Annotated in this window: 99 protein-coding genes, 1 tRNA gene, 1 riboswitch and 1 other annotated feature (2 of these 102 cut by a window edge); of the genes, 7 read left to right on the forward strand and 93 right to left on the reverse strand. The window is 46.3% G+C overall.

Translation table 11 applies throughout. The features are described from left to right. The 19 genes from GCWU000182_RS02110 to GCWU000182_RS02200 all read right to left on the reverse strand — a co-directional run. Positions 1–437, reverse strand: partial view of a carbohydrate ABC transporter permease gene (locus GCWU000182_RS02110; RefSeq protein WP_023391088.1) — the 5' portion only. The gene continues 397 nt to the left of window position 1, outside the view; 437 of the gene's 834 nt are visible here — the first part of the coding sequence; its start codon is at positions 435–437; its stop codon lies beyond the left edge, outside the window. Between the two features lie 19 nt (positions 438–456). Then, positions 457–1,338, reverse strand: coding sequence for a carbohydrate ABC transporter permease (locus GCWU000182_RS02115; protein WP_023391089.1), 882 nt, complete (start codon positions 1,336–1,338; stop codon positions 457–459). Positions 1,339–1,559: 221 nt separating this feature from the next. Continuing rightward, positions 1,560–2,858 (reverse strand): ABC transporter substrate-binding protein, encoded by a 1,299-nt coding sequence (locus tag GCWU000182_RS02120; RefSeq protein ID WP_023391090.1) that lies wholly within the window; start codon positions 2,856–2,858, stop codon positions 1,560–1,562. Beyond that, the gene (locus tag GCWU000182_RS02125; RefSeq protein WP_023391091.1) at positions 2,855–3,688 is read right to left on the reverse strand and encodes a MurR/RpiR family transcriptional regulator; all 834 of its coding nucleotides are present in this window, start codon (positions 3,686–3,688) and stop codon (positions 2,855–2,857) included. The genes GCWU000182_RS02120 and GCWU000182_RS02125 overlap by 4 nt, the downstream gene beginning before the upstream one ends. 12 nt (positions 3,689–3,700) lie before the next feature. Further along, on the reverse strand, positions 3,701–4,585 hold the full coding sequence (locus GCWU000182_RS02130) for an ROK family protein (protein ID WP_023391092.1): 885 nt from the start codon (positions 4,583–4,585) through the stop codon (positions 3,701–3,703). 297 nt (positions 4,586–4,882) lie between these two features. Further along, on the reverse strand, positions 4,883–5,623 hold the full coding sequence (locus GCWU000182_RS02135) for an esterase family protein (protein WP_023391093.1): 741 nt from the start codon (positions 5,621–5,623) through the stop codon (positions 4,883–4,885). Between the two features lie 3 nt (positions 5,624–5,626). Next, positions 5,627–6,802 carry an ATP-grasp domain-containing protein gene (locus tag GCWU000182_RS02140; protein ID WP_023391094.1) on the reverse strand — a complete coding sequence of 392 codons (1,176 nt, stop codon included), beginning with the start codon at positions 6,800–6,802 and terminating at the stop codon, positions 5,627–5,629. A gap of 164 nt (positions 6,803–6,966) precedes the next feature. Further along, a complete protein-coding gene (upp, locus tag GCWU000182_RS02145; RefSeq protein WP_023391095.1) occupies positions 6,967–7,605 on the reverse strand; it encodes a uracil phosphoribosyltransferase in 639 nt (212 codons plus the stop codon). Positions 7,606–7,635: 30 nt separating this feature from the next. Beyond that, positions 7,636–8,865, reverse strand: a complete 1,230-nt coding sequence (locus GCWU000182_RS02150; RefSeq protein WP_023391096.1) for a serine hydroxymethyltransferase — start codon at positions 8,863–8,865, stop codon at positions 7,636–7,638. 50 nt (positions 8,866–8,915) lie between these two features. Beyond that, positions 8,916–9,938, reverse strand: a complete 1,023-nt coding sequence (locus GCWU000182_RS02155; RefSeq protein ID WP_023391097.1) for an L-threonylcarbamoyladenylate synthase — start codon at positions 9,936–9,938, stop codon at positions 8,916–8,918. A gap of 19 nt (positions 9,939–9,957) precedes the next feature. After that, positions 9,958–10,821, reverse strand: coding sequence for a peptide chain release factor N(5)-glutamine methyltransferase (prmC, locus tag GCWU000182_RS02160; RefSeq protein WP_023391098.1), 864 nt, complete (start codon positions 10,819–10,821; stop codon positions 9,958–9,960). Then, on the reverse strand, positions 10,805–11,884 hold the full coding sequence (gene prfA / locus GCWU000182_RS02165; protein WP_023391099.1) for a peptide chain release factor 1: 1,080 nt from the start codon (positions 11,882–11,884) through the stop codon (positions 10,805–10,807). The genes prmC and prfA overlap by 17 nt, the downstream gene beginning before the upstream one ends. Before the next feature lie 11 nt (positions 11,885–11,895). Then, a complete protein-coding gene (locus tag GCWU000182_RS02170) occupies positions 11,896–12,471 on the reverse strand; it encodes a thymidine kinase (protein WP_035363922.1) in 576 nt (191 codons plus the stop codon). 199 nt (positions 12,472–12,670) lie between these two features. Next, positions 12,671–13,702 (reverse strand): branched-chain amino acid aminotransferase, encoded by a 1,032-nt coding sequence (locus GCWU000182_RS02175; RefSeq protein WP_023391101.1) that lies wholly within the window; start codon positions 13,700–13,702, stop codon positions 12,671–12,673. Positions 13,703–13,730: 28 nt separating this feature from the next. Then, positions 13,731–14,822 (reverse strand): PTS transporter subunit IIC, encoded by a 1,092-nt coding sequence (locus tag GCWU000182_RS02180; protein ID WP_035363925.1) that lies wholly within the window; start codon positions 14,820–14,822, stop codon positions 13,731–13,733. Positions 14,823–15,075: 253 nt separating this feature from the next. After that, positions 15,076–15,747, reverse strand: coding sequence for a type 1 glutamine amidotransferase (locus tag GCWU000182_RS02185; protein ID WP_023391103.1), 672 nt, complete (start codon positions 15,745–15,747; stop codon positions 15,076–15,078). A 19-nt stretch (positions 15,748–15,766) separates the two neighbouring features. Continuing rightward, positions 15,767–17,107 (reverse strand): Mur ligase family protein, encoded by a 1,341-nt coding sequence (locus tag GCWU000182_RS02190; RefSeq protein ID WP_023391104.1) that lies wholly within the window; start codon positions 17,105–17,107, stop codon positions 15,767–15,769. 177 nt (positions 17,108–17,284) lie between these two features. Continuing rightward, positions 17,285–19,396 (reverse strand): transglycosylase domain-containing protein, encoded by a 2,112-nt coding sequence (locus GCWU000182_RS02195; RefSeq protein ID WP_023391105.1) that lies wholly within the window; start codon positions 19,394–19,396, stop codon positions 17,285–17,287. 217 nt (positions 19,397–19,613) lie between these two features. Continuing rightward, positions 19,614–21,824 carry an alpha-galactosidase gene (locus GCWU000182_RS02200; RefSeq protein WP_023391106.1) on the reverse strand — a complete coding sequence of 737 codons (2,211 nt, stop codon included), beginning with the start codon at positions 21,822–21,824 and terminating at the stop codon, positions 19,614–19,616. A 262-nt stretch (positions 21,825–22,086) separates the two neighbouring features. Between GCWU000182_RS02200 and GCWU000182_RS02205 the strand changes: the two genes are divergently transcribed. Then, positions 22,087–22,917, forward strand: coding sequence for an AraC family transcriptional regulator (locus tag GCWU000182_RS02205; RefSeq protein ID WP_023391107.1), 831 nt, complete (start codon positions 22,087–22,089; stop codon positions 22,915–22,917). A gap of 29 nt (positions 22,918–22,946) precedes the next feature. Here the strand turns inward: GCWU000182_RS02205 and GCWU000182_RS02210 are convergent, their stop codons facing one another. From GCWU000182_RS02210 to GCWU000182_RS02225, 4 genes are all read right to left on the reverse strand, one after another. Beyond that, positions 22,947–23,783 (reverse strand): DUF368 domain-containing protein, encoded by an 837-nt coding sequence (locus tag GCWU000182_RS02210; RefSeq protein ID WP_023391108.1) that lies wholly within the window; start codon positions 23,781–23,783, stop codon positions 22,947–22,949. A 187-nt stretch (positions 23,784–23,970) separates the two neighbouring features. Next, positions 23,971–25,104, reverse strand: coding sequence for an ATP-grasp domain-containing protein (locus GCWU000182_RS02215; protein WP_023391109.1), 1,134 nt, complete (start codon positions 25,102–25,104; stop codon positions 23,971–23,973). Between the two features lie 75 nt (positions 25,105–25,179). Next, on the reverse strand, positions 25,180–25,872 hold the full coding sequence (locus GCWU000182_RS02220) for a glycoside hydrolase family 73 protein (RefSeq protein ID WP_023391110.1): 693 nt from the start codon (positions 25,870–25,872) through the stop codon (positions 25,180–25,182). Between the two features lie 37 nt (positions 25,873–25,909). Next, positions 25,910–26,428, reverse strand: coding sequence for a hypothetical protein (locus GCWU000182_RS02225; protein WP_023391111.1), 519 nt, complete (start codon positions 26,426–26,428; stop codon positions 25,910–25,912). Between the two features lie 132 nt (positions 26,429–26,560). On the opposite strand from GCWU000182_RS02225, the gene GCWU000182_RS02230 reads away from it, so the two are divergent. Continuing rightward, the gene (locus GCWU000182_RS02230; protein WP_023391112.1) at positions 26,561–27,073 is read left to right on the forward strand and encodes an FUSC family protein; all 513 of its coding nucleotides are present in this window, start codon (positions 26,561–26,563) and stop codon (positions 27,071–27,073) included. Positions 27,074–27,137: 64 nt separating this feature from the next. Here the strand turns inward: GCWU000182_RS02230 and GCWU000182_RS02235 are convergent, their stop codons facing one another. The 8 genes from GCWU000182_RS02235 to GCWU000182_RS02270 form a co-directional block, all read right to left on the reverse strand. After that, positions 27,138–28,952, reverse strand: coding sequence for a serine hydrolase (locus tag GCWU000182_RS02235; protein ID WP_035363929.1), 1,815 nt, complete (start codon positions 28,950–28,952; stop codon positions 27,138–27,140). 90 nt (positions 28,953–29,042) lie between these two features. Beyond that, positions 29,043–30,224, reverse strand: a complete 1,182-nt coding sequence (locus tag GCWU000182_RS02240; RefSeq protein ID WP_035363930.1) for a class I SAM-dependent rRNA methyltransferase — start codon at positions 30,222–30,224, stop codon at positions 29,043–29,045. Positions 30,225–30,226: 2 nt separating this feature from the next. Further along, positions 30,227–30,871 (reverse strand): HD domain-containing protein, encoded by a 645-nt coding sequence (locus GCWU000182_RS02245; protein ID WP_023391115.1) that lies wholly within the window; start codon positions 30,869–30,871, stop codon positions 30,227–30,229. 130 nt (positions 30,872–31,001) lie between these two features. Beyond that, a complete protein-coding gene (locus GCWU000182_RS02250) occupies positions 31,002–39,986 on the reverse strand; it encodes a CshA/CshB family fibrillar adhesin-related protein (protein ID WP_023391116.1) in 8,985 nt (2,994 codons plus the stop codon). A gap of 574 nt (positions 39,987–40,560) precedes the next feature. Further along, positions 40,561–41,805, reverse strand: coding sequence for a hypothetical protein (locus GCWU000182_RS02255; RefSeq protein WP_023391117.1), 1,245 nt, complete (start codon positions 41,803–41,805; stop codon positions 40,561–40,563). 185 nt (positions 41,806–41,990) lie between these two features. Further along, positions 41,991–43,292: a pyrimidine-nucleoside phosphorylase gene (locus GCWU000182_RS02260; RefSeq protein ID WP_023391118.1), complete on the reverse strand. Its 1,302-nt coding sequence runs from the start codon at positions 43,290–43,292 to the stop codon at positions 41,991–41,993. Then, positions 43,293–44,006 carry a ribose-5-phosphate isomerase RpiA gene (rpiA, locus tag GCWU000182_RS02265; protein WP_023391119.1) on the reverse strand — a complete coding sequence of 238 codons (714 nt, stop codon included), beginning with the start codon at positions 44,004–44,006 and terminating at the stop codon, positions 43,293–43,295. Continuing rightward, on the reverse strand, positions 44,007–44,561 hold the full coding sequence (locus GCWU000182_RS02270; protein ID WP_035363932.1) for a flavodoxin domain-containing protein: 555 nt from the start codon (positions 44,559–44,561) through the stop codon (positions 44,007–44,009). 155 nt (positions 44,562–44,716) lie between these two features. Here GCWU000182_RS02270 and GCWU000182_RS02275 point away from each other — a divergent pair, with 155 nt between their 5' ends. Then, on the forward strand, positions 44,717–45,394 hold the full coding sequence (locus GCWU000182_RS02275) for a CpXC domain-containing protein (protein WP_023391121.1): 678 nt from the start codon (positions 44,717–44,719) through the stop codon (positions 45,392–45,394). A gap of 47 nt (positions 45,395–45,441) precedes the next feature. Here the strand turns inward: GCWU000182_RS02275 and yaaA are convergent, their stop codons facing one another. From yaaA to pheS, 40 genes are all read right to left on the reverse strand, one after another. Next, entirely contained in the window at positions 45,442–46,170 is a 729-nt protein-coding gene (gene yaaA, locus GCWU000182_RS02280) for a peroxide stress protein YaaA (RefSeq protein WP_035363934.1), read from the reverse strand. 76 nt (positions 46,171–46,246) lie between these two features. Beyond that, positions 46,247–47,128, reverse strand: a complete 882-nt coding sequence (locus tag GCWU000182_RS02285) for a TPM domain-containing protein (RefSeq protein ID WP_051372914.1) — start codon at positions 47,126–47,128, stop codon at positions 46,247–46,249. Between the two features lie 32 nt (positions 47,129–47,160). After that, positions 47,161–47,727, reverse strand: coding sequence for a LemA family protein (locus tag GCWU000182_RS02290; protein WP_023391124.1), 567 nt, complete (start codon positions 47,725–47,727; stop codon positions 47,161–47,163). A gap of 198 nt (positions 47,728–47,925) precedes the next feature. Further along, complete coding sequence (locus tag GCWU000182_RS02295) at positions 47,926–48,513, reverse strand: heavy metal-binding domain-containing protein (RefSeq protein WP_023391125.1); 588 nt, start codon at positions 48,511–48,513, stop codon at positions 47,926–47,928. Positions 48,514–48,720: 207 nt separating this feature from the next. Further along, positions 48,721–49,257, reverse strand: a complete 537-nt coding sequence (locus GCWU000182_RS02300) for a GNAT family N-acetyltransferase (RefSeq protein ID WP_023391127.1) — start codon at positions 49,255–49,257, stop codon at positions 48,721–48,723. Positions 49,258–49,479: 222 nt separating this feature from the next. Next, complete coding sequence (locus GCWU000182_RS02305) at positions 49,480–49,869, reverse strand: GtrA family protein (protein WP_023391128.1); 390 nt, start codon at positions 49,867–49,869, stop codon at positions 49,480–49,482. Beyond that, on the reverse strand, positions 49,869–50,942 hold the full coding sequence (locus GCWU000182_RS02310; protein WP_023391129.1) for an ABC transporter substrate-binding protein: 1,074 nt from the start codon (positions 50,940–50,942) through the stop codon (positions 49,869–49,871). Before GCWU000182_RS02310 ends, GCWU000182_RS02305 begins: the two co-directional genes overlap by 1 nt. Then, the gene (locus GCWU000182_RS02315; protein ID WP_023391130.1) at positions 50,935–51,762 is read right to left on the reverse strand and encodes an ABC transporter permease; all 828 of its coding nucleotides are present in this window, start codon (positions 51,760–51,762) and stop codon (positions 50,935–50,937) included. The genes GCWU000182_RS02310 and GCWU000182_RS02315 overlap by 8 nt, the downstream gene beginning before the upstream one ends. Next, the gene (locus GCWU000182_RS02320) at positions 51,755–52,573 is read right to left on the reverse strand and encodes an ABC transporter permease (protein ID WP_023391131.1); all 819 of its coding nucleotides are present in this window, start codon (positions 52,571–52,573) and stop codon (positions 51,755–51,757) included. The genes GCWU000182_RS02315 and GCWU000182_RS02320 overlap by 8 nt, the downstream gene beginning before the upstream one ends. Positions 52,574–52,583: 10 nt before the next feature. Then, positions 52,584–53,675, reverse strand: coding sequence for an ABC transporter ATP-binding protein (locus GCWU000182_RS02325; RefSeq protein WP_023391132.1), 1,092 nt, complete (start codon positions 53,673–53,675; stop codon positions 52,584–52,586). Positions 53,676–53,870: 195 nt separating this feature from the next. After that, positions 53,871–53,943, reverse strand: a tRNA-Lys gene (locus GCWU000182_RS02330). A gap of 166 nt (positions 53,944–54,109) precedes the next feature. Continuing rightward, entirely contained in the window at positions 54,110–54,706 is a 597-nt protein-coding gene (gene clpP, locus GCWU000182_RS02335) for an ATP-dependent Clp endopeptidase proteolytic subunit ClpP (RefSeq protein ID WP_023391133.1), read from the reverse strand. Positions 54,707–54,874: 168 nt separating this feature from the next. Further along, positions 54,875–55,054, reverse strand: a complete 180-nt coding sequence (gene rpmF, locus GCWU000182_RS09765) for a 50S ribosomal protein L32 (RefSeq protein WP_083316332.1) — start codon at positions 55,052–55,054, stop codon at positions 54,875–54,877. A 38-nt stretch (positions 55,055–55,092) separates the two neighbouring features. Continuing rightward, entirely contained in the window at positions 55,093–55,644 is a 552-nt protein-coding gene (locus tag GCWU000182_RS02340) for a YceD family protein (protein ID WP_023391135.1), read from the reverse strand. A gap of 96 nt (positions 55,645–55,740) precedes the next feature. Continuing rightward, positions 55,741–56,907: a nucleotidyltransferase family protein gene (locus GCWU000182_RS02345; RefSeq protein WP_023391136.1), complete on the reverse strand. Its 1,167-nt coding sequence runs from the start codon at positions 56,905–56,907 to the stop codon at positions 55,741–55,743. A 24-nt stretch (positions 56,908–56,931) separates the two neighbouring features. Beyond that, on the reverse strand, positions 56,932–57,672 hold the full coding sequence (locus GCWU000182_RS02350) for a class I SAM-dependent DNA methyltransferase (protein WP_023391137.1): 741 nt from the start codon (positions 57,670–57,672) through the stop codon (positions 56,932–56,934). Next, the gene (rsfS, locus tag GCWU000182_RS02355) at positions 57,669–58,034 is read right to left on the reverse strand and encodes a ribosome silencing factor (RefSeq protein ID WP_023391138.1); all 366 of its coding nucleotides are present in this window, start codon (positions 58,032–58,034) and stop codon (positions 57,669–57,671) included. The genes GCWU000182_RS02350 and rsfS overlap by 4 nt, the downstream gene beginning before the upstream one ends. A 9-nt stretch (positions 58,035–58,043) precedes the next feature. Next, positions 58,044–58,622, reverse strand: coding sequence for a bis(5'-nucleosyl)-tetraphosphatase (symmetrical) YqeK (gene yqeK / locus GCWU000182_RS02360; protein WP_023391139.1), 579 nt, complete (start codon positions 58,620–58,622; stop codon positions 58,044–58,046). A gap of 11 nt (positions 58,623–58,633) precedes the next feature. After that, a complete protein-coding gene (gene nadD / locus GCWU000182_RS02365) occupies positions 58,634–59,290 on the reverse strand; it encodes a nicotinate-nucleotide adenylyltransferase (protein ID WP_023391140.1) in 657 nt (218 codons plus the stop codon). A 53-nt stretch (positions 59,291–59,343) separates the two neighbouring features. Then, positions 59,344–59,661, reverse strand: a complete 318-nt coding sequence (gene yhbY / locus GCWU000182_RS02370; protein WP_035363935.1) for a ribosome assembly RNA-binding protein YhbY — start codon at positions 59,659–59,661, stop codon at positions 59,344–59,346. A 22-nt stretch (positions 59,662–59,683) separates the two neighbouring features. Further along, positions 59,684–60,796, reverse strand: coding sequence for a ribosome biogenesis GTPase YqeH (gene yqeH, locus GCWU000182_RS02375; protein WP_023391142.1), 1,113 nt, complete (start codon positions 60,794–60,796; stop codon positions 59,684–59,686). Next, complete coding sequence (locus GCWU000182_RS02380) at positions 60,789–61,313, reverse strand: YqeG family HAD IIIA-type phosphatase (RefSeq protein ID WP_023391143.1); 525 nt, start codon at positions 61,311–61,313, stop codon at positions 60,789–60,791. The genes yqeH and GCWU000182_RS02380 overlap by 8 nt, the downstream gene beginning before the upstream one ends. 162 nt (positions 61,314–61,475) lie before the next feature. After that, the gene (locus GCWU000182_RS02385) at positions 61,476–61,703 is read right to left on the reverse strand and encodes a YkuJ family protein (RefSeq protein ID WP_023391144.1); all 228 of its coding nucleotides are present in this window, start codon (positions 61,701–61,703) and stop codon (positions 61,476–61,478) included. Positions 61,704–61,829: 126 nt separating this feature from the next. After that, the gene (locus GCWU000182_RS02390; RefSeq protein WP_023391145.1) at positions 61,830–62,699 is read right to left on the reverse strand and encodes an NAD(P)-dependent oxidoreductase; all 870 of its coding nucleotides are present in this window, start codon (positions 62,697–62,699) and stop codon (positions 61,830–61,832) included. Between the two features lie 4 nt (positions 62,700–62,703). Continuing rightward, positions 62,704–63,909 (reverse strand): glycosyltransferase family 4 protein, encoded by a 1,206-nt coding sequence (locus tag GCWU000182_RS02395; RefSeq protein WP_023391146.1) that lies wholly within the window; start codon positions 63,907–63,909, stop codon positions 62,704–62,706. A gap of 77 nt (positions 63,910–63,986) precedes the next feature. Further along, on the reverse strand, positions 63,987–65,660 hold the full coding sequence (locus GCWU000182_RS02400; protein WP_035363937.1) for an alpha-L-fucosidase: 1,674 nt from the start codon (positions 65,658–65,660) through the stop codon (positions 63,987–63,989). Positions 65,661–65,834: 174 nt separating this feature from the next. Continuing rightward, complete coding sequence (gene def, locus GCWU000182_RS02405; protein ID WP_035363939.1) at positions 65,835–66,401, reverse strand: peptide deformylase; 567 nt, start codon at positions 66,399–66,401, stop codon at positions 65,835–65,837. Further along, positions 66,398–67,651: a GTPase HflX gene (gene hflX, locus GCWU000182_RS02410; protein ID WP_023391149.1), complete on the reverse strand. Its 1,254-nt coding sequence runs from the start codon at positions 67,649–67,651 to the stop codon at positions 66,398–66,400. Before hflX ends, def begins: the two co-directional genes overlap by 4 nt. Further along, the gene (gene miaA / locus GCWU000182_RS02415) at positions 67,648–68,619 is read right to left on the reverse strand and encodes a tRNA (adenosine(37)-N6)-dimethylallyltransferase MiaA (protein ID WP_023391150.1); all 972 of its coding nucleotides are present in this window, start codon (positions 68,617–68,619) and stop codon (positions 67,648–67,650) included. The genes hflX and miaA overlap by 4 nt, the downstream gene beginning before the upstream one ends. Next, positions 68,612–69,364 carry a glycerophosphodiester phosphodiesterase gene (locus GCWU000182_RS02420; RefSeq protein ID WP_023391151.1) on the reverse strand — a complete coding sequence of 251 codons (753 nt, stop codon included), beginning with the start codon at positions 69,362–69,364 and terminating at the stop codon, positions 68,612–68,614. Before GCWU000182_RS02420 ends, miaA begins: the two co-directional genes overlap by 8 nt. 3 nt (positions 69,365–69,367) lie before the next feature. Then, positions 69,368–71,110 (reverse strand): DNA repair protein RecN, encoded by a 1,743-nt coding sequence (recN, locus tag GCWU000182_RS02425; RefSeq protein WP_023391152.1) that lies wholly within the window; start codon positions 71,108–71,110, stop codon positions 69,368–69,370. A 30-nt stretch (positions 71,111–71,140) separates the two neighbouring features. Next, a complete protein-coding gene (locus GCWU000182_RS02430; protein WP_023391153.1) occupies positions 71,141–71,956 on the reverse strand; it encodes a TlyA family RNA methyltransferase in 816 nt (271 codons plus the stop codon). Between the two features lie 11 nt (positions 71,957–71,967). Further along, positions 71,968–72,861, reverse strand: a complete 894-nt coding sequence (locus GCWU000182_RS02435; protein ID WP_023391154.1) for a polyprenyl synthetase family protein — start codon at positions 72,859–72,861, stop codon at positions 71,968–71,970. Next, positions 72,858–73,091 carry an exodeoxyribonuclease VII small subunit gene (xseB, locus tag GCWU000182_RS02440; protein ID WP_023391155.1) on the reverse strand — a complete coding sequence of 78 codons (234 nt, stop codon included), beginning with the start codon at positions 73,089–73,091 and terminating at the stop codon, positions 72,858–72,860. The genes GCWU000182_RS02435 and xseB overlap by 4 nt, the downstream gene beginning before the upstream one ends. Continuing rightward, positions 73,042–74,445: an exodeoxyribonuclease VII large subunit gene (gene xseA / locus GCWU000182_RS02445; RefSeq protein ID WP_023391156.1), complete on the reverse strand. Its 1,404-nt coding sequence runs from the start codon at positions 74,443–74,445 to the stop codon at positions 73,042–73,044. Before xseA ends, xseB begins: the two co-directional genes overlap by 50 nt. Positions 74,446–74,448: 3 nt before the next feature. Further along, positions 74,449–75,333, reverse strand: a complete 885-nt coding sequence (gene folD / locus GCWU000182_RS02450; protein ID WP_023391157.1) for a bifunctional methylenetetrahydrofolate dehydrogenase/methenyltetrahydrofolate cyclohydrolase FolD — start codon at positions 75,331–75,333, stop codon at positions 74,449–74,451. Positions 75,334–75,541: 208 nt separating this feature from the next. Continuing rightward, positions 75,542–76,876 carry a magnesium transporter gene (mgtE, locus tag GCWU000182_RS02455; protein WP_023391158.1) on the reverse strand — a complete coding sequence of 445 codons (1,335 nt, stop codon included), beginning with the start codon at positions 76,874–76,876 and terminating at the stop codon, positions 75,542–75,544. Between the two features lie 344 nt (positions 76,877–77,220). After that, the gene (locus GCWU000182_RS02460) at positions 77,221–77,751 is read right to left on the reverse strand and encodes a hypothetical protein (protein WP_023391159.1); all 531 of its coding nucleotides are present in this window, start codon (positions 77,749–77,751) and stop codon (positions 77,221–77,223) included. A gap of 117 nt (positions 77,752–77,868) precedes the next feature. After that, positions 77,869–80,295, reverse strand: a complete 2,427-nt coding sequence (gene pheT / locus GCWU000182_RS02465; RefSeq protein WP_023391160.1) for a phenylalanine--tRNA ligase subunit beta — start codon at positions 80,293–80,295, stop codon at positions 77,869–77,871. Continuing rightward, positions 80,295–81,356, reverse strand: a complete 1,062-nt coding sequence (gene pheS, locus GCWU000182_RS02470) for a phenylalanine--tRNA ligase subunit alpha (RefSeq protein ID WP_035363942.1) — start codon at positions 81,354–81,356, stop codon at positions 80,295–80,297. The genes pheT and pheS overlap by 1 nt, the downstream gene beginning before the upstream one ends. Before the next feature lie 537 nt (positions 81,357–81,893). Here pheS and GCWU000182_RS02475 point away from each other — a divergent pair. Next, positions 81,894–83,747, forward strand: coding sequence for an amidase family protein (locus GCWU000182_RS02475; RefSeq protein WP_051372915.1), 1,854 nt, complete (start codon positions 81,894–81,896; stop codon positions 83,745–83,747). 141 nt (positions 83,748–83,888) lie between these two features. On the opposite strand, the gene GCWU000182_RS02480 is transcribed toward GCWU000182_RS02475, so the two are convergent. From GCWU000182_RS02480 to GCWU000182_RS09550, 15 genes are all read right to left on the reverse strand, one after another. Beyond that, positions 83,889–85,976: a heavy metal translocating P-type ATPase gene (locus GCWU000182_RS02480; RefSeq protein WP_035363944.1), complete on the reverse strand. Its 2,088-nt coding sequence runs from the start codon at positions 85,974–85,976 to the stop codon at positions 83,889–83,891. 1 nt (position 85,977) lies between these two features. Next, positions 85,978–86,259: a DUF6110 family protein gene (locus GCWU000182_RS02485; RefSeq protein ID WP_023391164.1), complete on the reverse strand. Its 282-nt coding sequence runs from the start codon at positions 86,257–86,259 to the stop codon at positions 85,978–85,980. A gap of 232 nt (positions 86,260–86,491) precedes the next feature. Continuing rightward, positions 86,492–87,973, reverse strand: coding sequence for a glycoside hydrolase family 32 protein (locus GCWU000182_RS02490; protein ID WP_023391165.1), 1,482 nt, complete (start codon positions 87,971–87,973; stop codon positions 86,492–86,494). Positions 87,974–87,988: 15 nt separating this feature from the next. Continuing rightward, entirely contained in the window at positions 87,989–88,834 is an 846-nt protein-coding gene (locus tag GCWU000182_RS02495) for a carbohydrate ABC transporter permease (protein WP_169727601.1), read from the reverse strand. A 1-nt stretch (position 88,835) separates the two neighbouring features. Further along, the gene (locus GCWU000182_RS02500) at positions 88,836–89,714 is read right to left on the reverse strand and encodes a carbohydrate ABC transporter permease (RefSeq protein ID WP_035363945.1); all 879 of its coding nucleotides are present in this window, start codon (positions 89,712–89,714) and stop codon (positions 88,836–88,838) included. A gap of 62 nt (positions 89,715–89,776) precedes the next feature. Then, positions 89,777–91,087 (reverse strand): ABC transporter substrate-binding protein, encoded by a 1,311-nt coding sequence (locus GCWU000182_RS02505; protein WP_023391168.1) that lies wholly within the window; start codon positions 91,085–91,087, stop codon positions 89,777–89,779. A 155-nt stretch (positions 91,088–91,242) separates the two neighbouring features. After that, on the reverse strand, positions 91,243–92,253 hold the full coding sequence (locus tag GCWU000182_RS02510) for a LacI family DNA-binding transcriptional regulator (protein WP_023391169.1): 1,011 nt from the start codon (positions 92,251–92,253) through the stop codon (positions 91,243–91,245). A 190-nt stretch (positions 92,254–92,443) separates the two neighbouring features. After that, positions 92,444–92,920 carry a thermonuclease family protein gene (locus GCWU000182_RS02515; RefSeq protein ID WP_051372916.1) on the reverse strand — a complete coding sequence of 159 codons (477 nt, stop codon included), beginning with the start codon at positions 92,918–92,920 and terminating at the stop codon, positions 92,444–92,446. Between the two features lie 65 nt (positions 92,921–92,985). Next, the gene (locus GCWU000182_RS10310; protein WP_023391171.1) at positions 92,986–93,723 is read right to left on the reverse strand and encodes a thermonuclease family protein; all 738 of its coding nucleotides are present in this window, start codon (positions 93,721–93,723) and stop codon (positions 92,986–92,988) included. 185 nt (positions 93,724–93,908) lie between these two features. Continuing rightward, positions 93,909–94,676, reverse strand: coding sequence for a TrmH family RNA methyltransferase (locus GCWU000182_RS02525; RefSeq protein ID WP_023391172.1), 768 nt, complete (start codon positions 94,674–94,676; stop codon positions 93,909–93,911). Positions 94,677–94,684: 8 nt separating this feature from the next. Further along, the gene (gene pepV / locus GCWU000182_RS02530) at positions 94,685–96,094 is read right to left on the reverse strand and encodes a dipeptidase PepV (protein ID WP_023391173.1); all 1,410 of its coding nucleotides are present in this window, start codon (positions 96,092–96,094) and stop codon (positions 94,685–94,687) included. A gap of 18 nt (positions 96,095–96,112) precedes the next feature. Further along, positions 96,113–96,844 (reverse strand): pseudouridine synthase, encoded by a 732-nt coding sequence (locus GCWU000182_RS02535; protein WP_023391174.1) that lies wholly within the window; start codon positions 96,842–96,844, stop codon positions 96,113–96,115. Then, complete coding sequence (locus GCWU000182_RS02540) at positions 96,841–100,182, reverse strand: putative polysaccharide biosynthesis protein (protein WP_035363950.1); 3,342 nt, start codon at positions 100,180–100,182, stop codon at positions 96,841–96,843. Before GCWU000182_RS02540 ends, GCWU000182_RS02535 begins: the two co-directional genes overlap by 4 nt. A 13-nt stretch (positions 100,183–100,195) precedes the next feature. After that, positions 100,196–102,604 (reverse strand): leucine--tRNA ligase, encoded by a 2,409-nt coding sequence (leuS, locus tag GCWU000182_RS02545; RefSeq protein WP_035363951.1) that lies wholly within the window; start codon positions 102,602–102,604, stop codon positions 100,196–100,198. 62 nt (positions 102,605–102,666) lie between these two features. Then, positions 102,667–102,868 (reverse strand) — a binding site (T-box leader). 29 nt (positions 102,869–102,897) lie between these two features. Further along, positions 102,898–104,883 (reverse strand): LysM peptidoglycan-binding domain-containing protein, encoded by a 1,986-nt coding sequence (locus GCWU000182_RS09550; RefSeq protein WP_023391177.1) that lies wholly within the window; start codon positions 104,881–104,883, stop codon positions 102,898–102,900. Between the two features lie 137 nt (positions 104,884–105,020). Here GCWU000182_RS09550 and GCWU000182_RS02560 point away from each other — a divergent pair, with 137 nt between their 5' ends. Continuing rightward, positions 105,021–105,590, forward strand: coding sequence for a tRNA (mnm(5)s(2)U34)-methyltransferase (locus tag GCWU000182_RS02560; RefSeq protein WP_023391178.1), 570 nt, complete (start codon positions 105,021–105,023; stop codon positions 105,588–105,590). A 42-nt stretch (positions 105,591–105,632) separates the two neighbouring features. Here GCWU000182_RS02560 and metK read toward each other — a convergent pair whose 3' ends face one another. Next, a complete protein-coding gene (gene metK / locus GCWU000182_RS02565) occupies positions 105,633–106,814 on the reverse strand; it encodes a methionine adenosyltransferase (RefSeq protein ID WP_035363952.1) in 1,182 nt (393 codons plus the stop codon). Continuing rightward, positions 106,812–106,900: riboswitch (SMK box riboswitch) on the reverse strand. It overlaps the preceding gene by 3 nt. 62 nt (positions 106,901–106,962) lie before the next feature. On the opposite strand from metK, the gene GCWU000182_RS02570 reads away from it, so the two are divergent. Then, positions 106,963–107,763 (forward strand): hypothetical protein, encoded by an 801-nt coding sequence (locus GCWU000182_RS02570; RefSeq protein WP_023391180.1) that lies wholly within the window; start codon positions 106,963–106,965, stop codon positions 107,761–107,763. 55 nt (positions 107,764–107,818) lie between these two features. Here the strand turns inward: GCWU000182_RS02570 and GCWU000182_RS02575 are convergent, their stop codons facing one another. The 5 genes from GCWU000182_RS02575 to GCWU000182_RS02595 form a co-directional block, all read right to left on the reverse strand. Further along, positions 107,819–108,442: a CDP-alcohol phosphatidyltransferase family protein gene (locus GCWU000182_RS02575; protein WP_023391181.1), complete on the reverse strand. Its 624-nt coding sequence runs from the start codon at positions 108,440–108,442 to the stop codon at positions 107,819–107,821. 27 nt (positions 108,443–108,469) lie between these two features. Continuing rightward, a complete protein-coding gene (locus GCWU000182_RS02580) occupies positions 108,470–109,315 on the reverse strand; it encodes a DegV family protein (RefSeq protein ID WP_023391182.1) in 846 nt (281 codons plus the stop codon). A 138-nt stretch (positions 109,316–109,453) separates the two neighbouring features. Continuing rightward, positions 109,454–110,668: an acetyl-CoA C-acyltransferase gene (locus GCWU000182_RS02585; protein WP_023391183.1), complete on the reverse strand. Its 1,215-nt coding sequence runs from the start codon at positions 110,666–110,668 to the stop codon at positions 109,454–109,456. A gap of 39 nt (positions 110,669–110,707) precedes the next feature. Further along, on the reverse strand, positions 110,708–111,859 hold the full coding sequence (locus tag GCWU000182_RS02590; protein ID WP_023391184.1) for an alpha/beta fold hydrolase: 1,152 nt from the start codon (positions 111,857–111,859) through the stop codon (positions 110,708–110,710). A gap of 22 nt (positions 111,860–111,881) precedes the next feature. Continuing rightward, positions 111,882–112,652 (reverse strand): hypothetical protein, encoded by a 771-nt coding sequence (locus GCWU000182_RS02595; RefSeq protein ID WP_023391185.1) that lies wholly within the window; start codon positions 112,650–112,652, stop codon positions 111,882–111,884. 176 nt (positions 112,653–112,828) lie between these two features. Between GCWU000182_RS02595 and uvrC the strand changes: the two genes are divergently transcribed. Then, a complete protein-coding gene (gene uvrC / locus GCWU000182_RS02600; RefSeq protein WP_023391186.1) occupies positions 112,829–114,643 on the forward strand; it encodes an excinuclease ABC subunit UvrC in 1,815 nt (604 codons plus the stop codon). Between the two features lie 42 nt (positions 114,644–114,685). On the opposite strand, the gene GCWU000182_RS02605 is transcribed toward uvrC, so the two are convergent. Continuing rightward, positions 114,686–115,343, reverse strand: the 3' portion of a protein-coding gene (locus tag GCWU000182_RS02605) for a DUF6796 family protein (RefSeq protein ID WP_023391187.1). The gene runs 35 nt beyond the window's last position; 658 of the gene's 693 nt are visible here — the last part of the coding sequence; the start codon falls outside the window, past its right edge; its stop codon occupies positions 114,686–114,688.

Here is a 115,343-nt window from a genome sequence, read left to right on the forward strand (position 1 = left end):
GCCGGCAAAATCAAGGCGCGGTAGGTATCCATGAGTTTAAGATCCGTAATCAATTGAAGCAAAGGAATCAAGATAACTTGTTTTGGCAAGGCCATGGCCGCGATAAATACGGCAAAGAGTAAGCCAGCGCCTGGGAAACGTTTCTTAGCTAAGGCATAGCCTGCTAAGGAAGCAGTCGTGCAGACCAAGATGGTTGTTACCACTGAAACGAATACAGAGTTGAAGAACCAACGTGCAGTCAACGGCACTAGGAGTGATTTGAAGTTATCTAAAGTTGGGCTCATCGGGAACCATTCTGGCGGGATGGCAATGGCGACGTCTTGAACCTTAAAGGCACCTGTTGCAATCCAATAGAATGGGAAGATGAAGAAAATGGTCAAGAATGCCAACAATGTGAAGGAAATAATGTTGTAGAGACCGAATTTTTTGAATTCCATGTTAAATCGTCACCTCTTCCTAATCAATATCGCGGTTGAAGTATTTGTATTGAACAGCCGAGATTAAAGCAATAATCAAGGCTAGCACAACACCCCATGCAGAGGCTTGGCCAAAGGATTGCTGCTTAATCCCCATCTCGTAGACTTGGTACATGATGGTGCTTGTTGCATAGTTAGGACCACCAGAAGTCATCAATTGGATTAAGGCAAAGATTTGGAAACTGTTGATGGTGGTTGTCACCACGATATAAAGGGTCGTTGGCATAATCAAAGGCCAAATAATATTTTTGAAGATGGTCCAGTTGTTGGCACCGTCAATCTTTGCAGACTCGAGCAGTTCCACAGGAACGTTCCCTAAAGCTGCAATATAGAGAATAATTGGCTGACCAATACTGGTCGTAATCAGAACGGCAATGACTGCATAAATAGCAGTAGAGGCATTCCCTAACCATTGGACATTCCCTTCAATGACATGCATGGATTTAAGAATATAGTTGAGAATCCCAAAGTCAGGGTTATAAATCCACAACCATACCACTGTAATCGAAACAACTGAGGATACAGCTGGCAAGTAGAAAACGCCACGGAAGAAGCTCCGTACATGTGCTGATTTGTTATAGATGTTGATGGCGATGAAGAGTGATAGGACTACTACGATTGGCACTGCAATCGCTACGATAAAAATAGTGTTACTTAAGGACTTGATAAAAGTCTGATCGCCTAAGAGCTTAGTGTAGTTGTCTAAGCCTACAAAGCTAACTCTACGCCCTCTATACTTGAGCAAGGACATGTAAATCCCGCGTAACATTGGATAGAGTACGAAAGTCAGGAAGAAGGCCATAGCAGGTGCAATGAAAAGATAGGCGCTAAAGTCATACTTTCTTCTTAATTTGGCTAACATAGAGATCTCCTTTCGAGAGAATAATTCATAATAAAAGGGACAAATCGGCTACCCTAGGTCGCGATCACTATAAACGACTACTCCCAAACTCCCGCTAGTCCAAAATATTGGGCGCTTGGGAGTAGGATGTTTATATTAGTCGCACGCGAGAACCTGGTCCGGGTAGCGCTAGATTTGTCCCAGTAAATCAAGCACTCTCTGAATTCAGATTATAGTGTGGCTTATTTTGCTTCTTCGTAGGTTGCTTGCGCTTGTTCTACGTAGCTGTCCACTAATTCTTTTACATCACCTTGGCCAGACAATACCCCTTGGAGCATTGGGAACCAAAGTGGACGCATTTTAGCGTAACCTGGAATGGTGTTGTAGTAAGCACCGAAGTGATCTGACAAACCTTCAGCAAATTTCAGCTCTTCGTTGTCATAGAGGCCTTTCACGCCTTTTTGAGCAGAGAAGTTACCAGTTGCTTTCAAGGTGCGAGTTCCCCATTCTGGGTCGTTGATCATGAAGTCTACAAATTTTTGAGCGGCTTCAATCTTCTTGTCGTCACCGTTATCGAAAACTGCAGGACCAGCTACTAAGTATTCATACTTAGGTGATTTGTTAGCATTAGGGAATGGTAAGAAGCGAACATTTAAATCTTCTACTGATTTCCATTGTGCGTAAAGACCTGGACTTGCTAAGATGCTTAATGGAGACTTACCAGACTTGAAGTATTCCAAAGCATCCTTTGCTTCTAAGGCTGCGCCTTGGCCAATAATGCCTTTAGGTGCTTGTTCGCGAATCCATTGAAGGGCTTTTACCCCATTTTCATCATTGATAGTGTATTTATTTACTTCATCGTTCGTAATCCAAGAACCGTATAGGTTAGATACAAAGGCACGTGGACCTTGGTCACCAGCTGCAGACTTAGCGTAAACCACGGTTGGAATTAGATCTTTGTCTTTCTCATGAACTGCTTCTAAGAATTTTTGGAATTCTTCAGGAGTCCAGTTACGGCCTTCTTTTTCGAATGGCAAGAGGTCTGTCACACCTAACTTGTCAGTCAACTTAGTGTTAACTGCCATCAAGAATGGTGCAATCCCTTGTGGATAGAGATACAATTCGTCTTCGAAGGAGCTAGCCTTAACAGCTGATTCATTTAATTTTGAAGTGTCAACGTCTTTGAATGGTGCCAAATAACCCTTGCTTGCCCAGTCGATGACACGACCTGGTGCATCATAGATTACGTCAGGGTTGGTCTTAGATTGGATAGCTGTTTCAATTTTAGCTGGACCGTCTGTGAAGTCGATCTTTTGATATTCAACTTTGATGCCTGGGTTCTTAGCTTCAAAGGCTTTGATCAAGGCTGCATCGTATTCTTCAGAAGTCTTGAATTCTGAGTCACTGGTAAAGTTAGGGAAGTTCCAGTATTTAATGGTTACTGTCTCTTCAGCACGCACATCGGATGGTACCGCTGTCACAACTGTGTTTAATAAAATTCCACAAGATAAGGCAGCTGCAAAAACTTTTGATAATTTCATGTTGATTCCCCCATTTGTAATTTTTGGTTGATAGATGTAATTTCTTGAATCGTCTTCTGCATATTTTGACTGAAGACAGGATTTTCTAGCATCATTAGCGTTATGGCGTCGATGAGAAAGAAAATCGGTAACTGAGTATTGACGAAAAACTCACTATTAACAAACCGGCTATTGTGTACCAGAAGGGTCTCATCGGCCAACTTAGCCAAACTACTTCCCTTCATGCTAGTTATAGCTACCAAAATGGCGCCATTTTGCTTGGCATTGCCTAAAGCATCAATCACATCCTTTGTTTCACCAGAATTACTAATGGCAATTACCACGTCACTAGAACGTGTCACCGTACTGGAGATAATCATCATATGCGAGTCCGTCTCACTCGTTGCTGGCAGGCCCATACGTGACAGGCGAATAGCCAATTCCCGAGCCGTTAGCCCTGAGGACCCCATCCCATAAACCATGATTCGGTTGGCTTGAGAGAGGACTTGAATTAGCTGGCGGAGCTGATATTCTGATTGTAATTCTGATGTTCGTTGAATGATACGGTTATAGAATTCGCTAACCGTATCGAACATATCATGATTTTGGTGATTGCTTGCCGACTCCCCTTCACTGGCTTGCAGTTGAATTTTCAAATCAACAAAGCTCTCACAACCTACTTTACGACAAAAGCGTGTAATGGTTGCGGCTGAAACACCTGTTTCTTTGGCCATCTCGCTAATGGTAATGTTAGTAAAGTAGGGACTTTCTTGCATAATATAGGTTGCAAGGAGCTGTTCCTTTGGTGATAGATGAACGAAGTTGGCTTCAATTCGCTCTAATACTCCCATGGGATCACATCCTTATTGAGTTAGCTTAATGAGTTGAGATAGCGCACCTAACATCCCAGCATCGTTACCTGACTGGGCTGGTCGAATCTCTGTTGTGAGGAAGCGAGGATCAATCACACGTTGGTCCAAGATTGCCATTAGACGTGGCATAATGAGATCAGCACGTGCTAGAATTCCTCCCCCTAGGACAAGGACTTCTGGATTCAGTAGATAAATCGCTGATAAAAGTCCGGTGGCTAAATGATTTAGAAATTGGTCGAGTACTTGGCTTAAGACTGGATCTCCAGTTGCTTCCAAGCGGTCAAAGAAGGCTTCCCCACTGAGATTTTCACCTGTCGCTTGAGCCGCCTGTTCTAACAACGCAGTTGTTGAGGCTAATTCCTGAAAGGCTGCTTTGCCAATAGGCAAGTAGCCAACCTCTCCGGCCATGTCGCTCACACCGGTTAGCAGTTGTCCATCTAAAACAATGGCTCCCCCTACACCTGTACCAATCGTAAAACATATCATGGACTTAGGTGGCTGGCCTGTTCGACTGGCTTGCCAGTATTCACCCAAACAAGCTGCGTTCACATCATTTACCACATAGCAAGGCAGACCAGTGAGCGCTTCCACTTCAGCTTTCAGTGGCGTCCCCGTATAACCTGGGATAGTGGGCCCTGCAAATCGTATAGACCCGTCACGAGAATCAACCACTCCAGCAGTTGAAATCGCCACGCCCGATAGGCTTTCCTGGGATTGAACCTGCTTTGTAATCGAAAGAACTTGTTGCAATATCTGGTTAGAATACTGGTCAACGCTGGTTTTGACCTTCTGAGTCTGGCCTAGCGCTTCCCCCTTTTCATTGAAGAGACCATATTTAATGAAGGTCCCGCCAATATCAAAGCACAAGTAATTCATCCAATTTGTCACCTCTCTTTCTGTCTTTCAACTGATCACGCTTTCATTATACACCAAAGAAAATATTTTTCAAGTGTTTTTATGAAGAAAATTATTTTCATGATTGATTTTCTATTAGCTTCATTTTTAATCCTTGCTTCTATGGCATTTACATGAAAGCGTCATCTATTTTTCATTGATTTACACCTTTCCTTCTAGCTATTTTATCTTCCTTTCCAAAATCAGACGATCAGACAAGCTATTGTAAGATTTAAATGCACATAAAAAGACTAGGAAAGACTCCTAGCCTCATCTACCTTATAAGCCTAAACGACTCAAGAAATATGGCATTTGCACGCGCCACCATGGCCAGTCATGTGCTACATCGCCACCCCACTCGTCGAACCAAGCAGGTACTCCCTTCATTTCTAAGGCTTCTTTCACCTTATAGAAGGATGGTAAACCATCATGCTCCCAAGGCCCATGCCCGGTACAGACAATAATATTGGATTGACGGTATTGATCAAGGAACCAAGGATCATGTTGGTTGAAGACATAATCACTTGGCGAATTAGAATAGATTGCCTCATCATCGCCATATTCCCCTACAAAGAAACGTGCATCATAGACCCCACTTAAGGCAATCACCCCGCGGAAAACATCTGGATGTTGGAGGAAGAAGTTGAGCGCATGGTAGGCCCCCATACTGCAACCCGTCGTCATCATTGGATCAAACCAGCCCGTCTTATGCTTAATAAAAGGAATAGCTTCGCTAATGACATAACGCTCATAAGCCCGATGCATTTCTGCACGATCGTGTGGGTTTTTCCAGTCGGCCAACCAACTTTCACTGTCAACACTAGCTAAGGTGAAAAATTGGACGCGACCTGCTTCAATAGAGTCTCGACAGGCATCAATCATGCCAAAGTCGGCATATTCATTATGGGTTCCGCCAGATGACGGGAAGACCACAATCGGTAGTCCGGCATGACCATAACGATTGAGAGGCATTTCGCGATTGAGTTGACCACTCCAGTGACTTAACCATTCTACGTGCATTTATTATTGTCCTCCTTGTTTCTTGTGTACATATTGACTTACTTCTTCCACTTCTTCTTGGGTATCCGCAAGAACAACTAGAAACTCATTCCCCATAATGGCTGAAAAAGCATCTGGCAAGCGATCAACCATTTTGACACGGTCACCGTATCTTGCCCGAATCTCATCAACATTGTGCGCGTATGATAACTCATCACGGCGTGAGATGCCCACCCCATAATGTCGATCATAGCTTGGTGTTTCTTCTAACCTTCTAGTTACGATATCGGCATAGATAGCGTAGAGGTCACAACCATAAGCATAGTTATAGAGATCGATTGTATAGCCTCCAGCTAAGCGGTTATTATATTCGATGGCTACATAGTCTCCCTTTTTACGACGGAAGAATTCGATATGGAAGAAGCGTTCCTTCATCCCAAAGGCCTTAACTGCTGCCTGGCCGTATTCAGCCAACTTAGGCTCTACATCCTTTTGGACAATGTTGGTGTAATCACACTGGCCCTCAATCAGTTCTAAGGTTGGCAAGGAATAAACAAAACTTGTTGAAAAAACAATCTTGCCATTTTCATCAACTAAACCGTCAAATGTACAGAGCTCCGCATCCAAGACATAAGGTTCCACAAAATAAGGTACGGATTGGTCCCACTCGGACAAGAAAGTTGCGACATCTTCTTTGGTCTCAAGTCTATAGGTTGCTGCCGTCCCTACCCCACGGTCAGGTTTCGCTACTGCAGGCAGGCCGGTCTCTTTCAAGGCTTTATTGAGCTGACTCTCATTCTTGATTAGATAACCTGGCACCACTGGAACGCCAGCTTTCTCAAATAATTTCTTCATTTTTGACTTGTACTTGGTTTTTTCTAAATCACGAGGCTTAACCCCAGGTACGTTGAATTGCTCACGTAAGGCAGCATCTAACTCTAACCAGTACTCATTGTTAGATTCCAAGCGATCAATTGGGCCGTGTTTATAAATTAAGAAGGCTACTGCACGCTTCACTTCATCAAGGTTTTCCATATCATCAACACGGTAATATTCAGTGAGGTTTTCACGTAATTCTGGTGAGAGCCAGTCATAGGGCTCTGTTCCAATCCCCAAGACATTCACACCACGCTCTTTGAGTCGAATCGCGAAATTCTGGAGGTTTTTAGGGAAATGGGGGGACATCATCAAGTAATTCATAGTTTCACCTCAACATAATCATTAAATATAAATTAGAATATCATGTATTTTAAATGAATACAAGTACTAAAGTAAGAAAAGGCCAATTTCTTACTCCAAATGTTCGTAACGCGTAACAAATGGCACAATAAAAGGCTAGGAAATTCCTCCCTAGCCATTCTTACTTATTTAGTACCAAAAATACGGTCACCCGCATCTCCAAGCCCTGGCAAGATATAGCCGTGCTCATTGAGACGTTCATCTAGCGCCGCCATATAGATATCCACATCTGGATGCGCCGCCTGTAAAGCTGCCACCCCTTCTGGTGCAGCAACTAAACAAGAAAAGGTGATATTTTCTGGCTTGACGCCATACTTTTTCATCAGAAGGTCTAGCGCAGCAATCGCTGAACCACCTGTCGCTAACATTGGATCCACAACAAAGACGCGACGTTCTTGAATATCTTGCGGCAACTTAGCAAAGTACTCAATTGGCTCTAAGGTTTCGTGGTCACGATAGAGACCAATATGCCCCACACGTGCAGCAGGCACTAAGTCCAAAATCCCGTCGACCATCCCCAAGCCTGCTCTCAGGATTGGGATAATCGCCATTTTCTTACCAGCAATCCGCTTCTGAGTGGTCTCAACCAATGGCGTCTCGATGACCACATCTTCTACTGGTAAATCCCGTGTAATCTCATAGGCCATCAGCATAGAAATTTCATTGGTGACTTCGCGGAAGGCCTTGGTAGAAGTGTTTTTATCACGAATAATGGTTAGTTTGTGCTGAATTAGCGGGTGATTAATTACGACGCATTTTGCCATCTTAGTCTCTCCTTTTCTGAGTCAATCAAATTAAGCTTGATAAAGTGGTAAGCCAGCAACGAGATCTTTGACTTCTTGGCGAATAGCTAGCAATTGGTCGTCAGAAGCTGTTAAAGTCTTGAGAATCAGACGGGCAACAGTTTGAGCTTGTGCTTCTTTCATGCCGCGCGTCGTAATAGCAGATGTCCCAATTCGAATACCACTTGGATCAATGAAGGAACGGCTGTCGTTAGGAATCGAATTCTTGTTAACGGTAATCCCTACCTGATCCAAACGCTCTTGGGCTTCTTTCCCTGTCACGCCTAGTGGTGTCACATCAAGATTGAAGAGGTGGTTATCCGTCCCACCAGACACAACCCGTAGAGGGCTGTCTAAGAAAACCTCTACCATGGCTTGAGCATTCTTAATCACCTGCGCTGCATAAGTCTTGAAACTTGGTTGCAAGGCTTCCAAGAGTGCAACAGCCTTAGCTGCTACCACATGCTCCAACGGTCCCCCTTGGATACCTGGGAAGATGGCCATATTGAGTTGTTTAGCATACTGGGCCTTAGCTAAAATCAAGCCACCACGAGGACCTCGCAAAGTTTTATGGGTAGTCGTTGTTACCACATCAGCATAAGGTACTGGATTAGGATGGAGACCTGCTGCTACTAAACCAGCGATGTGCGCCATATCCACGAAGTAGATAGCCCCTACTTTCTTAGCAATTTGACCAATACGTTCAAAGTCGATAGTCCGAGAATAGGCAGATGCTCCTGCAATAATCATCTTAGGTTTGATAGCTTCAGCTTGGGCTTCCAGTGCCTGATAATCAATCAATTCAGTGGCGGGGTCTACCCCATAAGCATGCATTTCATAAGACTGGCCGGAGAAATTGACGGGTGAACCATGTGTTAAGTGGCCACCTTGTGATAGGTCCATACCCAAGACACGATCGCCTACATTAAGGAAAGCCCGATAAACAGCAAGGTTGGCAGATGAACCAGAGTGGGGTTGGACATTGGCATATTCAGCACCAAAAAGTTCTTTAGCCCGATCTATCGCCGCTTGTTCAATGACGTCAATGTATTCACAGCCACCATAATAGCGTCGACCTGGATAACCTTCGGCGTACTTGTTGGTTAAGACACTCCCTTGTGCCTTAAGGACTGCAGGTGATACAAAGTTTTCTGAGGCAATCAATTCAATTCCTTCTAATTGTCGCCGTTCTTCACGTTCAATAGTATCAAAAACCAAGGCATCATGTAATCTCTCAGTCATAGGTAACCTCCTTCTTGGTTGACTCCCGCCAACCTATGTTCTGCTTCCTATTATAACATACTTGTGGCTGCTTTGTTCAATCGATTCATATAGGCATGATATTTTTCTGAATCTAAGGTTGCCTGTGCTAAAATCCAATCACAGCCACTTGCTTCTAAGGCCCGTAAACCGGCATATAGTTGACGCGTCGCACTGACCGCATCATGAGGCTGACCTAAGGAATAAGTTGCAACAACTGGACTCTGATGACCCAAGGCCTGAATGATTGAATCATCCGCCAATAGCCCGACTTTCCCACCCTTGGCCACTAGCTTAGCCCGAAGTCTAGCTCTATCTTCAGTAGCCTCAAACAAATAAACTTCTTGTTTAGGGCTATAATGGCGATACTTAACGCCTGGTGATTGGAGATGAGGGGCAGCTAATTGCTCTGCTACTGAGAATTCTTGAACATTTGGGCATACTTGAGCCAACATGGACTGAGTGATTGCACCCGGGCGGAGAATTACCAATCGGTCAGCCATAGGTCGGACTACTGTCGATTCAACTCCAATTTGGGCTTGATCCGTATCGCCAGCCACTACGCCCGCAATCAGGCCATCAAAGTCTTGCATGACATGATCGACACTTGTAGGGCTAGGTTTACCTGATAAATTGGCACTCGGACCAACTAAAGGCGTCCCTACTAAGTCAATTAGGCGTAAGGCCGACTGTTGATTTGGCATGCGGAAAGCAACTGTATCTTGTCCATTATTGACATTGGCAGGAAAAACACCAGGCTTAACAGGCAGAATAATGGTTAAAGGGCCTGGCCAAAAGCGCTCCATTAGCTCTTTGGCTAATTCAGGAACCTCTGCCGCATAGTCCAAGACTTGTTGGGCATCCTTAACATGAACAATGAGTGGATTATCGCTAGGACGACCTTTAGCTTGAAAGACCTTAGCCACAGCCTGCTCTTTAGTTGCGATAGCACCTAACCCATAGACTGTCTCGGTGGGAAAGGCGACTAGCTCGCCTCTTCTTAAGAGAGCGGCTGCTTCATCTAATTCTCCTAAACGAAATTTCTTGGTCAACATCTTAGGAGGTCATCTCCTTTCATTCATTAATCTCTACTTGGACATAGCGGTCTCGGCCATTCAAATCCTGATGGCAACTAACCTTGGCTTGTGGGAAGGCTTGACGAAATATATCCACGACCGCCTGCCCTTGTCGGAAACCAATCTCTAGAATCAAGCAAGCAATTGGTTTGAGATAGGGCCCAATTTGCTTAGCCAGTTGGCGATAGAAAGCCAAGCCCCCTTGCTCAGCAAACAAGGCCATAGACGGCTCATAGCGTTTAACCGACTCATCCATTAAATCTAATTCTGTCTCACTAATATAAGGAGGATTGGATATCACTAAATCATAGGTTCGATCTTGAGGCAAGCCTTGACAGATATCCGTCACCAGCCAGTCAATAGTGGCCTGAAGACTTTTGCCATTTTCTTTGGCAATAGCTAAGGCTTCAGGCGATAAATCGCCCGCGGTCAATTGAAGTTGTGGATGGCGCAAAGCTAAACTAATGGCTAGAATACCAGATCCCGTCCCTAAATCCAGAGCTTGGCTAGCATTAGGATGCTTTTCTAACCAAGAGGCTGCTAAATCTAAGATACCTGCCGTATCTTCCCGTGGAATTAAGACGGCTGGTGTCACCTTAAAACGGCGACCATCAAAGTCTTCATAACCCAGAATATACTGCAAGGGCTCATGCGTCACCAGGCGTTCTAAAACCTCTTGAAAAGTCTCATAGTCTTCCTGGTTAGGAACCTGATGAAGCTGCCTTACCAAGTCCGTTAAAGTCCAATCAAAGACCCGTAGCCAATAAGACTGGGCTAGGTTGCCATCAAACCCTCTTTCTTCCAAAAAAACTGAAGCACTCTTGAGTACTTCAGCCAGGCTTGCATTAGATTTGAGGGCCATTGAGCTCCTCCAATTTTTGGGTTTGGTCAAACAGAACTAACCCGTCGATAATTTCATCTAATTTCCCCGACATAATGGCATCGAGTTGTTGAATGGTTAAACCAATGCGGTGGTCAGTTACCCGGTTTTGTGGGTAGTTATAGGTCCGAATTCGTTCAGAACGGTCACCTGTACCAACAGCTAATTTACGGTTGGAGTCATATTCTGCTTGAGCTTCTGATTGGAGCATGTCATAGACACGAGCGCGCAAGACTTTCATGGCCTTCTCCCGGTTCTTAAGCTGGCTCCGCTCATCTTGCATCGCAACGACCACCCCAGTTGGCAAGTGAGTCAAGCGAACCGCTGAAGCAGTCTTGTTGACGTGCTGACCGCCGGCCCCACTAGCATGGTAGATATCTACCCGGATGTCGGCATCCTTAAGGTCTAAGTCGACTTCTTCTGCCTCAGGCATCACGACTACAGTGGCGGTAGAGGTATGTACACGACCTTGAGATTCAGTTTCCGGCACCCGTTGCACACGGTGAGCCCCGTTTTCGAATTTAAGCTTGCTATAAACCTTATGGCCGGTAATCATGAGGCTGACTTCCTTATAGCCTCCGATACCGGTAATATTAGCATCTAAGACTTCAACCTTCCAACCTTGACTGTCAGCGTATCGCGTATACATATTGAGTAGGTCACCGGCAAAGAGTTGGGCTTCGTCCCCGCCCGCTGCACCACGGATTTCCATGATAATGTTTTTGCCATCATTTGGATCTTCAGGCAACATCATGACTTTAATTTCTTCTTCTAGACGAGGTTTTTCAGCCTTTAATTCTGCCAATTCCATTTTAGCCAATTCAGCCATATCAGCGTCTAAGCCTTCACCTAGCATCTCTTCAGTATCTTTAATTTCTTGTTGGACCTGCTTGTAGCGTTTGATCTTTGCTACCTTAGGGCTCAGGTCAGCTTCTTCAATAGTCAGTTCCCGCAAACGTTTGGAGTCCGAGATGACTTCTGGGTCACTGAGTAATTCGTGTAATTCCTCAAAACGAAAAATGAGGGCATCCAATTGTTCAAACATAGTGGTCTCCTTTACTTAATTAATCCGGGATTCTTGTAACAGCGACGGCAAACGGGGTAGTAAGACTCGTTGCCCCCGATTTGAATTTGTTCACCTTCATAAACAGGCTTGCCATCTGAAATCCGCAAATTCATTATGGCCTTGCGGTGGCAGAACCAACAGATGGTTTTAATTTCTTCAATCTTATCAGCGTAGAGCAAGAGATATTTTGACCCTTCAAAAAGTTCGTTGGTGAAGTCATTTTTAAGGCCAAAGCACATGACTGGAATATCAAGTTCATCCACTACTCGCGCTAGCTGTAAAATGTGTTCTTTGCTGAGAAATTGCGATTCGTCAATTAAGATGCAGTAACGCTTAGGCGTCAAATCCTTAATGGTCTCAAATAGGTCCATGTCCTCTGTAATAGGCGTGGCTTGGCGTTGGAACCCTGCCCGACTATTGACAATTCCTACATCAACTCGCGTATCAATGGCACTGGTAAAAAGTTCAACCGGTTTATTTTGTTCTTCGTAGTTATGGGCCACCTTAATAATCTCAATCGATTTCCCACTATTCATGGCGCCATACTTAAAATAAAACTGTGCCACACTAAGCATCCTTTCTTGGGTATTTTTAAGCGCAAATTTCACTGTCCCAACTAGTAATGATAAGGGAAAAAAGCTCAATAGTCAATCAAAGAATCAGCAAAGCTAGCTAGCTCAACCCATCTGAAATTCTATCCTTCTGAACCTATAATTTTTCCATAACAAAAAGGCAGGAACTTGAGTTCCTGCCCCTTAATCCTGATTATTTAACTGGTACTTTTTGAATCCAGCCTTCTGGAGCTTCAACATCTCCGTATTGGATGCCCACTAATTCATCATAAAGACGTTTAGTGATTGGCCCCACTTCTGTTTCAGAATGGAAGACATACTTCTTATCGCCAACTGTGATTGAGCCAACTGGGCTGATAACGGCAGCCGTACCACAAGCGCCAGCTTCTACGTATTGATCTAATTGATCAACATACACATCGCCTTCTTCTACTTCCAAGCCCAAGCGTTCTTTGGCTAAGTATAAGAGCGAATACTTGGTAATAGATGGCAAGATAGAAGGAGATAATGGCGTAACGAATTTGTTATCCTTAGTAATCCCGAAGAAGTTAGCTGCCCCAACTTCCTCAATCTTAGTCTTGGTTGCTGGGTCCAAATAGATGGCATCAGTATATCCATCTAATTTAGCCTTCTTACCTGGATAGAGGCTGGCAGCATAGTTACCTGCTACCTTAGCAGCCCCTGTCCCTTGTGGCGCTGCACGGTCATAATCCGATACAACAAAGTTACTTGGCGTTAATCCACCCTTGAAGTAGGCGCCTACAGGAGATACATAAATTCCGAAGAGGTATTCATCTGCAGGTGAAACCCCAATTGATGCACCCAAGCCGATGAGGAAAGGACGGATATAAAGTGTCGCACCTGATTCATAAGGCGGCACCCAATCCGCATTGGCTGCTACCACTTCTTTAACTGCTTCAACAAACCAATCTTCTGGGTAGGCTGGCATCAAGAGACGCTCAGCAGAACGACGCATCCGTGCCGCATTTTGATCAACGCGGAAAAGGTTAATTTCACCAGATTTGGTGCGGTAAGCCTTCAAACCTTCAAAACATGTTTGACCATAGTGTAAAACGTTAGCCGCTTCACTCATGGTAATGGTGGCATCTTCTGTAATGCCGCCCTTTTCCCAAGCACCATTGCGGTAGTAAGCCCGATAACGTTTGCCCGTATCAGTATAGCCAAAACCTAAGTTATTCCAATCCATTTGTTCTGGTGTTGTCATTGTCTATTCCTCCAATATAATAATGAGATTAGTTAGAACCTTTGAATACGAAAATTTCTTCATCATAGAGTTTCAAGACTTTGGTGAAGAGGAAGTGAACTAGGAAAGTTACCACTGCTGGCACAGCCACCCAGATGAGGAGCATGAGCAAGAAGTTATTTCCTAAACTTGGTAAGGAAGCGATTGGGCCAACCAAACCAACTAAACCGAAACCAGAGGTTTGTGGTGTCCCTGTCAAGTTAAAGACAGGAACCAAAACAGCTGTAATAGCTGAAGATAAGAGCAGCCCGGCTGACATAATTGGATGAGTCAGATAGTTAGGCATCATCATTTTCATAGCCCCCAAAGCAATCGCTGTTGGAACACCTGGCTTATTCTTCTTATGAGTTGCCCAGACTAAGTATAGAGCCGTAGTCCCGACCCCCATGGAAGCTGCCCCAGCTGATAGGCCAGTCAAGGAAATAGCTAAGCCGATTGCGACGGTTGAAATTGGGGTTAAGATTAAGATAGCAAAAGACATACAAATTAAGATACTCATTACGAATGGTTGATATTGTACGAAGGTTTCAATTACGTGACCAATCGTATCTGTCACTTGTTTAACATATGGAAGGAGCTTGTAACCAAGTAAACCGACTCCGGAACCTACCACAATTGGTAAGAGGATAATTTCTAAGGCACCAAAATGGTGGCCCACTAATTGGATGACAGCTACCGCAAGAGCTGCCGTTACCATAGCATTAATCAAATCTCCTGTCCCGGCAAGTTGGAAGATTTGGCCTGTCTTGTCACCGATGGTTGCTTCAACCGCTTTCCAAGCGCCAGACCCGATAAAGGTAGCCCCACCGACCGCAATCATCTGCATTGGTTTCATATTGAATTGATGTGCAATCAAGAACCCGGCCATAACAGGAATGAAGAACTGGAAGATGGTAATAATATTTAAGTAGTCCACTAAATATGGCTTAATAGCAGGGTAATTGCTCTGAAGGGCTGTGAGCGCCGCCTTCAAGACTGCATTAGGAATCAAAGCTACTACGATAGCAATGGCTGTCCCATTCAATACATTGTTTATAAAATTATAGGCAGACGATTTGGTCTTTTCATTCGTCATAGAGATACCTCTTTTCTTTTTAGGATGCCATAATTTTAACGTATTTCTAATCTTATTGCAAGGTAGTTTTTCATTTTTCTGAAAATAATCCTTAGAAGGACAAACACAGAATTCAAAGCTAGTAAATTGTTATCACGAACTTCTCATTTAATCACCTACATCCTGAGATTGTGTTTGTGAAATTTCTTCAGAGATCCGCCATCACCTCTTACTTAAGGCACAAGAAAAGAGACTAGGCAACTAGTCTCTTTTTAATCCTTTAGGCTTTAGACGCCTTCTTAGCTTCATGATTGGCAATAGCCAATGCCACCAAATGTTTTGCTAAACCTTCATTCCGTACTAGAAGCGGGCCGTGGAAATAGCTACCATAAGTATTGCGATAGTGCATACCCTCGGTTTTGTCTTGGCCATTGTTTCCATGACCGGTCACTACGCGACCAAGCGGTGCTTGATTGGGACCCAGCGTGGTCACCCCATTATGATTTTCAAAGCCATAATAAGTCACTTGATTGACTTCATCATAGATTTCAATATCCCCGATGAAGCGAGTGCCTTCTTGGCGTTCTGTCTTATGTGGAAAAATACCTAGGCATTCAATTTTCTGCCCTTCTGCTGTCATATAGTATTGACCCAAAAATTGGAAGCCACCACAAATGGCAAGCAAGACGCCATCTGATTCAATATAACGCGCTAATTCGTCCTTTAGACGGCCAATATCGCGCGCAATAATGCCTTGCTCGTAATCCTGCCCACCACCAATAAAGACAATATCATAGTCATCCGCCTTAAAGTCATCACCTAAACTAACCAAATCGGTTTCTACTCGGTAGCCGGCTTGTTTGGCATGGTATTGCAGCATGAGGAGATTACCATTATCTCCATAGGTATTCAAGAGATTGCCATAGAGATGGCAGATTCGTAAAGTTTTCATTCAATCTAGCCCTCCCGTTTTATTGTTTCAGGTAGCCCTTGGCTACTAGTAATTTACGTAAATCTAACATGGCGGTATAGGTAGCCAAGATATGAATATGTGGTGTCGTGCTCGCTTCAATAGCCGCAACAACCGCCTCAAGACTATCTAACTCATGGATGCGTTCTGAATCAAGTCCTGCTACTTCAAGACGCTTGGTCATATCCTTAACCCGCATCCCTGCTGTATAAACTTCTTGAATTGGGAAATCAACCATCTGTTCATAATGACCATCCCAAATCCAGCTGACATCTGTTCCATCTGCATAGCGGTTATTGAGAATGGCCACTAAGTTATAAGGCTCTGGATCCAATTTAATAAGTGCTAAAACTTGATCCAATCCGACTGGATTCTTAACCAAGTTAAGAAGGACTTTCTTATCCCCTACTTGAAAGAACTCTTGACGGCCGAACACCCGCTCTGCTTGCTTAAAGCCAGCTTCAATGGCCTCAGGAGATACACCAAATTCACGAGCCACACTATAGGCTGCTAGGGCATTATAGATATTATAGAGCCCTGCTACTGGAATAGCATACTCATGCCCTTCAATGACAAAACGAGAATGAGTCAGCGCTAATTCTTCCAGAGCCGTCACGCGATAACTTAAATCTGGACGCTTGAAGCCACAATGCGGGCAATAGTATTTCCCTAAATTGGCATAGGTATTGCTGTGATAGTGAAGGATATGCTGACATTCTGGGCAGAGAATACCATCCGTATTATAGTGGGGCGTTACCTCATGGTCCTCTTCATGATCAAAACCAAAGTATACTCGACGATTAGGCAAAGCCACTGAATTGAAGAGTGGTGAATCCCCATTGGCAATCACAGTTGCTTCTGGCACTTGCTTAGCAGCGTCCGCCATAAGTTTATAGATAGTATAGATTTCACCATAACGGTCCATTTGATCTCGAAAGACGTTGGTGTGGACAAAAGCCTTAGGAGCTAGTGCCCTAACCACGTGTTTAAGGGAGCCCTCATCGACTTCCAGAACGGCTACACCTCGTTGTCCTTTAGGCAAAGCAGGTGCAGACAGGAAGGTGGACACAATCCCTTGCTTCATATTAGAACCTGTTGGATTAGTCAGGATGTGGTCGTAAGACTGAGCTAAGGCGTGTACCGTTAGTGCTGTCGTTAAGGTCTTACCGTTAGTACCAGTAATAATGACGACATCATAGTTCTTTGCCAACTCGGCTAGAAGATTTGGGTCAAGAGCAAGAGCTAATTTACCTGGCAGGCTAGAACCACCACTGGTAAAGGTCGTGAGAGCCCAGCGGGTTAAGCGACCTACTCCGGTCGCTAATTTACTTCGTAAGGTCATAAAGAGACTCCTTCAACTTCAAAATTTTGGATTCATTAAGCTAATAAATAGGCCTGCAGAGGGACCTAATAAGACAAGCGCATCATAGAATTTGAGACGCAAAACTCATTTTCTATTTTATCCCCCTAGCCAGCAAAAAGCAAGGAACGAGGTCCCTGCTTTCTTTGACTCTTTCTCTTAAAATGGCCAGTCAATCGAGCGCCACCAATCACCCACACCACGCACAGCTTCCTTGGTGGTGAAGACAATGTCGTCCCATAGGTTACCCGCATTTTGGTTAACCCATTTAGCGCCCTGATCAATTGTTTCTCCAACGTTATAGTGCTGAACCGCATCAGCAATTGGATTGGAGTCGGTCGTCATTTGCGAAGCCATTTCCAAGCCAAAAGAGGTCTGTGGCGATGCCGACATAAGATTAGTAGTCTGAATAGAGAAGAGCTGGCGCATGCCGTTAGGCATTAAGTCATCCAGTGATTGCTCCCCGGACTTATCTAAGCCTACCCAAGAGGCAATAACAAAATCTGGCGTGTAACCAATCATCCATTTATCACGAGTTTGCATATTGCCATCCGAAACTTCTGTCGACCCTGTTTTACCCGCAATTTGGCCAAAACTAGGTCCGGCTCCATAACCAGTCCCATTACCGCCAAATGTTTCTAACATCATGCTAGTCATATCAGCCGCTACTCGTGGTGTCATCACCATATATTTCGTTGGTCGGGTATTCTGATAGATAATATGGCCACTAGCGTCTTTAATTTGACGAATTAAGTAGCTATCATTACGAATCCCCTTGTTGGCAAAGGCTGCATAGGCACTGGCCATCTGCAAAGGCGATACCCCTTGTCTGAGGGCGCCTAAGGCCAAGGTGAGTTGTTGGTCTTGAGCTTGAATCTTGAGACCAAATTGATCTAATTTTTGCACTGACTTACCAATCCCCAGTTGGTCCATTAAATAGACGGCCGAAGTGTTCTTACTTTGGGCTAAGGCATAATAAAGTGGGACTTGACCAGATGGATCCGTCTGACGATCATAGTTCTCAGGTGCATAATGGTTGTTACCATAGGCTCGTACTTGGTCAGGCACTTGACTATTAATTTTATAACCTGCCTCAAGCGCTGGCTCATAGACCGCCAGTGGCTTGATTGTAGAACCTGGCGAGCGTCTCATGTCAGTTGCCCGGTTAAAACCACGGTGAACGTAATCACCTCGCCCACCGTAGATGGCCATCACACCACCTGTTGAAGGTTCTACCACAACTGAGGCACTCTGTACTAAGGGGGTGCCCGTATTATCATCTGGGAAAATCCCCTGCACTTGATAGGCTGAATCCAATGCATTTTGATATTCAGGATTCAGGTAGGTATAAATCTTATAGCCCTTAGCCAGCAAGTCCGCTTCAGGAATCCCTGTTTCAGCTACCGCCTCATCTAACACTGCATCGAAATAGGCCGGATATTGGTCCTGCTCCTTAGCCACATAGGCATCATGAAGTTCAATACCCGAAGATTTAATTGACTGCGCCGTTTGACTATCAATCACTGACTCCTGTTCCAAGAGACCAACCACTACGTTACGGCGTTCGATTGCCGCCTCGTAGTCATCAATAGGGTTAAAGAGTGATGGCCCTTTGAGAATACCTGTCAGAACCGCTGCCTCATTCCAAGACAGGCTCGCTGCCGAGTGACCAAAATAACGTTGCGAGGCATCTTCGACACCCCAGACCCCATTGCCAAAGTAGGCATGGTTAAGGTACATCTCTAGAATCTGGTCTTTACTGAATTGCTTCTCGACTTCCAAGGCTAGGAAGAATTCCTTAAGCTTACGTTGCAAGGTTTGGTCTAGGGTCAAGAAGGCATTTTTAACCAATTGTTGGGTCAAGGTCGAGCCGCCCCCGCCAGAGGTATTACGATTGATTACAAATCGCACTAGAGCGCGCCCTATCCCTTGGGCATCAAATCCGTTATGCTGATAAAATCGCTTGTCTTCCGTCGCCACCACCGCTTCACGTATAGTAGTAGACATCTGGTCTAAATTTATATAGGTTCCCTTCTGGGCACTCAGTGTCCCAGCTTCTTGGTCATTCTTATCATAGATGGTCGTAACCGTCTTGAGTGCATCTTGTAGCATAGCCACATTGGTCGTCTTAGCGATAAAAACCAGGTAGGTCGACATGACTAGCATGATTGACATGCCGATAAGGATTAACCATTTCCAGCCACGGTAATACCGCCAGATGCCTTTGAAGCCTTGCCAAAGACGGCTTCTAAAACTTGTTTGACTGGCCATTATGATCACCTCATTACTTCATTCATGTCCCTTATTATACTGGAAAATTACGAATTTCTTATGAATTTTGACTGCTAAGCGTGAAAATTTAAGTATTTCTTAGAAAACAACTAATAAGAAAACTTCCCATTATATCATATATGATATAATGGGAAGTTTATTTTTACCTCAAGACCTAAAAAACAGCACCTGAAACCAGGTGCTGACTGTCTAATTCTTAATCTACTAATGCCTTGACGTGGTAGAGTCGACTGGCATAGTCACCCACCAATTGTGGAAAGACATAGAAGCCTACTTGCATCAGTTCTGCCCCGGTAGCGACAAATTCCTGCTCCTCTGATTTCACTTGATAGCGCCTTTCTGGGCACAAGTCCTGTAACTTAAGCACCTGCAAAGGCATGGAAGCTTGAGTTAGAGTCTGAGCCAACAAGACTATTGCCTGATCTTGCTCTGGGCTAACCACCATCCAGGCTGTCAGCTTATCCTGGAAAGGACTTAGCAAGCGACTAAAACGACCAAACTGGAAGAGAGCACGATGTCGCTTGTAGAAGTTCACTTGATGTCGAATGCTTTCAAGTTCTTCTTTTGGCAGTTTGGTTAAATCAAGCTCATAACCAAAATCACCAAAGTAGGCGACCTGAGCCCGAGTCGCGAGAGGGGTCACACGATGTGTCTGATGGTTAGGCACTGCGGACACATGGGCTCCCATGGTGTGCTGTGGCACCATCATAGAGGTCCCGTACTGAATCTTCAGGCGCTCTACAGCATCCGTGTTATCCGACGTCCAGGTTTGTGGCATATAGGCGAGAATACCTAAGTCAAAACGACCTCCCCCGCCTGAACAACTTTCGAATAGAATGTGAGGATAGGCCTTAGTCAACCGTTCCATGAGATCATAGACCCCCAAAGTATAACGATGAGCTACCTGTCCCTGAGCTTGGCTAGGTAAATGTAGAGCATAGACTTCAGTAAGATGACGGTTCATATCCCACTTGATATAGTCAATCGGTACTTGATTCAGGATTTTGCTAATCTGTTGGAATAGGTTATCTCGGACATCTGGATTGGCCATATTCAAGACTAACTGCTGACGACCAGGTGTCAAACTTCGATTGGGTGTCTGGATGGCCCACTCAGGATGCTCTCGAAAGAGATTACTATTTTCTGAAATCATCTCAGGTTCAAACCAGAGTCCAAACTTCATCCCTTTTCCATGGACATAATCCGATAAACCTACCAAGCCCTGTGGCAATTTACTTTCCTGTTCAAACCAATCACCCAGCGAACTATTATCATGGTTACGTTGGCCGAACCAACCATCATCTAGGACGAAGAGTTCAACTCCAAGATCAGCTGCTTGGTCAATCAAGGCATGCAATCTAGGTTGATCAAAGTCAAAATAGGTTGCCTCCCAGTTATTTATGAGAATCGGTCTTTCCACACCACGGAAGCGGCTCGGAATCAAATGCTGACTGACAAAATCATGATAAGCTTGGGATAAGCCATTCAAACCACGATTACTATAAGCCAAGACAACCTGTGGAGTTTGGAAGCTTTCCCCAGGAGCCAACTCCCAATCCATTCCTAGCGATTGAATGCCGGCCTGAAGTCGAATTTGATCATAGGAGTCCATCTGAACAGACATCTCAAAGCTGCCACTGTAAATGAGCTGGGCACCCAAAGCCTGACCTAAATGTTCAGTCGTCTCAGGCGCTACGATAGCCATATAAGGACTCTGGTGGTGGCTGCTCGTTCCTCGTTTACTATCTAGAACTTTAATACCATGATGGATAGCCTCACGCTCCACGAATCGTTCCCGAGCCCAGGTACCGTTTAAGTGGATAAGTTCTGCTTGACGTGGCGATAAATCCAATTGAAAACTGGAAATTTTCTCAATTCGACTTGTCTCACTGCCCTTATTGCAAAGAGTAGCTGACCTCACCACTACTGCCTGCCCCTCAAAAATCGTATAGGACAAGACGAGTTCTAGCGATTTAAGTGTATCTTTTAGATAGAGTTTGAGAGTGACTGCCTCTTGACCTCCATCTACTTTCGCATGAGGGAGACCTTCTAAGTTTGGACTGCCCGCCACAATTTCATGACGGTCATACCGAAAATCACTGACCGTGGAGCCATCAGCATGACGTAAGACTAGGGCCGGGTGCCGGAAATCCCCACGATTATATTGACTATATTCATAAAGCAAATTCCCAACCGAGAAATCACGTACATCTGCTCCAAATTCGACCGATTCCACTTCAAAATCGCGATGAATCCGCGGATAAGCCGCTATGCCACTGTAATGTTCCAAACGCTGGCCAAAATAGAGATGAGTGACATAACCAAAACGTTCCAACTGAATCAGATATGACAGCTTCTGGTTGCGTAGGTGGAAGACTTGTTGACTACTATCGAAAATAACTTCCATTGTTTATGTGCTCCTTTCGAAAAAATGAGTGTCTACGGTTTCCTAATCCCAAGAATAATTGATAAGTAAGTCCTTGTCATAATGAACTTCGTTTAAGCTAACTATAACATGTCATTCCAAACCATCGAATAGCCATATGTCACTTTCTTTATTCGTTTTTAAGACATTCGATAATTTTTGGATATATAATAACGCTTTGGCGAATATAAAAGTTTGACTAAACTTTAAAGCGTTTACTATAATTGAGAAAAGGAGGATTCCTATGAGCCAAGCAGAATTTTATGTCTTCCACAGCAAAACATCTATTGAACTTTACCCTATTCAATTTGGCCGAGAAGCTTGCGCCCCCTTGCATCGCATGGGGCCCACTCAAACCCATAACTATCTCTTCCATTACATTCTATCTGGCCAAGGGCGCTTTTCACTGGTAGGCCAGAAGGCACAAACACTCTCTGCAGGGCAGGGGTTCTTGATGACACCTGACTGCATTTGTGCCTATGAAGCGGATGAATCCGATCCTTGGGCCTATTGTTGGATTGAGTTTAATGGGCTAAAAGCAAAGCACTTCTTACAGGAAGCGGGCTTTAATGCTTCTAATTATCTCTTTAAACCTAAGCAACAGACTGTACAAGATAACATCATGGCACCCCTCATGCAATTGATTAATAACCCTAAGCAACATGAGTCTTTCTTAATCGGCCAACTCTACCTAGTCATGGATGCCCTGATTCGTTATTCTAACCACACCCAACTCATACCCCAGAATGATGTTCACAACTTTTATATTCGCGAGGCCATTCGCTTTATTCAAGATCATTTTGCGGAGTCTATCTCAATTGATGATATAGCACAACATTGCAATCTGAATCGCAATTACTTCAGCAAGTTATTCAAACAGGAAATGGGCTTAACTCCTTCTCAATTTATTCTTAACTACCGCATGAATATTGCCTGTCAATTCCTGACTAATCGTAAGCTATCCATCCAATCTATTGCCCAACAAGTCGGTTATGCCAACCAATTCAACTTCTCGGCCGCCTTTAAAAGAGTCAAAGGATTGGCCCCCTACGATTGGCGCAAGCTCTATGCCTAAAGAAAAAAGCCCGGTTTCCCGGGCTTTTTCTACTTATATTTTTCTTCGAGTTGGGCCATCCACCAACCCATCCCTGTCCCCAAAAGCAGGGTAAGGAAGCAGAGCAGGTATTGGAGCAAGCCAAAGCCAGTGTACTCTCTTGGAATAATCTCAATCGTTGAAGCAAGGACAATCCCAAAAATAAAATGGAAGAAGACACTATAGTGACTACGGAAAATACGCTCAATTAACTTAGAAAGCAAGATAATGGTCGCTAAGCCACCCAAACCAATCGGAATCAGAACGTCTAAGTCTAACTGCTTAAATCCTGTCGCCATTTTCTCATAGAGTCCCATATAAAGGATAAAGTTAGATGGGCTAAGGCCAGGCACTAGGATCCCTAAAGCAATCAACGCCCCGGAGATAAACCAAGAAATGAAGTTAGCCTCGACTTGACCATTAAAGAGATGGCTACCAAACTGTAAAAGCACAATCCCAAAGATAAAAGATCCAGCCAAGACCCATAAGTCCTTGTGGCTGCGCCCTTCTTTACCAGCTTCCCGCCAAAGAGCAGGTGCGGATCCTAGGATACAGCCGACAAAGAACCAAGAAACAATAGTAGCATAGTTAGCTAATAGGTAGCTGACCCCAAAGGAAAAGAGAACAATACCGAAAAGCGCCCCAAGTCCTACCGGAATAAAATAAAGAACATTTTCCTTAAAGTTCTTTGTTAAGTTGGCCAAGAAACCAATAATGCGCTCATAGATTCCAAAGATAGCAGCAAGCGCCCCGCCACTAACCCCTGGCACAATAAAGCCAGAGCCAATCAGTATCCCTACCAAAAAGCGATAGAGAAAAGGTTGTTGTTTTTCTTCTTGATTTTCCATCAAATGGAAACCCTCCTTATGCAATCTTTCATTCTAAGCAAATGTCTAAAACCCCTGTTCTCTAGTCTAGCGTGAATTAGCTCAGAATGCAAGGCTGGGGCTAAGTTTGGCGGATATTTTCTTAATTCTAGAAACGACTTCATGACACTTATAAGCAAAAATAGGCAGCCATCAGGCTACCTATTTCTTATTTTTTCAAGATATCCGTCAACTCAATCTGACGTTGACAATGAGCCAAACTTTCCCCTGTGACAATGACTTGCCCTTCTAAATCGAGTGGATTACGTCCCATTGGATTGAAGAGAGCAAAGCCCCAGTCAGTACGCAACATATATTGAGTCATCACCTGCTCAGCGTTTAAGGCCTCTAGCGGCAGGGAGATGGCCGCATCAGCCAAAGGTACTAGACTAGGCAGAGGCAATCCGACTACTGAGCGCACCATGGCTTCATAACAGGACAAGGACATGGCACCTAGGGTAAACATTGCGGCATCCTTAGCCCCTATCTCAACACTATTAATATAAACTACTCCAGCAGACGTCACCAGAAAATCAATGGTCATACAACCTACCAAGGCCAGGGTTTCTACTAAATAGCGCCCCAAGCGGCGGATTTCACGCTCTACTTCTTCATGGAGTTTGACTGGGTAGCGGACCTGAGTGCCGCTCACAGCACTAGATTGAACTTGTTCGAATGGCGGATAGACTAGGAGTTCTCCACGCTCGTTCCGAACGACCGATAAGGAGACCACTTTTTCGCTAGGAATCCAGGCCTCAAGAATACAGGTGCCCAGTGCGATTTTGGCTTGGGCAGCTTCATAGTCAGCCTCGCTATAGAGAATGAGGTGATTGCTCACAGCTTCAATGTGACGTTGCGTATATTTGAGATAGCAAGGAAAGCCAATGAACTCAACTGCTTCCTTGACATCCTCTAGCGATGTCACCATAGCAAAAGGCGCCACTAAGCAACGTTTCTCATCTAGATAGGCTTTTTCGATAAGTCGGTCTGTAGCAATAGCCCGTAGATCTTCTGATAAACTGACATCTGTAATGTCAGCTAAGACCTTAAATGCCAAATTGGATAAGAGCCCAGGCTCTACAATAACGGTATCAATGCGCCCCGCAAAAAAGCGTAAGGTTGCTTCATCATATGCCTCAGCCACTGTCTGCCAGGTGGCAAATTGCCGCACTAAATTTTCAGGATTCAAGACCAAACTAGCTACACGGTAACCTAATTTACCAGCTGCTTGGGCTAGGAGCGCAGCATGGACGCTGGACCCGATGATCCCTACAGTTGCGCCTGGGTAATGTTTCTCTGGCATATCGCTGCCTCCTTCATTTTTCTACCTTACTAGTGTAACACATTTTGTCACTTAAACCCACGAAAAATTATCAACTCATTGATCATATTGGGTTAGCTGCCATTCCTCAATAACCGCAATTAACTTCTCCGCATAGTCTGGATCTGTTGCATAACCAGAAGACTGTAAACCCCTTGCCTGAGACTGGTAGTCCTTAGCCTCTAATACCGCTTGATATTGCTTGGCATTCCAAGTTGTTCCGTAAAAGATCAGTTCCGCGTGCTTAATTAGAGAGTCTTCCCAAGATTTGTAGACTTTGAACCGATCAACGATGGTTACCCACTCATTATTAACAAATTCCTTAGTCTCTAAATCCACTCCATCGGGATCTCCGGCTTCAGCCTTGACCCCGAATAGATTATAGTAATTAGCTGCTAGTTGACTCTGTCCAAAATCTGATTCAACCATAGCTTGTGCCAAGGAAACACTCGCTAAAACGCCATACTGCTTCTGCAAACGTTGAGCAGTAGGAACTAATTTCTGAACAAATGATTCCCGATTGAGGTGTTGCACTTGGTTATTATTCTCCGGCTGACCACCCCGATCTTGAATCACTTGGTAGGTCAAAAATAAAAACAACACAAGTCCAATAGCTAGCAGGGTACCCTTGCCCAATTTCTGGTAAAGGGCTAGACGAAACTTCCGCCAGCGAGTTTTGAGTTTTTTTAAGTTCCAGCCACTACTTGCTTTTTTCTTCTTTGCATAGTAGCTTTTACCTTTTTTGGCCATGGGTCACCTCCTTACTCTATTATTCTCTTGCTAGGTCTTAGAGTTGTCCATTTAGCTGATCATCAAACCACTCTAAGAGTTTAATCTCATCACCTTCAATTTGTTGGCGAATAATTCCTGGCAATCGCAATTCTAAGACATCACTATAGCCCCAGATATGATAATCCGCAATCACTTGTAAAATCATCATATTAGATTTGCGACTAGATGATTCCTCATTAGGTTCACTATGGTGCCATTCCATACGGGCCATTCCTTGATGAATCCAACGGCGGGCAATCTGATACTTTAGGTACTGATATTCTTTGACAGGATTGGCCATGACATCACTCAGACGTTCAGCGTTACGAACGACTTTTTGCACGAGCATCCATTCGTAATCAGTGAAGAGAGTTGATAAGATTTTAACATTCTCATATTTGAGACCTTGCTCCCCTTTTTTGAAGCGATCCCAACTCTGGGCACTGATGCCGAGTTTATCTGTATAAAAGGCCTTCTCCGTTACATATTTTTCTTTGACGGCATTGAGCACAATACTGATAAGGGCTTGGTTCATTTTTATCACCTCGTTAATGGATTACTTGCCTTCCATTATACACCTTTTAGGTGAACTATCAAATGGTTTGTCCATAAGTTCTTTTTTTGGTACACTTAAGCCTAAGAAAGTCTACAAAGGAATATAAGCTATATGAAACTAAATTTCGACCCTAAAGCCTTTAAAGTTGGAATGAGAACCTTTAAGACCATGATTGCGGTCGGCTTAACTATTACCCTCTTCGAACTTTTACACCGCCAACCCGCCGTTTTGGCAGCTATCGCAGCCGTTTTTACCCTAAGAACTGAGCATGAGACCTCCGTTAAGTTTGGCCGTATCCGCCTTTTTGGTAATACTCTCGGAGTTATTATTGCTATCTTATTGACACAAATTGCCCTTTGGATGAATCTCCCCTTACCTATCTATCGGGTTTTAGGTGCCAGTTTAGGAATTCTCTTAATCATTGTCTTCTGTAATGCCTTCAACCATCCAGCTAGCGTCATTAATTCGAGTGCAACATTCTTTGTCGTTTTCCTTAATACGCCCAAAGAACACCTTTTAGATTATGGTGCCAATCGAATCTTAGATGCTATCATTGGTTCTGCCATTGCCATTCTGGTTAACCGCCTGTTGCCAAATCCTCAAGCGAAGAAACAGGCTCAGTAGTTTACCGAATCCTTATACCAAAAAGAGCTGAGACAGAATTATTCGTCTCAGCTCTTTTTTTGTATTAATAGTAAAGCCAGGTTCCGCGAGTAGTGTCCCAATACCAACGCCCTTGTCGTGGCGTAGAATCAAGAACGCCGTCACCATCATCATCAAAGTAATCGAAGACTGGAGCTGGTTCCACATTTGGATTGTTAAGCTCAGCCTGAGTAGGTAATTCAGGCCCTGAAGAGCTGCTAGTTGATGAAGAATCGCTGCTTGATGAGCTAGATTCATTAGCAGTAGATTGGCCTAAGTCAAGTTCAGCTAAGGTCTTTACGATTGTCGCAACATTAGCGTTACCAGCTTCACCTTGTCCAGGAGCACCCAGAACTACGACAATCACTGACTTACCATTCATCTCTAAGATAGCGGCATAGTGATGCATAGACCCTACTTGATCAGGTGTTGTCATCTCATAACGACGAGTGACAGTCGTCAAGTCCGCTGGGAACTTAGTAGACACTGGCGTTTTAAGAACTGCTTCCTTAATTGCCGCGCTGACCTTCTCGTTCACCAACTTGTCTTGAGCTAACTGATTAAGCAAGTTAGTCAAATCATAGGCACTTGTTGCCACACCTGTGATATCACCAGAGTCGTTCACACCTAAGTTAGCGCTCATCTTAGTAGAATAGTAGCCTTGACTGTTAAGCCAAATATTTAACTCATTGGCTCCCCCTACTTGTTGAATTAAGTAATTTAAAGCAGTGGCATCTTGAGAAACGACTACTGCATCAATCAACTCTTGGATACTAATCTTAGAGCCGATTGCATGAGTTGACATCGCCGTCTCCCCTGTCCCAATACGCAAGGATTCCTGAATTTCAACTTCGGTTGTCAATTCGAATTTCTTCTCATCAATCAATTGATAAGTCCGAGCTAAAACAAACCAAGCAAAAAGGTTGGAGGCTTCTGTAGACTTGGTACTTGATAAGTAAGGAGCCTTGCTACCTACTTCTTGTAAAGCAAGGATTTGCTTACTGTCCGATTTGAAAGCTGTATCTAAGGCTTTAACTTGGTCTTGGCTTAAGCCTAGATCAGGTGTCTGATAGTCAACTTGATCATTATAGCTTAAGCTATCAGCCTTAATGGCAACATTGACTTTAGTACCTGTCGATTTAGTAATTTGATAGCTTGGATCAACGTAACGTAAGACAAGATTATTGGATTCCTTAACCAAAGAATATTCTGTCAATTCAGTCCCATCAACGGAGAACTTGAAAGTATCACGCGTTAAGTTTTCTAACGGGCGTTCGAAGGTCAGGGTTAAGGTTACAAATGGATAGTTAGAAACATCCACTTTTTTATCTTTGGCCTGCAGACCTGTCGCAGTACTTGCTTCTTCCTTGCTAGATTCTTGCGCCACTTGGCTAGAGGTCGAGGAGGCAGGAGTTTCCGTATTTTGATTACCCCACTTAATCCCGACTGCATTCAAAGCTTGTGGTAAATATTTAGGCAATTCAGGGCCATACAAGAAAGCTAAGAACAAGAGAATAAGCACCGCTACCATTTGTAAGATGCTGAAAATCACTCGCATAAAGCCACTCCGACGTTTTGGTTTGAATTCAGGTACTAATTCCTCGTCTTCATCCTCTGTTTGGAAATCTAAAGACTGACTGACCGCTTCTTGATCAAAATTCTTCAGTTCTTGGGTGTTACGCCAAGCTTCATATTCCATGGTCTCATGCAAATCATCATGAGGCATGACTGCATTTGGATCAAAAGCATCTTCAGCCTGTTGATGTGGTTCCCTTACCACTTTCTTCTCCGTGAAGGAGTAGCCACAACGGGCACAGTGCGTCTTACTTCTGACTGGCTTGCCACAGTTTGGACATTGCATATCTTAAATCCCTCCTCTAATTAGGTTGCTACCTATTCTCTACAATTCTATCATAGAAAAGCTAAAAATTAAAGCGCCTTATCACAATAATTAGCCCTTGGTCCCCTTGGCCAGGACTAATACTTTTAAGTAATCACTGCGCTCATCTTCTGACCGCGGAAAATCCTCTCCCAAGCCAAAATGAGCCAATAGTTCAGCGTCTGGACAAGCTGCCAAGCAATCTGCTTTAAAGTCCTCTAAAGAATAGGCTGAGTGATTGGTAGATAAGACTAATTGACCACCTGGGGCCACCAAACACCAAAGATCTGCCGCAAGCCGGCCATAATCTTTAAGTGCAGAAAAAGTATATTTCTTCGTCCGAGCAAAGCTAGGTGGGTCGCACACAACTTGGTCAAAGGTCAGTCCTTTACGCTTAGCATAGCGGATATAGTCGAAGACATCCATGACACGAATTTCATGCGCTTGACTAGGCGCCTCTATCCCATTCAACGCGAAGTTTTCCTGGGTCTTAGCTAGGCTTCGATTAGCCACATCTACGCTAACAGTTTGGCTTGCGCCCCCCATTGCAGCAGCTACTGAGAAGCCACCTGTATAACTGAAAAGGTTTAGAATTTTCTTACCAGCAGCTCCCTGCATGACATAGTCTCGCACCTGTCGTTGATCCAAGAAGAGTCCGGTCATCCATTCCTGTCCGAGATGGATAGCATAGTGAATGCCATTTTCACGAATAATGACTGGGGCAGGTGCAAGTTGCCCCTCAAGATGGTTAATAGCTTGCTCAGCCACTTGTTGATCAAAGCGCTGAGTTTCATAGATTCCCAAGATGTCGGAAACATGAGCTTTAAGAGCTGATACTAGCTCATCGCGGTAATGATAAATTCCTTGAGAATACCAGTTAAGCTGGATAAATCCTGCATACCAATCCACTGTCACCCCGCCCAATCCATCTCCTTCTCCATTAACTAAGCGAAAGGCAGTTAAGTCTGAACGATTGAAATAGGAATGGCGCTGAGACAAGGCAGCTTGAACCCGTTTCTCCACCCAGTTATCATCTAGTTGACTGTCTCGAGTTAGCAGCCACCCCAGTCCTTTCTGCTGGCGTCCGACTAGCATGAGTCCCAGCCACTCACCTGCTACTGACTTTAAGCCTACTATGCTTCCTTCGGATAGCCGCTCAGCTACTTCTGGCTCAATGACATCAGCAAGACGAATCAGCACCTTGCCTTTTTTCAGCCCTTGACTGACTTTCTTCTTCAATATTAGCATATCCATCTCTAACATTCTCCTTTGATTTCAGCCCAGAATTGTGCCAGGTACTGACGCATAAAGACTGTTCGCTCTTGGGCTAGAGCACGGCCTGAGGCAGTATTCATCAAGTCAGCTAGCTTTAATAATTTCTCATCAAAATGCGCCAGACTGCTCTGATTCTGACGATAATCTTCTTGACTTAATTGGGACAAATCACGAGGAGGCAAGTCATTATAGAGATCATGTCCTCGTGAACCTCCATAATAAAAGGTACGAGCTATGCCAATTGCCCCTAAGGCATCTAGTCGGTCTGCATCCTGTACAATTTGCCCTTCAAGTGATAGAGATTGTTTTTCTTGCAGATTTTTGCTAAAAGACTGACGGTCCATAATTTCTAAAATAGTATCTCGCTCTGGTAAAGTTGCTCCTGCTTGTATTAGAAGCTCTGCTACTTCTCTGCGCGCTTGAGCTGGATTTGATGTCACCTTATCATCAATAACATCATGCAACCAAGCTGCAGCTAGCACAATGGAGGTTTTAATGGGCTGTGATTCAGCCACCATCAAACGCTGAGCATTGGCAACCACACGTTCAAGGTGCTGAATTTCGTGCCCTGTCTTATCTTGTGCCATACGTTGACGCGCAAAAGCTTCAATGATTCCTAAATCCATTCCCCGTCACACTCCTTTCTTGTATTCTAGCATAAGAGTCCTGCTCAAGGCTAGCACCCAGTGTTTACTTGCTTAAGCAGAAAAAATCCCTCAGTCCTTGATAAGAAGGCTGAGGGATTTTGACTAGGCTTTAGTCTTCATCTGTCGCTTGGCGCTTGCGCGTCGCAACTAGGCCGACACTTGCTAAGATGGTCAAGGCCACACCTGAGAAGAAGCTATAGTCTGGGGCTTCACCCGTTGCTGGTAAGAGCCCTTGTGTTTGCACTTCTGGCTCACTTGGAGCGACTGGCACTGGTACAACGGTTGGCACATATTGTGCTGTCACCTTGCGCCCGTTGCGGTCAACCCGAACCACGGTCACACCACTTGCTTGGCCTAAGAAGCCTGCTTCTGGTGTGAAGGTCACAGAACCATCTGGGTTAAGAACATAAGTCCCTTCCCCTGGCACGGTTAATTCAGTTTGACCATTTTCGAAGGTAGCAGGGATGGTTAGATCCACATCCCCTTCAAAGACTGGCGTCCCGGTTTGTTTTTCACCTGGGTAGCCGGTTGAAGTCGTATCTTGTGTCTTCACTTGTCCGTAAACGGTTGGAATGTACTGAATCTTCAGTTCTTTCCCGTTGACATCACGACGGATGACCGTAATTGGACTTGCTTCACCAATAAAGTCTGGCTCTGGCGTGAAGGTCACTTCCCCTGTCTCAGGGTTGACGGTGTAAGTCCCTTGACCTGGTACGGTCACGCTGGTGACCCCACCTTCAAGGTAAGCTGGAACCTTGGTATCCACTTGGCCCTTGAAGTCTGGTAACTTGCTTTGGCTTTGACCCTTCATGCCCTCGCTAGTTACGCTAGCGTTAACTACTGGTGAGTAAGTTGCTTCAGCAGTTGTTCCGTTAACGTCAGTGGCTTGAATGCGGGCTGGGACTGGTTGACCCACATAACCTGGATTTGGTGTGAAGGTCACGGTTCCATCTTGGGCTAAGCTGTAGGTCCCGACTTGCTTGCCATCTTGATCCAAAGCTGGAATAGTGGTGTCAGCCACAGCTTGGCCATTGACCACAAACTTGAGGCTGCCTGGGACTAAGTCAACGGATTGTTCTGTGCCGTTAATATTGGCAGAACCCGGCATAAACTTAACTTGACCTGTTTGGGCTTGGTTAACTACACCTGAAGAGTAATCGTCGTTGGCACCTGGTTTAACTGGAACAACAGTTGCTTGGTAAGTAGCCGTCACTGGGGTGCCGTTCTTATCGACGCGTTTAACCGTCAATTGCGAACCTTGTCCCGTGAAGGTCTTCTCTGGTACAAACTCGATGGAGCCATCTGCTTGGATGGTGTAGACCCCTTCGCCGATAACGGTCTTAGTGGTGGTGCCGTCTTCGAAGGTCATTGGCACGCTGTCATCCATTGGCACAAGAGCAGCACCTGGCGTGAAGACTGGCTTACCTGATTGTTTGTAACCTTGCGCCCCAGTTGAAGTCGCTGGCGTGCTTGTTGGCGTTACCTTGGTCACAGTTGGCGTGTAAGTCGCGGTCACTGGGGTACCGTTCTTATCGACACGTTTAACTGTCACTGGATCTGGACTGCCCACGAATTGTTTGTTTGGCGTGAAGGTGATGGACCCATCTGGATTGATAGAGTACTCCCCTACGCCTGGGACTGACTTGGTGCTTGAACCATCTTCGAAGGTCATTGGCACGCTGTCATCCATTGGCACAATTGGGTCACCTGGGGTGAAGCTTGGCGTACCTGATTGAGGTAGACCTTGTGCTCCTGTTGAAGTGGCTGGAGTGCTGGTTGGCGTTACCTTGGTCACTGTTGGCGTGTAAGTTGCGGTCACTGGGGTGCCGTTCTTGTCTACGCGTTTAACTGTTACTGGGTCTGGGGTCCCTACGTATTGTTTGTCTGGTGTAAAGGTGATAGACCCATCTGGGTTGATAGAGTATTCACCTACGCCTGGTACTGACTTAGTCGTAGAACCATCTTCGAAGGTCATTGGCACGCTGTCATCCATTGGCACAACTGGGTCACCTGGCGTGAAGCTTGGGCTACCTGTTTGTGGTTGACCTTGCAGACCAGTTGAAGTGGCTGGCGTGCTGGTTGGCGTTACCTTGGTCACTGTTGGCGTGTAAGTCGCGGTGACTGGTGTGCCATTCTTGTCTACGCGTTTAACTGTTACTGGGTCTGGGGTCCCTACGTATTGTTTGTCTGGCGTGAAGGTGATAGAGCCATCTGGATTGATGGTGTAGACACCGACGTTTGGCACAGTCTTAGTGCTTGAACCATCTTCAAAGGTCATTGGTACGGTATCATCCATTGGCACCTCTGGCGCCCCTTCTTTGAAGACTGGACTGCCAGTTTGTGGTTGACCTTGCAGACCTGTCGAAGTAGCAGGAGTGCTAGTAGGAGTAACTCGCGTCACTTCTACTTGGTAGTCAGCGGTCACTGGAGTACCGTTCTTGTCTACACGTTTGACTCTTACTGGATCTGGTTTGCCCACAAATTGTTTGTCTGGCGTGAAGGTGATGGAACCATCTGGGTTAATAGAGTATTCACCTACACCTGGGACTGATTTTGTACTTGAACCGTCTTCGAAGGTCATTGGCACGGTGTCGTCCATTGGTACCTCAGGATTACCTGGGGTGAAGGTTGGAGTACCAGTTTGTTTTTGACCTTGAAGGCCAGTTGAGCTGACATCTTCAGAAGTTGGAGTGACTGGTGTCACAGTCGGGGTGTATTGAGCGGTGACTGGCGTACCGTTCTTGTCTACACGTTTAACTACCACTGCTGCTGGTGTTCCAACATATTGTTTTTCAGGTGTGAAGGTGATGGAACCATCTGGATTGATAGAGTATTCACCTACGCCTGGAACTGATTTTGTCGTCTGACCATCATCGAAGGTCATTGGGCTATCCATATCGATTGGAACCGCTGGGTCACCTGGTGTAAAGCTTGGGGTACCTGATTGTGGTAAGCCTTGAGCCCCTGTTGATGCAGCATCTTGGCTGGTTGGAGTGACTCTTGTGACGGTTGGTGTGTAGTTGGCAGTGACTGGCGTGCCGTTCTTATCCACACGTTTAACCATTACTGGTGCTGGAGTGCCTACATATTGTTTGTCTGGTGTGAAGGTGATGGTGCCATCTGGATTGATAGAGTATTCACCTACGCCTGGAACTGATTTTGTACTTGAACCGTCTTCGAAGGTCATTGGGCTATCCAAATCAATTGGCACTGCTGGGTCACCTGGGGTGAAAACTGGCGTACCCGTTTGTGGAACCCCTTGAACTCCGGTTGAGGTGTCATCCTTACTTGTTGGGGTTACCTTGGTTACAGTTGGCGTGTATTGAGCGGTTACTTCCGTCCCGTTCTTATCCACACGTTTAACAGTAACAGGTGCTGGAGTCCCGACGTATTGCTTGTCTGGGGTGAAGGTGATGGAACCATCTGGATTGATAGAGTATTCACCCACTCCAGGAACGATCTTCTTAGGTTGCCCGTCTTCGAAGGTCATTGGGCTATCCAAATCAATTGGCACTGCTGGGTCACCTGGGGTGAAGACTGGCGTACCTGTTTGTGGAATCCCTTGAACACCGGTTGAGGTGTCATCCTTACTTGTTGGGGTTACCTTGGTTACAGTTGGCGTGTAAGTTGCGGTTACTTCTGTCCCGTTCTTATCCACACGTTTAACTGTCACTGGGGCCGGAGTCCCAACATACTGCTTATCTGGCGTGAAGGTGATGGAACCATCTGGGTTGATAGAGTATTCACCCACATTTGGAACCTTCTTAGTGCTTGAACCATCTTCGAAGGTCATTGGTTTCGTATCATCAAGTGGTACTAAAGGATCACCGGCAGTGAAGGTTGGGGTACCCTTTTGAGGTTGGCCTTGAACACCTTCTGAAGTGTCATTGGTGCTAGTTGGCGTTACTCTCGTCACTGTTGGCGTGTACTTAGCAGTCACTTCAGTTCCGTTCTTATCGACACGTTTTACAACTACTGGGTCTGGCGTACCAACATATTGCTTGTCTGGTGTAAAGGTGATGGAGCCATCTGGGTTGATGGAGTATTCACCTACACCAGGTACAGTCTTAGTAGGTTGACCGTCTTCAAAGGTCATTGGGCTGTCTAAGTCGATTGGTACTGCCTTGTCGCCAGGTGTAAAGACTGGGGTACCAGTTTGTGGTTGACCTTGGACACCAGTCGAGGTGTCATCCTTACTTGTTGGGGTCACCTTGGTCACAGTTGGCGTGTAAGTCGCAGTTACTTCGGTACCGTTCTTATCAACACGTTTAACCGTTACTGGCGCTGGAGTCCCGACATACTGCTTATCTGGCGTGAAGGTGATGGAACCATCTGGATTGATGGTGTAGACACCGACGTTTGGCACAGTCTTAGTGCTTGAACCATCTTCGAAGGTCATCGGCTTGCTGTCATCGATTGGTACCAATGGATTGCCTTCGGTAAAGGTTGGCGTACCTTTTTGTGGTTGCCCCTGAATGCCACTAGACTCAGCGTTAGTGCTAGTTGGAGTTACTCGCGTTACGGTTGGCGTGTACTTCGCAGTCACTTCCGTGCCGTTCTTGTCGACACGTTTCACAACTACTGGGTCTGGGGTACCAACGTATTGTTTATCTGGTGTGAAAGTGATGGAGCCATCTGGATTGATGGTGTAGACGCCGACACCTTGTACTGTCTTAGTAGGTTGACCGTCTTCGAAGGTCATTGGACTATCCAAGTCGATTGGCACTTCTGGATTACCTGGTGAGAAGGTTGGTGTTCCCTTTTGTGGTTGGCCTTGTACACCTTCTGAGGTGTCATCCGTGCTAGTTGGCGTTACCTTGGTTACCGTTGGAGTGTAGGTCGCGGTTACTTCGGTACCGTTCTTGTCCACACGCTTAACAGTGACTGGGTCTGGTGTGCCGACATATTGTTTGTCTGGCGTGAAGGTAATCGTACCATCAGACTCAATGACATAAGTCCCAACATTTGGTACTTTCTTAGTGCTTGAACCGTCTTCGAAAGTCATTGGCTTAGAGTCATCAAGTGGAACAAGTGGGTCGCCAGCAGTGAAGGTTGGTGTACCTTTTTGTGGCTTTCCTTGGATTCCGCTCGATTCAGAATTAGTGCTTATTGGCGTTACCTTAGTTACAGTAGGCGTGTAAGTAGCGGTTACTTCTGTTCCGTTCTTGTCCACACGTTTAACTGTCACTGGGGCCGGAGTCCCAACATATTGCTTCTCTGGGGTAAAGGTGATAGAACCATCTGGGTTGATAGAGTATTCACCCACATTTGGAACCTTCTTAGTGCTTGAACCATCTTCAAAGGTCATTGGTTTCGTATCATCAAGTGGTACTAAAGGATCACCTGCAGTGAAAGTAGGTGTTCCTTTTTGAGGTTGCCCTTGTACACCTTCTGACGTGTCATTAGTACTGGTTGGGGTTACCTTGGTTACAGTCGGTGTATAAGTAGCGGTTACTGGCGTACCATTCTTATCCACACGCTTAACTGTCACTGGGGCTGGTGTCCCAACATACTGTTTCTCTGGGGTGAAGGTAATGGAGCCATCTGGATTGATGGTGTAGACGCCGACGTTTGGCACAGTCTTAGTGCTTGAACCATCTTCGAAGGTCATTGGTTTCGTATCATCAAGTGGTACTAAAGGATCACCAGCTTTGAAGGTCGGTGTTCCTTTTTGAGGTTGACCTTGTACACCGTTTGATTCAGCGTTGGTGCTAGTTGGGGTTACTTGCGTAACGTTTGGCTGATAAACTGCATCTGCCGTAGAACCATTGCTGTCTGTTACACGAAGGCGTGCAGGAGTAGGAGTCCCATAGAAATCTGGAGCTGGTTGGAAGCTGATTTCACCATTTGGTTTAACTGTATAGGTTCCTTGTACCTTGCCACTCGCGTCGCTAACTGTCAAGGTATTACCTTGTTGAACTTGCCCATCCACTACGAATTGTGGCCCAGCTGGGTTCAATGGAACTGTTTGAGTTTGGTTATTAACAGTTGCTTGACCCGGCGTGAAATTAAGTTGGCTAGTTTGGAGTTGCCCTTGAAGCCCAGTAGTCTGAGTATCTTGGCCTGTAGGAGTTGCAGCCTTGACATCGGCTTGGTAAGTAGCAGTTACTTCTGTCCCGTTCTTATCCACACGTTTAACAGTTTCAGGATTTGGACGACCAGTATAGCCAGGAAGTGGTTGGAAGGTTACACGACCTGTATTATCCACTGTATAAGTCCCAACACCTGGAACTTCCTTAGTTGATTTACCATTGTCAAAGGTTGGCGCAACGGCTTCATCAATTGGCACACGGCTATCGCCTGGAGTGAAGACTAGGTTGCCGGATTGCTCAGCCCCTTGAATACCTTCAGAGCTTGCGTTCTGACCTGTTGGTACAACTGGCGTCACCTTCGGTTGGTAAGTCGCTCGGTGAGGTTGCCCAGAAGCATCATTTACTTGTAAATTAACTGGATCTACCGTCCCAACAAATGACTTGTTTGGAGTGAAAGTTACGCGACCTGTTGCTGGATCTAAGTTAAAGGTCCCGACTTCCTTACCACCAGAAGTTGCTGGAATACTTGTTCCTGATACAGGATTACCCTCAGCATCTAAGAAAGTAGCTGGATTGCTAGCCGATGGCTGAACAGGAGTGTTGGCTGGATCCCCATCATTAAAGACGATGTCTTTTTCTTGTGGTAAACCTTGTGCGTCGGTTGAAACGTTCTCAGTATGCTTCAATACATTTGGAACATAACGAGCGTCCATAGTATTGAGCGTATCACTTACATGTGCTTCTGAATTGTTCTTAGCGGTCCAGTTAGTGTCTGATCCGTTGGTATCAAAACGACGAATATTAATCCCTGCTGCTTTACCAGTAAAACCTGCCGCAGGCTCAAAAACAACATTAACGTCAGCGCCATCTGCGGTCACTTTATAGCGTCCTTCTGTCGTAGTATACCATCCCTCACCATTTGGTGTTAGGGTCTGCCCTGTATTATCTAAAACGATTGGTGCTTTGTTGGTGTCAATGGCTGCTTTGGCATTCTCATCGTTCTTATCAACACCACGAGGAGTAAAGTGAAGGGTTGCTTTTTGTTGTTGATCTTGTAAACCAAAAGTCTCCTTCTTCTCACCTTTTGGTGGATAGGTTAAGAGCACTTCTAAGTCCTCTACTTCCCCACTAAATGCTGTTCCAGTAGGTTTTTCAATATCCCCTTGGTTCAAGGCAATACGAATACGCATCCCAATCTTGTTCACCTGATCATTGGTCATCGGCGGATGATTTCTAAAGTTAACAGTGAAGTCTCCTTCACCCGTTACTTCAGTGAAATCACTGGCTTCATTATCATCGAACTTTCCGTTTTGGTTGAAGTCCATCCAAGCACGAACATATGCCTTGGCATTGCCATTGGCATTTGCGTGGAAACGAACAGAGTAATTCCCGTCACGAAGACGATCTGCCCGGAAAAGATTGTGAGTCTGATTAACTAAATCATCAGGCAAGAGTTGCTTGATACCCTCATCGGCGTGGTCTGTATTATCATCGTGAGTCCAATCACCGCCAGAAGACGTGTCAATATCTGCTGCCACACGACCAAGGTATGGTTGTGGATTTCTAGCACCTGTCTCCGCATCATAACCAGAAATTGTGTGAACAGCCTTACCATAAGACTCAGGCGCATCCCCTTCATCGACAACCATAAACCCAATCATGGCTGCTTGTTGACCAGAAGAAGCAATATAGATTCCTACTTCTGAGGCACCACGCGTCATAACAATTGGTACAGTATTACGTTTAGAGGTGTTAGGACCAAACACTTGAGAGCCTAACCCTCCCGTTCTTTGATCTGGATTGGTATAAGAATACCAATGTACACCACTACCATCATTCCCGATATATTGGCCATCTGTATTAGGTTGTATTGGCGCATAAGTCTCTGTAATTTCAGTTCCATTTGGCGAGACACGCTTCCATTCGGCTAAATGTTCCCATCCTTGACCATTAGTGGTAAAGATAGCATATTCACCTGGGTTAGCTTCTTCACCATCGGCCATGACTACTGTCGCCTTAACTGGCTTACCAAGATAGGTCGCTTCAACCTTGAAAGTCACCCCATAGTTAGCAGCATTTTTAGGCACCTGTAACTGAGTTTTACGGCCCTTGGTATCAATTCCCTGTTCTTTAATAGCTGTCCATCTATTCTGGGGCGCCCCAATAATCTTAGGTCGATAGTCATCACCTTTGTTCTGCTGATCCGAATATTCTCCAGTATAAGGCAACCAGGTATTCTTGGCATTTGGATCATAACTATCTTTGTACTCAGTTCCCTTCACACGGTCACGGTAGATTTCCGTTGAGTGAAACGGCTTCAAGGAAGTAACAGTCAGCTTAATCCGATAACCTGGCGAAATTTCTTTTTCGTAGACCGTGCCGACTTGGAAAGCGCCATTAGCATCAAGATTAGTCAATGAGCTAGGATCGCTGAAGTCTAACCAGTTAATTTGTTTCATTAAATCTGCTGGACGCTTCTTCTCTGAATCCGCTAAAGTAGGTTTCGCAATTGTGCTATTAGGATCACCATCCCGTAAACCGGTAGGTGTAGCATCTCGTCGTACACGACGAGAACGGCTAGGTTGAGTTACCTCAGTATTTGCCGTTGGTTGTTCTGAACTGGTCGCAGGGCTCGTTGCCGCTGGTTGAGCAGGTGCTGCCGGTGTTGCTGAATTTTCAGAACTCGCTTGAGCAGCTTGGTCCTCCTTGTTAGCAGGCTCTTCCTTCTGACTTGACGACTCAGCAGCTGATGATTCAGATGCTGCCGGTGCGCTTGCTTGGTCTGATGAAGCTGAGCTAGCAGGTGTTGCGTCTGCCGCTTGATCCGGACTGGCCGCTTGGACTGCCGGTTGATGACTTGTCTCTGACGCTACTTCGTGATCTAAACTGGTTGTAGTCACATTATCTTGACTTTCAGCTTGAACCGCTGCGCCATTAGCGAAATAAATACCGCAGGCTACAGCAACTGAGGCCGCCCCGAAGCTAAACTTTTTAATCGCATAGCGCGTGACTTTTTCGCCTTGTTTTTGCTGATTCATCTGCCGATTATTCTTACTAAACATAGACTGACTCCTCCAATAAAAAATATATGATGAAAGAAGCAAACTAACAAGGAGGTTTTTCTCAGAGAGAATCTGCACACCAAGGTAATTGGAGCCAAGGTAATGCCCTTGCTAACTTGCTTCGTTCACTTCGTCAACTATTATAGTATATGCCGAATGAAATTGCACGATGTTTTTTTGAAAATTTGACCCTAATCATTTAATAATCATTTTATTGACAACTATAATTTTTTAAAAAGTCTGATTAATCTTCTTAGAGCCCGCTAATATGACACTTTATCGGAGGAGTTCAGGCTAAAAACAAGATCATAATATCTACTTATTAAAGCTTATATCCTAGCTATATTATAAGACATGATTAGATAAAATAATCACTTGTCTAGTCCTTTTGTTACTTTATATCTGCTTATTAGTCATCTTTCACAAAAACTAATTTTTTCTTAAAGAAAATATGCCCATAAAAGCTTTCAACCCTACTCTATCATTCATTTGTTGAGCAACAAGCTCGTACCTGTAGCTTAAAATCAAAAAACCAGCTTGCTAGTTAGCAAGCTGGCAATTGGCAAGTCAATAACTATTCTTGTGGTGTCTGACTTAAGATTTTATTTAATAGAGATTGATATTCCTGGTCAGAAAGGCGTTTGAGCTCCGTAATATCTGGTAAGTGCTCTTGGCTAGGAGTCAACTCATAATCCACTACATAGTCATAAGAGCGTGTATAGGCAGGATTACTACTGAAGAGATTAAGATTGGTATCTTCGACTACCCCTAAGAGGCTCATTCGATAGCTATGTTCCTTAGGATTCACTCGCAAGCTGAAACGTTTGAGCTTTTGTAACACAGGGCTGGTCTTTAATTGCATAGCTTTTAGAAAATCTACCTTACCAGTCGCGATGTCGGCAATGCGGTTGAGGCCAAACTCGCCTTTACGAATCTTAGCTGACACCTCCCCTTGGAGGTCCAAACCGACGCCTTTCCCCACCAAATCTAGATGTGGATTGAGCTTAAGACTATGCCCTTTGTCCCCTGCTTCCCATTCCATCTTAAGACGATAATCCAGATGCAAGTTACGGGTCTGGTCAAAGAGGAATTCTGGAATTTCTGTTAGCTCTGCACTAGTCATCACGGTCCCCTTGAACTCATGAATCTTAGTCTCCGGTAACTGACTCAACTTCTTACGGTTAGGCTCTAAGAAAAGCAGCTGGAAAGCTTCTTGATCTAAGCCAACTTGCTTAAGCTGTTCCTTGCTAAGTTCAATATAATAATCATCATAAGCTTCTAAGGCCTTGAGTTGTTCAGGGGTTAGAGATAATTCAGGGAAGAAAGTCATGCTGGCTAACAATTGACTTTGTTTAATGTAGACATGTGAGAGGTTATCATAAGTCATCAAATCAAGTTGATACTTAAGGCCTTCACCTTTATCGCCATAATAGGTTAATTGAATCTTGGCAATGCCACGACTACGGTCTCCTACCGCTTGTACTTGGGCGGTATAAGCTCGATCTTTGATATAGGTAAAGCCATATCGAACCTGGTAGGTTTTCAAATCATTCATAGCGTCCAAGGCTGCTTGCAATTGTTCTGGTTTGGATAACTGAGGTTCAGATGAACTTTCAGACGAAGCGGATCCTACTTGAGACTCAGATAGAGAACTAACACTCTCGGAAGAAGTAGCTAGACTTCCTACCTGACTTGATGAATCTATTTGCTCCGCATCTGATTGAGCCCCTACAGCCTCTGTGCTCCCTAGTATCAGCGCTAAAGCTAAGGCCAGCAAGCCATAAGAAAAAGGCTTGATTGTTCTTGGTTTGATTGACATTTTGTCACCTCATTTCGTTTCCGAAAATCATACAAATTCATCAGTCAGTTTAACACTCTGACTTGCAAAAGTAAACTAAAACCACCCTAGTTAAGACTTTTTTAGAAAAGCTCGCTATAATTTAACAGCCCTCCACCGTTGGCTGATTTTCCAACTGATGGGGGCTGTTTGATTGGTTGATAAACTTACTCCACAATGATTTTGCGAATTAATGCTGGCGCTTGAGCAGAGTCAGCAATAGTTACCGCAGCAGACAAGCGATCTAGTACTTCGCTAACGTCTTCGCGGTTACTGTGTAAAATAGCAAGTGGTTGACCCGCCTGTATAGGATCACCAACCTTAACGCAGAGCTCGATTCCTACCGCTGGGTCAATAATATCTTCCTTAGTCTCACGTCCTGCGCCTAACATCATAGCGGCTACCCCCACTTCATCAGCCACCCATTGGCTGACTAAACCTGTGCTTTGGGCTAGGAAAGGAATTTGATAGCGAGCTTGAGGTAATAAATCTGGATTATCGACAATTCTTGTATCTCCACCTTGGTTGGCTAGGAAAGTTTTAAAGACTTCCAAGGCACGACCTGAGTCGATTTGTTCTTGCAAGAGGGCTTTGCCTTCTTCTAGGCTAGTTACTCGATTTGCTGCTAGCAACATTTGGCCACCTAAAACCAGGCAGAGCTCCGTCAAATCTTCTGGTCCTTGGCCTTGAAGGGTCTGAATGGCTTCCTTAACTTCTAAGGCATTCCCAATCATGTAGCCTAACGGCTGGCTCATATCGGAAATAACAGCCAAGGTCTTACGACCCACTTGGTGGCCGATCTTCACCATGGTGTGAGCCAGAGCTTCCGCATCTGCCAAGGTCTTCATGAAGGCCCCTTCGCCTGTCTTAACGTCTAAGACAATGGCATCTGCTCCGGCTGCAATTTTCTTACTCATAATGGAGCTAGCAATCAAGGGAATAGATTGGACTGTACCCGTCACATCCCGCAGGGCATAGAGTTTTTTGTCGGCAGGGGTTAGGTTACCACTTTGACCAACTACCGCAATCTTGTAGCGGTTGACATGATCAATAAAATCTTGGGGGGATAGGGTCACGGAGAAGCCAGGAATGGCCTCTAATTTATCAGTCGTCCCACCCGTATGGCCCAAGCCACGGCCACTCATTTTAGCAACTGGCACACCACAGGCAGCTACTAGAGGTGCTAGCACCAGGGTAGTTGTATCGCCCACGCCACCAGTCGAGTGCTTATCGACTTTGACACCATGAATGGCAGATAGATCAATCTCATCGCCTGACTTAACCATGGCCATAGTCAAGTAACTGGCTTCTTCTTCTGTCATTCCTTGGAAATAGATTGCCATGGCTAACGCACTCATCTGATAATCTGGTATCGTGCCATCTGTATAACCGGAAATTAGGAACTTAATTTCTTCCTGGCTTAAGGCCAGACCTGCTTGTTTTTTCTCGATTAGGTCTACTACTCGCATTTAGCTCACCTCAATTGTCATTGGCTCAGTTTGGTCTTTCTGATAGAGGAGAATGGTGCCGTCCGCACGCCCCACCAAGAAAGTATCACAAACATCTAAGAAGAGGCCGTGTTCGACTACTCCCACCGTATTTTTCAATTCATGGGCGAGCTGGTGAGGATAAGGAATCTGGCCCAGTTTCAAGTCAATAATGTAGTTACCAGAATCTGTCATATAGAGTGAATCAGACCCCACTTTACGGAAGCTTGGTTCTAGGCCTGCTGCCATCAATTGACGGAAAAGATTCCAGGAACCAAACTGCACTACCTCGACAGGCAAGGGGAAAGCTCCTAAAGTATCGACTAGCTTGTCTTCACCTACAACCCAAATAGAACGTTTCGCATTTTTAGCCACAATCTTTTCATGTAGGAGAGCACCCCCGCCCCCTTTGATGCCGTAAAAATCACGGGTTACTTCATCCGCCCCGTCAACGACCAGATCAATGTGGTTGACTCGGTCTAAATCCATGATGGTAATGCCTAACTTAAGGGCTTGTTCCGCAGTCCGCCGAGAAGTAGCCACACCCACAATCTGTTTGAGACGGCCATCAGCAATCCGCGCACCTACCTCTTCCACAAACCAATAAGCTGTTGAGCCGGTCCCTAAACCGACCACCATGCCGTCTTTAACATAATTAGCGGCATAACGGCCGACTAGTTCCTTGGTATCTACCATTTATTTTTCTCCTTTCTGAATCGCACGAACTCGAGCCACTAGGGGCTCCAGAGAGGATTCTTCGGTTAAATCATAGGTGGTGCCGTAAGTCTCTAACATGGAGCGTTCCACATCACCTAAACTAACTGTATCAAGGGAATGTTCCTTAGAATCTTCTAGTTGTTTAGCTAAGCGCTGCATGAAATCTAGGCGCTTATAGACAATCGTTCCTCGAAAATGGAATTCAGTGATTCGTTCTAATACTTCTGGCTTAAAGGCCGCCGCCATGAGGGGATCAAAGTTGGTGAGGGCTGGATTGGAAAGTCCCACTGTGTAGAGAATCCAAGATTTATCTGGCCAGGCCTCTATCCATTCTTGATAAACAGACGCTCCTTCTAAGCGCCCTTCCAAAATACAGGTTCCTAGAATCATAATCTGACTCTCTGCCAGGAGTGTATCCGTCACCTCATTGTGGGCACAGACACGGCAATTGAGTACTTTGGCTATTTGTTCAGCATAGCGTTTGGTCGAGCCATAACGTGACATATAGACCACTAAACACTTCATTACTTCCATCCCTTTCTTCATGCATTCATGGGCTGCTCGCGACTGACTTACGGGCACCCTTACATTCCTATTGTACCACATTTTTTCTAATCTAAGTAGCTTGAGATAGATTTCATATTTTTTTTTGATATAATATAAGAAAGATTGATGAAGGAGGCTTTTTCATGCCTGAACTCCACCTGACTTGCCCTGTCTGTCAGACCCACGTAGATAAAGACTACCCTACTCACCTTAATAGCAAGACCCAAGCGCCTTTAGTGCGCGAGTTATTCGAAGGCCAACTCTTCCGCTTCGAGTGTCCTACTTGTGGTGCTGAACGTCAGCTAACTTATCAATTTCTCTACCATAACCCGCAAGCTGCCTATATGATTTTTCTCCTACCTCATTATCTGGAAGATAAGGACCACCTAGAAGAAGACTTGGAGCAAATCTTAGAAGGGCTCAACTTCTCCCTAGACCACTACCAACTACGCTTAGTAACTACCGTTCCTGAATTACTAGAGAAGATTCAAATCCTCGAATCTGGCCATGATGACCGCATCATTGAAGCAGTCAAAATTTTGACGGACGGACTCTTCGCAACTGAGAAACCTGATACACCAGTTAAGGCGCGCTACTACTATCCTAACAAAGGAGCGGAACGTATCCTCTATGTGACCGATCAAGATCAAATTCTGGTCGACTTACACCAAAAGCTCATTGACTTCGTTAAGGGCAAATATCGCAAAATCCTGGAAAAAGACCTGCGTGGTGACTTCCACTATATTGGCTACCGTTGGGCGCTAGATTTGTTAGAAGGTAAGAAACCTGAAAGTGACTCGATTAGTGATAATGAAAAATAGCCTATACTAGCTAAATAAGCCAGCCCCTAAGGGGCTGGCTTATTTAGCTATTTTTTAACGTAGACCCAGTCTAGTTCACTGGATAAATCTGCCCGGTAGCTGTAGCCATCAAACTTAGCAGCTTGGAGTGCTTCTAGAGTCTGGACTTGATGTTCTATACAATAAGCTAGTAGTTGCCCGCGTCCTTTCTTAGAAATAGTCGAATGGCGCTTGAATCGCCCCCCCGCTTCTTCTAGAAACTGAATTCGTAAGAAGCGTCGCCGTATAGTCGGGCTAAAGACTTGTTCAAATTCTGATGACAGAAGCGACACGAGGACTTCATCATGATTGACACTTATAGATTCATCATACTGTGACTTCCAGTAGGCTTTTAGGGACTTTCCATTAACCTTGAGAGATTTCATGAAATCTAATCTGTGCGGCGCAATCAGGGCATTAGCCGCAATCAAGCCATAGAGCGAAGTGGCGATTAAGACATGCTGGCTGGCAAAATCTCGAGACTTATCTGATTTAAGTACCGGCTTGAATTGACGATACATTAGGCCATCGTATAAATCCATGGCAGGATATGACGCCACTTTTCCTGCCGCCAAGGCCTGCCAGCGTTCCGCCTCGGTAACAGCTTGAGCGTCAGAAATATCATAAAACTTAGCCAATTCTTCAGTTGATAAATCAACTAATTGAGCTAATACAGCCTGGCTAGCTGGCGCTAACTCAACTAACTTGCCATCAGACAAGCCTGACATCTGCTTGGCACTCGGTATAAGAAATTTCATGCTTATCCTCCTCATCTCTTCTTTCCTACTATATCACAGAAGATAGGTTCAATCTAGCCTTAGCTATTTGATTACTTTACCAGCCACTGGAAGCACCGCCGCCGCCGAAGCCGCCACCGCCCCAACCGCCGGAACTGCCACTTGAACTACCACTTGAACCAGAGCCAGAGCTGGAACTACCAGAGCCGGAGCTACCAGAGGTCCACCAACCGCCTAGGATACCGCCACTACCACCGCTACCCCAGAATCCATCGAAGAAGTCATCATCGTCATCGGACCAGCGGAAGGCGCCACGGCGTCGCCGTAAGAGACGAATACCAAGTGGTATGCCAAAAGGTAAAATTAGAAAGAGTGGCCAAGCACTGGCAACAAAACGCCAAGGGCTCTTAGACCAACGCAAGGCTGTCTCATGCTCGGCACGTGCCGAGTTAGTCACCCCAAGTTGGGTCAGTTGGCTATCCGACAATCCTAGATACTGGATGATTCCCTGTATCTGCAGACGCACTGCTCGATTATAATCCTTAGCTTTGAGTTCACTCTTGGCAGAATCCAAAATTCGTTTGGCCGCCACATCGGGTAAGGCTTCAGCCGCTTTATTTGACGTCTCAATCCGCATCTTGCGGTCATTAGGCGCGACCACCAGCAATATTCCATTGTCAGTGCCAGAGAAACCGACTTGCCATTTCTTAGCTACCTTGTTGGCTAGCTCTTCAATGCTAAAACCTTTGAGATCATCTGGCAGATAGACCCCAATTTGATACTGCTCTGAGGTCTGAGCCAGTTGCCGGTTGACCTGGTCAATATAGGCTAAAGTATCCTGAGACAAAACCTTGGCTTCATCTACAACCGACCGCTCAGGTTTATCCGGTAAGTTATTGGTCTTAGCGCCACACCCCACCATAAACAAGAAAACAAATCCGAGCAAGAGTAGGAATCCTCGCCATTTTTTAGTTTTCATGGTCATGCCTCCTCATAGGACTTACTGTCGCCTTAACGGCTAGAAAAATTCAAATCTACTGTTGGTGCTACTTGCGCATCACTACTTGCTTGATACAAGTTCACCGGTTGGAAACCGAAGATTCCCGCTACCAAGTTAGTTGGGAAGGAACGAACCTTTGTATTGTACTTGGTTGCTACTTCGTTGAAAACCCCACGAGAGGTCTTGATACGGTTCTCAGTGCCTTCCAATTCAGTAATAAGATTTTCTACCTGTTGATTGGCCTTCAAATCTGGATAATTCTCTGTTAAAACCAATAAACGGGACACAGCTGATGATAAGTCAGACTGGCCTTGCTCGGCTTCTGACGCATTACCAGAACCAATCTTAGCACGGGCATCCGCTATTTTCTCGAAGATTTCTGATTCATGACTCATATAACCCTTCACACTGTTGACTACATTAGGAATTAAGTCATAGCGACGTTGCAAATCAACTTGCACATCCGACTGGGCTTGAGTAACTGCATTTTGCGATGATACTAGGCCGTTATAGGTACCACCTAAGGCAAAGGCGATGACTGCCAGAACAGCAATCACAAATAACCACGTTTTTTTCATATTATAATCCTCCTGTCCTCTGAATCAACTTCTCATTTCAAGGACAAGATGATTATACCATATGACGGGGCTCAGCGAATAGGACTTAGGTCCTATTCTTTGAGGTTCACCTAAATTTACTAGCTCAATGAAAAAATACCCACCAAACCATAAGGTTCAGCGGGTTGATTTAGGATCAGAAATGATGCGCTTGGCTGATTAGATTTCATCCGCGTAGACTGCCGTCCCTAAGGCGGTAACACAGAATACGTATGGAAGATAGGTGGTACCTCCTTGGGTGTTGACTGTTTCTGGTTCTAAGGTCACATAATCAAATTTAAGGTTGATAATGGCATTGCAACCAAGATTATAGGCCTGTTCCTTGAGATGGGCTAAGGTAAGAATACGCCCTTCTTCCATAACATCTACCAAACTTTGAGCAGGGTCACCTAAAGCATTGTCTCCACGCCCACCATCCACGCCACGCGCGATAGAATGCGCTAAATCACTGGCTACAGGGCCGCCATAATGGGTGATAGTATAGCCATCAAATCCCTGTCCCGTAGTCACTACAATATTAGCAATTCCTTGCTCCCGTTCTTTTTGCTGGGCAAGTTGATCAGCAAATTCCTCATCTTGGTCAGCCAAATAGTTCTGAAATTGGTCCAATAAATAATTGAGGTCCACATCATCTTCTAGATAGGAGCCGGTAAGAGAAAACTTCACTGCAATTCCTTGGTCTTGAAGGAAGGCCTCAAAAGCCTCTTTGTCCAAGTCATAGTCACGTACAATGTCTTTAATTTTCATATTTCATCTACCTTTCTGCTTCCTTTTATTTTGGGGGAGAGCCATCCTTTATTCACTACTAAAATAAGTTTCATATGCGGAAGTGGATAATCTAATTTTACTACTCATGCTTTTGGGGAACAAGGAATTCGAACATATCTTCATAAGCAATCAATAACTGAAGACAAGAGAACCCACCAAGCCAAGGGCTCAGTGGGTTCTCAGCTATTATTTTCCCCATTCTTCTCTGAGGACCCCATACTTGACGCTATCATAGTAGGTCCCTTGCCAGTAGCGAACGCGACGGATGCAGGCTTCTTGTTGCCAACCGAGACGTTTTGCGCAACTCATCATACGGGCATTCCCACTCCAAGTCGTTAGGCCCAAATGCTCTAATTCAGGAAAGCGAGCGAAAGTATTGGTCGTCCACTTCTCCAAAGCCTTCCGCCCCACACCAGTGTTCCAGCGATTGGCATCATAAATGACAATCCCTACTTCCATCCAACGAGTTTGTCGATCTTCCCAAGTTCGGGAGACCATTCCCACTGCTTGGCCTTCTACTTGGATACAACGCACACGCTCACTTAAGAGAAAAGCTGCTACACCACTAGAGGCAAAGTCTTCAAAGCTTTCATATGCTTGATACTCTTGAAAGTAAGGTGCATCCCAACGCGCCCACTCAGGTTCCGAATCACGAAATCCCAACTCCCAAACGGCTCGCAATTTGTTTTCATTAAAAGAGACTAATTCAATATTCTGAGTCACGTTTATTCACCTTCTTATGCTAATCTGCTTTTTATAATCTCAAGGATAATTGGCAGATAAAATTGTTACCTTCATTCTACTGGCTTGGAAACAGTTCATCAAGATATAAAGACTGAAACGCATAAATAATTTAGCTATAACCCTTCTCAAAGTCACAATATTCTTACAGCACTTCGGGTTAACCACAAAAAAGCTGACATCCTGGGATGTCAGCTTAAGCCTTTATTTTTCTAGCAAGAGTTTACGAGTCAGGAAGTTAAAGACCATGACAACAGCTGTCACCGCCACCTTAGCTGGCATGACCGGCCAATGCATGGCATCGACTGCCACCCACATGAGTCCAGCGGTTAGAGCCAGCCCAAGTATACTTAGGACTAGAAAAAGCAAGAACTCTTGATGTTTTTGTTCCGGACTAAACTTGCTTTCGAAAGTGAAACGCATACTTGCCCAGTAATTGAAGATGGTAGCTAGGATAAAAGCGATAATGACCGCTAACTGATAGTGCCAGCCCAGGATACCATTAAGACCATAGACAATAGCAAAGTCAATTAGTGTTGAGAGTCCGCCGACCACCAGAAAGCTCAAAATTTGAGTCGATAATTTATTTTTCACTATTTAGCCTCAATCTTGACCTCTAAGAAATGGTCATTGTATTCAACGAGTTTGGATTGACCCAAGCCCTTATAAACTTCTAAGCGAGCAATGAGTTCATCGTCAGGGTAGAAAGCCGTGTCTTGCGTTACCTCTTCAGGTAACTGCTCCATCGCAGTCTTGTTGGGAGTTGCATAGCCAATATATTCAGCATTGCGCGCTGCCACATCGGGGCGTAAGAGGTAGTTAATCAAGGCATAGGCGCCTTCTACATTGCGCGCTGTTTTAGGAATGACAATATTATCAAACCAGATGTTGGAACCTTCCTTAGGCACTGTATAAGCTAGCTTAGGATTACGCTCCAAGGCAGTCTTGGCTTCCCCCGAAAAGGTAATACCAACGCCAGCCTCGCCTTGAGACAGATACATCTTAATCTCATCCGAAACCATAGCCCGGATGTTCGGCATTAATTGCTTGAGCTTTACTGTCGCCAACTCAAGCGCTAAATCATCCGTTTCATTGAGAGAGTAGCCCAAGGATTGGAGGCCAATCCCCATTACCTCACGCGCGCCATCATAAATCAGAATGTCATTCCGCAATTCTGGTCGCCAGAGATCATTCCATGACTGGAAGTCTTCTTCGCTGTATTTGCTGGTGTCATATACAATCCCAAGGGTGCCCCAGAAGTAAGGAACAGAATACTTGTTCTCCGGGTCGAAGTCTAGGTTCAAGAAACGTTGATCCAGATGCTGTAAGTTGCTGAGTTTGCTATGATCCAAAGGCAAGACCATGCCTTCCTTCATCATTTCTTGAATCATGTACTCACTGGGAACCGTGATATCATAAGGTGTGCCACCTTGACGGATTTTAGCCATCATGGCCTCATTGGAATCGAAGGTCTCGTAGATGACCTTGTAGCCTGTCTCAGCTTCAAATTCCTTGAGCAATTCTGGGTCGATATAATCGCCCCAGTTATAGAAGTTAATAACTTTGTCACCAGTATAGCCTTCTGCATGTTCCAACTGATATCGAACACCGAAGAGGACAGCACTAATAGCCAGGATCGCTAGAATCCCTTGAACAATCTTACGCACGGCGACGGCCTCCCTTCTGTGCCTTAGCCATACGATTGAGTCGGCGTTGCTCCCCAGTTTGGATGAAGTAATAACCGATTACCAAAATCAAACTCATGATAAACATCAAAGTAGAGATAGCGTTGATTTCAAGGCTAATACCGCGACGCGCACGCGAGTAGATTTCCACTGATAAGGTTGAGAAACCATTACCAGCTAAGAAGAAGGTGACTGCAAAGTCATCCAGAGAATAGGTAAAGGCCATGAAGAAACCGGCCATAATCCCTGAGGCAATGCTAGGTAAAACTACTCGAGTCAAGACTTGGAAGTAGTTAGCCCCTAAGTCCTGGGCAGCCGTCACCATGGTATCATTCATTTCATAGAGACGCGGTAGTACCATAAGGACTACAATTGGGACGTTAAAAGCAATGTGGGCCAAGAGAACACTGAAGAAACCTAATTGAATGGCCAAGAGACTGAAGAGAATGAGGAAACTTGCCCCAATCATAACGTCAGGCGTTACCATCAAGATATTGTTAAGGTTCAGTACTAACTGGCGTTTAGATTTCTGTCTCAAATAATAAATCATGATTGCCCCTAAAGTCCCAATGGCTGTTGCCAACAAGGCTGATAAGAGGGCTAAAATGAAGGTGTTGAGAATGAAAATCATAAGACGGGTATCGCCAAAGACCTTGGTATAGTGGTCTAAAGTAAAGCCAGTAAAACTATTCATATCCCCTCCTGCATTAAAGGAGTAGAAAATCAAATAGAAAATTGGCAAGTAGAGAACGGCGAACATAAACCAGAGATATAGGTTAGAAAACTTAAAAAACTTATTCATGAGTCATAGCCCCCTTATCCTTACGGTCGCGGGTTAAGTACATGACTAGCACCATGAGCACCATGAGGACGACCCCAATGGTGGAACCCATGCCTCGGTTCTGAGTGACCATGAAGTGTTGTTCAACGGCTGTCCCCAAGGTAATGACCCGGTTCCCACCAATGAGACGAGTCAACATGAAGAGGGACAAGGACGGAATAAAGACCGCCTGAATCCCTGAACGCACGCCGGGCATAGACAGTGGGAAGACAACGCGACGAAGGGTCGCCCATTTTGAGGCCCCTAAGTCTGAAGATGCTTCCATCAAGGAATGTGGAATCTCCGTAATAGAGTTATAAATAGGCATAATCATAAATGGCAATTCGATATAACCAGCTACCAAGAGAAAGGCCGCATCGGTAAAGAGCAACTGCTTAGGTCCAATCCCCATAAAGGTCAGGAATTGGTTGACTGAGCCAGTCTGACTCAAGAGGCCGATGAAGGCATAAGCCTTAAGCAAGAGGTTAATCCAGGTTGGCAGCAAGACCAAAAGCATCCAGAGCTGACGGTGCTTGGTTTTGCTAAGCAGATAGGCCATAGGATAGCTAAGAGCTAGCGTAATGATGGTCAAGAGCCCAGCATAGATAAAGGAGTTCATAGTCATCTTGATATAGTTAATAGAAGAAAAATACTCAGCATAGTTGGCCAAGGTAAAGTTCCCATGAATATCAAAGAAGGAAGAACCTAAAACTAAGACTAAGGGTAAAATAACGAAGAGACCTAGCCAGAGATAATAAGGAATGGCATAGAGATGGTTATACTTGCGGTTCATAGGCCCCCTCCTAGTCTTCGTACTGTTCTAGGCGGGCATCGAAATCTTCTTCCGACTCATTGAAGCGCATTACGTGGATGGCATCTGGTTCAAAGAAGAGACCTACTTTGGACCCAGCGCTTACCTTCTTAGTGGTGTGAATCATCCATTCATTGCCATCTTCGTCATAGGCGATGACTTCGTTGAAGACGCCACGGAAAAGCATAGTATCGACGGTCGCAATCAGCTTGCCCTTTTCAGGCGTGGTTACGTCGATATCTTCGGGACGGATAACAATCTCAACCATTTCACCAGCAGGAATACCCGCATCCTCACAGTCAAAGACCTTACCAACAAATTCTACGCGGTAATCTTCAATCATGCGGGCATCCACAATGTTAGATTCACCGATAAAGTCGGCAACATAGTGGTTAATTGGTTCATCGTAAATGTCTACTGGGGTCCCTGATTGGATAATTTCCCCGTTATTCATGACAAAAATCCAGTCGGACATGGCAAGCGCTTCTTCCTGGTCATGAGTGACGAAGACGAAGGTAATGCCTAGTCGACGTTGCAGTTCACGCAATTCGTACTGCATATCGGTACGTAACTTCAAGTCCAAAGCTGATAGAGGCTCATCTAGCAAGAGCACTTCTGGCTCATTTACCAAGGCACGGGCGATAGCCACACGTTGGCGCTGACCCCCAGACATTTCAGAGATTGCACGATTCTCATAACCTGAGAGTCGGACCATCTTGAGGGCTTCCGTTACCTTTTCCTTAATTGTTGCCTTATCTACCTTTTTAACAGATAGACCGAAGGCAATATTGTCGTAAACATTCATATGAGGGAAGAGGGCATAGTCTTGAAAGACTGTATTGACCTTCCGTTGATTGGCAGGCACGTCTGTGACCGGCTCACCATCCAAATAAACCTGACCACTAGTGGCCGAAGAAAAGCCTGCGATAATTCGTAAGATAGTTGTCTTACCGCAGCCAGAGGGACCTAATAAGGTATAGAACTTGCCTTTTTCAAGCTCCATATCAATCGACTTTAAGACTTGCTGGTCATCATAAGACTTAGTAACGCCTTTGAGAACCACGCTGTGTTGCGTTTTATTCATTACATTGCTCCTGTTGCCCCCATAGGGGTTATTTTTTCGACAATTATTGACTCCTTTTGGGTAGTTTTTTTGCCATGAGGGGACCCCTCACTGAGTTTGATTATAGCAGTTATGGTAGGGAATTACAATGTAAAAAACTGAGACTAAACTCAGCCCGAAAAAAGAAAAAACTCGCCTATCAAAAGGCGAGTGCAATGGGGGTATAGGGACTCGAACCCTAGACCCAATGATTAAGAGTCATTTGCTCTACCAACTGAGCTATACCCCCGTAAAGCTTAAATAGCTTACTTCATTATCTTACACCTGTTTTCAGCAAATTTCAAGTCCTAAAGTCAAGAAAATACGAAAAAATTCTCTAGCTTTTACCTAACCTATACGCAGCTACCTAGATACAAAATAGCGCCTGCCCTAATGGGCAAGCGCGCTACTTAAGATTATTTTTTGAGATTCTTAGAATTGGTCATGATGGCATCAACCAGGCCATATTTAACCGCCTCTTCAGCTGACATGTAGTTGTCGCGATCTGTATCGCGGGCAATAACCTTAAGGGTTTGACCAGTACGTTCGGCCAAAATCTTGTTAAGCGTATCGCGAGTCTTCAAAATATGCTTTGCGGCAATTTCAATTTCGGTCGCTTGACCTTGGGCTCCACCCAAAGGTTGGTGAATCATCACTTCTGCGTTAGGTAAGGCATAGCGTTTGCCCTTTTCCCCTGCCGCTAGAAGGAAAGCCCCCATAGAAGCCGCCATCCCAATTACGATAGTTTGTACATCGGCATTGATGAAGTTCATAGTATCGAAGATAGCTAAACCGGCAGAGACACTCCCACCTGGTGAATTAATATAGAGATAAATGTCCTTGTCAGGATCTTGGGCATCCAAGAACAAGAGTTGGGCAATTACACTATTAGCCACCGCATCATCAATAGGACCGGATAGCATAACAATACGGTCTTTTAAGAGTCGTGAATAAATATCGTAGGCGCGTTCGCCACGTGACGATTGTTCAATGACTGTAGGAATTAAGTTCATTCCCTTTCCTCCTTCGAATTCGGCTCTGAGCCGATTACTACTGTCTCAGTATACCCTTTTGGTCAATAAAGGTCAAGCAGGATGCTCTTTTCTCAGCTCCGCTAGGCAAGAGCCAAGAGCAAAATAAAAAAGCCACCCGATTGGATGACTTCCTCATCATGACTATAATTAAGCTTCCTTGGCTACGACTTGTTTGCCGTCGTAGTAACCACAGTTTGAGCATACACGGTGACTTAAACGTAATTCACCACACTCAGGACAAGGGTTCATTCCTGGAACAACTAATTTGAAATGGGTACGACGTCTGTTTTTACGTGCTTTTGAAGTTCTTCTCTTTGGTACTGCCATGGTTTACACCTCCTGAAAAATTTGTGGAATGAATAAGATTACTCATCCGCATTGGCTTCGTTTAATAGAGCTTTTAGATTAGCAAAGCGTGGGTCCCCTGCTTCCGATGACTGACGTTCTAGACTTGCTAGATAATCCGTCTCCGTCAACACAGCCCAATCCTTGCCACTTGGTAATGCAGCCGTCTCTTCCTCTTCACCAACGACACGCATTGGGAGATTCAATAGTAAGGCATCGATGACTGCTAACTCGAGGTCGATATAATCGTGTTCGAGCACAATTGTCGTCTCCTCGTACTCATCGGCATTCGCATCATATTCCGGCATCACATAGCGTTCGTCAATCGGAACTTGTAAGTGAACCGGTACAGGTTCTAAGCTGCGAGTTGATGGCAATGTCATTACTGTACTTGCAGTACAATGCAAGAATATTTCCTGTCCATGAGCAACGAAATAACCTGTTACTTGAACGGGAGTTAAATGGAGAATTGACGGTTCCATCGCTTGCACCTTGGCTGCTACATCCAATTCGACATCGAAGTGGAGCAACTCTTCCTTGTGGTCGCGAATTTTACGTAAGGTCCATTTCATCTAATATCACCTCTAAAACGACTCTTGTATTATACTTAAATTTTGGGGTCCTGTCAATCGTTTCTGGCCCCTTTTCAGTCTAGCTTTCTAATTTTTTTATCGAAGAAAGCTGAGGACTTGTTTAGGTTGGACTTGCGACTGAATTTGTCCCCCCGGGCGTAACTGGTAGATGGCGTCTGCTACTAAATTCCAGCCATAATCTCCCTCATAATCAGGTTTATAGTGACTAAAGACTCTTAAACCCTCTCGCTTGCGCCAAGCACTTAGCCAAGGTCGCCCCGCTTGAGAGGCATCTAACAATCTAAAGGCTTGGGGTGTCGATCCCTGGTTGAAGGCTGTCACTGCCGTCTGAGGAATTTGCAAGAGAATGGCCATGGCCACTCGCTGAATGGCGGCTTGCGTCCAGCGTTTGGAAATCATAGCTTGACGCCAGTCCTCCCATTTTTCCTTAGTCTCTGCTTGCGACTTAAGCCGATTGGCTAAGCCTTCTTTGACGCCGGCTATTTGTTCTAGAGAAGCCAGTGGTTGGGCTAATAATTGATAACGCAGGTAAGGCCAGTAGGCTGACCAAGGCGCATCTAGTTCAGAACTCAGTTGGCCCTGGAGACCAGATACTAAATCTGCCGTCACTTCCTGGCCCTGACGAAAGGCTTGGCGAATAGAAGACCCACTCAGAATTGGCTGACCATCCTGAGTTTCCTGTAAGCGTGGCAGGCTCAAAACCTGACAATCAGGCGCTAGTCGAGCGAGCGTCTTAAGATACTGAAGCCCCAACTGGTGATTGGCCTGCCAAGGACCTAGCTCCGACCAATCAGCCAGGGACTGGATGGCCACTTGATAGGCTGCGGGGTAGGCTAAGCCTGTCTTAAGGGCCTCTTGAATGCCCTTGTCGATATGAGCCTGATGCTGATCTTCCCATGTCAAGAAGTCCTTAAGCTGAGCAATTTGGGCGCTTTCTGTTCCAAAAACAATCTTATCCACACCCAACTTGGCTAGGATAGCCATCCCATGTCGGCCAAAGTAATCCGCTGACTGTAGGCTAGCTAGAGTCGGCAACTCAATCACTAAATCCGCCCCTGCGGCTACCGCAGCCTGAGCTCGATGCCATTTGTCTATAATGGCAAACTCACCACGTTGGACCACATTGCCGCTTATCAAAACCAGAATCTGATCCTGGGGAAAGTGTCGCTTAACCCAGTCCAGTTGGTAGGCATGTCCCCGATGTAGGGGATTATACTCCGCCAAAATTCCTATCAGGGCCATGGTCTAGCCTCCTTTCCTGACTCTTTACTTACTAGCGCGGAAGAACCAACGGTCAGCCGTCTGCCCTTCCTGATAATAGGCCTGGCCGAAGTCCACTAGTACTTCTACCTGGCTAAAGCCAGCTTCTTTCAGCGCTGACTGGTACCAAGCTAGGGGATAGGTTCTTTCTTCTAGGCTGACATCCGTCCTTTGATAATGGCTCCCGACTTGTTCAAAGACCGTCAGATAGTGTTGGACACTTAATTGATCCAAGTCCGACTCACTATCCCACAATAAGGCATAACGGTCGTCACTATCAAAGTATGAAAAGCCATCAAAATACTCAATTTGTTGTGGCGTCCAAACGTCAAACAAGAGTTGGCCCCCAGGAGCCAATCGCTCATATAGCTCTTTTAAGGCTCTAGCCACCTGGTCAGGGCCTTCTAAAAAACAAAGCGAGTCAGCATAGCAGGTGATGAGATCATAATCTTGGTCTAAGGCACTCAAATCCAAAAGGTCTGCTACCAAATAGGCAGAATTGTCGCTGTTACCTGGCTCTTCTTGGGCTACCTTAATCATGGCTGGATCGTAGTCAAAGCCTAAGATTTGGCCACAGAAAGGCGCCAAAAGCTGAGTAAACCAGCCCGTCCCACAGGCGGCATCTAAGACCTTAACTGGTGCTTGATCCCGACTGGTCAAGGTAAAGTCCAACCAGCGTTCATAGATTTCTAAATCATTGAAGTGGTCGTAGACATGGGCTATTTGACTGAAGTTACCGGCGCTCATTGAGCACTAACCCAGGCGCTAACATCCACTAAGGGCGCGTCCCGCCATAATTTTTCTAAATTGTAGTGGTCGCGTTCAGTGTAATGGAAGACATGGATAATGACTTCCACTAAGTCAATCAGAACCCACTTACCACCGTCTTTACCTTCGACGTTCTTAACTTCTAGCCCTGCCTTGTGGGCTGCCTCTACGATAGAGTCCACAATAGCATCCAATTGTTTATCGTTACGGGCATGTGTGACGACAAAGTAGTCAGCGATAGGGGTCACATTGCGTACATCTAAAGCCACGATGTCTTGGGCTAAACGGTCATCGGCTGCTCGAACGGCTAATTCTAAAATTTCTAAAGCTGTTTTTGTCATAGGTTCCTCCTAAATCCCCTCTTGGCACCAGCGGTTGTAGATTTCTACTGCTCCATCAAAGAGAGGTTTTTCCTTTTCAATTAAATATGTTAATGTGCGTTTCATTTTGTACCAGCATGCCGCGTCCAAATCATTTGCAACGAGCTCCCGCGCTAGTTCCACTCCTGGAAAATCGCGACCTGGTTCCATGTAGTCAGCTAGATATAAAATCTTGCCGATTAAATCAAATTGATACCAGCCCACCGTATGGCCGGCTACCGCTTCTAGAATACGACGGTCAGTCACGCCATAGCGGTCCAAGAGGATTTGAGCTGCGGCTGGGCCATGCAGAATGTTACTGCCCTCTTGGCTTAAGTCCACTTGAGGCCAGAAGGTCTGGGCCAAAACACGCGCCTGCTCCACATCCAGGTCTTTGGCATAGTCATGAGCTAAGGCTGCAATGCTGACCGCTTCGACATCTGCTCCATAGCGTTCAGCCAATTCAATAGCCGTCTGTTCCACCCTCAGGACATGTTGATAACGTTTGGGCTTGATACGTTGAGCCAAATCTTCCAAGAAGGCCTGGCGATTAGTATTCCAATGAGTCATGCCTGCCCCTCCTATGCTCGACCAAAGGCAGTTTTATAGAGCCCTTGCGCTTCAATATAGGCAGCTACCGCCTCAGGCACCTGATAGCGAATGCTTTGGTCACAGAAGACCCGCAAACGAATATCAGTTGAGCTGACAGGCAAGGTTGGAGCTTCCACCCATTCAACCGGCCACTCGGTCTCGGGCATGGGCGTCCCGACTGGCTTCTGCGCCACAAAATGGACTAGCTCTGCCAATTGTTCAATCTGATGCCATTTATGTAACTTCTGGGCTCGGTCTGCTCCCATCAGGTAATAGAACTGGGCATCTGGGAAGAGGCGACGAAAATAGCGCATGCTATCGACAGTAAATAACTTATCCCCGTGCAAAAGTTCATAAGGTTGAATTTTGAAAAAGGGATTATCCTGAATGGCCAGTTGCACCATCTTGAGCCGATGAATGACGGGCACATCCGTCCCCTCTTGCTCGTAGTGACGCTTGGCTACCGGCATAAACCAGACTTCGTCTAATTCCAATTCCTTCCCCACCTGCTCGGCTAGTAGCAAATGGCCCAAATGTGGTGGGTTAAAGGCCCCACCCAGTATGCCAATGCGTTTAGGCCCCTGAACCTGCACTTCTTGAGCCAGACTGGTTAGGGTCTTGCCCAGGGTTTCCGTTTGTGTCATCATGCGATCACCTCTTTGAATGATTGGCTTATGTCAGCCCAAAAGTGGGCATGGTCTTACTTGATTTTTTTAAGATCAGCCGATAATTTCTGATACTTAGCAATATGAGAAGGCCGGTAGAGTACGCCTGTGTGACCGATAACCTGAACCACATGGGCATCCAGGGCATAGGCAATCTCTGCCGTTACTTCTCGAATTTCTTCTTCACTATTCTGCAGGACCTTAAACTTAATTAGTTCCCGCTTAGTCAAGGCCTGATCCACCTGATCAAGGAAAGATTGACCAAGGCCTTCTTTGCCCATCTGAAAAATTGGTTTTTCGTGATGGGCAATCTTTTTAAGATGGTTAACTTGTTTCTTGTTAAGTGATGTCACTTGCTTACTCCTCTTGTCTTTCTTAAATAATGGCATCGCGGACAGTCACCGCAACCCCTTTGGGTACCCAAACCGTCACACGGACAGGTCGATTAACGCTGAACCAACCCAGACCTGAGATGGCCACATCCTGGTCCTGACTGAGGGTTAATTCCTTAGCTACTAGGTCAGGAAAACCAGCAGCTTCTTCTTCGCTAGGTGGGCTTAGTAAGCCACCTTTGTGTTGAGCATAGAAGGCATCTGCCTTGTCCAACTTGGTCCGGTGTAGGTAGCAGTCCTTGGAGACATAATAGGTAAAGGAGGTGCGCTCCCCTTTTTGAAAATCAACTCGTCCAACACCCGCTAAAAAAATGGTCTGCCCCGCATTAAGCTGGAAGGTCATAGGCTTGAAAGGCTTGCTTGGCAATAGTTTGCGCATGGCCTCCCGAGACAGATAATGAGCTAGTTGGGTCCGGTGGATAATCCCTGGCGTATCAATAATGGCGTGGTCAGGCGTCAAGGGAATATGAATCATATCCAAAGTCGTACCTGGATGATTGGAGGTCGTAATAATCTGCCCCTCCCCACCATAATGGGCTAGAAGCTGATTAATTAGGGTAGACTTACCTACATTGGTAACACCCACGATATAAATATTACGGTCATGGATATTGGCTTCAATCAATTCCAGCAGTTCGGTTAGGGTATGGCCCTTATGGGCACTACCAAGAATGATATCTTGTGGAAAGAGCCCATTGTCAGCCAAAATGCCTTTGAGCCAATGCTTAACGCGATTCTGACGGGTCACTTTAGGTAGTAAGTCGAATTTATTCCCGAAAACCACAAAAGGTTGGTTGCCAATAAAACGAGCCAAGCCATGGATTAGACTGCCTTCGACATCGAAGATATCTAAGACATTGATAATCAAGGCATCATCATGGGCAATTTCGCTGAGCTTGTCTAGGAAGACTTGGTCAGGAATTTGCAGGTCTTGTAATTCATTGTAGTGGCGCAACTTAAAGCAACGTTGGCAGTAAAATTGCCCTTTTTCTAAGCCCTTAGCTAGGGCAGACGCTGGTAAATAACCGGCCTGTTCAGGATCCTGACTCTGAATGGTCGCCCCACAGCCGATACATTGGTAGTGTTCCTCAGTCAAGTTGATCCCCCCAGTCCCCTTTGCGTTTAATGCCGACTAACTTAAGCGCAAGTCGTTCAATAGCTCGGTTGGCCCAAGTATAGAAGTTGTCATTGCGAGCGATTGGTTTGACCAAAATGCTAGCCATTTTAGCTCGGTTAGCTCCGATAATATCGGTCATGATTTGGTCGCCAATCATAATAGTATTAGCCTGAGTAGTTCCCAAAGCATCCAAAGCCACCTGGAAATTCTTACGGCGAGGTTTGAGAGCGCCAGCCTTGTAAGGAATGCCTAGTGGCTCAGCGACTTTAGCAACTCGCTCCACCTTATTGTTGGATAAGATATAAATCTTAACACCGGCTTGCGTCATGCGGTTAATCCAATCTGCCATTTCTTCTGTATAGTTCATATTATTCCAAGCAATGACGGTATTATCTAGGTCGATAATAGCCGCCTCATAGCCCCGCTTAAGCAGGTCTTGGGGCTGGATATCGTAGACCGAGTTAATGGTCCAACTTGGCGTTATGTAGCGTTTCATTCACACATTGCTCCTTTAAAGTCTATCACTTCCATTATAGCATAAGAAAACCCGCTCGTCCTTGATTTCGTCGGCTTTAATCAAACCTTAAGCTTCTGTTTAAGGCTAGCAGCAAATTAAAAGAGGCTAGGAGCCATGGCCCTAACCTCTTTGTCTCATTTATTAACCTAACATCTCGAAAATTTCGATTGCTACTAGGTCGATGTCATCGTATTGGAAGACAGACCCAGATTGGTGGTCAGTCAGTTCAAAGGTGTCGCTTTCTTTTACATAAGCCACTTGGCATTTTTCCACGCCTTCAATCTCGAAGCGGCGTACTTCTACGTCACTTTCGGTATGGGTCATAGCTTCTAAACGTTGGATAATCCCATTTAATACTGAACTTTTCATAGTTTCACTCCATTCTTAACTCTGCTGCCCATTGCGCTACGATTTCTCGCCATGAGGCAAAGTCTGGACAACATTCCTCAAACTACAATGTTATCATATCTTACTTTCAAGCTCGACGCAAGTTTCTCACTCAGATTGCCACCATAATTTGATGAGTGCCTGGGTCCCATCATCTTCATGACCCGCTGCACAGAGTTTATCATAGAGTTGCCAAGCCAGACGGGTAGCTGGTAATTCCAAGCCCATAGCTTCTGCTTCAGCTAAGGCTATTCCTAAATCTTTCTTAAAATGCTTAGCGAAAAAGCCTGGTGAATAGTCTTGTCGCAAAATGCGAGGTGCATAGTTGGCCATAGACCAGTTGGCCGCGCTACCAGCGCCAACGGTTTCTAGGACGGCATTCAAGCTTAAGCCCGCGGCCTTAGCATAGACCAACATCTCAGTCAGCCCCGTCATGGTCCCAGCAATCATAATCTGATTGGCCATCTTAGTGTGTTGACCTGCTCCTGGGCCACCTTGACGTTTAATTGTCTTACCCATCACTTCCAAGTAAGGCAAAACACGCTCATAGCTTGCCTTGGCTCCGCCTACCATAATGGTCAAGCGCGCCTCTTTAGCTCCCAAATCGCCACCTGATACTGGCGCATCTAAAGCTTCAACACCCAATTCTAGGGCTTTCTCAGCAATTTTAACTGCTAATTGAGGGGTAGAGGTCGTCATATCCACGAAACAACTACCCGGATGGGCACCGGCAAAGAGGCCCTCTGGACCAAAATAGGTGCTCTCAACATCCTGAGGATAGCCTACAATCGTAAAAACTAGGTCACAGGCCTGGGCTAGCTCTTTGGGCGTATCCGCCCACCGGGCACCCGCCTGCAACAAGGGTTCCGCCTTAGCTTTTGTCCGGGTATATAGGACTAGCTGATAACCTGCGCCCATCAAGTGACGTGCCATAGCAGCGCCCATCACACCTAGGCCAATAAAACCAACGTTTGCCATCTGCTTAACCTCCCATCAGCTGCTTATAACGGTACTTGACGCCAGCTACAATTTTATTCAGGCCGCTACTCCGCTTACGCCGTTTGTTTTGCTTAATCACTTCTTGATAGAAATCCGCTACTTGCTGCTCAAAATGCTCGAGTGACAGCGGGTAAAGTAATTGGCGGTCAATATTTGGTCGGAAGCCCGCCTCCATTTTAGCCAAATAATCTAAAATGGCACGGTCGAAATCTTCAAAATCATCAAACAAGGCACCAAAATTATCATTAGTCATAATGCCAGCCAAGTAATCATTGCGCTTGGCAATAATCGGTAGACGGTTGGCAAAAGCCTCCAAATAGGTCAAACCTTGTGACTCTGACATGCTGGCATTGATATAGAGGTCCGCCATTTGGTAATAAGCAGAGACTTGGCTGTGTTCTACCTCACCGACAAAGATAGGCTTAATGCCTAAATCCTTTGCCTGTTGCTCCAAGACTGGGCGCTCTGGCCCCTCACCTACAATGACTAATTTGGCTTGTGGTAACTTATCCAAGACTCTTGGATAGACCTCCAAGACTGCTGCGATATTTTTTTCCTTGGACAGACGAGAGAGGGAGAGAAGTACGATATCATCTTGGCTCAAGCCTAGCTTCTGGCGCAAGCTATCACGGCCTTCCGGATTGTAATCTGGAATCTCAACCCCCGTCGGAATGACCCGGATAGGCGCCTTAATGCCATAAGACGTCAGGGTGTCCTTGGTCATAAGGCTAGGGGCAATCACCCCATTCCCCTGGTCACAGAAGACCTTGGATAAGACCTTAACGGTGCCAGGACGTATTAACTTGCCATTGAGAATATAGTGGGTATAGTTTTCATACATGGTGTGGTAGGTATGGATAGTTGGAATCTTGAGACGGCTTGCCACATAACGGCCCGCTAAACCCAGGCTGAATTCCGTATGGGTATGGACCAAATCCAATTGATAATTACGGGCAATCTTAAGGCAGCGCTCGAAACCTGAATAGGCCACCCGCCGATCCTCAAAACTTACGAAAGGCACGCTAGGCAGACGCACAACGCCTGGCTCTGGCCTTGCATTGGGATCAGTTGTAGTGAAGATAATGACTTCATGTCCTTGGCGAACCAACTCATCCCTTAGGAGCTTAACTGAAGTCGATACCCCACTCACTTGCGGAAAATAGGTATCCGTAAAAAAGCCAATATTCATTCGATGTTTCACCTACTTTGCTAATGTCTACTCTTATTATAAAGAATTTTGAACTAGAATTAAACCCTAATCCCTTGTCACTGAACTAGCAGTCTGGTTTTAGGCCCATCCGGTAAGATTCTCAGATAGAAATCATGTTCTTGGTCTTGAGCATAATAGAGGCTTGGCACTTGGATTTGAGCCACTTCCTGCCTTGCTTCAAAGTTTACCTGGTATTGGGCATCCTCATAAACGCGCCCATGCACGCCAGTCCCAGGTTCAGTGGCGATTTTAACCTTAAGTGCCTGACTCAAATCCCCCTGTCGAAGCAAGGTCACGGTCAAAGGCTGACCTTTAACTCCCTCATAGCAAGCTTGTCCAAAAACTACTTCATTTGATGCTTGCTGAACCTTGACTTGATCTGGCCAACGGTAGACTGCCAGGCCACTCAGGATAGGCGTCGCTTGCGCCTGATCGAGCACTAGGCGTAGACGCTGACTCTGAACTAGCGGCCCTTTAACTAGTCGACGATAGCCCAGGGTCTGACCTTGGGCAAATGGTTGCCACTGGCCTGCTTGATCTAAGTAATCGATATGAAAGGCTGACACCCGTTGACCGTACTGAATAGCTTCTTGAATTTGGACTAGGTCCAAGCTAGCAACTTGAGGTAGGACTAACTCTAGCACATTATCATGGCAAACAGAAGCCTGCCAAAGACCCGATTGATCTAGCAATTGATTCTGCGACTGTCCACTGCTATCTAGGATTTGGCCACCAGCTAAGTAATTGGTCTCATAGAGTGCCTGCCGCGCAAGCTGGAAATCTCGTAGAACCTCAATATCTGCCTCTGCAAACTGACCTCGCCGATCAGGTGGAATATTAAGTAGCAGTGGGCTCCCCTTGCCAACCGAATGAAGGTAAATATCCATCAGTTCAGCCACTGTCTTAGGCTGCTGACTATCATGATAGAACCAGCCTTGGCGGATGGAAACATCCACTTCAGCCAAGGAGTAGAGGACTCCTTCAGGATCCCCATGATTGAGGTAATCAATGTCCCCCTGACGTAGACGGTCAGCCTTGACCTTCTGCCAAAGCGGATCGCCTCCGTAGCCTCGTTCGTTCCCTACCCAGCGCAGAGCGGTCGGTTCTGTTGAGAAGATTGCGACAGGATAACCTTGCGATTCAATATAGTCGAACCAACGCTTGAAATCATACGTCACGGCTTGGGCTCCCTCACCACGCGCGCCATCTAACCAGACTTCAACAAAACGCCCTTGATAGCCGTAAGCTGGATTCTCGAACAACTCTTGTAATTGCTTAAAGTAATAGTCGTTGTAAGCTTCTTGTCGGTCAACATGATAATCAGGATGGTGGGCATCCCAAGGCGATAGATAGAATCCTAATGGTAGATGATAGCGGTTGGCTGCAGCTGACACCTCAGCCAAGACATCTCCCTGTCCTTGGCGCCAGGGACTCGCTTTGACACTGTGGTCCGTATAGGCTGAAGGATAGAGGACAAAACCATCGTGATGCTTGAGCACCAGAATAAGACGTTTGAATCCTGTTTCCTTAAGCACACGAACCCATTGGTCAGCATCAAAGTCACTAGGATTAAAGTCTTCTGGCGACTCTGTCCCGGTCCCCCACTCCCGGTCATTGAAAGTATTGGGACCGAAGTGAATAAAGGCCGCTAATTCATCTTGATGATAGGCCAATTGGGCGGGACTTGGGACTGGCCCATGCGGGATAATTGGCTGATGTGTTGCTGACATAAATATCTCCTTTTGGCCGGGATACACCCAGCATTTGCAAACTCTTTCTTTCTTATTTTAACCGCATTTCTCTTCCATGACAAGATAGAGCTAAGTAATCTAAACAAGACAGGTAAAAATAGTTTCTCCCCGCATAAAAAAAGAGGACTGAGATTATTACCCAGTCACTCGCTCTTACAATAATTCTAAACCTGGTTTTTCATACCAAGGCTGTTGTTGGTTAATATGGTCATAGAACATAATACCTTTGAGATGGTCTAGTTCGTGTTGGACCACAATGGCTTCATAGTCGCGTAGGCGCAACTCATGTTCCTTGCCCTCCATATCTTGGTAGCGCAGGCGAATACGGCGTGGTCGTGGTACCAGGCCTGGTACTTCACGATTAACAGATAGGCAGCCTTCCCCATCACGCAGGGCCACTTCCTGAACAGAATGGCTAATAATCTTAGGGTTGAAGAGAATCTCGCTCAAAAGCGGTTCCGCCTCATTTCCTTCTTCATCATAGCTCATAATGTGAACTGCAAAAATTTGTTTAGGTAGGTTAATTTGCGGAGCAGCTAAGCCAACACCAGCGCGTAGGCCGTATTTCTCGGCAATCTCAGGATTTTGGCTATTAACCAAAAATTCATGCATAGCCAAGGCAGTTGCCTTGAGCTCATCGGTTAGAGGAAATTCTACGGCTTCCGCAGCTTGGCGGAGGGTAGGATGTCCTTCTTCAATAATATCTTGCATTGTAATCAATGCGTCTCCTCCTCTCGGTCTTGCTGGCGACGACGATAACCCTGCAGGTGATAGTCGCCAGTATTCTCATCATAGTCGAATTTAGTTACTAGGAGCTCTTGACGCATGCCAGCCACCTTATAAGCTTCATGGGCAGGAATGCGTTGGTCAACCCAGTCAGCATCTGCCATTAAGAGCTTCCAGATTTCCTGTTTCAAGCGGTCAATATGGCTGGGTTCATAGGCAGAGATGGCGATACTTGGAAAGGCCGTTGCTTGGACTGACTGGTCTGGAGCCAAACAATCAATCTTATTATAGACTGTTAGGACTGGCAAGTGCCCATATCCCAACTCCTTAATGATTCGCAGAACGGTCTGCTCATGTAGCGTCTGAGCCGGATCCGAAGCATCGACGACATGTAGTAACAAGTCCATGCCCCCGATTTCTTCCAAAGTTGACTTAAAAGCATGAATGAGTTCTGTCGGCAACTCTTCAATGAAGCCAACCGTATCCGTCAAGGTAAATCGGTCCTCACCCTTAAGGGGCATACGCCTAGTTAATGGGTCTAAGGTTGCAAAAAGTTGGTCTTGGACATAGGTCTCTGACTGGGTCAATTGGGTTAGCAAGGTAGACTTGCCGGCGTTGGTATAACCCACCAAACCGACTTGCCAGTGACCACCCTGAGCTCGCCGCGAACGAGTTCGCTCACGATGGGCGGCAATATCAGCTAACTCCTCCTTAACGTGGTGAATAACGCTTCGAATATGGCGGCGATCACTTTCCAACTTGGTTTCACCAGGACCGCGGGTCCCAATCCCACCGCCTTGGCGAGACAAATGCTTACCTTGGCCGTAGAGGCGTGGCAGGAGATAGTTATACTGGGCCAGAGCCACCTGGAGTTTCCCCTCGCGACTTCGTGCCCGCATGGCAAAGATATCCAAGATTAGCTGAACTCGGTCAATGACTTGAACCTTGAGGCTAGCCTCCAGTTGGCGGTTCATACTAGGTGTCAGGGCATTAAGACTAATGACTAGATCAATCTCACGGGCTTCTACTAGGGCGGCAATCTCTTCTAGTTTCCCGCTCCCGACAGCCGTCCGGCCATCTAACTTAGGCAACTTCTGGGTGACTACCTCAATGACCTGGCCACCTGCTGTCTCTGTTAAGGAGGTCATTTCATCTAAAATCACTTGGAATTGCTCCGGACTATACTGATCTGTCTGAACGGCCATGACTAGGACCCGTTCAGGCCCAACTTGTAAGTCTATCATAGGGTCCCTCCTTTCTCTGCTTGCTTATCTAATAAATCTTGAACTAGGCTAGTCGCCTGAGCCAAAGCCGTCTCATAATCACTAGCATCCAGCCAGTGAGTGCCCTGGATACGATTGCGGAACCAGGTTAGTTGACGCTTGGCATAGCGCCTAGAATTTTGCTGAATAGCGGCAATAACTGCCTCACGATCGGTTATGTCTCCTGCGAGATATGGCCACCATTCCTTGTAGCCAATACCTTGTACGCTTGGCAACAACTGGCCCTGCGCTACTTGATAGAGATGACGAACTTCTGCTTCCAGCCCCTGCGCCACCATGGCTTGAACTCGAGCGTTAATTCGCTCATAGAGTTGGTCACGGGGACGGTCTAAGGCTAGAATACAGGTCTCATAACGTGCTTGAGCAGCCTCATGCTGACTCTGGTCGGAAAATTTTTGTCCCGTCACCTGCATAACTTCTAGGGCTCGCAAGAGGCGACGATGATTTTGAATTGGAATCTTAGACGCTGCGACTGGGTCTTGTAGTGACAATTCGGCATAGAGGACCTCTACCCCTTCTGCCTCTAAACGTTGTTCGAGGGCTTGGCGGATGAGCGGGTCATGGCTAGCCTTGCCACCGAACTCTAAATCATAAAGTAGACCTTCTAGATAAAGGCCTGAGCCACCAACCAAAACTGGCAGGACACCACGAGCGTGGCAATCCCTAATCAAGTTCTGGGCTAAAGCTTGAAACTGGCTGGCATCATAATCCTGATCAACATCCAGAAAGTCCAAGGCATGATGGGGCACACCCTGCATCTCTTCTAGCGTCACCTTACCCGTTCCAATATCCAAACCGCGATAAAATTGTAGGCGATCGCCATTAATGATCTCGCCCCCAAAGCGCTTGGCTAGGTCAATACTGAGTTGGGTTTTGCCCACAGCAGTGGGCCCTCCAATGACGATTAAGGGAGCCGCTAATCTAGTCATGGCAAGCCTCTCCTTGGTTTCGTACCACAAGCGCAGCAGCTGGCGTGTCGGTCATAATGGCTTCTAAGTGGCCATCCTGGGCCAAACTAGCATAGTAAGCCCAATCAGCCGGATCATTGACTGTCCAGAGACGGATAGGCCACTGCTTGAAATTCGCTCGTAAATCCTCATCTTGGTAGAGTTGTCGATCCAAGTGTATGGCTGTCGGCTCTAGGCCCGGCAAATGCGACAGATAAGGCAAGAGGGTTTCTTCTACCAAGGCAGCAATCTTTGCCCCAGGAGCTAGCGTCTTAAGGCGTTTGAGCGTGTACCAATTAAAACTAGAATAAACAACGTCAAAATCTGGAGCTAGTTCCTCCACGGTGGCTAAAACAGCTGCTTCGATGCCAGGATAATCCTTTTGGTCAGTTTTAAGTTCTAGATTCAGCGTCCCCTTAAAATCTAAGTCTCGCAATAAGTTCAATAATTCTGGTAGACTGGGCACTCGGTCTGGAGTCACACGACCATCGGGAAAGCGCAGACGTGCGGCTTGAATCTGGGCCAGACTTAAATCGCTAACCTCACCTTGGCTATCTGTCGTCCGGTCTAATTGCTCATCATGGATTACAACGAGGGCACCGTCTGCCGTCAAGTGCAAGTCGCATTCAATACCATCCACACCCGCTGTCACGGCATTTTGGAAGGCGGTTAAGCTGTTTTCGACAGCCTGAGCTTGATTGCCACGATGGGCATAAATCTTCAACATGGCTTAGTCCTCCTCGCCTAGTTTGGCACGATGGGTCTGCAACTGACGACGTAAATCTTGGGCCATTTGCAGGGAAGCTGGCGTTAAGACCTTACCAGACATCATGCTGGCGATGGCTTCTATACGACCTTCCTCATTCAATGCCTGCACGCGGGTACGCGTACGCTCATTCTCAACAACTTTTTCAATGTAAAGATGTTGGTCGGCACTTGCAGCTACTTGAGCCAAATGGGTAATACAGAGCAGCTGATGATGCTGGGCAATACCTTGCATTTTCTCCGCGATAGCTTGAGCAACGCGGCCTGATACCCCTGTATCAATCTCGTCAAAGACTAAGGTCATATCCGTCATACCTTGGCTGAAGACCCGTTTGAGGGCCAACATAAAGCGCGATAATTCCCCACCTGAAGCAATCTTAACCAGGGGCTTCATGGCTTCACCAAGGTTGGTAGTCGCATAAAATTCTACCTGGCTTAAACCTTCGGCACTTAAGCGCTGTGCATCTGGGAGCAGACTAGCTAGGCTGGCATCACTACCCAGGCTCGTAAAGTCAACCTGGAATCGCGCATTAGCCATATACAAGTCGGCCAATTCTGCTTCAATCGCTGCCACTAAGTCCTGAGCTTCCCGGCGTCGACCTTGATCTAGGGCCTGACCAGCCGCTAGACAGTCATGATAAGCGACCGTCAAGTCCTTAACTAGGCGCTCTGTATACTGTTCCTGGTGTGTGAGCTGGTAAATTTCTTCGCTAATGGCATCATAATAGGCCAATAGCTGAGCTTCATCCATGCCATATTTACGGGTCAGTTGGCCCAATTGGCTGAGACGCGCTTCAAGCTCATCAATAGCTTGATCATTATCAACTACCTGGTTGCTGACCGCTAGTTGGTGGGCCACTTCTTCTAGTTGATAGTAGAGATCTTGCAATTGAGCCGCCAAGGCCGGATAGCTAGAGTCATAGCTAGCTACTTCCTCTAAGGCTGCTTGGGCTTGGCTCAGTTGCGTCAAGGCGCTGGTGTCCGCTTCCGATAACAAATAATTAACCGTGGCTAGGGCTTGGCCAATCTTCTGGCTATTTTGCAGACGCCGACTTTCTTGTTCTAGCTGGGCCATTTCCCCAGCGACTAAGTTGGCGGCTTCTAATTCTTGCAACTGAAATTCTAAGAAGCTTAAGCGTTGGCGTTTATCAGTCCCCTCCTGCTGACTAGCCAGCCAGTCCTTACGTAGCTGGTCATATCGTTCGAAAGCAATTTGATAAGTTTGTTTGAGTTGGTTTAGGCGGTCGCCCGCAAATTGGTCCAACTGACTGAGGTGGAATTGCTTATTAAGCAAAGCCTGATGCTCATTCTGGCCATGAATATCGACTAGGTAATAGCCAATCTGCTTAAGCAAAGACACGTTGGCCAACTGACCATTAACCCGAACGGTATTCTTGCCTTGTCGGTTAAGCTCACGACGTATGATCAGGTCTTCCTGGTCCTCAAGCTCCAAACCAAAATCTGCCAATTGTGCTAACAGTGGTGCAGGAGCTGGCGACATAGAAAAGAGACCCTCCACTACCAATTTATCGGCACCTTGACGGATTAAATCGTTGGTCCCACGACTGCCCATAAGCAAGCTGAGAGCATCAATAATAATCGATTTCCCGGCCCCAGTCTCCCCTGCTAGAACGGTCATCCCCATCTCTAAATCCAGGGTCACATGGTCGATAATGGCAAAATTTTCAATGTTGAGACTCCGTAACATAATCGGACCTCCTTTCTTGTCTAATCTCTTTTATTCAAAGGTTGTATGTGCGGCTTCCACCACACCGGCTAAATCCACCTGCTTCCAAGAGTCATTGGCTAGGTCTTGGTCGTTAGTCAGATAGGCCAAAAATTCGATATTGCCTTCGCCACCGGTAATAGGCGAGAAGGTCAAATCACGTAGACGATAGCCTAAGCCACAGGCATAAGACAGGATTTCCTTGAGGACATCTAAGTGTACCGCTGGATCCTTCACGATTCCTTTCTTACCCACGCGCTCCTTACCGGCCTCAAATTGCGGCTTAATTAGCATGAGGACAGTGCCTCCTGGCGCTAAAATGGGCACCAGAGGTGGCAGAATTAAACGTAGGGAGATAAAGGAGACGTCGATAGAAGCCACACTTGGTTGTCCTTCTTGGAATTGGTCAGGTTGAGCATAGCGGAAGTTCTCCCGCTCCATGACAATGACTCGTGGATCCTGGCGCAAGGAGTAGGCTAGTTGGTTGTAGCCAACATCTAAGGCATAGGACTTGGCTGCACCAAATTGGAGAGCCGCGTCCGTGAAGCCACCTGTCGAAGCTCCAATATCTAGGAGGATTTGGTCAGTCATATCAATGTCAAAGACCTTAATGGCTTTTTCTAACTTAAGACCACCACGACTGACATAAGGTAGCGTCTTGCCCTTAATGTGGAATACTTTGGAGGCATCCACTTTTTCACCGGGCTTGTCATAACGTTGGTTCTGGCTGTCATAGATTTGCCCTGCCATAATCAAGCGACGTGCTTGTTCGCGCGATTCGGTCAGGCCACTCTGAACAACCAGTTTATCAATGCGTTCCTTTTTCATAGCTGCTCCTTTTACTTAGCAGAGGGTAGGGTTAAATAATCCAAGATTCCTCCCAGAATCTGATAAGGGCGGCCGCTCTCTTTAGCTAAATTCTCTAAAATTTGGCTAGCTGCGCTAACCTCTACTGCCAAGGCATCCTTGGCTCCTTGGAGGCCCAAAAGACTTGGATAGGTAGATTTGGTTAGGGCTTGATCCGCCTGAGTGACTTTACCTGTCACTTCTTGACTTCCTAAAACATCCATTAAGTCATTGTGAATCTGATAGGCTAAGCCAAAGTGACGCCCAAACTGACGCAGGGCTTGGCAAGTGCTCGCATCCGCCCCACCGATAATAGCCCCTGCCTCTAAAGCAAAACGGAATAGGGCACCTGTCTTCTGGTCATGAATCTGCTTCAAGCCTTGGTAGTCAACAGGTGTCTGTTCAGCTTCAATATCCCCTACTTGGCCCGCTACCATACCCCAAGAACCCGATGCTTGACTGAGTTGATCAATCAGGGCTAGCTTGGTCCGGTCATCCAAGAGGTCATCTGAAACCAGAAATTGGAAGGCATCTGTTAAGAGGGCATCCCCAGCCAAAATAGCCAGACCCTCGCCAAAGCGCTTATGGTTGGTGGCTTGCCCTCGACGTAGGTCATCGTTATCCATGGCCGGTAAATCGTCGTGAATCAGGGAATAAGTGTGAATATACTCCAAGGCAATGGCTGTCTTAAGGCCACATTTGACTAGGTCTTCTGATTGAATAGCCAAAACCGCCAAGAGCATGACTGGACGCAGGCGCTTGCCCCCATTTTTGAGGGAGTAGCGCATGGCTTCAATCAGACGCGGAGGTGTTAAGTGATAACGTGTCTGTTGGTCCAGGCTCCGTTCGAAAAGCTGACGCAGGGTATCGAGTTCTAAGAAGTTCATTGGACATCCTCATCTAGGACAAAATCGCCCTCTTCTGCCATCATGTTGGCGACTGTTTCTTGAGCATCATGGAGGGTCTTTTGGCAGTATTGGGTTAATTCTACCCCTTGCTTAAAGGCATCCAGAGCTTGGGTTAGAGGCAATTCGCCTCGTTCAAGTTGTTGTACAATGGTATCTAATTCAGCTAGAGCTGCTTCGAAACTCGCAGGCTTTTTCTTTTTTGTTGCCATGGTTTTTTCCTTTCTGAGCGCTAATGGTTTGAACTTGAGCGGTGGCTTGGCCATCTTGTAAGGTTAAATCGATGACCTGACCAACTTGAAGTTGCTGGACTGATTTTACCGCTTCTTGCTTGTCTTCGATAATGGCATAACCCCGCGCCAGAATCTTGAGCGGGCTATAGGCCTCTAGGAGCTGGCTATAACGAGCCAACTCTCCTTGATAATGTTGACTGGTCTGAGCCATAGCTCGTTGCAACTGATGACGTAGGCGGGCTAGCCGCTCTCCTTCCAGATGCAAACGACCGCTTGGCCCCTGGGCTTTAAGACGAGTGGATAGAAGAGCCAGGCCTTGAGCCTGCCCCTGCAGATAAGACGACTGAGCACGTAACAAACGCTCTTTGATGAGGTCCACTTGCTGCATATAGGCTTGGTAAAGCCGCTCGGGTTCCCGGAAAATATAGACTTCTTGATAACGGCGGAGCTGGGTTTGCTTATGTTGAATCCGGCTTAGCATAGCTTGAGCCAAACGTGTTCGACTTTCTTCCAACTTGAGATAGACTTGACTTAATTCCTCAGCTGCCATTTCAGCTGCGGCGGTTGGTGTTGGAGCGCGTAGGTCCCCCACTAAGTCAGCAATGGTAGTATCTGTCTCGTGGCCGATGGCTGTGATGACCGGCAAGGGACAGGCTAGAATCGCCTGAGCCACGATTTCCTCGTTGAAGGGCCAGAGGTCTTCAATGGCCCCGCCCCCACGCGCTAGAATCACGGTATCAAAAGCCGCTTGCTTGGCCTTGAGCCGTTCAAAGGCCGCGACAATTTCGCCGCTGGCTTCCTTACCCTGAACGCGGGTAGGGAAAACTACCACTTGTGCAATAGGATAGCGTCGTTTGAGGGTGGTCACAATATCGCGGATGACGGCCCCACTTGGGCTGGTAATGACTGCAATCCGCCGCGGAAAACGGCGCGGTTGCTTCTTGGGCAAATCCAAGAGACCGGCTTGTTTGAGCTTAGCCTTGAGTTGTTCTAGGGCCAGATAGAGTGAACCCACACCGTCCGGTTGAAGCGACTCAAGCGTTAATTGGTAGGAACCACTGGGTTCATAGATAGAAACCCGCCCCACCGCTAAGACCTTCATACCTTCTTCTAACTTGAAAGGCAGCTTACTAAAGGCCTGCTTAAACATGGTGACGTTGATTTTAACATTGTCTTCCTTAAGGCTGAAGTACTGATGGCCTGTCCGCAAGCGGAAGTTAGAAACCTCCCCTACTACATAGACTTTCTGCAGGTAAGGATCCACGTCGAACTTGCGCTTGAGATAGCGGGTCAGGGCCTTGACACTGAGATAGTCCTTTTGTGTATCGGTCACTGACTAGGCCTCCTCCTGGCTCAAGAAGGTCAAGGGATCTAAGTTTTGTTGTTGGCAGGCACAAGTAAAGGTCTGTTCCATCAACATAGCTACCGTCATAGGGCCTACGCCCCCCGGAACTGGCGTGATGTAGCTAACCTTATGGGCTACCGCCTCAAAATCTACATCCCCTACTAGCTTGCCGGACATAAGTCGGTTAATCCCGACGTCCACTACTACTGCACCTTCCTTGAGATGGTCTGGCCCGATTAAATGCGCTTGGCCAGTCGCTACAATCAAGATATCCGCATAACGGGTATAGTGTCCTAAATCCTGGGTCTTGGAATTGCAGACTGTCACAGTTGCCCCGCGGTTAATCAACATGATAGAAATAGGCAAGCCCACAATTTGGCTACGGCCTACGACGACCACATTTTGACCTTGTAAAGGAATCTGGGCATTTTCTAGGAGCCGCACAATGCCTTTAGGCGTACAAGGATAGAGGTCTGTATTGTCTTCAACGACCCGTCCCATGGTCAAGGGATGGAAGCCATCCACATCTTTTTCTGGGTCAATTAAGTGCATAGCTGACAAAGGGTCTAGATGATCTGGCAAAGGCAGTTGCAATAAGAGCCCATGGGTTTGAGGATCTTGGTTGTGAACCTTAATGGTCCGCTCCAATTCTTCTTGGCTAATATCTGCTGGCAAGAGCATCCATTCGAAGGCATAGCCAATTTCCAAGGCACGTTTTTGTTTCTGGCCAACATAGACCTTGCTAGCAGGATCTTCCCCGACTGAAATAACGGTCAATTTGGGCTGGGTCCCGGTTTGGGAACGGAAGGCCGCTGTCGCCTGGGACAGCCGAGCGAAAATTGATTGAGAGAGGGTTTTCCCATCTAAACGTTGCATGAATACCACACCTTTCGGACCCTAGGGTCACAGACTTTTCCTTCTTATTCTACCATAATTTAAGAGCGCTGTAATGCGATTTTGTCCGAAGGCCTAAAAAGCCAAAAGTGACACTCAGCTTACCTAATCATTAGCCTACGGGATTGGCCTTTTTAAGGCGTTTACGCAAGCAAAAAGCCCACTCCCAAGGGAGTAGGCGGTGTAATCATTATACAAGTAAAGGCATGAAGAGAGTGGCCAAGCCTAAGAAGCTGAAGAAACCACCCACATCAGTAGCCGTAGTCAGGAAGACGGTTGATACTAAGGCAGGATCCCCGCGGAATTTCTTAACCGCCAAGGGGATGAAGTAGCCAAAAATTCCGGCAATGACCATATCTACAATCATAGCTAGGATGATAACCACCCCTAGGTAGACATTACCATACATAAGCATAAGAGCAATAGCGGCCACGCCCCCGGTAATGAGACCGTTGGCGAAACCAGCCCCGATTTCCTTAAGCATTCCGCGCCAATCACCCCAGTCTACCTCGCCCAAGGCAAGGGCACGGACCACAATGGTCACGGTCTGGGTACCGGCATTCCCCCCCATCCCAGCTACAATCGGCATAGCAGCCGCTAGGGCCACCATTTGGCTGATGGTATCGGAGAAAAGGTTGATAACGGATGAGGCCAGAAAGGCTGTGAAGAGGTTGATAACCAACCAAGGCAGACGGCGTTTGACGGACTCGAAGACTGGGCTGTCTAGCGTTTCTTCCGAGTCCACCCCACCCATCAAGTACATATCTTCGGTGTACTCTTCATTGATGACGTGGATGATGTCGTCGTTGGTGATAATCCCCAGAATCCGGTTCTTGTTATTAACGACCGGCACAACTGACAGGTTATACTTGGTAACAATCAGGGAAACTTCTTCCTGGTCCGTCGTTGGCGTCACCGAAATGACATTAGGATTGAGAATTTCACTGAGTTTTTGTTGGTCGGATTTGGTGAAAATATCGCGGATATCGACTGTCCCTTTGAGTAAGGTTTTGGCATCGACCACGAAGAGGGTCTCGATAACTTCCTTCTCTGGCGCAATCTTACGAATGGTCTCGAAGGCTTCATAAACCGTCAAGTTCTCATTCAAGGCGATGAACTCAGTCGTCATGAGACCACCGGCAGTATCCGGGTCGTAGGCCAAGAGTTTCTCCAGGTCATCCGAATCCCGATTCTTCATCATATTCAGGAATTGCTTACGTTGCCAAATGGATAGGTTACCCAAGATATCCACGATATCATCCTGGGACATATAAGTGAAGACATTAAGCATACGGGCGAAAGGCACAGCTTCGACAATCTTAACCTGGAGTTCTTCAGAAATCTGTGTCTCCAAAATCAAGGCCAGGGCCTTGTCCGAGATAAAGCTGACAAACTTGAAAACTTCTTCATCTTCAAGCTCCTCTAGGGCCAAGGCAATATCAGCCGGGTGATGTTCCCGAATCATACGGTAAATGGCTTCAGAATGTTCGTTTAATAGGGCTGTTTGAATTTCTTCTACGAGCATAGGGGATTTCCTCCTTTGAGTCTTAGTTTATATTGTCACTCCTTAAGTCGGGACTCACATCGACCAACCCCTTTGCTTCGTTTTTTCCACCCTCTATCATACCATAAGAAGCCCCTCGAGTCAGCCCAAAAGCCAAAGAAAAAACAGTTGGAATTGACTTCCAACTGTCTGACTCCTATTTACAAGAGCTCTATTAGAATACCCAGCCCATCCAAGCTCTTGAAATCAAAATTTGTGCTCTTTTAAGCACGTAATTTGGCTGTCTCATACCCTATTTATCTATGTAATAGATAAATAGGGTAAGGAAAATCAAAAACCGCTCGTACTCACGAGCGGTTTCTCCTTTATTTACCTTCAGCTCTCTTACTTAAATAAGACAAAGTAAGTAGGAAATAGATCATGGAAGCTAACAAGAGGCAGACAGGAATGACAGACGCTAGCCCCATAGCTAGGAGTCCTGCCACAAGCAAGCCCATGATGATTACGTAGCCTAAGCTAATCACCATGACTTGACGAGCGGTTTGGCGACTAACTTGGCGACTGGTCACGTGCAGGACCAAGACTCCCAGATGGACTAAGGCTACAAGAACCAAACCCCAAATACGACTAATACTATGTCCCGCTAGTAGCCAGTTGTCAGGGCTCAGATAGAAGGCTGCTAAAATCAGAAACCAGTTGCTGATGGAAGCCGCGATGATTTCTTGACTTGAAGTTGCCACCTGGTCCGTTTGACGGAAGAGAAAGACGGCCAAGGCTAGGAGCGCGACAAATAAGGTCACACTGCCCCACCAAAGGGGCTTTTCCAGTAAGACTGCTAGCCCTACTAGGGGCAACAAACCTACCCCAAACACTCTCAATACCCGCTCTCGCCTCATGCCACATGGCCTCCTAATCTTTATTTATACATAGCTACAGTATACCTTCTCGCCTGCTAAATGAAAAGCCCAGGCCAAAATAAAGAGACTAGAAGTGTCTTCTAGTCTCTCATGGGCTTAACGAATTTCTAAACCTGACACTGTTTCGAGTGCAGTTCTAATCCGATCCATAGCGGATTGAACATCCTCGTCTGTTAAGGTCTTATCTGGGTTTTGGAAGATCAGTCGGTAGGCTAGCGACTTCTTGCCTCGGAAGAGGTCAAGGTTAATAAACAAGTCGAAGAGCTCAACCGACACTAAGTTGTTCCCACCATGTTGCTTCATAAGCTGGGCTAGGCCTGCTTGGTCTTGCTCTAAATCTACTAAGAGAGCTAGGTCTCGTGAGGTAGAAGGATACTTAGGAATTGGACGTTGAACTAAGGCTGGGCGTTGAACTGCTAAAATAGCATCGAAGTCTAATTCAGCGAAGAAGCTGGCTTCATCCAAGTCGTAAGACTTAGCTAAGACTGGATGGATTTGCCCCATAACCCCAATCACTTGGTCACCTAAGAGGACTTGAGCAGTCCGACCAGGATGGAGCTCAGGATAGCTGGACACAGCCTGGAAGCTGACTTGCTTATCCAAACGGATAGCTGCCAAGTAGGCTTCAACGGCACCTTTGAGGTCGAAGAAATCATAGGCTTGAGCTGGCCCATACCAGGATTTACTTTCCTTAACCCCTGATAAGAGAATGGCTAGACGTTCTTGTTCGAGTGGTTGGACATTGCTGCCTTGACCATAGAAGACTTTACCTGTTTCATAGAAGGCCAAACTTGGATTCTGACGTGCAGCATTGTACTTGGCGATTTCTAAGAGAGCTGGGAAGAGGCTCTGACGCAAGACAGAACGGTCTTCACTCATCGGGAAGTCCAAAGCAACCACTGGATAGTCTTTCGACTTCATCAAGTCGGCTTGCTTAGGTGAAGTCAGTACATAGCTGATGACTTGGTTGAGGCCCAGGCCTTCCAAGATATTGCGAGTCTGACGCACCAGTTTTTGTTTAGCATTGAGACGACCTGGCGTACTTGGCACTACCGGCAAGGTCGTTGGCAGGTTATCATAGCCATAAATCCGAGCTACTTCTTCTAAAATATCGGCTTCAATGCTGATATCCCAACGACGTTTAGGGACGGTCACGGTGAAGCTATTTTCGCCTAAGGCTAAGTCAAAGCCAAGACGACGGAAGATATGACTCAGCTCTTCATGGCTCAAGTCAATCCCAATCTTATCTCGAATAGCGCGATAAGGTACAGTGACCTCAATTGGGTTCAGGTCCAAATGATTCTCTTCGACTAAACCGGGCACCACTTGGCCCCCACTATAGTAGGCCATCCAGTTAGCGGCTTCCTGCCCCGCTTCGCTAATGGTCGCATGGTTAATGCCTTTTTCAAAACGCATGCTAGATTCAGAACGAAGGTTGAATTTCTTCGAAGTTTGACGAATAGCAATCGGATTGAATACGGCTGATTCTAAGAGGACACGACGGGTCTTGTCGGTCACTTCTGTATCTAAGCCCCCCATTACCCCGGCTAGCGCAACCGCCCGGTCTTGGTCGGTGATGACAATGTCGCTTGCTGACAAGTAGCGCTCGCTACCGTCTAGGGTCACAAGCACCTCACCCTCACGAGCTGGGCGGACGCCTAAGGCCTTGTGCTCTAAGGTATCATAGTCAAAGGCATGAAGTGGTTGGCCATAGAGCATGAGGAAGTAGTTGGTGATGTCCACGATATTGTTATGTGGACGAACTCCTGCTTTCATCAGGCGCATTTGCAACCAAAGTGGGCTTTCCTTAATCTCCACTTGGTCAATCACTCGAGCTTGGTAGCAAGCAGACAAATCGCTATCTGAAATTTTTACCGTCACATCAGACAAGAGAGATGCATCTGCTGCTTGTGTCGCTTGGCGATGAATATTATCGAAGTTAGGTACCTGATCGATAATAGCTCCTACTTCATAGGCTGCCCCACGCATAGAAAGCGCATCTGCCCGGTTAGGCGTAATCGAGAGTTCTAAGATTGGATCATCTAACTTGAGATAGTCCACCACATCTGCTCCAATCGGCGCATCTGCTGGTAAGAGGAAGAGACCCTCTGCATAAACTTTTGGCACCACGCTGTCAGGGAAGCCTAGTTCCTGGAGGGCACACAACATCCCATGAGATTCAACCCCACGTAATTTGCCCTTCTTAATCTTCAAACCACCGGCTAAACGAGCCCCAATAGTGGCCACAATAACTTTAGCGCCAGCCACCACATTGGGTGCCCCACAGACAATTTGCAGGGGCTCCTGATCGCCTACCGTCACTTGGCAGACATGGAGATGGTCACTATCAGCGTGGTCTTCAACCGACAATACTTGCCCGACCACTAAACCAGATAATTGAGCCCCATAGTTTTCAACTGCTTCGATTTCAATCCCGGTCCGGGACATACGATCGGCTAGGGCTTCTCCTGTCAAGCCTGTTAAGTCTAAATAATCATTGAGCCATTCGAATGATAAATACATTAGTTCTGACCTCCTTTGAACTGGCTTAAGAAGCGCAAGTCATTTTGATAGAAGTGACGAATATCGTCAATGTTATACTTCAACATCGCTACCCGGTCAGGGCCTAAACCGAAGGCAAAGCCGGAATAAACAGTTGAATCAATGCCGGCCATTTCCAAGACATTTGGATGGACCATACCAGCCCCTAGAATTTCAATCCAGCCAGTATGTTTGCAGACATTACAGCCATCCCCGCCACACTTGAAGCAGCTTACGTCTACTTCAACTGATGGCTCGGTGAATGGGAAGTAGGATGGACGAAGACGGATTTCACGTTCCGCCCCAAAAAGTGTTCGGGCAAAGGCCTGAAGTGTCCCCTTGAGGTCGGCCATGGTCACATGTTTGTCTACGACTAAGCCTTCAATTTGGTGGAATTGGTGGGAGTGAGTCGCATCATCGCTATCGCGACGGAAGACCTTACCTGGCGAAATCATCTTCAATGGTCCTTGACTGAAATCGTGTTTTTCCATGGTCCGGGCTTGAACTGGCGAAGTGTGGGTCCGCAACAAGACTTCGCTGTCAATATAGAATGTATCCTGCATATCGCGAGCTGGGTGGGTCTTAGGCAGGTTCATCATTTCGAAGTTGTAGTGGTCTAACTCCACTTCTGGACCTTCCACGACCTGATAGCCCATGCCGATAAAGAGGTCTTCAATCTCTTCCATGGTTTGGGTAATGATGTGGCGGGCGCCCCCAGCTGGCTTTCGACCTGGCAAGGTCACATCCACTGTCTCCAAAGCTAATTTAGCTTCCAGGGCCATTTCTTCTAACTTGTGGCGGCGGCTTTCCAACATTTCTTCGAAGGCCGACTTCACTTGGTTCATTACCTGACCTAATTTAGGCCGATCTTCTGCTGAAAGGTCGCGCATGGCTTGCGCAACCGCCGCAAAACGCCCTTTCTTACCCAGGTAATCTAGGCGAAATTTCTCTAAATCCTTGATGGATTCAGTTGCTTCTAATTGCGGAATCGCTTGTTGACGCAAGGCTTCTAAGGCCTCAATATGCGTATTGATATCTGACATGGTGCATGACTCCTTTATCATTTTTTCAGATGAAACAAGGTAATAAAAAATAGCCCGCCCCTATAAGGGACGAGCTACCGTGGTACCACCCTCGTTCTCGAAAAAGCTAGTTCTTCGAGCACTTGTTGCCGTTAACCGTGGCGGGCGGTGACCTGTTCATTTCTATATGATTAAAAACTTAACGGTCAAGCTAAGAAATTGAAGGCTAAGTTCGGCTTACCTTTGGCACCCTTGCAGTCGGTGAAGTGCCTCCCTGACTTGTGCGAACTTAACGGATTTCCTCATTGCTTTATGCTTCATCTGTGATAGCTACTAGTATAGCTTAAAGCAAATGCATAGTCAACAGAGGATTGTGCCTTAGGCACTATATAGGTCCTAGTATTCAGCAATGTTCGTCATTTAGGTCCATCATCTGATCTTTATGAATACAAAGACCGAATAATGGTGTTCTTTTTGTGGCTTAAATGTTCATGGCTATAGGAAGCGCTTAAGAGGAGGCGTATAATAGACTAGCAAGTTATGAAAGGATGTGTAAAAATGCTAAAACAAAAAATCAAGACGCGCTTACTAGCCCTATTATCCCTATGGTTGGTAACAAGCGCGAGCCAACCGGTGGTCTGGGCACAAGACAGCTCAAGTTCCGACATCGAAAGCAGTCAAGTATCCTCAAGAGACGATGAATCAGCCAGTCAAGCTAGTGATCCAGCTGAAGCCAAGATAGACCTTGCTGCCTACCAAGCGGCTGATGCTAGTCAACAAGCTGAATGGGTCCGCTCTGGTAAAGTCACAAGTGAAGAATTGGTAAATTTTGCTCTAACCACTATCAAGGAAAAAGACCCTGCCCTGCATGCAGTTATTAGTCTAAGAGCTGAAGAAGCCTTGACTGAAGCTAGGCAAATTAAAGATCAAGGCCAACCATTCTTAGGCGTTCCCTTATTGGTAAAAGGATTAGGTCACACCATTAAGGGTATGCCCAACTCCAATGGCCTGACCTTCTTAGCTAACCAAAAAGCTGGCTCTACAAGTCCCTTCGTTAAGTCCTTGCAAGACTTAGGCTTTATCCTCATTGGGCAGACCAATTATCCTGAAATGGGACTAAAGAACATTACAGACTCTAAGCTCTATGGCCCTACTGGCAGCCCCTGGAACTCTGACCATCAGGCAGGCGGTTCCAGCGGTGGCTCTGGTGCAGCTACAGCCGCTGGCATGACCCCAACTGCAACCGGTAGTGATGCGGGCGGCTCCATTCGTATTCCGGCTTCCTGGAATGGACTTATTGGCCTTAAGCCTAGTCGTGGTGTCATAGTGGGCAATGCCTCCATCGACAAAAATACAGTGGCCCATTTTATGATGACCAAAACCATGGAAGATACCAAGAGCTTGTTTGAAGCGATGAAGAAACCGGATGCTTCCTTGGCTCAAGCCTTGACTGAAGCAGAGTTAAAACGACTAGCAATTGGCTATACCAGCTTATCTCCCGTTGGAACGCAAGTCAGCCCCGAGGCTCAACTGGCAGTTGAGCGAACCGTAGCCTTTTTGCGAGGCAAAGGTTTCCGTTTGGAAGAAGTAAACTGGCCTTTTGATGGTGTCCAATTAATGAAGGATTACTATACAATCAATGCTAGCCAAATGGGTGTAGTAGGTTATCTAGCCAAGACCAAGCTCAAACGAGAGCTACGCTATGATGATGTAGACCCTACTAGCTGGCTACTCTACCAGGCAAGCAAGACCATGACCAAGGAAGAAGTAAATCAGGCCTGGGCTCGCATCCAGCAAGTCCGTCAAACCATGGCTGATTTCCACCAACGCTATCCTCTTTTCTTAACACCTACAACGGCCTACACCGCTCCGCGCATTGATCAAGCTCTAGTGTCTGACCAAGACCTTGAACTGATTAAGAATTCGGAAAATTTGAGCCATGACGCCAAGATGCAACTGATTTATGATCACTGGCTCCAATCTCTGGCCCTTACGCCTTACACACAATTCGCCAATTTGACAGGTGAGCCTGCCCTAAGTCTCCCTGCTTTAGTCACCAAATCTGGCCTTCCTTTAGGCATTCAGTTTAATGCTGCCATAGGAAATGACCGTTACCTGCTCCAATTAGGCGATTTGATGGCGGCAAATCAACAATTTAACCGTCCAGAACTAGAAACAAGCCAGAATGAACCCAGCACTTTGGCAGCAGACACCAGCTCGAACGAATTGTTTAGCTCCTCTGAAAACCAACAGCTAATTGGTGGAGCAGAAGGAAGTAAGCAGATTTCAGCTAAACTCCCTGAGACTGGTGATCTATCAAGTGTTAGCTCTCAGGTCCTCTCCATGCTCTTCACCTTACTAGGGTTAATTGCGCTGTCCCAAACAAAAATAGATGGCTCCAATCCGAATTAGCTTCCACACCCCTTATAAAATGTAGAAGAGACCCCCATGACTTAACATTCTAAGTCATGGGGGCCTTTTGCTTTTACTATGTTGATCGTGGTTGTTTCCACCGTATGACTCCACATTCGATAAGTATTTTAAACAAAGTCATTACTTCTCCTCTGCCTCACTCTCTAGCCTTACATTGCCCTTCAGATAGCTACGGCAAAGAATCCCAAAGGTCGTCATGTTATGCAAGATTGCCAAACTACTTGGTTTAAGCCAATTCAGTACCCCCAAGCCAATAAGACCTGAATTAATGGCAATAGTATCCCGCACATTCCCCTGAATTTCTTGCTTGAGATCGACAGAGACTTGATGCAAGGTTAAGAGCGAAGCTAAATTATTGGATGGCAGCATAATGTCACTAATTTGCTTAGAAACCTCCGCCCCTTCGCCCATAACCACGCCCACATCACTGGCAGATAGGGCAGCCGAATCATTGAGGCCATCCCCTATCATCAGGACGCGGTGGCCTTGCGCTTGCATCCTTTGGACATAATCAAATTTAGTCACTGGCGTCATACTGGTATGAACTTCATCAAAAGGCAAGTCTGCTACTAAGCGATTGGTTCTGGCCGCTGTATCGCCTGTTAAGAGGACTAAATACTTGCCCAAGCCTTTTAGAGCGTGTAGAACACTATGCGCCTCATGGCGAACTGGAATCGCCACGCAGAACATGGCAATCAGTTTCTGGCGATAACCTAGGTAGAGTAAATTATAGTGTGTTTCTTTCTGACGAATCAATTGACTCTGATTGGCTTCAATCTCAATCCCTGAATCTTCCATTAAACCTAAGCTCCCAATCACTACGACGTTACCATCGATTTCAGAACGAATGCCCTTGGAAGCTATGTGGTTGAGCTCGGTATGCATTTCTTCATGAATGATGCCTTCTCGAGCCGCCTTATCCACCAAGGCATGAGCGATTGGATGGTAAATATGCTCTTCTAAACAGGCGCCAATCATGATGACATCTTCTGCACTATAGCCATGAAAAGGAATGACTTCTTCAATAACTGGACGAGAAGTGGTAATGGTCCCCGTCTTATCAAAGACTAAGGTATCAACTTCATCAAATTGGTCCAGAACTGTCGAATTCTTCACAACAACTTGCTGATGCATCAATTGCTTGATGGCGGAGAGGTACACCATAGGAGTCGATAATTTAAGCGCACAGGAGTAATCGACTAACAGGAAGGAAATTGCCTTGGTAAAGGATCCTGTTAGGATATAGGTCAACGCTGCTCCCAAGAAATTATACTTGACGATGCGATCAGCAATGGAGGTGTACTTATACTGGTAGGTTCCTTCCTGCTGTGCCGCTTCTTGCATGAGCTTAACTAGCTCTTGTATACGGTAGTTAGCGGTTGGATTTTCTACACGAACGTGTAGTTCTCCACTGGTTAAGACCGTGTTAGAGTAGACTTCATCCCCCACAGCTTTGATTACTGGGAAGGATTCACCAGTCAAGGAGCTCTCATTGACACTAGCTCGACCATTCAAGACAATCCCATCAAAGAGCAACTCACTGCCTTCATAGAAGACAAGCACATCACCTACTTGGACTTCTTGGCTATCGATTTGTAGCAAGTGGTCTCCCTTGAGTAACCATACTTGGCGGCCTTGACCAGCGATGCTGGCTTCAAGATCTTCTAGGGAGCGTTTTTGGGTCCAATAGTTGAGTGTCTCCCCTAATTCTAGGATAAACATGATGGCGCTAGCCGTATCGGTCTGTTTCATCGCGAGTGACACTAGAATGGCGGAACAGTCCAAAATTTCCATGGTTAACTTACCCTGTCGCAGAACACGCCAAGCATCACGGAAGTAGCCTAGAGCTTTCCACAGGGTTCTAGCCAAACGTACAGGCACTGGCATGAACCACTTAAAGAGGTAGTGACGCGCCATAGCTGAGGATACTAAGGCATAAGGGCTTGAAGCTGCGTGATGCTGGGGATGACGATAAAGTTCTTCTAATTTATCCTTCTGAATTAAGTGCCATAATTGAGCTACAACGCCCTGACGACCAGGCATCACATGGATGGCTACCACATAAGGATCTTCATAAAAGTTCAGTCTTAGAATATCGGGGAAGCCCGAAGCTAGGCCATCAAGATAGTATTTTACATCTTCAGTAAAAGGAAAAGTGGCGCGAAGTCGAACCCGGCCACTTGACTGATGCAACACTTGAAATTGCACGTTATTCACCCTCTAATGATGCGAGTTGATCTGCTGTTTTCTCTGCTTGATAGAGATCCTTAGCGTCAGCTACTATGTCGTCCGCATGTTGCTTGACGGCAGAAACCATGCTGTCGATACCGTCTTTAGCCTTGTAGGTTTTGGCTAAGACAGTCGCATAACCTTTTTTAGCTTCTTTGCTTGTCAACAATTTGAGTCCAAGCGTCCCAAAAGCGACGCCACTTAGAAAAACACTCGGTACTTTAGAAATGCCTTTTAAGACTTTTAATGCATTTAATGACATAAAAATAACCCCCTATAATTTTGCTATGGAATTATTATATCACATCTACTCTTAGGTCTGGTTACATTTTGATTACAAGAATAAGGGGGACCTAAATTGCCTGCTAGCGTCGTAAAAAGCAGACTTAATTTGATTCACTCTACCTATGAAGATTTCCCTGTTTTATTGGGGGCCTCCCCTCAAGACATGCAAAAGGCTGGAACTTACACATTCCCAGCCTTTTCTTATAGTTTTATATGAGACTATAGTTGGTCAAATTCTCAACTTTTACTAGCTGACTTGACACTAAGCCTATGCCTGTTCCAAGCCCCTCAGCATAAAAAGTGAAAGACATGACTTGTTTTTTGTTAACAAAAACCTCAATGGACGAAGTGTCACGAACAATTTCCAGTTCCAGGCGATAAGGGATATCGCTCCAAATATCAAGCAGACGACTATCTAGATAAGGCTCTTCTTTACCGATAATTTGATGGCCTACCCCATCTCGTTTGACAGTCAAGAGAGCTTGATCTGCTTGCCAAGTTAAGCTGAGGCCTTCCGGATAATCGGATTTACCACCATAATGCAGTTGGAAGACAGCACCAGGAACGGCTTCTAAATTCAATTTTAAGACTTGTTGGGACTTAACCCAATCGGATAGGTAGAACTCTTGGCCAGGCTCTAATTGTCCTTGCCAGGTCTTATCCTCGCTAAATTGCGCTAGTACTGAGCTTGGAATTGACTGACACAATCGATTATCCATAACTCGCACCTGTCTTGGTAAGCTCATCGCTCCAGCCCAACCATCACCAAGTTCATGGGATGGAATGTTACGTTGCCACATCTGCATCCAAGCTACCATGATTCGCTCATTTTCTGAGTTCAAACAAGTTTGAGGTGCATAAAAATCTAGCCCTCCATCAATCTCATGTTGATTTTCTACTTGGAACTGCCCGGATTCCCAGTCCATTTGACCGACATAGGCGACAGTGGAATTCAGATTCCAATAGGCATTGCCATCTCGCTCACGCTCAATCGGTGACATAATTAGTACCCATTTACCGTCTAGCGGGAAAAGATCCGGACATTCCCACATGACGCCATGTCCGGCCTGCCCTTCAAGCAAAACAGACTTAAAGTCCCATTCAAAACCATTTGCGGATTCGAAGAGCAGAATCTGACCGCGATGATCAACGGTCTTGGAGGCAATTACTGAGTAATAGCGACCATTGTGTTGCAAAATTTTAGGGTCGCGGAAATCAGCAATGTCAGCCACACCTTCAATATGCTTATGGGCAATGACAGGATTACCCTCGTATTTACGGAAGTTAATTCCATCATCAGAAACCGCCAAACATTGCGTCTGAGTCACCTGCCCCTGCTGGTCGACATGGCCGGTATACATTAAGACCAATTGACCATCAATAACCAAAGCACTACCTGAGAAGCATCCTGATTGATCATAGGCTTCGCTAGGTGCTAGGGCAACTGGAAGATCTTCCCAGTGCGTTAAATCTTTGCTACGTGCGTGCCCCCAATGCATGGGCCCCCAGACGCTATCATAGGGATAAAACTGATAGAAGAGATGATAGTAACCTTCGTAGTAGATAAAACCATTGGGGTCATTCATCCAACCCACAGGAGGCATAAGATGATAGCCGTGACGAAAGCGCGGATTTACCTGTGGTGCTTGCTGAGCAATGTAGGAATTTGCCCGTGAGATTTGTTCTTGCATGTGGTCACCTACTTACTATTTAATCCCAGTCCCGGAACCACCCAGGCCTTGAAGAATGTATTTTTGAGCTAAGACATAAACTAGAATCAGTGGAATAGTTGAAATAGTCAGAACGGCCATCACTTGGTTAATATAAACAGGTTGTGTAGTATTAATCGTCGTAATCGCCACCTGCATGGAGAACTTAGAAGAATCCGTCAAGACCATGAGTGGCCAGATATAGTCGTTCCAGCAGGAAATAAAGGATAGAACCCCAACTGTAGCAATAGCTGGCTTAGACATTGGCAACATAATACGGAAGAAAATCCGCACAATGCCAGCCCCGTCTATCCGCGCAGACTCAATAATTTCTTCTGGAATGGCAATGAAGAAATTTCGGAAGAGATAAATATTGAAGACACTAGCCAAGCCAGGAATAATAACCGCTAAACGGTTATTGACTAGCCCTAGCGAGTTGATAATTGTGAACTGAGGAATCAGCATGGTTTCACCTGGAATAATCAGCAAAGCCAGGAGAAAACCGAATAGCCATTTCTTACCTGTAAAATTAATGCGGGCGAAGGCAAAACCTGCTAGAGAGTTGACCAGAATAGATCCGGCCGCAAAAGTGACCGCATAGAAAATACTGTTGGCCATGTAAGTTACAATGCTGAAGCGTTGCAAGACCTCTTCATAAGTCTTGAACCAGTTAGCCGGATTAAGGCTTGGTAGGAATGCTTCCCAGCCTTTTAAGTTCTTATAAACATCAGCCTCTGGCTTCATGGATGAGACTACCATCCAGATCATAGGGAAGAGAAAGAGGCCAGCCAGCAAAATCAGGAGAATATATTCAAGCAAGTTACTTGGTTTCAAGCGTTTCATCCTATTCATCCTCCTTCAAGACCCGGCGTTGTACCAGGGAAATAACCCCAATTAAGGTTGTAAAGACTAGGGCAATGGAACTAGAGTACCCTACCAAACGGTCTGTGAAACCTTTGCGGTAAATGTAGTAAACCATGGTAATGGTAGAGTTAGCCGGGCCACCCTGTGTCATAACCATTGGTTGGACCAATAGCTTAAAGGCCGAAATCAAGGTCGTCAAAAGGACGAACAAGGCCGTTGGCTTGAGCAATGGCATGGTAATATAGCGGAATTGATTCCACTTGCTGACGCCATCGATTTCAGCTGCCTCATAGACATCTTGCGGAATATTTTGTAAGCCACCTAAGAAGAGCAACATCTGGTAACCAGCTCCCTGCCAGGCAGATACAAAGACGATGGCGTACATGGCTTGTTTAGGACTAGTCAGGAATGGTTGCTTAGCAATGCCGACTTTTTCCAAGAGGGCATTCAAGAGCCCATTATTAGGATTCAAGAGGTAGAGCCATAGAATCGAAATAACGACCAGGGACATGACAACCGGTGCAAAAAAAGCCACCTTAAAAAAGATATTCCCTTTACGCTTCTTATTGACAATAAGGGCCATCCCTAGGGCTGCTCCCAGTTGAACAGGGATAATCCAGACGACGAATTGCACAGTGTTCCAAAAACTCTTAATAAAAGTTTTGTCCTTGGCTAGACGGAAGAAATTATCCAACCCGATAAATTTACGTTCGTCTGGTGCTAGCATATAGTAATCTGTGAAAGCATAGTAGATGACCATACCCACCGGAATGATTAGGAAAATAAATAGCAATATCAAGGCTGGTGACAGAAAACCATAGCCTAAGAGATTTTCTTTGAATTTCTTTTTCTTGTTCATGTCAGACTCCTCTTTCTTCAAAGAAGGCAGATAGCCCCTAGCGGAACTACCTGCCCAAGGTCTTATTGATTGAGCGCTTCGTCAATCGCAATTTGCATTTCTTCTGCACGTTGATCCAAGACTTGTTGCACATCTGGATTTTCTTCATAGTAACTAATATCTTGCATAGCTTGTTGGAAAGCACGTGATACTTGTGGGTAAGCGACCACTACTGGACGAGCATGGGCAGTCGCAGCGTTTTGTTCCATCAAGAAGCGCATTGGCTCAGATACCTTGTCTTTGATATTAGCAATGGTGGTCTTACGGATTGGTAGGACGCTGTTGCCTAGGCTAATGATTTCACTAGACTCGGTGTTGGTTGCAAACTTAATGAATTCAGCTGCCCCTTCTTTTTGTTCTGATTTTTCCGTCACAGCTAATTGCCAGCTACCAGATGGGGAAACTAATTTCTTAGTAGTATTTGATACTGGGTAAGGTAGGATACCATATTCAATGTCTTTATAGTTTTCGTTTAAGTCATTAATGGTCCAAGAACCGCTTAAGACCATTGGGTAAACGCCTGTTTCAAAGCCTTTTTCAACTGGGCTAATCGTGGTGTAACCTTCTTTGACTAAATCTTGAATGAATTGAACGGCCTCCACACTTTCCTTACTGTTGAAGTAACCTTGTGCCTTGGTCCCGTCTTCATTCACAACAGTCCCACCATTTGACCAGAGTAATGGCATATAAGCATATGGCAGCATTTCGTCCATTGAGTTGAGACGGAAGTCAATTGCTGGTTGTTTGAAGTGGTCTGTCAACTTCTTGCTAATCGCCTTAAACTCGTCCCAGGTCCAAGGTTTTTGAAGGGTTGGAAGTTCTGAATCTTCAATGCCTGCTTCCTTGAACATTTTCTTGTTGTAATAAATCCCAACGTTGGATTCGGAGAAGCCAAAGGCATAGAATTTGCCATCATAGGTCCCCTGTTGCTTGATGGAGTCAAGTACGTCATCCATATTAGCGTCAGCTAGATAGTCATCCAATGGCGCAATTACCTTAGCCTTAGCATAGGCTGCTGTGTTTGGTCCGTCTAAAGTAATAACATCTGGCAAGGTGTTAGTGGTAATACCCGCGTTGACCTTGTCTTCATAGCCACCACCAGAACCACTACGCGGAATGTATTCTGTTGTTACTTGGTACTTTCCATCGTACTTCTTGTTGAAGTTTTCTACGACTTTTGCCCAAGCTTTCCCTTCTGCGGTCTCATCTGAAAATTGTACCCAAACCTTGATGTCTTGGCCGGCAGCATGGGCTACGGGGGTTGGCGCCACTGCACCTGCTAAGAAGCTCATCGATAAAGTGGTCAGAGCAGATAAGATGAATCCTTTTTTCATGTTGTTTCCTCCTTTTTGAAACGTTTCAATTTTCTTTTAAAAGTCAAGCCCACGGCAGGATAATGGGTCTAGCTGGGGCTCGGGATTTGAAACGTTTCAATTTATACCTTAATAATAATACCGCTTTCACGGCTTGTCAAGACATTTTTAGAGATTCAATTCAATTTTTTTCGCGTGGTGCCTCCTTCACGAAAATGTACTGGCAAGATAACGCGATGACTACTTGGCTGAACTTGGCCTTTTATCAGGGTCATCAAGAGATCGACCGCAGCAATGGCCATCTGATCAATGGGCTGGGCAATGGTTGAGAGGAGATAATCTTGGCCCTCCGCCGTCTTAAGTCCATCAAAACCTATTAGCTGATAGTCTTCTGGACAAGACTTACCTAACGCTTGCATAACTTTCATCACTTGAAGAGCCATAAAATCATTAACGGTAAAGAAGCCATCTAAGTCGGCATGTTCCTCGACAAAGGCTCGGATACGACCTTCCACATCGTCAATGGGCTCGGGCATATCTAGCTTAGCAACGTTGTATCCTTGCTTGGCAGAATAATCATAGAAACCCGCCTTGCGCAATACTGTCTCATTCTCATGGATATTAGTCCCACCAATATAGGCAAGCTGCTTAGCGCCTCGTTCTAGAAGCTCTTTAGCCGCCAGCTGACCCCCCTCATAGTTTTCGGAGGTAACATAATAGACATTCTCCGAGAAATGCCGGTCGATGCTGACCAAGGGTAGCGAGGACAGAATATACTTGTCAATATCTGAATAGGTAATGCCGATGATACCATCCACCTTGTTCTTCTTCAGCATTTCAATGTACTCAATCTCATTACTTGCATCACCATCAGCATTACAAATCAGAAGTTTATAGTGATGCTGTTGTAGTTCCTTCTCCACATGATAGGCGAACTGTGAGAAAAATGGATGCCAAATGGTGGGGACAATCAAGGCCACAATATTACTGCGGTTAGTTTTGAGCCCTCGTGCATATTCATCGGGCTGATAGTTTAATTCACGAATAGCTATCTGAACCTTCTCATAGGTTGAGTCTTTAACTCTGAAGCCATTGACCACCCGAGAGACTGTTCCTAAGCCAACGCCTGCCCGTTCCGCCACATCTTTCATGGTCGCTTTGGCTGAAAATTGATTCGCATCTTTCATAGTATCACCTCTTACTTCTTAATCTTACCATGAAATGTAGCGTTTTCAAGTATCATTCAATTTGTCTTTGAATTTTCGTTAACTTGCCCAAATTCCTATGCAAGACGAAAAGACTGGAACAAGCTCCAGTCTTTCCCTATAAATTAATTACCAATTAGTTTCTTACTTAAACCGCTCTCTACTGTGTCCATCACCTTTCTGGCCCATACAACGACCATAAACCAATTTTAGCTTCCTTGGCTTCTTTTTGCGATGCTTCCAAATAATTCAAATATCGCGTATTAGGTGGGTAAACATACGCAACTTGGGCGAGGCCATCACGCACTAAAATTTCTTGAACAAGTTGACCATCAACCCAAACATAAATTAAATCACGTTGATACTTATCTTTGTGTGTTCCAATATCATATTCAACTTCAATTTTGTGGGCTTCACGAAGCAACTGCTGGAGTCTCTGTTTGGCTTCAAGTCCATATGGCTGTTGCCCCAGTCGAGGATGATGTAACTCAGGAGTGTCTATTAGTAACAAACGCGCTTTAATCGCCTTACCGGAGCCTAGGTCAAAATAGGCAGTATCTCCGTCGACTACCTGATATGCCTTGACTACTTCAAGTAATTTTGGATTAACTGGCTTAGCCTGCAGGTTAGGTGAAGCTTGGGCTACCACTCCTACTGAACAAACACCTCCACAGATAGTCACTAGAGCTAATAGAAGTATAAAAAGTGACCGTCTCATCGTTCACAACCGATACCGTCTCCATCACGATCAAACTTTGGATCCCATCCTGGATCACCTGGCCGGATAGGTGCAGCACCAGCCGCCTTGACTTCCTTACAGTTCTTATAGAAAACGGATGGTTGGGCAGGAGCAGCAGCTGGCGTTTGAGCCTGGCTAGCACTCAAGTCCTTGCGAACTGGATCATTGGAATACACTCCGCTCTGAGACCAAATTTTGCTACTGGATTGCTTGGCATAGTCTTCAGATTCCCGCATGACTTTGAGGTAAGGTTCATCCGCTGACTGAATATAGTCCACTCGCGCTAATCCTTCCGTAACTAGAGCTTCCTGAAGCAAAACATCATCCGCCCATAGAAAGAGTGTGGATTTGCCGTCAATTTTTTGTTCTGCTCCTCCCGACTCTTCTACATTGAGTGTGTCAGCCTCCTCAAGCAAACTGTTTAAGCGTTCTTTTGCTTCTTTGGCGAAAGGTTTATTACCTTTCATTTCGGGCGCATTGACCATAGCTAAATGTGCCTCATAGCTTGAATCATCTGGTAGAGTTACCTTGATTAAGTCACCTTCTAAGGCCTCAATAGACTTTACTTTGGTGACTTTTCTGTCTCCCGTTTGCTGAGCCAAAACTTTATAGCCCAAACTATCTTGACTAACCTTAGCAGATACATTTGCACTTAGAGTGCTACCGGCGCATAACAATAGAAACGATGCGCTAATATAGACTGACTTTTTCATTGCACACACTTCCCTCTCATTTTTTCACGCAACACAGAATAATTCCTACTATTAAATAGTATAATCATCCACAAACATTATTCTAGCACTCTCCACTCTATCTGCAATAGGCATCATTAAAAACAACAAAACAGATAAGTTTTACCCTAGTTTTTACTCAAAAAAAGCAGGCCTAGGCCTGCTTTTTACGCTTGAAAATAAAACATTAGAATGCCACCAGCAACTGCTACATTGAGTGACTCAGCCTGCCCTGGCATAGGAATGTAGATAGTCTGGTCAGCTACTTGAATAACTGCTTCAGAGACTCCTTGTCCTTCGTTGCCTAGCACTAAGGCTAGCTTCTGATTGGCTGGCACCTCTTGATAGGCTTTCGCCTCCTGGTGAAGAGCCGTAACCAACCAAGGAATACCAGCGGCTTCAAAGGCTGGACGGGCCTCCTGTAAGAGGTCCAAACTGACAACCTCCAGGTGCCAAAGTGAACCTTGGCTAGCTCTTAGGACCTTGTCATTGTAGACATCCACTGTACCTTTGCCTAGAATGACCCCATCATAAGCTGCTGCATCTGCTGTTCGAATCAGGGTTCCCAGGTTACCTGGGTCTTGCACCGCATCCAAAATCAGGTAACGTTGACCAGAAGGTTGCCAATCAAGGGGCGATGACGGTAAGTCGATAATCGCCATAATTCCTTGGGGTGTTGGCGTCTCGCTCAGGTCCTTCAAGAGCTCAGGACTGACCAGTAAAAGTGGCAGACTAAGAGCCTGATCAGGCAACTGACTTAAATCATAATCCAGTGTAGCTACCAAATGGCGGACTGGTTGACCTGACTTAAGGGCTTCTTCTACCAGATGAGTCCCCTCAATCAGGTACTGCCCCGCCTTCTGGCGCCCCTTGGCAGTAGCTAGTTTCTTCCAGGCCTTAATCTTAGGATTTTGCTTGGATTGAATAACTTCCATGGCAAGACCTAGCGTGTAATACGGTAGATAGCTTCAGCATAGATAGCTGTTGCCTTAAGTAAGTCATCAATCGCAATAAATTCATTAGCTTGGTGCATAGTGTCAATGGAATCCGGGAACAAGGCACCGTAGGCTACCCCACGTGGCATCAGGCGACCATAGGTCCCGCCACCGATGGTCATTTCGTGTCCTTCAAGGCCAGTCTGCTCTTCATAGACTGCTAACAATTCCTTAACCATTGGGTCATCAACTGACACATAGTGTGGCTCCTTGAACTCGCCCCATTCGATACTTAAATCATGGCCAGCCAAACGTTGAGCAGTTTGGGCTGCCATTTTTTCTGGGTCAGTGCCTTTTGGATAACGGAAGTTAGCGACGACGCTACCACCTTTATCGTCTTGGTAGTTAACCAAGCCCACGTTCATGGTCAATTCTTGCATGACGGGATCACGGTGAGCCAGGCCTAAGTTAACCCCTTCAAAATCCAGATGAAGATGGTCCGCTAAAAGATGAAGGAAGCTCTCTGCACCTTCTTGATCAAATTCAAAACGGTGTAGGTACTTAGCCAAGAAGGTTGCCGCATTGACCCCTTTGCTTGGTGTCGAACCGTGGGCTGCCTTCCCAATCAAGGAGAAGGTCGCTTGGTTGCCTTGCAATTGCACTTGGCCACCTAATTGATGTTCTAAGAGGAAGGACTCAAAGTCTACCACTAGCTCGGCTAAATTAGCACTTTCAACGACAGCCGTTGCGTCTTGAGGCACCATGTTTTCACGCAAGCCTGCTTCGAAGCTAACTAAGTGGTTAGCTCCAGCCGCCTTAGCCCCAGCTTGGAAGTTAAAGGTCGCTGACACGTTACCTTTCTCACCGTTAATGATTGGGAAAATGGCATCTGGTGAGAAGCCATAGTCTGGCATTTCAGCGTGTTTGAAGTAATAATCCATACATTGCCAGCCACTCTCTTCGTCCGTCCCGACGATTAAGTGAAGGCGTTGGTTAAGTTCTAAACCTAATTCACGTAAGAGTTTAAGCGCGAAGTAAGCTGCCACTGTTGGCCCCTTGTCATCGCTAGAGCCACGAGCATAGATACGGCCATCTTTCACCACTGGTTCAAAAGGATCGGTATCCCAGCCAGTTCCTACGGGTACCACATCGACGTGGCCCAGAATACCAACTAGCTGATCCCCTGACCCAACTTCCACACGTCCAGCCCAAGGACCAAATTGCTTAGTTTCAAAGCCATCTTCTTGTGCCATGTTGAGAAATTCTTCCAAGGCCGCCTTAGGTCCAGGTCCTACTGGCGCCTCTGGCGTCGCCTTGTCGTCCTCACGGACAGAAGGCACCTTCAATAAACGGAATAAATCTGCGAAGAGCGCCTCTTTACGCGCTTCGACTTCTTGTAACCAATTAATCTTTGTCATAGTCTACCTCCTAAAAACTTATTCTGCCACATAGCCATACGGCTCGAGAGCTTGCGCCTCTTGCTCAGTCAAGGAGCGCCACTGGCCATGGGCTAAATCTGACTCTAAACGCAGGGGCCCCATGGCCAAGCGATGGAGGCTCAGAACCTCCTTGCCGACGGCTTGGAACATACGCTTCACTTGATGGAATTTACCTTCCTGAATAATAACCTGAATTTGGCTGGTGCCTTGATCCACATCTTGACTTAAAACCGTCAACTCAGCTGGCAAGCTAGTAAAATCACCCAAGTCCAGCCCCGCCTCAAAGGCCGCGATATCCGCCTGGTCCACCAAACCTCGAATGGTGGCAGTATAGGTTTTATCCACTTTCTTCTTAGGCGACAAAAGCTGGTGGGCGAGCTGCCCATTATTGGTGAGTAGCAAAAGGCCAGTTGTGTCAATGTCTAAACGACCAACAGGGAAGAGGTCCAGATGTTGGTAACCTTCTCCTAGCCAGTCAATAACGGTCTGATGGTGTCGATCTTCTGTGGCAGACAAAATCCCCTCTGGTTTGTTAAGTAAATAATAGTGATATCGCTGATAGGGGACCAATTGGCCCCCTACAGCAACGCAGTCGCTACCGGGTGTCACTTGCGTGCCGCCCTTGCTGCAAACCTGATCATTGATAGTGACGATTTTTTGGGCTAGCAATTGCTTGATGTCTTTCCGACTGCCCCAGCCCGTATCCGCCAAATATTTCTCAATTCTCATGAGAAGAACCTCATCTTATCTTGCAAGTCTTTCTTACGCGAACCGAAGAGGATTGGTAAGAGGCCAAAGAGGGCCATTACTGTCATGTAGACGAAGACACCTACCAAGACAACCAAGATGACCTTGACGAAAGTCATGCCTCGTCCAACTGGCCCCATGAGGCCGTTCAAGACTTGAGCCCAGATGCTAGTGCTAACCCCCATCAAGGCTGTCCCCACTAACATCTTAACAAGTTTTGGTGTCATTTCGCTATAGCGTAAAGGTACCGACTTGTGGATGGTCCGCCACATGAGTAAGGATGATACCAAGAAGGCAAGGCCTGTCGATAGGAAGGTTCCTTGTGCTTGGAAGAGGGCCACAAGTGGGAATTGCAGGACAACTTTGACGACTAAACCAATCAAGAGATGCCAGATGGAGAGACGACGGAAATTCATGGCTTGGAGAATGGTTGATAGAATGGTATAGAGCCCCAAGATAATTGACATGTAGGAGGCCGTCACCAGAAGACCTGGCCCTGAATGACTCCCATTAGCATAGAAAAGTTGATAAACTTCGGTTGGAATACTTGCCATACCAACTGCGGCTGGCAACATCACAAAGCTGAAGAGTAAGATAACGTGCTGAATTAAATCTCCCGTCCCTTCCTTATCCTGTTCAGCAAAACGTTTGGTGATGGCTGGCAGAGAAGACAGGGAAATCCCAATAGCCAAGGAAATGATAATCATAATCAGCTTATTGACGTCTAGACTCAGCACCCCATAGAGTTCCGCGATTTCACTACGCAAGAGGCTAGAAGTGTAACCCATAATCTGGCCGAAAGTATAGGTATCGATGTTTTGCGCGATAATAATACCGGATCCTACCAGGATGAAAGGAACAGAGTCTATAAGCATAATCCGCAGGGTCTTCATTAAATCGAATTCATCACGGGATTGATCCGTCGCGATTAAAGCCTTAATCATCGGCAAGCGACGAAGATAGACGAAAATCAAGTAGACCAGTGACACCGCCGCCCCGATAAAGGCTGCAAAAGTCGAATGGATAACCGCTGTTGTCGCTGCCCCATTGAAGAGCTTCATGACAGCATAAGTCGCTGCCAACATATAGAAGACGCGAGCAATTTGTTCCAGAATTTGGGATACAGCTGTTGGCACCATGTTATTGTAGCCTTGGAAATAGCCCCGTAAAAGACTCATGACTGGCAAGATAACTAGCGGTGGTACTAAGGAACGAATAACCAAAGTGGCTGCCGCATGGTCAATGGTTGGCGTCGCTGCTGCTAAGGCCGGCGCTACGAAGAAGAGCGCGGTAGCTGTAACCAAGCCCATCAAACTCATGACAATCATACTTGCCTTAAAGAGTTGGTCGGCAAAACGGTATTGCTTTTTGGAGTGATAGTAGGCCATTTGTTTGGCAATGGCACTTGGAAAACCTGCCGTCCCAATAGCTAGGAATAGTGCATAAGGTTGGTAACCCGCACTATATAAAGTATTGGCATTGAGGTAGTCTGCCCCTAACCAAGCCGCCCAAGGAATGACATAAATGGCACCCAAAATCCGGGAGAAGATGTTCCCGAAAGTCAGCCAAGTCGCCCCTTTGACGATGGTTTGCTTCTCATTAAGTTCCGCCTCAATGGTGACGTCATCTTCATTCAGGTATTCTTCTAGAACCTGGTCCGTCAGAATAGGCTCCGTAAAGACCTGAGTAGCCTGGCTAACCTGGTCACTGTAGGCTTGAATGGCCTCTGGCGTAATCGCCTGGGTGTCCGTTAAGTCAAAGGCTAGTTGTTGGCCTAGAGATGGGCTTTGAGGACTGGCGGTCTGAGGTCTTTCCGTCGGACGCGCCGCTTGAGGCTCCGGGCGGCTAGCCACCGCCTCTTCTTCTAGTTCCAAATCAAAATCTGAACTAGGGGAGGTATCAGAGCCGGTTTCAAGTTCTGAGGCGTCATGTTCAGCCTCTGGCTCTACTTCTTGCTCCGAAGCTGTTAGGCTGGCACCACCTTGACTATCATCTTCATCATGGTCAGAATCTGACTCATCAGAAGCTTGACTCGTTTGGGAAGCCTCTTGAGAAGTTGCTTCTGACTCTGACTCCTCTTCTTCCTTAGGTTCGCCTTCTTGAATCCAACGTACTAGGCGTTGCCATAGGTTAAGTTTTGGCTCAGCTTCTTGCTCTTCTTGAGGCTCTTGCTCAGTCACTTGATCTGAGTCTAAGCTTGCATCATCTGCGAGCTCGGAGTTAGCTTCTGGCTCCGCCTCTTGCTCCTCTATATCTAAGACAGATACCGGCGCCCATTGATGGTCATCATGCTTACCTTCTTCTGTAACTAGCTCGGCTTCTTCCAACTCAACAGGCTCTAGCAAATCAAGTTCAGCAGCTTCTTCTACTGCCTCCTCTTGGGATAGAGCTTGATTTTCTTGGTCTTCTTGACTAGGCTCTGAACTTTCAATCATTTCTGAAGCAAGGTTTACTTCGGTTGGTTCAATCGTTTCAACTTCAGCTAATTTTACTTCTGTATCACTTGCTTCGAGTTCTGGTTCTGCTTGACTTCCAGTCTGACTAGGCTCGTCATTAACTTCCACCTCTACAGGCTCTTCAGCTAATTTGTCTTCTGGCGCAGCTGCCTCTTCCTTAGGTTTGAGGCTGTTGACTCTTTGCGTGATACCTTGCCACCAGTTTTGCATCAGTCGCTCAATCTTGGTTGGGGTCAATTCTGGTGCCCCAAATTGGTCATAAGCGTCCAAATCGTCTAAGTGATCTAAGCTATAGTGGGCTTCATAGACAGCGTCTAAATCTAAGCGAGGTAGCTTAAGCGATTTTGATGCCTTGGCTTCTGTCGGCTGAGGTTTTGGATGTTTTGGACGATAGATAAAAGGATTGTAGTTTGGATCGTCTTGTCCTTCTAAATCAAGATTGCTTACTGAGCTGCTTTCAGCACTCTCTAGCTCTAACTCTGGAAGATTAGCATCGAGTTGGTCTTGTTCTTCCTCAACTTCAGCTTGCTCCGTTGGCTCAGCTTCTTCCTCCCAGGCTGGTAAGTCATTGACTACCCAATCTGCCTTTTTCTCGGTTGGTTGGCTAGGAGTTGGCTCGGCATCTGCTTGGAAGATGGGGTCTACATCAAATTGATCATCGTCTAGTTCCAAATCCAGGTCAGCTGGCAGGTTGAGGTTAAAGTAATCGCCATCTTCTGGTTGCACATTAGGCCGACGTAGTTTCTTCATGTCTTCTTTGGAAAAGATGACGGTCTCATGCAAGTTTTGTTCTTCGGCCAACAAAGCCTGTAAATCCGGGCTTGGTGTGCCGCGCTCTAAATCGCGCTTGTCTCTTTCTGTCATCTGCATCGTCTCCTTAATTTGCTACGATATTGACTAATCGGTTAGGAATTGCTACCACTTTGCGTAGGGTCTTGCCTTCAAGTTGTGCTTGAATTTCTGGCAAGTTAAGAGCTAACTCACCTAAGGCATCTGCTGCCATATTGGCTTCTACCATGACCTTAGCCTTAATCTTACCATTAATTTGAACTACAACTTCTACCTGATCTTCAATGGTCAAAGCTTCCTCATAGCTTGGCCAAGCGACATGCGAAATGCTGTCTTGGTGACCTAGCTTTTGCCAGATTTCCTCACAAATATGTGGAGCCAATGGCGCCAACAATTGAATCAGGCCTTGAGCATAAGCTTTTGGAATGATGGTCTGGTCTTTCGTTGCATTGAGGAAAATCATCATTTGCGAAATTGCGGTATTGAAGTGAAGAATTTCATAGTCTTCCGTTACCTTCTTGACAGTTTGATGGTAGACACGTTCTAGGGCTGGGTTCTCAGCATCTTGGATTCGCTCACTGAGGCTACCGTCCTCTGCTACATAGAGACGCCAAATCCGTTCAAGGAAGCGACGAGTAGATTCCAAACCATTTTCACTCCAAGCAATAGAAGCATCCAATGGTCCCATGAACATTTCGTAGACACGTAGGGTATCTGCCCCGTATTGGTCAACCACATGGTCAGGATTGACCACATTGCCCTTGGACTTGGACATTTTGTTGCCGTCCGTCCCCAAGATCATGCCTTGGTTGAAGAGTTTCATGAATGGTTCCTTAGTGGGTACTACACCTAAATCGTAGAGGAATTTATGCCAGAAACGCGCGTAAAGCAAGTGCAAGACAGCGTGTTCTGCGCCCCCAATATAGAGGTCAACTGGCAACCATTTGGCTAACTTGTCTGGATCTGCTAGGCGCTCTGAATTCTGTGGGTCGATATAACGGAGATAGTACCAAGAACTTCCCGCCCATTGTGGCATGGTGTTAGTCTCACGGCGACCTTTACGCCCTGTCTCTGGATCCACTACGTTGACCCAATCTTCAATAGCAGCCAATGGTGATTCGCCCGTACCACTTGGTTGAATCTTATCAGTCACTGGCAGACGAAGTGGTAATTGATCTTCAGGCACTAGACTCATACTGCCGTCTTCCCAATGAATCACTGGGATAGGCTCGCCCCAATAACGTTGACGTGAGAAGAGCCAGTCACGTAGACGGTAGTTGACCTGACGTTGGCCTTTACCCTTGGCTTCTAACCAATCAATCATGGTTGTGATGGCTTCTGCATTATGAAGGCCGTTCAAGAAGTCAGAATGAATGTGCGGCCCATCGCCTTCATAGCAACCAGACTCATTATGTTCAATTACGGACACAATTGGCAACTCATACTTGCTAGCAAATTCGAAGTCACGTTCGTCGTGGGCTGGTACCCCCATGACCGCCCCGGTCCCATAAGAAGCCAAGACATAGTCCGCAATCCAAATTGGTAAGGATTCACCAGTTACGGGATGCTTGACATAGCCCCCTGTGAAGACACCAGATTTGTCTTTATTAAGAGAGGTCCGATCCATATCGCTCTTAGTTGCCACTGCTTCGACATAGGCTTTTACAGCGGCTTCCTGTTCAGGGCTGGTGACTTTCGCCACTAACTCATGTTCAGGCGCCAAGACCACATATGTAGACCCGAAAAGGGTATCTGCACGTGAGGTAAAGACTTGCACTTGATCAGGGTGCCCCACAATATCAAAGTTAATCAAAGCCCCTTCAGATTTACCAATCCAGTTACGTTGCATCTCCTTAAGGCTTTCAGGCCAGTCTAGGAGATCCAAATCTTCTAGTAGACGCTCTGCATAGGCTGTAATCTTGAGCATCCATTGTTTCATTGGCTTACGGTAAACAGGATGGCCCCCACGCTCGGATTTACCATCAATGACTTCCTCGTTCGCCAAGACGGTCCCTAGGGCAGGACACCAGTTAACGGCTACTTCTGCTTCATAGGCCAAGCCTTTTTCGTACATTTTGGAGAAAATCCATTGGGTCCATTTATAATAGTTAGGATCGGTTGTATTGACTTCCCGCTCCCAGTCATAGCTGAAACCAAGTGAATTGATTTGACGGCGGAAAGTTTCGATATTGGCAGCAGTAAAATCAGCTGGGTCATTCCCCGTATCCAAAGCGTATTGTTCAGCAGGCAAACCAAAGGCATCCCAACCCATTGGGTGCAAGACATCATAGCCTTGTGCCCGTTTCATACGCGCCACGGCATCTGTTGCTGTATAGCCCTCTGGGTGTCCTACGTGCAAGCCCTGACCAGATGGATAAGGGAACATATCTAGCGCATAGAACTTGGGATGTCCAGGACGCTCCTGAGTTTTAAAAGTTTGATTTTGGCGCCAATAGTTTTGCCATTTTTCTTCGATTGCTTTGTGATTATAGGTCATCACATAACCTCCTTGCATTTCTGATAAAAAAAGCCCTACGTAAACCGTGTTAAACACAGTTCACATAGGGCGAAAGTTTCGCGGTACCACCTAATTTAAGCTAGAATAGCTTATCTCTAGCCTTAACGCGGCGGACGTCTAGTCTTACTGAAGATTCAGACTAGCTTCAATTGGATGAGTTCAGTAGCACTCCCGGCTTATTTCCACCACCCATAAGCTCTCTATAGCAGTTGTACCGCCTACTAATTCCAATATTGAATTACTATTGAGTCTAGTATATCAAATACTAGCGACTAGTTCAATGAGATGACTTGACCTACTTGGATGAAATGGGACCCCCCATTGTTAGCGATCAATTTGTAAACATCTACCCCATTACGACGAGCGATTGAGTACAAGGTGTCACCTGCTTGGACAGTATATGAACCGCCACTTGCTTGGCTGGCGTTGTTTGCAGCCGGAGCTGGTGTTTCAGCAGCTGCTGGCGCTGGGCTCTCTGCAGGAGCTGGTGTTTGGCTAACTGGTGCAGGAGTTGGAGCTGGTGTTTCAGCAGCGGCGCCACCACCTGGTACCTTGATACTTTGACCTGGGTACAAGAAGTAGTTTGAAGTCCCGTTCAAGCGTTGGAGTTCTGAAATTGAAATTCCATACTTGTTAGCAATACGCCAGTAGCTGTCACCTGCTTGAACTGTATAGTTGCCACCGCCTGTGCTTGGCGCTGGGGCTGGTGTTTCAGCAGGTGCTGATGTTGTGCTTGCAGTGGTTGCTGCAGGAGCAGGAGTCGCATTTGCTGAACCTGAGCCTGGCACTTTAATGCTTTGGCCTGGGTACAAGAAGTAGTTTGAAGTCCCATTCAAGCGTTGGAGTTCTGAAATTGAAATCCCGTACTTGTTAGCAATACGCCAGTAGCTATCACCTGCCTGGACAGTATATGAACCGCCTGCTGCTGGTGCTGCACTTGTTGTGCTAGTTGAAGTAGAAGTGCCGTTTGATGAAGCACTTGCGCTTGAAGATGACCCTGAACCTGGCACCTTAAGGCTTTGACCTGGGTAGAGGTTGTAGTCGGATGTGCCGTTCAAACGTTGGAGTTCTGAGATCGAAATCCCGTACTTGTTGGCAATACGCCAGTAGCTATCGCCTGCTTGGACGGTGTATGAACCGCCTGCTGCTGGTGCTGCACTTGTTGTGCTGGTTGAAGCAGAAGAGCTATTTGATGAAGCTGACGCATTAGTCCCTGAACCTGGCACTTTAATGCTTTGGCCTGGATGGAGAGTGTAGTCAGATGTACCGTTTAAGCGTTGGAGTTCTTGGATAGAGATCCCGTACTTGTTAGCGATACGCCAGTAGCTATCACCGGCTTGAACTGTATAGTTGCCACCTGCTGAGCTAGTGCTTGTTGAGCTAGTAGAGCTTGAAGCAGAGCCACTTGTAGTTGAAGCAGAACCTGGTACTACCAAGCTTTGACCTGGATAGAGGAAGTAGCTAGAAGTGCCGTTCAAGCGTTGCAATTCTTCAATCGAAATGCCGTACTTGTTAGCAATACGCCAGTAGCTGTCACCTGCTTGAACGGTATAAGAACCGCCACCAGTTGCTGGGGCTTGTGGACGAGCTGGGCTAGCAGTGCTAGAACCACCTGCATCATATTGAGTCAAACCATAGGTTTGGATTAATTGGTTAAGCTTAGACGCATAACGAGTATCTGTCGCATAACGACCCGTTAAATGTTGTGTTGCGTCTTGATAAGAGTTGGTCGCACTCACGCGCGCCCCATAATAGAATTTATAGCGCCAACTGTTAGGATTGTTGTCCCCTGTTAAAAGCGAAGCATAGTCATTCAGGGATTCGCCATAGTTGCTATACTTACGGAAAGGTTCCTTAGCAGCATAGTAGTTACCACTACCGTCATCTTCTAAGGTGTCCATACGAACGGAATTACCGTTGTAGTCACCCTTAATCCCGAATAAGTTATAGTTAGGTGCTGATGCTAATCCACTTTGGCCCCAACCTGATTCTAAAATTGCTTGCGCAATCATTACAGAGGCATACAAGTCATTATTCTTAGCGATATCGCGTGCATACCCTCCAATAGTTGATAAGAAGTTTTGTTGGGTAGCTGTTTGAGCTTGTACGGTCACCTTTGGTGCAGTGAGCGTGCTTAAAGTAGATGCAGATGCGAATAAGACTAAGCCTGCATTAACCACTTTGGCAATTTTCTTATTTGATTCGTGGCGCTGTGCTTGTTTACGACGATTAATCACCGCTTGACGCGTTAATTTCACGTATATTCCCCCATTCTGCCATTTTATGATACAATACCATTATATAGAAAGCCTCTCGCTAAAAAAAGGGGCCTAGCCCCCTTTTCGTCTACTTTTAACGATTGTGTAACTTTCACGTAATACAAAGGAGTTTGTCTATGCAACGCGCTCTACACTACAGTCACACCCTTTTAGCCGCCTTAATCCAACGTTTTCCAGATGGCGTTTATATCGACGGAACTCTAGGCAAAGGGCACGACACGGCCTTTATCCTAAGTCAACCAGGCTTTTGTGGCCAGGTCATGGGCTTTGATATCCAAGATCAGGCCTTGGCTTGGACCCAGGAACGCCTAGCTAAGCTGCCCAACAAGGAGTCTGCCCAGCTTTTACTAGCCTCTCACGACCAAATCCATAAGCTTTTAGCTGAGGTCCCCCAATTCAGTGGTGCCATTTATAATCTTGGCTATCTACCCGGTGGCGATCACCAAATCACAACTCAAGAGGCTTCCACCCTGGCCTCTCTAGACCAGGTTCGAGCCAAACTTCGGGTTGGCGGTCAAATCATCTTGGTGATTTACAGCGGTCACCCTGAAGGTGCCAAGGAAAAGGACGCCCTCTTTCAGGCCTTAGCCAGCTGGCCCCAAGAAGAATTCCAAGTCCTTCACTATGGCTTCATCAACCAACGGAATAACCCACCGCAACTCCTCATCATCGAACGTATCAAATAAGTAAAAAAAGCTGAGACCTAAGTCTCAGCTTTTAATTTTGTCTTATTCAGCAATCGCGGCTTTAAGTTCATCCACTTTATTGACTTGCTCCCATGGTAGGACCACGTCTTGACGACCAAAGTGACCATAGGCTGCTGTCTGTTTATAGATTGGGCGACGCAAGGCCAAGGTGCGGATAATCCCATCTGGCGTTAAGTCAAAGAGTTGACGTACTGCCTGAACGAGACGACTTTCAGAGACGACACCTGTTCCAAAGGTTTCAATCCGAATAGAAACGGGTTGCGCAACCCCAATTGCATAAGCCAATTGCACCTCACAACGCTTAGCTAAGCCGGCTGCCACGATATTCTTAGCAATGTAACGAGCCATGTAACTAGCTGACCGGTCCACTTTAGTCGCATCTTTACCAGAGAAGGCACCGCCACCGTGGCGAGCATAGCCACCATAGGTGTCGACAATAATCTTACGGCCTGTCAAACCGGAATCCCCTTTAGGTCCACCGATGACAAAACGACCGGTTGGGTTGATTAAGAAGCGGGTTTGATCGTCTAATAAATGTGCCGGAATCACTGGCTTGACTACTTGTTCAATCACGTCTTGACGCACGGTTTCTAAGGTTGCTTCAGGCGCATGTTGGGTCGAAATTACGACTGTATCCACCCGTAGTGCTTGACCGTCTTCTCCGTACTCAACCGTTACTTGGGACTTACCATCTGGTCTCAAATAAGCTAATTGGCTAGACTTACGCACCTCACTCAGACGTTTAGCTAGGCGATGGCTAAGCGCGATTGGCAATGGCATAAATTCTTCCGTCTCATCACAGGCATAACCGAACATGAGCCCTTGGTCACCTGCCCCAATCAATTGATCGGTTGCTTCGTCCCGGGTTTCAATGGCAGCATCTACCCCCTGAGCTATATCAGGCGATTGCTCGTCAAGCGCGACTAAGACGGCCACATTATCGCCATCAAAGCCATAATCACTTGAATTATAGCCAATGCCCTTAATAGTTTCGCGTACAATTTGTTGGATATCGACATAGGCAGTCGTGCTGACTTCCCCGAAGACCAATACCAAGCCGGTATTGACCGCGGTCTCGCAGGCCACCCGGGCTAGTGGGTCTTGTGTCAAGATGGCATCTAAGATGGCATCACTAATTTGATCGGCAACTTTATCTGGGTGTCCTTCCGTCACCGATTCAGATGTAAACAACTTTCTTTCCATAGTAATTTCCCCCATTTTGTAGATTGGTTACAAGGCAACTTCATTAAGAAAATGAATCCCATCGGGAATTTATTGTTGTAACTGACTCCATTATACATTAGTATAGTAGATATAGATAGTAAAAAATGTCGAAAAAAGAGGATTAGCTATGAAACACTTTGCACACTTTCTAAGACATCCCCTCATTCGAATCTTCCTGGCGCCACTAGGCTTTGGGATATATGGTTTAATCGTAGGGATGTACCACACTACCGAAATCAACTGGTTAGCCTTGGGCTATCTCTACCTGATTTTAGTCAGCAGTCAGTTGATTGACCACTACTTTTTCGTTCGCTTCAATACCCGCAAGGCCAATGCTAGCTCGCCAGTGATCCTGTACGCTATGGAAATTCTGCTCTGGGCAGCAACCGTGGGCTTTATGTGGCAGCATCATTGGGGGGCTAACCTCTTGCTCCTCCTCTATATCGCCTATACCCACATTCAGCATTATCCTTATAATCTGACCAACAGCCTCTACCAGTTAGTTCTGAATGTCTTCTTCCAGGCCTTCATTGTCAATAACCTAGCCTACTTCAGCCAAACTGGGACCATCACGACCGGCTTCCTCATCAGCCTCCTGCCTCTGGCAGCCTTACAACTGGCCTTTCAAGCTGAAGGCAATAGTCTAGTTAGTCAGGTAACAGGACACCCTTCCGTTATGCCACATGGCTTAAAAACTAGTCTAGTGCTTATCTTGAGCCTAGTAGCTGTGGCTGCTGGGACCTACTTAAGTTTCCCATCCAAATCTTATTTCATGCTCCAACTCCTCTTTATCGCCGGGAGCGTCTTGACCTTAGCCCCTCTCTTGGTCCAAACTCAACAACATAACCAAAGCCAAAATAAACTTAACTATCTCAGCACAACTTACCTGCTGATTAGTCTCTTATATGCTTGCGCTTATTGCTTCTAGACATATTAAAAGCGGCACCTTCACTTGAAGGTGCCGCTTTTTTGCTTGCTTAGAATTAAGCGCCAAACTTGCCAAGGAAGAGCCAAACCACGCAAAGCAAGGCTTCCAGCGCTACTAGATAGAAAAGCCATTGCTTAGGTAAGCGCGGAATTTTAACCTTATAGACATAGGCAAATCCCAGCACAAGATAAATCAGCATTAGAAAGATCTGAAAGATATTCAGGGGCAAGAGAAAACCTAAGAGCGATACTAATGGAATCACAATCGTTCCTAACTCAAGTGGCAAGCCAGTAGTGAAGCTTTTGTCTTGAGGTTCCTGGAATTGAGTAGACTGGTTAAAATAAGCCAAACGAGTCCCTACTGCCAAAATATAGAAAGCAAATACAACTAAACTTAAGCCCCCAGCTTTCGCGACTGCCATCATATAAACAGCTGGCAAAACGCCGTAAATCAAGAAATTACTTAAGGTCTTCAATTCCTTACCAAAGGCGGCCTCGGACACCGTTGACTGAAACTGCCGCATCACACTGCTAACGAAGAAATCAATGATAGCAGCAATCATTAAAGAGACTAGGGCATACTGTAGTTCACCATGAAAGGCAAAACCAATCCCTGTAGCGGCAAAAAACAAACTAGCTAATAGCACCAGGTTAGAGCGGTGCAACTTTCCAATAAACATACAGATACCCTTCTTTCTTATAGTGAATTAGGCTTTCTCGAAGCCAATAATCAAGCCGTGATAATGGGCATAGAATGTGCAGAGTCCATTAAAATCTACCACCTCAATTTGAGCTTGAGGATAGTGTTCACGCAGCAAAGCACTCACCGCTTCAACCACTTCTGGATTGTCGCTATGAGAAATCGCCACCTTACCACCTTGGTAGCCATGCTTGAGCATTTCTTCCACGGTTGCTTTCACAGCCCGCTTGCTCCCCTTTGACTTAGTCCCAATCTCAATCTTACCTTCAGGTGTACGAACCCCAATCAGGCGAATGCCTAAGAGACCAATCATACCGCCGACTAGACGATTGACACGGCCGGCTTTGACCAAGTTATCTACTGACTCCAAGATGAAGACCACATCCGTCTTCTGGTGATAATCCTTCAGGCTAGCTACCACTTGGTCAAAATCCAAACCAGATTCTACCAACTCCAAGCCCTTAGCAATCAAGAGGTCGTTCTCTGTCCCGGCAGATAAGCAGTCAAAGATATAGATATTAGCCAATGGATTTTCTTCCAAAGCCATATTGCGACCAAGCTGGGCGCTATTATAAGAACCTGATAAGCCACTTGAGAGGGTAAAGCAGATAACATTTTCTGCCCCCTCGAAGGCATTGGCATAAGCTTGAGGAGACGGACAAGCAGTCGAAGAGGCCTCCTTGCTGTCTTGCATATCCTTTACAAAAGTTGCCATATCTAAGTTGGCATCATCCACATATACCTGAGTGCCAATATTAATCATTAAAGGTACTAATTCAAAAGCGACATCCGTCCCTGCAAACAGGTCCGGCGAGATAGTCGCGCCTGAATCGGCTACTAACTTCCATTTCATAGGTAATTCCTCCCTCTGTCTTCTCCCTAAGTATATAAAAGCCCACGGCAACTTGCAAACAAAATCACGCGTGGGACTCTCTTTTTATTTTAGGATGTTTAGAACTGGTAATGCCCAGCCTCTTGGCTTGATAATTAACTAAGCTTGATATCGTTTAATCAGGCTGGCAATCCCCATACCCCCGCCAATACAAAGGGAGGCAAGGCCATATTGACTCTCAGAACGAACCAGCTCATGACAGAGCGTCGCTAAGACTCGGACGCCTGAAGCCCCAATAGGATGGCCTAAGGCAATTGCCCCGCCATGGACATTGGTCCGCTCAGCCAACCATTCAGCTGATACCCCGTGATGGGCTACTAAATCACGTGAGACAGCCAATGCTTGAACCGCAAAAGCCTCATTGAGTTCAAAGCGGTCAACTGATTCAAAAGGCACGCCAGTACGCGCTAAAACCTGCTCGATAGCCCCTACAGGGCCAATTCCCATAAGGCTAGGATCCACCCCTGCCTGACCAAAACCTAGGACTTCCGCCAGTGGTGTCAGCTGGTAGCGGTCTACGATTTCTTGACTCACCAAGCAGAGAAAGGCTGCGCCGTCATTAATACCTGACGCATTACCGGCTGTTACTGTCCCCTCTTTCTGGAAGGCAGGGCGCAAACCAGCTAATTTCTCAGGGCTAGTTTTATAGTTAATATACTCATCTCGATCAATCACTTGGCGATTGCCCTTGCGGTCGACTTCTGTCACCGCTACAATTTCTTGGTCAAAGAGGCCTGCCTGTTGAGCGGCTTGAGCCTTGACTTGAGACTGATAGGCATAAGCATCTTGAGCTTGGCGACTAATATCATATTGCTGAGCCAAATTCTCTGCCGTTACGCCCATAGCATAGCCCCCAAAGGCATCAGACAAGCCGTCTCGATAGAGGGTATCCACTAGAGGGCTGCCACCATAAGCCAGCCCTTTACGAGATTTACCATCTAAGACAAAGGCTGCCTGGCTCATACTTTCCACGCCACCTACAATCAGGGCCTGGTTTTCGCCGGCTTTAATTTTGGTATAGCCTTCATAGACTGCTTTCAAGCCACTCCCACATACCATGTTGACAGTGTAGGCTGGAGTCGTCATCGGCAGTCCTGCCTCTAGCGCGATTTGACGAGCTAGGTTTTGACCATGGCCAGCCGATAGGACATTCCCAACGATCACTTCTTCAATGGCTTCTACTGGTACTTGGTCGGATTCTAAGACTGCCCGGAGTACTTGGCTACCTAAGTCTAACGGACTGAGATTGGATAAGGCGCCAAGGTAGCGGCCGATAGCCGAGCGCTTGACTTCTGTAATATATACGCGTGTCATATGTAACTCCCTTTAGTTCAAAGTTCAATGAATTCTGAATTAATGGCCACTTGCTGGCGCAAGACTGGCAATAAAATGACGAATGCAGGTGACATAAGCTTGAATGAAGGCATCATCCTCCAAATACAATTCATGCTTGCGCGCCGGCACACAGTAGGCTTGGGCTTGCGCAAGGCTCGACGCCAAGCCATGAATGCCACTAGCTAGAACATGGTCGTCAAGCTCCGCCCGCCAGATCAAGACTGGTAAAGTAAGCTGGGCAAGACCTCGGCGTGACAAAATCTTGCGCGAGCTAGCTAAACTGGTTGCTAGCCAGGACCAAGTTGCGCCCCAGCTAGGAATCGGATGGTTGCTTAAATGCCAATTATGGAAATACTGGCCACGTTCATATTGAGTGGTCCAACGATTTTGGCGGGGATACTGGCTATGACGGTCAGGATCAAAGGCCCCCTGACGCGGAGCATAAGCCTTGCCACCACCAAAAGAGCAGACTAGTCGACTTAATAAATGCGCATAGGCAAAAGGAATCTTGCCTGTGTCGATGGCCAACATAGGCGAGGAAAGGATGAGACCTTGAGCCAAGCCGGGATAGAGTTGGCAGAGGCGAGTCGCGACCGCCCCACCCATGGAGTGGCCGAATAGGACTAAGGGGCCTTGTAGTTTTCCTTGCTTACCTAAATAGTCCAAAAGGCTAGCCAGGTCCTCAGCGTATTGATCAAAATGCTGGCTATGAATGCTGGATTTGGGACCATAGGGACCACTAGCGCCATGCCCTCTTAGGTCCACTGCAATGACCTGACAGGCTTCCTGATGCCAGTAATAGGTTAACTCCCGAAATTTTTCCTTGAACTCATTGAGACCATGGATGATTAGGAGAGTAGCCTGAGCCTCAGCATGAGGATAGAAATCAAAGGCTAAAGTCTGGCCGTCTGCTAAGGTAATCGTCTCAGACTGACCATGTTGTGCCAGATAAGGTTGCACCCAGTCTGTCATTTCTTGGTCGAACTGGGCTTGCGATAACCAAGCATGTTGGCTACTAGCCTGAGCCTGCCAGTGGGTGACGTCATAAACTTGCTCGCGGTCATTACTTGACTTGAGACCATGTCGACGCTGGTAGACCTGGCCATAGGTCCAAGTCGCTAGCCCCAGGCCGACTAGACCGGGCAATAGATAAGCATAAGGTGAGATCATGGTGGGGCTCCTTCAAGTTGAATTAAGGACTGGCCAGTGTATCGGAGGTGACAACTGCCACCAAACGCACGTAGGCCACGTCGCCAACCAATTGGTCGCTAGGCTGAGCGTAGAGGGTCACATATTGACTGGCAATATAGGCGCTTGTATCCTGTCCTTCCATTTTAGCAAAGGCCTTATAGAGGTAGTCAGCCAAAATATCAGGGTGCTGGCGCCATGTATCTAGATGAACATCATCCGCTGCAATATAGAGTTCAAAGGTAGATTCCCCTAATCTGGAATTAGCATCTTCAATAGTTGGATGCGCCGTCCGGAAATCTTGCCCATCTAAGGTCCGGCTACTCAAGTAATAATAATCAGATAATTGACGAACCCGAGTTTGACTCCCTGTAGCAAGTTGGTGGCCGACCTGAATCTCAGGCCAACCTACTTGGTTCCGATGTTGGTTGACTTGAGCAACAAAGGCCTGGTTCAGGCTAGTCAAATCTAAGCCCTGATTGAAGGTTTGAGCTGTACGAGCAGCCTTCTGATATATAGGGCTAGTCGTAACATTAGCTGCTACTTGATGGGGTTCTTGGTTGGCCCCAGATTGAATGACATGGGACTGATTATCCTGAGGCTTATTTTGTGGAATATTCAATAATTTTTGGGCAATAGTCAGCATGGCTTGCGGTCGGCTGAGGCTATGATCCTGCCAGACAGCCTGAATCATATCCCGTCTGGCAAAGAGGGCCAGGCAGATGACGACAATAATCGCCGCTAACTTCAAAGGGGTCGTAGATCGTTTTTTCATGGTCAGTCTCCTTCTTCTACCATCTTAGGCAATTCTGACAGAGATTTCAATCTTGATGACTGAGATTTACCCTTTCTTAAGATTTGAACAGGACATTTGTCCCAAGTCCTAAAAACGCGTATAATGTGTAGAGTAAACGGGGCTCCCAGCCCCAGATTAAAGGAAGGAGGACCCCCATGACGGATGCCCAGTCCCAGACTGCCCAAGAACGGGCCAAGGTTCAAGAACGGATTGAAGCCAAGCTCAAGCTCTTGCCAGACTTACCCGGTTGCTATCTCATGAAAGATGCGGCTGACCAGATTCTCTATGTCGGCAAGGCCAAGAACCTTAAAAACCGGGTGCGCTCCTATTTCCGTGGCGCTCACGATACCAAAACTACCAAACTAGTGTCAGAAATCGACCACTTCGAGATCATCATCACCAACAGTAATAAGGAAGCACTTTTGCTGGAAATCAATCTGATTCAACAGTATAAGCCGCCTTTTAATATTCGACTCAAGGAAGGGACCATGTACCCCTACCTTAAAATCACCAAGGAACGCCATCCTCAGCTCATCATCACATCCAATGTGACCAAGGACGGCGGTCTCTACTTTGGCCCCTTCCCTAATGTAGGAGCAGCTACCCAGACCCAGCAACTCTTACATCGGGTCTATCCCCTACGTCGCTGTGGTAAAAATGAGAAGCGGGCTTGCTTCTATTATCATCTAGGTCAGTGCATTGGCCCCTGTGATCATGAAGTCACCAAGGACATGTACGAGCAACAGATTCAGAAGATTAAGCAATTCTTCAACGGCGATATTCAACCCATTATGACTCAGCTCAAGGACAAGATGCAGGCAGCCGCCGAGCGTCTGGACTTCGAGCAGGCCGCTGACTACCGGGACCAACTCCAATACATTGAGACCACTATCGAGCGTCAGATTATTATGAGCCAGGACTACGACAATACAGATGTCTTCGCCTATGACTTCCAACGGGGTTGGATTTCTATCCAGGTCTTCATGCTCAGACAAGGCAGCATTCTCAAACGTGAGGCCGCCATTTACCCAGCTTATACGGATCCTGATGAAGAGTTGACGACCTTTATTGCCCGCTTCTATCAGGAAGAGAATCACCTACTTCCTAAAGCTATCTTAGTGCCTGAAGATGTTGACAAGGACTTGTTATCGCAAGTGATTTCCATTCCCATTAGCACGCCTCAGCGAGGCAAGAAAAAGTCCATGTTGGACCTTTGCGCTAAGAACAGCCAGCTAGCACTCAACGAACGCCTCAACCTCTTGGACATCCAGGCCCAACAAACTCGTGGTGTCAGCGAAGATTTGGCGGCAGCCTTGGGCATCCCTCTGGCCTATCATATCGAAGCCTTTGACCATTCCAACATTTCGGGGACTGGCCTGGTGTCAGGTATGGTAGTCTACAAAGAAGGCAAGCCAGACCGCAAGAGTTACCGCAAATTCAAAATCAAGGAATCTAACCAAACCAATGAATTTGCCCACACCCAAGAGGTTATTCGTCGCCGCTATTCGCGTTTATTACGCGAAGAACAGCCCCTGCCTAACCTGATTTTGATGGATGGGGGCAAGGTCCAGGTCCGGGCAGCCCGCCAGGTGATTGAAAAGGAACTAGGCCTCTCCATCCCTGTCGCCGGCATGGTCAAAGACGACAAACACCGGACTGCTTCCCTTATGAATGGCTATAGCGAGGAGCTGGTAGAGCTAGACCGCCAGTCGCCTGTCTTCCACTATATCCAACGAATCCAAGAAGAAGTTCACCGTTACGCCATTTCCTATCACCGTCAGGTACGGAGCAAGCAACAATTTGCCTCTAAGTTAGATGCCATCCCTGGCGTGGGTAAGGTGACCCGCACTAAATTGCTCAAGCACTTCAAGTCCCTCAAGGCTATGAAGGAAGCCTCGATTGAGGACTACGCCAAGCTTGGTGTAAGGGCTGAACTAGCTGAACGAATTATCGCCTATCTAAGCAAATAAAAGGACTGAGCCTAAGCTCAGTCCTTTTTGCATGCCATGATTTTAAGTGAGGAGCCAGAGAGCCAAGGCATAAAAGCTGACCCAGGCTAAGTTAAGGGCAGCACCATTAAAGAGAGGTGTCCACCGGCGGATGATGTAATGGCTAAGGCCCAGCCAAATTGGCGTGGTCACCAGCGGGGTGGCTAGTAGAAAGTAAGTCGGCCACTGGGTCTGGTCGGTCACAATGGCCCAACCATACAGGGCCCAACCCAAACAGGTCACAAGAAGGGCCGATAGCCAGGTCACATTGAGTAAGTGATTAGCTCGATTGAGCGCCTCAATCAACTGCTCATTGGCCTTTCCTGCCTCTGCGTAATCCCGGCAATATGCCTTGCCTAGAATGGCGATTACATAGAAAGCCCCATGGGCCAAAGGGGACAGACTGAAGCCGATGAAAAGGCAAAGCATTCCGGCCCAGACCAAGCCCCTTACTGGTTGAGCCATTTGCCAGAGGCCATAGAGACTAAGCAGAGGCAACCAAATAGAAAATTGAGCCAGCCAAACACCCCAGCGCAAACGGCGATCTGCCCCTGATCTCATATAAAGAGCCAGGCGTAAATTGGTCAAGCCCCCTGCTTGGTAGCGGGCCAAGTCTTCTTCTGTCACCGGCGCAAAACCTACTAATAATATATCGCCCACTAACCAGGCCAGGGCCCCAAAA

Source organism: Abiotrophia defectiva ATCC 49176 (genome assembly GCF_000160075.2).
GTDB classification, from domain to species: Bacteria; Bacillota; Bacilli; order Lactobacillales; family Aerococcaceae; genus Abiotrophia; species Abiotrophia defectiva.

What these genes read in the sequence shown, in the direction of transcription:
- GCWU000182_RS02460 (WP_023391159.1), bottom strand. Translation starts at nt 77,751, where the DNA reads ATGAGGCGAGAGCGGGTATTGAGAGTGTTTGGGGTAGGTTTGTTGCCC.
- pheT (WP_023391160.1), bottom strand. Translation starts at nt 80,295, where the DNA reads ATGTATTTATCATTCGAATGGCTCAATGATTATTTAGACTTAACAGGC.
- GCWU000182_RS10310 (WP_023391171.1), bottom strand. Translation starts at nt 93,723, where the DNA reads ATGAAAAAGTCAGTCTATATTAGCGCATCGTTTCTATTGTTATGCGCC.
- GCWU000182_RS02240 (WP_035363930.1), bottom strand. Translation starts at nt 30,224, where the DNA reads ATGGATATGCTAATATTGAAGAAGAAAGTCAGTCAAGGGCTGAAAAAA.
- GCWU000182_RS02245 (WP_023391115.1), bottom strand. Translation starts at nt 30,871, where the DNA reads ATGGATTTAGGAATCATTGAAGCTTTTGCGCGTCAACGTATGGCACAA.
- GCWU000182_RS02135 (WP_023391093.1), bottom strand. Translation starts at nt 5,623, where the DNA reads ATGCACGTAGAATGGTTAAGTCACTGGAGTGGTCAACTCAATCGCGAA.
- GCWU000182_RS02115 (WP_023391089.1), bottom strand. Translation starts at nt 1,338, where the DNA reads ATGTTAGCCAAATTAAGAAGAAAGTATGACTTTAGCGCCTATCTTTTC.
- GCWU000182_RS02575 (WP_023391181.1), bottom strand. Translation starts at nt 108,442, where the DNA reads ATGTTTATTGGAAAGTTGCACCGCTCTAACCTGGTGCTATTAGCTAGT.
- GCWU000182_RS02320 (WP_023391131.1), bottom strand. Translation starts at nt 52,573, where the DNA reads ATGAACCGCAAGTATAACCATCTCTATGCCATTCCTTATTATCTCTGG.
- GCWU000182_RS02260 (WP_023391118.1), bottom strand. Translation starts at nt 43,292, where the DNA reads ATGCGAGTAGTAGACCTAATCGAGAAAAAACAAGCAGGTCTGGCCTTA.
- miaA (WP_023391150.1), bottom strand. Translation starts at nt 68,619, where the DNA reads ATGACTAGATTAGCGGCTCCCTTAATCGTCATTGGAGGGCCCACTGCT.
- GCWU000182_RS02420 (WP_023391151.1), bottom strand. Translation starts at nt 69,364, where the DNA reads ATGTTGAAGATTTATGCCCATCGTGGCAATCAAGCTCAGGCTGTCGAA.
- GCWU000182_RS02435 (WP_023391154.1), bottom strand. Translation starts at nt 72,861, where the DNA reads ATGAACTTCTTAGAACTCGATACCCTGCGTCAGCTTTTCGAACGGAGC.
- nadD (WP_023391140.1), bottom strand. Translation starts at nt 59,290, where the DNA reads ATGATGACACAAACGGAAACCCTGGGCAAGACCCTAACCAGTCTGGCT.
- GCWU000182_RS02235 (WP_035363929.1), bottom strand. Translation starts at nt 28,952, where the DNA reads ATGCAATGTCCAAACTGTGGCAAGCCAGTCAGAAGTAAGACGCACTGT.
- prfA (WP_023391099.1), bottom strand. Translation starts at nt 11,884, where the DNA reads ATGTTTGAACAATTGGATGCCCTCATTTTTCGTTTTGAGGAATTACAC.
- GCWU000182_RS02580 (WP_023391182.1), bottom strand. Translation starts at nt 109,315, where the DNA reads ATGAAATGGAAGTTAGTAGCCGATTCAGGCGCGACTATCTCGCCGGAC.
- GCWU000182_RS02505 (WP_023391168.1), bottom strand. Translation starts at nt 91,087, where the DNA reads ATGAAAAAAGGATTCATCTTATCTGCTCTGACCACTTTATCGATGAGC.
- mgtE (WP_023391158.1), bottom strand. Translation starts at nt 76,876, where the DNA reads ATGCTCGTAGAAGAAATTCAAACAGCCCTATTAAACGAACATTCTGAA.
- GCWU000182_RS02175 (WP_023391101.1), bottom strand. Translation starts at nt 13,702, where the DNA reads ATGACAACACCAGAACAAATGGATTGGAATAACTTAGGTTTTGGCTAT.
- GCWU000182_RS02205 (WP_023391107.1), top strand. Translation starts at nt 22,087, where the DNA reads ATGAGCCAAGCAGAATTTTATGTCTTCCACAGCAAAACATCTATTGAA.
- folD (WP_023391157.1), bottom strand. Translation starts at nt 75,333, where the DNA reads ATGCAACGTTTAGATGGGAAAACCCTCTCTCAATCAATTTTCGCTCGG.
- GCWU000182_RS02495 (WP_169727601.1), bottom strand. Translation starts at nt 88,834, where the DNA reads ATGAAACGCTTGAAACCAAGTAACTTGCTTGAATATATTCTCCTGATT.
- GCWU000182_RS02380 (WP_023391143.1), bottom strand. Translation starts at nt 61,313, where the DNA reads ATGAAACGCTACATAACGCCAAGTTGGACCATTAACTCGGTCTACGAT.
- rsfS (WP_023391138.1), bottom strand. Translation starts at nt 58,034, where the DNA reads ATGACAAAAACAGCTTTAGAAATTTTAGAATTAGCCGTTCGAGCAGCC.
- GCWU000182_RS02590 (WP_023391184.1), bottom strand. Translation starts at nt 111,859, where the DNA reads ATGATCTCACCTTATGCTTATCTATTGCCCGGTCTAGTCGGCCTGGGG.
- GCWU000182_RS02595 (WP_023391185.1), bottom strand. Translation starts at nt 112,652, where the DNA reads ATGAAAAAACGATCTACGACCCCTTTGAAGTTAGCGGCGATTATTGTC.
- GCWU000182_RS02490 (WP_023391165.1), bottom strand. Translation starts at nt 87,973, where the DNA reads ATGCAAGAACAAATCTCACGGGCAAATTCCTACATTGCTCAGCAAGCA.
- GCWU000182_RS02525 (WP_023391172.1), bottom strand. Translation starts at nt 94,676, where the DNA reads ATGGAAGTTATTCAATCCAAGCAAAATCCTAAGATTAAGGCCTGGAAG.
- recN (WP_023391152.1), bottom strand. Translation starts at nt 71,110, where the DNA reads ATGTTACGGAGTCTCAACATTGAAAATTTTGCCATTATCGACCATGTG.
- GCWU000182_RS02270 (WP_035363932.1), bottom strand. Translation starts at nt 44,561, where the DNA reads ATGGAAGTAATGAAGTGTTTAGTGGTCTATATGTCACGTTATGGCTCG.
- GCWU000182_RS02585 (WP_023391183.1), bottom strand. Translation starts at nt 110,668, where the DNA reads ATGACACGCGTATATATTACAGAAGTCAAGCGCTCGGCTATCGGCCGC.
- GCWU000182_RS02275 (WP_023391121.1), top strand. Translation starts at nt 44,717, where the DNA reads ATGCCTGAACTCCACCTGACTTGCCCTGTCTGTCAGACCCACGTAGAT.
- upp (WP_023391095.1), bottom strand. Translation starts at nt 7,605, where the DNA reads ATGGCAAAATGCGTCGTAATTAATCACCCGCTAATTCAGCACAAACTA.
- clpP (WP_023391133.1), bottom strand. Translation starts at nt 54,706, where the DNA reads ATGAACTTAATTCCTACAGTCATTGAACAATCGTCACGTGGCGAACGC.
- GCWU000182_RS02185 (WP_023391103.1), bottom strand. Translation starts at nt 15,747, where the DNA reads ATGAAAACTTTACGAATCTGCCATCTCTATGGCAATCTCTTGAATACC.
- GCWU000182_RS02350 (WP_023391137.1), bottom strand. Translation starts at nt 57,672, where the DNA reads ATGAGCGCCGGTAACTTCAGTCAAATAGCCCATGTCTACGACCACTTC.
- GCWU000182_RS02255 (WP_023391117.1), bottom strand. Translation starts at nt 41,805, where the DNA reads ATGTCAATCAAACCAAGAACAATCAAGCCTTTTTCTTATGGCTTGCTG.
- yqeK (WP_023391139.1), bottom strand. Translation starts at nt 58,622, where the DNA reads ATGACTCATTGGAATACTAATCGCCAGGCCTTCTTGGAAGATTTGGCT.
- rpmF (WP_083316332.1), bottom strand. Translation starts at nt 55,054, where the DNA reads ATGGCAGTACCAAAGAGAAGAACTTCAAAAGCACGTAAAAACAGACGT.
- GCWU000182_RS02140 (WP_023391094.1), bottom strand. Translation starts at nt 6,802, where the DNA reads ATGAATTACTTGATGATGTCCCCCCATTTCCCTAAAAACCTCCAGAAT.
- GCWU000182_RS02230 (WP_023391112.1), top strand. Translation starts at nt 26,561, where the DNA reads ATGAAACTAAATTTCGACCCTAAAGCCTTTAAAGTTGGAATGAGAACC.
- GCWU000182_RS02535 (WP_023391174.1), bottom strand. Translation starts at nt 96,844, where the DNA reads ATGAGAATTGAGAAATATTTGGCGGATACGGGCTGGGGCAGTCGGAAA.
- GCWU000182_RS02485 (WP_023391164.1), bottom strand. Translation starts at nt 86,259, where the DNA reads ATGTCATTAAATGCATTAAAAGTCTTAAAAGGCATTTCTAAAGTACCG.
- GCWU000182_RS02560 (WP_023391178.1), top strand. Translation starts at nt 105,021, where the DNA reads ATGCAACGCGCTCTACACTACAGTCACACCCTTTTAGCCGCCTTAATC.
- GCWU000182_RS02285 (WP_051372914.1), bottom strand. Translation starts at nt 47,128, where the DNA reads ATGAAAACTAAAAAATGGCGAGGATTCCTACTCTTGCTCGGATTTGTT.
- prmC (WP_023391098.1), bottom strand. Translation starts at nt 10,821, where the DNA reads ATGGCCCTCAAATCTAATGCAAGCCTGGCTGAAGTACTCAAGAGTGCT.
- GCWU000182_RS02220 (WP_023391110.1), bottom strand. Translation starts at nt 25,872, where the DNA reads ATGGCCAAAAAAGGTAAAAGCTACTATGCAAAGAAGAAAAAAGCAAGT.
- GCWU000182_RS02500 (WP_035363945.1), bottom strand. Translation starts at nt 89,714, where the DNA reads ATGAACAAGAAAAAGAAATTCAAAGAAAATCTCTTAGGCTATGGTTTT.
- GCWU000182_RS02210 (WP_023391108.1), bottom strand. Translation starts at nt 23,783, where the DNA reads ATGGAAAATCAAGAAGAAAAACAACAACCTTTTCTCTATCGCTTTTTG.
- GCWU000182_RS02315 (WP_023391130.1), bottom strand. Translation starts at nt 51,762, where the DNA reads ATGAATAAGTTTTTTAAGTTTTCTAACCTATATCTCTGGTTTATGTTC.
- uvrC (WP_023391186.1), top strand. Translation starts at nt 112,829, where the DNA reads ATGACGGATGCCCAGTCCCAGACTGCCCAAGAACGGGCCAAGGTTCAA.
- GCWU000182_RS02290 (WP_023391124.1), bottom strand. Translation starts at nt 47,727, where the DNA reads ATGAAAAAAACGTGGTTATTTGTGATTGCTGTTCTGGCAGTCATCGCC.
- GCWU000182_RS02510 (WP_023391169.1), bottom strand. Translation starts at nt 92,253, where the DNA reads ATGAAAGATGCGAATCAATTTTCAGCCAAAGCGACCATGAAAGATGTG.
- GCWU000182_RS02395 (WP_023391146.1), bottom strand. Translation starts at nt 63,909, where the DNA reads ATGAATATTGGCTTTTTTACGGATACCTATTTTCCGCAAGTGAGTGGG.
- GCWU000182_RS02150 (WP_023391096.1), bottom strand. Translation starts at nt 8,865, where the DNA reads ATGACTGAGAGATTACATGATGCCTTGGTTTTTGATACTATTGAACGT.
- xseB (WP_023391155.1), bottom strand. Translation starts at nt 73,091, where the DNA reads ATGGCAACAAAAAAGAAAAAGCCTGCGAGTTTCGAAGCAGCTCTAGCT.
- GCWU000182_RS02120 (WP_023391090.1), bottom strand. Translation starts at nt 2,858, where the DNA reads ATGAAATTATCAAAAGTTTTTGCAGCTGCCTTATCTTGTGGAATTTTA.
- rpiA (WP_023391119.1), bottom strand. Translation starts at nt 44,006, where the DNA reads ATGGTAGATACCAAGGAACTAGTCGGCCGTTATGCCGCTAATTATGTT.
- GCWU000182_RS02200 (WP_023391106.1), bottom strand. Translation starts at nt 21,824, where the DNA reads ATGGAAGTTATTTTCGATAGTAGTCAACAAGTCTTCCACCTACGCAAC.
- GCWU000182_RS02130 (WP_023391092.1), bottom strand. Translation starts at nt 4,585, where the DNA reads ATGAATTACTTGTGCTTTGATATTGGCGGGACCTTCATTAAATATGGT.
- GCWU000182_RS02540 (WP_035363950.1), bottom strand. Translation starts at nt 100,182, where the DNA reads ATGACAGAAAGAGACAAGCGCGATTTAGAGCGCGGCACACCAAGCCCG.
- leuS (WP_035363951.1), bottom strand. Translation starts at nt 102,604, where the DNA reads ATGACCTATAATCACAAAGCAATCGAAGAAAAATGGCAAAACTATTGG.
- GCWU000182_RS02475 (WP_051372915.1), top strand. Translation starts at nt 81,894, where the DNA reads ATGCTAAAACAAAAAATCAAGACGCGCTTACTAGCCCTATTATCCCTA.
- GCWU000182_RS02385 (WP_023391144.1), bottom strand. Translation starts at nt 61,703, where the DNA reads ATGAAAAGTTCAGTATTAAATGGGATTATCCAACGTTTAGAAGCTATG.
- GCWU000182_RS02325 (WP_023391132.1), bottom strand. Translation starts at nt 53,675, where the DNA reads ATGAATAAAACGCAACACAGCGTGGTTCTCAAAGGCGTTACTAAGTCT.
- GCWU000182_RS02390 (WP_023391145.1), bottom strand. Translation starts at nt 62,699, where the DNA reads ATGGCAAACGTTGGTTTTATTGGCCTAGGTGTGATGGGCGCTGCTATG.
- GCWU000182_RS02190 (WP_023391104.1), bottom strand. Translation starts at nt 17,107, where the DNA reads ATGACCTTACGAAGTAAATTAGCGACCGGAGTAGGTCGCTTAACCCGC.
- GCWU000182_RS02225 (WP_023391111.1), bottom strand. Translation starts at nt 26,428, where the DNA reads ATGAACCAAGCCCTTATCAGTATTGTGCTCAATGCCGTCAAAGAAAAA.
- GCWU000182_RS02125 (WP_023391091.1), bottom strand. Translation starts at nt 3,688, where the DNA reads ATGGGAGTATTAGAGCGAATTGAAGCCAACTTCGTTCATCTATCACCA.
- GCWU000182_RS02400 (WP_035363937.1), bottom strand. Translation starts at nt 65,660, where the DNA reads ATGTCAGCAACACATCAGCCAATTATCCCGCATGGGCCAGTCCCAAGT.
- GCWU000182_RS02250 (WP_023391116.1), bottom strand. Translation starts at nt 39,986, where the DNA reads ATGTTTAGTAAGAATAATCGGCAGATGAATCAGCAAAAACAAGGCGAA.
- pepV (WP_023391173.1), bottom strand. Translation starts at nt 96,094, where the DNA reads ATGACAAAGATTAATTGGTTACAAGAAGTCGAAGCGCGTAAAGAGGCG.
- GCWU000182_RS02215 (WP_023391109.1), bottom strand. Translation starts at nt 25,104, where the DNA reads ATGCCAGAGAAACATTACCCAGGCGCAACTGTAGGGATCATCGGGTCC.
- GCWU000182_RS02570 (WP_023391180.1), top strand. Translation starts at nt 106,963, where the DNA reads ATGAAACACTTTGCACACTTTCTAAGACATCCCCTCATTCGAATCTTC.
- metK (WP_035363952.1), bottom strand. Translation starts at nt 106,814, where the DNA reads ATGGAAAGAAAGTTGTTTACATCTGAATCGGTGACGGAAGGACACCCA.
- GCWU000182_RS02295 (WP_023391125.1), bottom strand. Translation starts at nt 48,513, where the DNA reads ATGAAAATTAAAGACATTGTACGTGACTATGACTTGGACAAAGAGGCT.
- GCWU000182_RS02345 (WP_023391136.1), bottom strand. Translation starts at nt 56,907, where the DNA reads ATGGCCCTGATAGGAATTTTGGCGGAGTATAATCCCCTACATCGGGGA.
- GCWU000182_RS02155 (WP_023391097.1), bottom strand. Translation starts at nt 9,938, where the DNA reads ATGTTGACCAAGAAATTTCGTTTAGGAGAATTAGATGAAGCAGCCGCT.
- pheS (WP_035363942.1), bottom strand. Translation starts at nt 81,356, where the DNA reads ATGTCAGATATCAATACGCATATTGAGGCCTTAGAAGCCTTGCGTCAA.
- yaaA (WP_035363934.1), bottom strand. Translation starts at nt 46,170, where the DNA reads ATGAAATTTCTTATACCGAGTGCCAAGCAGATGTCAGGCTTGTCTGAT.
- GCWU000182_RS02430 (WP_023391153.1), bottom strand. Translation starts at nt 71,956, where the DNA reads ATGAAAAAGGAACGCATTGATAAACTGGTTGTTCAGAGTGGCCTGACC.
- hflX (WP_023391149.1), bottom strand. Translation starts at nt 67,651, where the DNA reads ATGATAGACTTACAAGTTGGGCCTGAACGGGTCCTAGTCATGGCCGTT.
- GCWU000182_RS02195 (WP_023391105.1), bottom strand. Translation starts at nt 19,396, where the DNA reads ATGGCCAGTCAAACAAGTTTTAGAAGCCGTCTTTGGCAAGGCTTCAAA.
- GCWU000182_RS02340 (WP_023391135.1), bottom strand. Translation starts at nt 55,644, where the DNA reads ATGAAATGGACCTTACGTAAAATTCGCGACCACAAGGAAGAGTTGCTC.